Origin of the sequence: Butyrivibrio sp. (assembly GCF_017635265.1) — a bacterium.
Classification (GTDB): domain Bacteria; phylum Bacillota; class Clostridia; order Lachnospirales; family Lachnospiraceae; genus Butyrivibrio.
This window is the reverse complement of record NZ_JAGBLU010000137.1, coordinates 1-115,343: the sequence shown is the minus strand read 5'-3', so window position 1 is coordinate 115,343 and position 115,343 is coordinate 1. Positions and strand designations below refer to the sequence as shown.

Genomic DNA, 115,343 nt, shown 5'->3' with positions numbered 1-115,343 from the left:
CGGTGATTCCATCAGGCTCATGGAATTCAACGTATTCCTCCACGCCGGGACGCTTATCCTGAAAAATAATAGTCAGTGAAGGATTAAGGTAAGAAGTCTCATGAAGTCTTGATTTTATATCATCTTCTTTAAATCTTGTTTTTTCAAAAATTGTATCGTCCGGTAAAAAATTGATGGTAGTTCCGGTTTCTTTGGTGGTTCCCAGTGGAGTCAAAAGTCCATTTTTGAGCTCGGTTGTAGGAATTCCGCGTTCATATGTATCTTCATAAATGAAACCGTCTTTTTTTATTTTTACACTCATTCTTGTCGAAAGAGCATTAACAACGGATGATCCTACACCATGAAGACCACCGCTGGTTTTATAAGCATTATTATCAAACTTACCACCGGCATGAAGCATAGTAAGAACAACACGCTCAGCAGTAATACCTTTGGCGTGCATTCCTACAGGAATACCTCTTCCGTTATCTTCTATTGTAGCTGAACCATCAGCCTCTAACGTGACGTGGATTTGTGTGCAGAACCCTGCAAGATGTTCATCAACAGCGTTGTCTACAATTTCATAAACAAGGTGATTAAGTCCCCTTGTTGAAACGCTACCGATATACATACCTGGGCGCTTCCTTACGGCCTCAAGCCCCTCTAAAACGGTAATACTGGAAGCGTCATATTGTTCGTATGCAGCCATTCAAAAACCCCTTTTCAAAACTTTTTCTGTAAATAATTAAAATAAAAACAAATTAAAAATGTAACTTTTTGGTAACAGTTACAGCCAATGCTCCCGGCCCGATATGGCAGGCAACTGACAAAGAAAGAGGATCCATATGGATATCAAATCCCGGAAATGCCTCTTCAACTTCTTTTTTCCATGCTTTTGCAGCTTCTAAATCCTTGGTATAAGCACATGCAATGTAGAAGTCTTTTTTCTCCATACCGCCAAATCTGTTTTCAATATCAGATTTGATAGCGTTTATCATTATATTTTTGCCCTGACTGGTAGTTCTTGCCTTAGCAAAAGCATCAAGTTTTTCGCCCTGAATCTGAAGAACCGGCTTTAATCTAAGGAGCGTTCCGAGTGCAGCTGCAGCCGGAGTGATCCTTCCGCCTTTTTTCAGATAGTATAACGTATCAAGCATGATATAAATACTTGATTCGAATTTAGTATCCATTAACTTTTTGACAATTTCTTCAGCTGAAAGTCCCGCTTTTGCCATCTCAAGTGCATCTAGTGCAGACTGTCTCTGAGTAACAGATATTCTCTGATTATCTACAACAAAAACTTTTCCTTCATATTCCTGACTTGCAATCATGTAGGCACTCTGACATGAACCTGAAAGACCGCTGCTCATTGGAATATAAATAATCTGATCATATTCCTCCAAAACCTTATCCCATAGAGACATAAGCGAATCAGGTGAAGGCTGGCTTGTAGAAACTGATGCATCTTCTCCAAGCTTTTGATAGAACTGATCCTGTGACAGATTTATGTCCTCAAAAAAATCTTCATCATTTATACGAAATGGCATAGGTACAACAAAAAGCCCCAACTCCTTGGCCTGCCCCTGAGTTACACCACTATTACTATCAGTAATAACTGCAATCTTAGACATAATATAGTGTTTTCTATCGACAAAAAGCCGATAATCCTCCTATTTTCATACTATTACACTAAAATAATATTACTTTTATAAGATTGTAAAGTCAACAAAATTTGCAGATTTTGTACCAAGCAAATCTTTAAGTACAGTATGTTGTGGAAGTTCTAAATCCGGATCTTCAGAAAGAATTCTGTCAGCATCCATGGCAGATTCTTTTACCAGATCGCTGTCGCCGTATATATCGCCAATTCTAAAATTAAGATTCCCGCTTTGCCTTACACCGAACAAATCACCGGGGCCTCGTTGCCTTAAATCTTCCTCTGCAATCTTAAATCCATCATTTGATTTATTCATTATATCAAGTCGCTGTTTTGCTTCTTTAGAATCGGAGGTATTAATGAAAATGCAGTAGGACTGCGCATCTCCCCTTCCAACTCTTCCTCTTAACTGATGAAGCTGCGACAGCCCGAATCTTTCGGCATTTTCAATCATCATAACAGTCGCATTTGGTACATTTATACCTACCTCAATAACAGTAGTGGAAACAAGAACATCAATGTCTTTTTTGGCAAAAGAATCCATTATTTGATCCTTTTGAGCAGGTTTCATTCTGCCGTGTAACATATCAACTCTTATATCAGAAGGAAGAACAGCCCTTAGTTTTTCAGTATAATCAGTAACATTTTCAACGTTATCAAGTTCGCCCTCTTCTACCATTGGACAAATAATATAGGCCTGATGCCCGGCTTCAATCTGACTTTTGATAAATTTATAAGCTGTAGGTCTGTAGTCCGTTCCTACAACACAGTTTTTTATCTTTTTTCTTCCGCCCGGCAGCTCATTGATCACAGATATGTGAAGATCTCCGTACAGGATAATAGCAAGTGTCCTCGGGATTGGAGTCGCACTCATCAAAAGAACATGTACTTTATCACCTTTTCCCGCAAGAGATTCCCTTTGTCTGACTCCGAATCTATGCTGTTCATCTGTCACAACCAAAGCAAGATTCCTGTAGTTTACTTTATCCTGAATAAGAGCATTCGTTCCAATGATACAGTTTACTTCACCTTCACTTATTTGCCTTCTGGCTTCCTTTTTAGCCTTTTCGGATAAAGCTCCTGTAAGAAGAACAGGCTTTAAAGCCTTTAGATCATATTTTTTTATTATCTCCTTAAAACTTTCGTAATGCTGAGCTGCCAACACCTCTGTCGGAGCCATTAGCGCCCCCTGATATCCGTTGGCAGCTGTAGTCAATAGAGCCAACAAGGAAATGATGGTTTTTCCGGAACCAACATCCCCTTGAATAAGTCTGTTCATTACACTCTCGCCCAAAAGATCATTTTGTATATCCTTCCAGGCCTGTAGCTGTGCATTTGTCAGATTATACGGAAGCCTTTCAAGAAGCCTTTGCGTTTCTGAAACAGCTATCATCGGATAGGCGTTTTTGATTACTTCCTGAGATTTTTTTAAAAGCCTGAGCTTTAATACAAACAGCAAAAACTCATCATAGGCAAGTCTTCTTCTTGCATTTTCCAAATCATTTTCATTGTTTGGGAAATGGATTCCAGACACAGCCTTGCTGTATCCGATAAGTCCTAATCTCTTTAAAATATCGTCAGGAACATATTCAGATAAGCTTCCGATATTCTTGAAGGCTTCATTCATTGCTTTAATAACAGTATTATTGGAAAGCCCCTTAACAAGCGGATATCTGGGTTGCATCTTCCCGCTAAGAGCCATATACTCTTCAAGCCTGTACATTTTAGGCTGATCAATTGATAAAAAAGATCCTTTTTTTTGGACAACGCCTCTAAAAACATGAGTTGTTCCGGATTTCAAGGCACTTGCCAGATAAGGCGCATTAAAGTATGTCATCTTAACTTTTGCAGTTTGATCTGCAGCTTCAAAGGCAATAATTGAAAGGTTTCTTACCCTCCTTTTTGTAATGCTCCCTATAATGGTGAGTTTCAAGGCACATACTTCACCTGTTTTAGCATCACAGGCATTAATTATAGGACCATATGTGTCATAAGTTCTTGGATAATAACTTATAAGGTCACCACAGGTATATACCCCGCATTTTTCAAACAGCTTTGCTGTTTTTTCACCTATGCCTTTTAGATTTATTACTCTTTCTTCAAATTCTCTGCGCCCCAAAACACACCTCTGTCTAAAAAACTAAAGCCAGGCAAAAAAGCCCGGCTTATGGTCATCGAACATAACTGATATCATGCAAATTATTCTGCAGAAACAATATAATAATAAATTGGTTGTCCACCATACTGAAGTTCTACATCGCACTGAGGATATTTCTCGGAAATCCTGCTTCTGAGATCATCCGCTTCCTTTTCATCTACGTCTCCGCCGTAGTAAACACTTATAAGTTCAAGATCATCATTCATCATCTTATCAAGCATATTAAATGTTACATCAGCAATTTCGGAGCCCACAGAAAGAATTCCGGAATCACCTATACCCATGTAATCGCCTTGTTTAATCTGAACGTCATCAATAACAGTATCTCTTACAGCATAAGTTACTTCACCGGTGTTAACAGTTTTTAACGCATCAGTCATAGCTGTTACATTGTCATCCAAAGAAACATCGGGGACATAATTAATTAAAGCTGTTACACCCTGAGGAACTGTTTTGGAAGGAACAACAATTATTTTTTTGCCATTGTCTGAATCTTCTGCCATAATCGCAGCCTGATTAGCTGCAAGAATAATATTCTTGTTGTTGGGAAGTACTATTACAGTATCAGCATTAACCTTATCTACCGCATCCATAATGTCAGCAGTGCTGGGGTTCATGGTCTGTCCGCCCTCTATTACATAATCAACGCCAAGGCCTCTGAATATTTCAGCCAAGCCTTCACCGGCACATACTGTAACAAAACCAACTTCCTTATGAGGCATCTGAGGAACTTCCTCAGTCTTATCATCAAGTTCAACCTTATCACCAAGGGGTATATCGTCTCCGGGGAGATATGTAGGTGTAAGTTCAGCAGCGCCATTTATCTCAGTTTTAATCTCTGCCCATGAACCATCGCTGTTCTCATGGAAGAGCTTCTCTCTGTGTTCCATTCTCATGTTGTCAATCTTCATATTTGAAAGCTGACCATACATAAGCGCTCTCTGAATAGCAAGACCGGGATCATTGGAGTGAACGTGAACTTTACAGATTTCGTCATCAGCAACCATAACAATACTATCGCCAATAGACTCAAGGAATGACTTGAAATCTATTTCCTGCTTAATATTAAGCGGTTTTGATAAAAGAACTATGAACTCTGTACAATAACCAAACTTAATATCTGCCTCTTCTACTTTCTTGCCACTTGCCATAGCTTTGGCACCCGGAGTAGTAGATTCTTCGCTTATAGAAAGATCAATTTCTTTTCCGAGGTAGCCATCAAAAGCTCCCTTAAGAACCTGCATGAGTCCCTGTCCGCCGGAATCCACAACACCGGCCTGCTTAAGAACAGGCAGCATATCAGGAGTTTTGGCAAGTACTTCATCTGCGTATTTAATAACTTCGCTGCAGAAATACTCAATATCATCAGTACCTTCAGCAGCCAGTTCATGAGCCTTTTCAGAAGCGCCCTTGGCAACTGTAAGAATTGTACCTTCCTTAGGCTTCATAACAGCTTTATATGCTGTTTCCACAGCTTTATCAAAAGCAGCTGAAAGAATCTCAACATTAAGTTCGTTATGCTCCTTAACAACCTTGGTAAATCCTCTGAGGAGCTGAGAAAGTATAACTCCCGAATTACCTCTTGCACCACGAAGTGAACCTGATGAAATAGCCTTGCAAATAGCTGCCATATCTGCGTTGTCACCAAGATTCGAAACTTCCTTGGCAGCTGACATAATTGTCATTGTCATATTGGTTCCTGTATCACCGTCCGGAACAGGAAATACGTTAAGTTCGTTAATCCATTCTTTTTTTGCCTCAAGATTCTTGGCACCAGCTAAAAACATTTTTGACAGCAGCTTAGCGTCAATTACATTATTACTCAAAACCTAATTCCTCCTAGAACTCAATCGAGCCAATTAATCTATAACACGGACGCCTTCGATGTAGATATTAATCTTCTCGATTTCGAGCCCGGTAAACTCTTCTACTTTATATTTAACAGTATCAATAAGATTATCCGATACTGCAGAAATGCTTACTCCGTAAGCAACTATAACATGAAAATCAAGTTTAAGCTTGTTGTTCTCATCAAGTGTTACATTAATGCCTCTAGTCATGGAATCAAGCTTAAGTAAGCTAACGAGTCCGTCCTTGACATTGACATTAGCCATGCCAACGATTCCAAAGCATTCCATTGCCACCGCACCAGCATACTGGGCAATAACTTCATTATCAATAGAAATATTTCCCATGTGTGTGTTTACCACAGAAGCTTTCATATAAATCCTCCTTAACAGGCAGCACATATGACCGCCGTTTTCGCATACCATATAGTATTATAATAGCAGTTAATAAAAAAATAAACCATAATTTTTGTATATTTTGCTTGCAATTGGTTTTCGTTTCTGATAATATATCAATGTTGCGGAAAGCTAAGCAATAATATGCTATTTGTTAAGATTACATGGCTTATAAGGAGGTGTCAAAATGGCTAAATGTGATATTTGTGGCAAGGGCGTTCATTTCGGTAACAACGTAAGCCATTCTCATAGAAGATCTAACAGAGTTTGGAAGTCAAACGTTCAGCACGTTGCTGTTAAGGTCAACGGTCAGTCAAAGAGAATGCACGTTTGCGCAAGTTGCCTTAGATCAAACAAGGTTGAAAGAGCTTAATGTTAATAATAAAAACTACCTGGTAGCAGGTAGTTTTTTTATTTGTCTAAAAATATTATTAAAAGCTGTACTATTCTCACTTTCCGTTAAACAGAAAAACCAAAAAGCGCAAGTTTGGAAATAATAAGCTCTCTTATTATTATTCCCCTCTCTTCTTTTTCAACGGTACTTAGCTTTGCCAGCTGCTCTATGGTATAAACCTTTTCTTTAAACCCCTTTTCATGTTTTAAGGGATCTTTGTACTGTGATGTTCTTACTCTTAAGTGAAGCTGTCTGTACACCTTATAATCAAATCCGTCTCTGTTTATATAATACAAATGACTTTCTAAAGATGTATCAAGATCTACATCATCTTTTATATACTTGGTAATTACGGTCTTGAATTTGAATGGAACCATTTCATTATTTAAGAGCTCATTATAATTATAACGAGCTCCAAAATAATATCTTTCAATATCCTGCATGTAATATTTAAAATCATCTTCGTTTACAATATTCTGCATGTTATGAATCACTTCTCTCCACTATCTAAATCTTCAATATTATCACCGCTAAATTTAATAGCACTTCTGATCTTATCTTCGTCCCATCCCGTCTCATCCATAAGTTCTTTTACGGTAACTTTCCTTCTGAGGTCTTCAGCAAGCTCACTTGCTTTATCCGCAACTTCCTGAACAAGCTTTAAAACTTTCTGACTACCGGCATCTTCTGATAAGTTCTCCTGAATAATGTTCTCCATTGCATCAAGCATAAGTTTATAGAGAAAGCTCTCTACTTCAGAAGGTTCACCAACCGCTTCAAGCATTGTCACCCCCTTTGTAAGAGCAACATTCCCCTCTCCCACAAGGTCCTCCAGGTAAACTCCCTGTTCAGAATACATTCTCGCAACATCAACAACCAATGGTAGATACATGGTAATAAGCTTTTCCTGCGCATCCTTTTCACCGGCTAACGCAGCTATTGTTATAGCCTCTTTTTCGCCATCAGTATATACAGGTAGAGCTTTTAAACTTTCAATATAGTCATCCAAATAGTTTTTTTCTTCATCGGAGAGATCTTCATCTGCAAAAACAGCTTCTGAGTCAACACCGATTTTATGGTTTTTTAAATATTCAAAAACCATCTCAAATTGTTTGTCATCAAGTTTAAGTTCTGAAAAAGCATTTTTGACTTCGTCAGAAGTTATAACATTTCTGTTTTCGCGTGCTTGTCTTGTTATATTTTTTAGAATTGTTGCAAATTCTTTTTCTTTGTTGTCTAAATTTCCCATGATGCTCCTTTATTTAACATGCTGATGTGTAAATAGATGATCCTGACAATATTCATAATTGCCGTTGCATTTCGAACAGAACCTGAATTCAAGATCTGGCGAATCCTCTTCTGTTCTTCCGCATACTGCACATTTATGTCTTGTAATTCCTTTAGGCATAATCTTTGCATTTCTTTGAAAATCTCTTCGCCTCTTAACCTCTTTTGGCCTCAAATGACTGATTTTACCTGTCTGCAGATAGAATAAGAAAAGATTGATAAACTGGAACAAAATAGCAAAGAATACGAAATAATTGCTTCCTGCTATTCCCATCACCGCATTATAAACAAGAATTGCAGCATAAAAATATCCAAGGTACTTAACTTTAATTGGTATTATAAACATGAGAAGTACCTGTACATCAGGGAAGCACATTGCAAAAGCAAGGAAAACCATTTCCTGAATATAGGAAGTACTAAAATATATGGAAAAAGCACTCATTACAGCACCGAGAGCTTCTCCTCCAATTCCAAAGAACACCTTATAAACAAGCATTGTTACAAAAGATGAAAGAATCATTAGTATAACGCCGCCGAAAATAAAGACATTATATCTGAATGTTCCCATGGTTCTTTCCATGCTTGTTCCCACAAAATAATAAAAGAACAGGGTAATGATAATAAGAATATTAAATGAGCTTGGTGGTATTAAGAGCCAGGATACCAGCCTCCAGATCTGCCCATGTAAAACAGCATAAGGATCAAGAGTCAAAAAACCAAGTATATTTACTCTTGCAGGTGCAAGCTGCAAAACATATCCAAGTACATACATTCCGATGATGTAAAGAGTAAGATTTGGAATGGCATATTTTCCAAATTTCTTTTCCATGTTGTTTAAAAATTCATTCATATATTATCCTCTGTTTTTATAAAATTATTCCTGACATTTTATCAAGAACCGCATTGACATCATAAGGCTTTGTTATATAACCGTTCAGCCCTGACTTAATAATCTTTTCTTTTTCATTGTCAGAATCATCACCTGTAATAGCAATAACAGGCACTTCTGATCTGATATCATCTTCAAGTTCCCTTATCCTCTTAATAAAAAGAAATCCCTGAAGATCTTTTTCATCAACATTAATAAGGATTGCATCAAAATAGCCACTCGGTGCAGCTTTAACTTTTTCAAAAGCGTCAAGACCATCATTGGCAACCTGCACTTCCATTCCGGCTTTCTTCATAATGTTACCGGTAATTGTCTGATTGGGAAGTGTATCTTCAACAACAAGTACTCTTTTGCCAAAGAAATTATAAAGACTGAGCTGATCTTGGAGTTTAACCTGTCCACTCTCAAAGCTACTGATATTGAGAATGTTGTTAAGTATTGTCATGAGATCCTTGCTATGTGCGTCCATCTTTGTCAGGTTCTCTTTTATCAACTGAATATCTTTTGCATTTTCCGAGAACTTTATCAAAGTGACAATATTATTTATAGGATCCCGCATATAATTGGTCATCTTATTAAGAAAAACAAATTTTTCCCTATTTGCAAGTTCAAGATCTTTTTTTGACTTTTCTTTTTCTTTTATTCTCTTGTTGTTAACGTAAACGCTATATGCTAAAAGAAGACACAATGTAGCAAGCACAGCTAAAAATACAATAAACGCACCGATAAAATTATCTTTAAGGAAATCCTTAAAAGTATAAGTATACATACGATCCGAATATACCGAAGAAAGATTATTTATATATTCGGAGCCTGTTCTGCTTAAACCTCTGTCTATAAGCTTCAACAGACCGTCATTGCCAATCTTAATTCCAAAGCATCTATCATCGGCATAGCCAAGTTGCCTGAAAGAAAGTTTGTCAAAATCTGCTCTCTTAAGCATCGAAGCTGTTCTTAATCCATTTAATGTAGTATATGTGGCTTCTCCGTTTAATACAGCTTTAAGACATGCATCGGTTGAGGGATAAAACTCAATCTTTGCATCGGGATAATGCGTCATAATGTAATAGTACTGAAGCTTATTTTTTTCATTAACAGCAAATAACTGCTGAGAATTGTCATAGTAATCGGTTGAATAAATAAGATCTGTTAGAGAAGAAATAACAGGCTTTGAAATAAACAAACCATCCTCTTCAGAGAAGAAAAGTCCTCCTCCCACAGGAAAAGCAAGTTCTATATCTCCCTCATCGATTGCCATAACCATATCATCATAACTGTCGTATGGAACATACTTTATGGTCATGCTGTCATAACCCAGCTCTTTAAACACATAAGGTAAAAGGTCTTTTACAATTCCTGTCACCTTACCATTTTCGTCTGTATCACTATAAGGAAGATAGTTATTTAAATATCCGACCACAATACTATCGTGTGTATTTAACCAGTTCTTTTCAGATTGTGTAAACGCTCTGCTGGCAAGGGTTTCCGGATAATACTTGTTTCTGAGCGAACTTATATAATCAGGGTATTCCAGAAACAACTGTTTTTGTGCCTCATTAAGCTCTTTCAAAAGATCAGACCTATCCTTACTGGTACAAATGTAATAATCACTTTCGCCAAAAGAATATAAAGTTTCTGCATGACTTCTGTCATAAATACCGTCACTTTCGCCGGCAAGTGTATCAACTTCTCTTTTGTCAAAAGCTGAAAGAAGTGCATCATAATCTCTAAATGAAACAATATTCGCATTGATTTTTTTTTCAACCAAAAATTCTTCCAAAGACTCTTTGATTGCACTGTTGAGGACACCAATACTTTTTCCCTGAAGCGAAGAAGGACTTGTAGTAATTGTCTCATCGCCTTCATGTTTAACGAGACTGTAAAGCTCTGTCCCCATAGGACTTTCAGGATAAGAAATAATTCGGCTTCTCTCTTCGGTATATGCAAGCCCGGCAACCATATCCACTTCGCCCTTCAGAAGCATATTATAAACGGTCACGAAATCACCATATACATATTCATAGTTCCATCCGGTATATTCGGATATTTTACGATAATACTCATACGCATATCCGCTCTTTACAGAATTTTCAGAAGCTCCTTCCTGAAATGCCTCATTTTGATAATATCCAACTCTGACAGTCTTGGATACTCCGCCGGATGCTTTGCCTGTAAGCGTCATATAACAAAATATGATCAAAAAAGATAATAATATCAGTACAAGACGCTTTGCACTTTTCATGTTACAAATCTCCCTTACATACTCATACAGAGTAATAATATCATAAAAGTCAGGGAATGCGAATGTCCATTTTTAAATTTTATGCAATTTAATATAATTGATTTTTATATAACGCTGCATTATAATCATATAGATTGTCTTTAGCTACATTTAATTAGTAGATATAGCTTAACAATAGATTTAGAAGTTGAGGTTAAAACATGATTTCAAAAGACTACACATTAGGTATTGATATTGGTTCCACTACTGTTAAAGTGGCCCTTTTGGATAGTGATCGTAATATCATTTTTTCAGATTACAAAAGACACTTTGCCAATATTCAGGAAACATTATCTGATCTTTTGCAGGAAGCTTATAAGGTTAGCGGAGATATTACTATCCATCCTGTTATTACAGGCTCCGGAGGATTAACTCTTGCAAAGCATTTGAATGTTCCGTTTGTGCAGGAAGTAATAGCCGTTTCAACATCTTTAAAAGAACTTGCACCCAAAACCGATGTTGCGATTGAGCTTGGTGGTGAAGATGCCAAAATCATATATTTTGAAGATGGTAACGTTGAGCAGCGAATGAATGGTATATGTGCCGGAGGAACCGGATCATTTATAGACCAGATGGCATCCTTATTACAGACTGATGCTACAGGTCTTAATGAATATGCCAGAAACTACAACTCTCTTTATACAATTGCAGCCAGATGTGGTGTGTTTGCCAAGTCCGATATTCAGCCTCTTATCAATGAAGGTGCAACTAAAGAAGACCTTGCCGCTTCTATTTTTCAGGCAGTTGTAAACCAGACAATTTCAGGTCTTGCATGCGGTAAGCCCATAAGAGGACATGTCGCATTTTTAGGAGGTCCTCTTCATTTCCTTGATCAGCTTAAAGCTGCATTTATCCGTACCTTAAAACTTGATGAAGAGCATACCATTGAAACCGATAACTCTCATCTTTTTGCTGCCATCGGCTCAGCCTTAAATGCAAAAGAAGAAGTTTCTTATTCAATGAACGAAATGACTGACAAGCTTTCCCATAAGATAGTTATGGAAGCTGAAGTATCACGTCTTGATCCATTGTTTAAAAACGAAGATGACTATGTCGCATTCAGAACACGTCAGGATAAGTATAAAGTAAAAACCAGAAAACTTGACGGTTACAAGGGAAAAGCTTTTCTTGGTATAGATGCAGGTTCAACTACTACAAAATGCGCCCTTATCAGTGAAGACGGTGATCTTCTTTATTCATTTTATTCAAGTAACAACGGAAGTCCTTTAAAGACAGCAATCTCTTCAATACAGGAAATCTATAAGCTTATGCCCCAAGGGGTAGCTATTGCCCGTTCATGTTCAACAGGATACGGCGAAGCGCTTCTTAAGTCAGCTCTTTTACTTGACGACGGCGAAGTTGAAACAATTGCCCATTATAATGCAGCTGCTTTCTTTGATCCTAAGGTTGACTGTATCCTTGATATTGGTGGCCAGGATATGAAATGCATTCATATCAGGAACAATTCAGTTGATTCGGTACAGTTAAACGAAGCCTGCTCTTCAGGTTGCGGTTCATTTATAGAAACTTTTGCCAAATCACTTGGTTATAGCGTTCAGGACTTTGCAAAGGTTGCTCTCTATGCAAAATCCCCTGTTGACCTTGGAACAAGATGTACTGTTTTCATGAATTCAAGGGTTAAACAGGCACAGAAGGAAGGCGCTGATGTAGCTGATATTTCTTCAGGTCTTGCCTACTCTGTTATAAAAAATGCATTGTTTAAAGTAATCAAGGTCTCTGATGCAAAAGATCTGGGAAATCATATAGTTGTTCAGGGTGGCACATTCTATAACGATGCGGTTTTAAGAGCATTTGAAATCATTTCGGGTGCCGAAGCAATTCGTCCTGATATTGCCGGAATCATGGGTGCTTTTGGTGCTGCTCTTATTGCAAGAGAACGTTTTTACGAAACTGATAATTATAAAACTACAATGCTTGGAATTGATCAGATCAATAATCTTGAATATTCCACAAGCATGACAACATGCCAGGGATGCACGAATCACTGCCGTCTTACTGTAAACAAATTTACGGGTGGCAGAACTCATATCTCCGGCAACAGATGTGAAAGAGGTATCGGAAAAGTTAAGAATGCCGATAATATTCCTAACCTCTTTGATTACAAATACAAGAGAATTTTTGGTTATGAGCCCCTTGAAGCAGACAAGGCATTTAGAGGAACTGTTGGCATTCCAAGAGTCCTGAATTTTTATGAAAATTATCCATTCTGGTTCACTTTCTTTACAAAGCTTGGCTTTAGGGTTGTTCTTTCTCCAAGATCAACACATCAGATTTACGAGCTTGGTATTGAATCCATTCCCAGTGAGTCAGAATGCTACCCTGCAAAGCTCTCTCACGGACACGTTGAATGGCTGATAAAGCAAAAGGTTGATTTCATCTTCTATCCGGGACTTTTCTACGAGAGAAAAGAAGTTGAAGGAGCTACCAACCATTACAACTGCCCTATTGTTACTTCTTATTCGGAAAATATCAAAAATAATGTTGAAGCCATCACAAACGGTGAAGTTAAGCTGCGCAATCCTTTCATGGCATTTACAAGTCTTGAAACTGCTACTGCTTCACTTGTCAAAGAATTTTCCGAAATTTCAGCCGAAGAAGTAATCGAGGCTTCCAGACTCGGCTGGGAAGAAATGCAAAAAGCCAGAAAAGATATCCAAAATAAAGGCGAAGAAACCCTGAAATGGATGGAAGAAAACGGAAAGCATGGAATTGTCCTTGCAGGCCGACCATACCACGTTGATCCTGAAATTAACCACGGTATTCCTGACATGATCTGTTCCTATGGCGTTGCGGTTCTGACAGAAGACAGCGTTTCACACCTTGGAAAACCGGACAGGCCATTAATTGTTTCTGACCAGTGGATGTATCACTCAAGACTTTATGCTGCTGCAAGCTTTGTAAGAACACGTGACGACCTCGACCTTATTCAGCTCAACTCATTCGGATGTGGACTTGACGCTGTAACAACCGATCAGGTCAATGATATCCTTTCCGGATCTGACAAAATATATACTTGTCTTAAAATTGATGAAGTAAACAGCCTTGGAAGTGCCAGAATAAGGGTTCGTTCTCTCCTTGCGGCTATTCGTGTAAGAAAGCAAAAAAATGAGCAGAGAACTATCCGTTCTACTGCTAATAACAGAGTTCTTTTCACCGAAGAAATGAGAAAGAACTATACAATACTTTGCCCTCAGATGTCTCCTATTCATTTTGATATCTTAGAGCCTGCTTTCAGAGCTTGTGGTTATAACTTTGTTGTAATGCAAAATGACAACAGACATGCTATAGATATGGGACTTAAGTATGTAAACAATGATGCCTGCTATCCTTCTCTTTGGGTTGTCGGTCAGATTATGGACGAACTCCATTCAGGAAAATATGATCTTAACAGAACCGCTGTGATAATGTCGCAGACCGGTGGCGGCTGCAGAGCTACAAACTATGTCGGCTTTATCCGCAGAGCTCTGAAAAAGGCCGGTATGGAACAAATTCCTGTTGTTTCACTTAACCTTTCAAAGCTTGAAGCAAATCCGGGCTTTCATATCAACTTTGAAATGCTTGAAAGAGCAGCCTACGGCGCTGTATTTGGTGATATTTTCATGCGTTGTGTATACAGAATGAGGCCTTATGAAAAAGTAAAGGGTTCTACTGAAGCTGTTCATAAAAAATGGAAAAAAGAATGTATTGATTTTGTATCCGCAAAGCATATGAGCTTTATTAAGTTCCAAAAGATGTGCCGCGCTATAATTGAGGATTTTGATAAAATCGAAATTACTGATGAAGTAAAGCCAAGAGTTGGCGTTGTTGGAGAAATCCTTGTTAAATTTGCTCCGGCTGCCAATAACCATCTGGTTGATCTATTGGAAGCTGAAGGTGCAGAAGCTGTTGTTCCGGATCTTATTGATTTTATGCTCTACTGCTTCTACAATCAGATTTACAAAGCAAAAGAACTCGGTACATCAGCTAAAACAGCTGCACTTATGAGAGTGGCAATTTGGGCAATTGAAAAGCTTCGTGGTGGCGCTACGAAAGCCTTTGAAAAAAGTGTGCACTTTGAGCCGCCGACAAGCATCTACAAGCTTGTTGAATATGCTAAACCAATCGTTGATATAGGTAATCAGACCGGTGAAGGCTGGTTCTTAACAGGTGAAATGGTTGAACTTATAGAACAAGGTGCAACAAATATTGTATGTACACAGCCATTTGGATGCTTGCCTAATCACGTTGTAGGAAAAGGTGTTATTAAACAGATGAGACATTTGTATCCGGGATGCAATATCGTTGCAATTGATTATGATCCCGGTGCATCCGAAGTAAATCAGCTTAACAGAATTAAGCTCATGCTCTCAACTGCTCAAAAGAAAGTCGATGAATCAATAAAAAAAGCAATGTAAAAAATTAGCACATCACAAAATGTGATGTGCTAATTTTTTATTTTAATTTTGCATTTAATTTTTCAATTGCATCTTCATGTCTTTGAATAGCAAAGGTTGCTGATTTTGCCTTAAGTTCGGCATTCATACGCTTCTTATGTATTTCATTGGCCTTCACGTAATATTCATAAACATCTTCATCAGCAAGTTCGAGAAATTTATCGGCAAAACAACCGGGAAGGACAAACTTCTTGACAACATCGGCAAACTTAACTTCAATGTACTTGCCATCCTGTTTAATAACCTGTCCTTCACCAAATTTTTTATGAGTTACCTTAAGTTCAAGTGCAGACTTTTCACCCAGTTCCTGTTCATCTTTATCAAGCAGAGCAAGCTCATGATCAAGTTCCGTTTGAAGAGCCTTAAGTTCTTCTATCTGTTTAGCATTTTCTTCAAGCATTTCTTTAGTCTTCTTTGTAGGTTTCTTTTTTAAATCAGTCTTTACTTCAAGGTCATCGTTCTCTACATTCTGGGCCATAGAATAATCTCCTTGTCTAAACTCATTCTAATAAAATAAACGACCTAACAAATATATTTTAACTTATTTTAATAGAAAAAACAATGATACCACGGTCCATAAAATATTAACAATTTATAATGAAGTCGTAATTCCGGGTTTCAGTTCAACATGTTTTTTATCAACTTCCAGCCAAACACTTATAGCATTTGGATTGTAAGCAAAATCACCATTTACCGATACCTGAACTCTTGAAGCAGCATCCATATAATCCACAATTTCAATATTGGTTGCATACCAGATGTCATCCTTACCGGACACAGTTTTTGCAAAATTTTCGATAACATTCCAATTCTTATCTATCTCAAACTCATAGCTGTGTCCCCATACATAGAACATGTACAAGTACTGAGTTTTGTGAAGTCCTATAAATTCTTCTGAAAGGCGCTGCAAAGCTTCATTTTTGTGACTACATGTTGGATTCCATCTAAGATAATCTGTAGGAAGTGCAAAATTAAGTGTGGAATGTACTGTTCTGGCATGTCTGATGCCACAAGCCTTTAATGCATCAACAACATTGTCATCAACTGAACCGTTAGGATATGCAAGTCCTCTGACAGTGTAGCCGAGAGCTTCTTCAAGCTTTCTTCTGTCCTCAATAACCTGAAGAACCATCTGTTCTTTAGGACATCTTGCTATTGTGGGATGCAAAACCGTGTGACATGCAACTTCATGACCTTTGTACAGTTCTTTAAATTCTGAAAAAGGTATCCTTTCATCATAATCATTGGTAAAAGGTCTGTCCCCAAGACCTGAATTAACGTTAAATGTGCCTTTAAGCCCATACTCGTTAAATAGCGCAACAAGTCTCCTGTCAGCAATTTTACCGTCATCATAGCTAAGTGTTAATACTTTATGCTTTCCTCCGGGAAAACATGTATAAATATTCTTAAGCTCCATCTCTTTTATCCTCCCATTACATTTTTTTGGTTAAAACTTTGGATGCCATTTTTCTCTTCTCTTCGTCTAATATCTGTCCCCACTGATATGGTGTGTTCTGATATACGTAATAGTTTAGCCAATTTGTATAAAGAATATTGGCATGACTTCGCCACAAAAGATCAGGTGTGTTCTCTGGATTATTATCAGGATAATAATTCTTGGGCATCTTTATATCAAGACCTTTCGAAAGATCTCTTTTATATTCTGAGTCAAGTGTAAGCCTGTCATATTCAGCATGCCCCATTGCAAATATCTGACTTCCAGTTTTATTCATGCAAAGGAATATTCCTGCCTCATCAGATTCTGCCAAAACCACAAGATCTTTACACTTATGTATATCTTCAGCAGGTGTTTCCGTATGTCTTGAATGAGGCATTGAAAAAACATCATCAAAGCCTCTTACAAGGGGAACTTTTCTATTCATTACCCTATGCTTGTAGATACCAAATCTCTTTTCACTGAGAGGCTTTTTATCTATTCCGTAATGATAATAAATACCGGCCTGTGCTCCCCAACAGATATGAAAGGTTGAAGTAACATTAGTTTTGGACCACTCAAACACCCTGCATAATTCATCCCAGTAATCAACTTCTTCAAAAGCCATTTGTTCTACCGGTGCACCGGTTATTATAAGACCATCATATGTGTTGCCTTTCAGTTCATCAAATGGATGATAGAACCTGTTTAGATGGTTGGGTGAAGTATTTGATGAATGGTGAGAACTCATTTGCATAAAAGATACATCAATCTGAAGAGGCGTGTTGGACATGGATCTTAATAACTGCAACTCAGTGTCCTCTTTAAGCGGCATCAGATTTAATATACAGATCTGCAAAGATCTGATATCCTGATGAAGCGCTCTGTTTTCATCAACTGCAAAAATATTTTCCTGCTCGAGGATTTCCCTTGCCGGGAGGTCGTTCTTAATCTTAATTGGCATTAGTCATCACCCCGTAATTAATAGAATATTTTTCCTGCTTCAAGATTCCTTCGATATTCACATGCTTTTGAGAACAACAGATTCGGATGAATACATTTTTTTGCTGCGGAACACTCTTCAAATCTTGAACAACAGGCAAAATCCGATGATTTAGAATTGTAATTCTTAAGTGAAAGAAGGATGCTTGATTTAAAATATGGTAAAAGTTCCTCAGAGTTTTTATCAATTCTAAAAAACGGTTTACCATTTTGCGGCGTTTTTATTTCTGCGCTACAGGGAATCTGAATGAGTTCAAACTCATCAGAGTTTCTTGGCTCTATTCTGATTATATTCTCATTTGACTTTAATTCCGATTCAACAATTCTTGAAATTATGGTATTTCTTGAACTTTCTCTGGAATCTTCAATAATATCGGCTTCATAAATACATATGGAATATGAAGTAATAGAATTATCGATTCTGCTTCTGTTTCCCTTTAATGATAATGAATCTTCCGGAAGATTTTCCTGAGAAATAATTGTTTTCATAAGTTCCGATAATTGTTTCTTCCAGCCGACAATCTCATCATTAGATAAGATTACCAGGTCATTATCTTCCTCATCTGAACTGTCTTCATTTATTACCTTGGAAGAATCTGCATATGTTGCGCTGATAGAATCCGGAATGCTCCCTGCAATAACCTTATCGAAAACCATCAATTCATAAACATAATGTGTAATCTCCGAATCAACTATAGCTCTATGGGCATTTGAATAGTCGATACCAAATATTCCGGCTAAATCTTCCAGTCTATGGTGATTAAGCTGTGGATATTTTTTCCTCGATAAGTTCAAGGTGTCAACATAATCATTGTTTAATGACTTTTTGGTGTACTTTTCGAATAGTCTTGATATAAACTTATTGTCAAAAGCTTTAATATTATGGCCTATGATAACCGAATCCAAAAAGAACTCTTTAATTCTTTTGGCAGCTTCTTTTGGCTCTATACCCTGATTTTCAAGAATATCATCAGTTATTCCGGTAAGCTTTACTATTCTTTCCGGTAAGGGTTTTGATGCTTTAATAAATAATGATAAGCGCTCTGTTTCCATCCCGAAAACATATCTTATACCGCCGAATTCTATAATCTCATCCTGTTGACAATCAAGACCTGTCGTTTCAATATCGTAAACTATATATGTGGATGGATAATCAAATATTTCTTTTGCTTCTGTGGCCTGAACACATTCATCCAAAGAATTATCCTCTTGCATAAATGTATTCTTTTGCATTTCTGCGAAATAATCAGAATGTATCATTATTTTATTGCCATTTATAAGAGTCAACTCAAAAATTTTGCTCCCGCTTGGCATTAGATCATTTGCAACAGAATAATCCACGACTTCATATTCGTCGCTGAATTTACCATTCTTTTTTATGTATCTTAGTCCTTTGGTTACAGGAAGACCATGCAACTTACGGAATTCCTTAGTATCAAGTTCATTTAATTTTTTATAATTGTCAGCCATTTTGGTTTTCTTTAATTACTCCTGTACTTATTAAATCAATGAGCTGTTGCTCTGTAATAACCGGAATTCCCAAGGATTGTGCTTTTGTAAGTTTGCTTCCGGCAGCTTCACCCGCTACAAGGTAATCGGTTTTTTTACTGACTGAACCTGTGCACTTTCCGCCGTTATTTTCAATCAATTCAGTTACTTCTTTTCTGCCAAGTGAAGGCAATGTTCCGGTTACAACTATAGTTAAACCGGAAAGATTTGTGCCGGACTGTGTTTTTTCAGGCATTATGGTGTTTACACCAAGATTTTTCATTCTTTCCAGAATTTCTATATTGGTCTTGTTGTTAAAAAATTCGATAATACAGTTAGCTGTTGTATCGCCAATATCTCCGATACTTATTAAATCATCATATGATGCCTTGGATAAATCATCCATTGAAGTAAAATGCTTGAATAATAACTTTGCGGTATTTTTACCAACATTCCTGATTCCTAATCCTGTTAAGAGTCTGATTGGTTCATTGCTTTTGGATGCTTCTATTGCATTTAATAAATTATCCAGTTTTTTACTATTACCATTTTTTTTGTCAGCGTTGAAAAGAGGAACTTTTTTTGAATTAAGAAGTTCTTCTTTTCTGTTTATTAAATTAAAAATATCGGAAAAGTCTTTTATAAACCCGGCTTTTATGAGCATATCAACAATCGCATCGCCAAGCCCCATAATATTCATGGCATCTATTGAGGCAAAATATGATATGGTTCTTGAAAGCTGTGCAGAACATAAAGGATTAACACAAATAATATCCGCGGTGTCGTCCTGTTGAAGCTTGCTTCCGCAGACAGGGCAAAATGAAGGAGCATTAAAAACTTTTGCAGGTTTTTCAACACATCCGTTTAACTTTGGAATAATCTCGCCACTCTTAAAAACTTTATATGTTCCGCCAAGACCAATAGACATGTCGTTTATATAATCCTGATTATGCAAAGTGGCTCTTGACACTTTAGTTCCACATAACCTTGCAGCTTTTCCGGTAATCTTATCTCTGAATATACCGGTAAAGGTAAGCTTTCCGGTTCTTCCAACATCAACAATTATATCCTCCATTATTACATCTCTTTCTTCAGGGGGATACTTATAAGCAATATGACCACTGGAATATTTTGAACCGGCCGGAAAATCATCACGATAGCTAATCTGATTTATCTTTACTACAGCACCATCAATATCGTACTCAAGATTTTCTCTCATGTTTGCAATTTCATCAATTGCAAGAATAACCTCATCAGCATTATTGCAAAGTCTATGAAAAACTGTAGCAACACCATGCTCATTTAACATATCAAGACTCTCGCAGTGATTTTGCGTGATTTCATCCGGACCTTGCTGGATATTGAAAACAAAAAATTTAAGTCCTCTTTTTGCCGTAACAGTCGGATCAAGCTGTCTTAATGTTCCTGCAGCAAGATTCCTTGGATTGGCAGCAGTTTTTTTGGATAATCTTTCCTGCTCATCATTATATTTTTCAAAATCAGCCAAAGACATATAAACCTCGCCTCTAAGCTGAAGTGAGTCATAAGGAAGATCAATATATTTTTTTACATCAGGGATAACAAGGGCATTAGCAGTTACATCTTCGCCAATAAGACCATCTCCTCTGGTTTCCGCCAGAGTAAGTTTTAAAGATCCCAAGCTGTCTTTTTCGTATCTTAGCGTCATACTTAAGCCATCTATTTTAGTTTCAACCGAGAAGGTACAATCCGGATGAAGATTTTTTACTTTATTTACCCATGAAATAACGTCTTCCTTGTTAAATAAATCTTCAATAGACAGCATAGGAACATCATGAGTTACTTTTACACCTGCTTCTCTTTTGGCAACACCGCCAACAATCTGACTTGGGGAAGAAGCTGTTACAAATTCAGGATTATCTTTTTCGATTGCTTTAAGCCTGAGCATGAGCTGATCATACTCATAGTCAGATATTTCAGGCTCATCCTGATTATAATATAAATCCATATGATGCTTTATCTCTTTTACAAGAGCATCATACTCTTTTCTTACTAATTCTTTTTCCATACATTACTCCTCTAAAATGTGAGTTTATTATCTGACTAAGTCTGGTCGGATGCTGATACCGTAACTCAGCTAAATACGCTTCGAACGGTATCATGCTCCCAAATTTGTAATATTTACAGTATAATCTTAATTTTTCTTATAATCCAGCATCTTTACAGAGTTTTTTTACTTCCTCTTTTGTAAGAACGATATGTTCTCCGGGCTTTAAGTTATAATCCTCAAGCCTCACACTCATTACCCGGATTCTTTTCAGTTTTTTAACCGAAAAGCCAAGAGCATCACACATTCTGCGGATTTGTCTGTTTAATCCTTGGGTTAATACTATGTCAAAAGAGTATTTTCCCGTTTTTTTCACCTTGCAGGGGCGTGTTTTTTTATCAAGTTCTTTTAAATATATACCGCCTGACATGGCCCTTATAAAGTCTGCGGTGACTTCTTTATCTACAGTCACTTCATATTCTTTCTCGTGACCTGAAGCACCTCTCATCATGGCATTAATAAGATCTCCGTCATTTGTCATAAGCAGAAGCCCTTCTGACTCTTTATCAAGTCTTCCGGCATATGTAACTCTTTTTTCAAAGCCAAGGTCCTCGATTACAGTTTTTTGGGCAAATTTATCTTTTTCTGTGCAGGTAACTCCAACAGGCTTATAATATGCAATTACAATCTTTTCTTCCTGTAATGAAATTTCTTTTCCGTCTACTAAGACCGTATCCCCATCTAAAACGAGCGCTCCAAAGCCTGCAATTTCGCCATTTATGCTAACTCGGCCTTCCTCTATCAGCTTATCAGCCTCTCTTCTCGAACATACACCACAACCGGCAATAAATTTATTTAGTCTCATAATTATTAATCTCAATCCATACAGTTATCAGAAAAAAAGCTGACGATATTATTATCTAACTAATATCGTCAGCCATCATTTATACTTCGGCTAAAGAAGAAATAGCTCTGTCCCCGATCAAAAGATCATAGGATTCACGGATATGTGCAATCACATGCTGGTTGGAAGCCTGAAAATGTCCAAACTCATATGCCATTGTAAACAATGAAGCAAACACCTTAGGCTCTTCATCAAGTCTCTTAAGATCAAGATAATATAAACCATCTTTTTCATTTTTATAAAGAGAACTTGAAATCTTAAGATCTCTTGGTGCCTTCTTACAAAACTCAATAACAGTATTTATATTTCCAAAAGTAAAAACATATTCATGGAACTTAAGACGTTCCTTATCCTTGTTTACTTTCGTGGCTCTGTTTGAAATTTTGTCAGCCTTTTCCTTGTTAGTGGCAGCTGATGCGTTCTGATTAATGGAAATCTTGTTCCTGTTATCAGAAGTATTCGATTCTTCCATTATATTTTTAACAGAATTGGTAAGCTGCTTAAGGCTTTTTAAGTATTCATTAAGCCTGTTTATTCTGTCTTCATTTTCTGAATCACCGATATCTTCCAAAACATTTTTGGGAATTGTAATTCCTGCTTTTTCAGTAAGATTTTTTAATATTTCACCAAATGATGCGGAGGCATTTTCTGATAGCGTTAAAGAAATAGAATGATCCGGCAATACGGTAATCTGCATCGGCATAAAAGAGCCTGTTGGTTTATAATCAACTTCCTCCTGAGCTTTTCTCATGACATCATGCAAAAAGTCCATAGCTTCTTTTTTCTTTTCAAATAAATCTTCGAGCTTAATTCCCTGCTCATCCATATCATCTTCAGTTATAATGCAAGTAACAGTATCTTTATTGATTCTTTTAAATTCCATTAAATAACATCCCTTCAAAAAACGAAAGTTACGACTCTTATTTTACATCATTTAACAAATTCTTGGAAGACCTTCTCCATACATTAAACCAATGATTCGTTTGCCGCCGATTTTTGTATTAAGAACTACATTTCTTTTATTGGCTGTATCAGTATTTTTTATTACTTCACCAATTATACATGCATTTTCGCCATATTTGGATTGTTTTATTATAGAAACCGCTCTGTCAGCATCTTTGGATGAAACAGAAAGAACCATCTTTCCTTCGTTGCCCATATACATGGGATCAAGCCCTAACAGTCCGCAGAAGTCTTTGACAGCAGGTGAAACCGGCATTTTTTCTTCATAAAGGTCAATGTTACATCTTGAACTATCACAGAACTCGTTAAGTACAGTTCCAAGCCCTCCCCTTGTTACGTCGCGCATGGCATGAACTTCGATTTTCTCTTCCAAAAGCCCTTTTACCATTTCGACAAGGGGCGCTGCATCAGAGACAATATTGTTCTGTATTCCCATTCTTGTTCCTAAAATTGCAGCGTGGTGGTCGCCAAGATTACCTGAAATAATAATCTTGTCACCGTCCTTGAGATTAAATGGCCCCGGCACATCAAGATCTTCCGAAACAAAACCAACTCCGGAAGTATTGATTATAAGCCCAGGCACACCGCCTTTATTTTCAATTACTTTTGTATCACCGGTTATTATCTTAATTCCCGCTTCGCAAGCAGTATCCGCCATGGATTTTATCACACGATCCAAAATATCAATGTCAAGGCCTTCTTCCAATATGCAGCCACATGTCAGATACATTGGCTTAGCACCACTCATTAAAAGGTCATTAACAGTACCGCATACAGATAATCTTCCTATGTCTCCACCGGGAAACTCAATTGGAGTAACAACAAAGCTGTCCGTTGTAACCGCCAATTTACCTGCACCTTCAACCACAGCTGAATCTTCAAGTTTATCTAAAATTTCATTATGAAAATGCTTTGCAAAAATCTCTTTTATCAATTTAGAAGTCGACTCACCGCCACTTCCATGTGCCATTGTAATCTTCATCTGTTTATCTTCTTCCTGATACAAAATAGTTATAGCAACTGCCCTCCGTTGATACCATGCATGCACCATGGGCGTTATCCGGCGTGCATGATTTGCCGAACAAAGGACATTCAGCCGGCTTTATCTTACCAACCAAAACTTTTTCGCAACAACATCCGGGCGGCATATGATCTTCATCAAGTCCGAAGCTTCCTGCATCATAAGAAGAATACTCTTTTCGAAGAATCATTCCGGAGCCCTTGATTTTACCCATTCCTCTCCATGAAGCATCCGATACTTCAAAATATTTATTTACAACTTCCATTGCTTTTACATTGCCCTGACCTGTTACTACATTCTTATAGAAGTTTTTTATGCCGGATTTCCCTTTCATGTTTACAAGAGCATATATGGTCATTATAAGCTGCTTTCCTTCAAAACCGGACACAACAAACGGGATTCCAAGCTCATCTGAAAGTTCTTTAAAGATGTCACTTCCTGTAACAGCAGAAACATGTCCCGGAGCAATAAAACCATCAATTCCGCCGCCGTTTTTCACAACCCATCTGATCACTTCAGGCATGGTTTTTAAAGAAGTCAAAAGTTTTAAGTTCTTTACGCCATCTTTAACAGCCTCTTCCAAAACCATTGCGTACACTGGCGTAGTGGTCTCAAAGCCTATGGCAGCAAAAACGTAGGTCTTTGAAGGATCCTCCTTTGCAAGCTTAACAGTTTCCATTGGAGAATAAACCATCCTGACATGTCCGCCGTCTGCCTTGGCATCAGCAAGAGACTTATTTGTCCCTTTAACTCTTATAAGGTCGCCAAAGGTAAGTACCACAGTATTATCATCCATGGAAAGTTCCACAAGTTTGTCAATCACTGCTGTAACAGTGACACAAACAGGACATCCCGGCCCTGAAATAAGCTTGATCTTTGGAGAAAGCATAGATGGAATACCGTTTTCAGAAATTGCGGCAGTATGAGTTCCGCATACTTCCATGATATGAACTTCTTCTCCGTCATAATTCTTTAATTCATCAAGAATATCTTCAAAACTTAATTTTGCCATATCAAACTGTCAAATCCTCAATCTCATTAAATAATTCTTCCATTTCATCAGCAAGCTTATCGTCCATTGTCTGAATAATACAGCCCGCATGAACAAGGACTCTGTCTCCAACCTTCACATCAACAAGTCCTGCCTGAGCTATAACAGTATTGCCACTAAAATCCACCGTAGCTTTAGTGCCATCTATTTGAATAACTTTACCTGGTATTGCAACGCACATATTTATTCCTTCCTTAATAATCCATAATAAGCCTGACCAAGAGCAATTCCCGAGTCACCTGATGGAACAAGCCTGTTCCAATATACATTAAATCCTTCTTTTCTTAAAACAGAAACTGTATTTTTTAATAAAATTCTGTTGGCAAATACACCGCCGGATAAACATACATTTATTTCTTTTGTTCTGTCTTTCAGTATACTACAAACATTTAAGATATATGAAGTCAAAGACATATGAAAACCATATGCAATATCTTTAATATCATATGCCCCCGAAGCCTTGCATTCGTAAATCTGCTTAAACAAATCCAATTGATCTAAAATAATTGTTTCTTCATCATCAACCATCTTACATTCAAATACGGGATAATTCACTCCGTCGGATTTAGAAGCTTCTTTTTCAAGGCTGCAAGCACATTCGCCTTCGTAAGAATTGTAGGTTTTTATTTCCAAAAGCGCCGAGACTGCATCAAACAGCCTTCCTACACTTGATGTCTCAAAAGTATTTATATTATTTAAAAGAGCAGCTTTCACAATATCGGATATATTATTGCCTAAAGCATACTCATAGCAATTTTTAACAAGATCTGCTTTTTTGGGAGCACTGTCACCTCCCATAAGCTTTATATATGACAGGTGTCCTGCTCTTTTATATTCAGTATCCTTGCATAAAAAGATTTCACCGCCCCATACTTTACCGTCATCACCAAAGCCTGTTCCATCAAAAGCAATTCCTATGCAAGAGTGTAAACTGTTTTCAGCCATTACAGATAAAACATGTGCATAATGGTGCTGAATACTTAAAAGCTTTATATTTCTTGCTTTGGCATAATCAAAAGCTCTTTTTGACGAATGATACAGCGGATGTCTATCGCACACAGCAATATCAGGTGTAAAAGAAAAAAGCTTACTGTATCTGTTTATTAATAAATCAAAATTATCCAGCGTTTTAGCATCTTCAAGATCACCGATAAACTGGCTCATGATCACTCTGTCTTTTTTGGCAAATGAAAAAGTACTCTTTAAATCCCCTCCAAAACACATTATTGAAGAATCCGAACATGTACTTGGGCAAAGTATCGGCAATGGTGCAAATCCCCGTGCTCTTCTTATAAACTGGGAGGAAAAAATATCTTTATCCTGCTCTATGACAAACATTACAGAATCATCCTGGGGCTGATTAATTCTTCGATCATGATAAAGAATACCCTCAACACATAATTCCTTATTAAAAAATGTGTTTTTAAAATCCTTATCATCAATTATCATGGGCTGACCTGAGATATTTGCACTTGTACAGACAAGCGGACCTAGTTCGTCCGTCAAAAGTCTGTGAATCCCTGCAGATGGTAAAAAGGCCCCAATATAGTCGCTATCCTTACAAACCTCATAATCAAAGCCTTTCTTTGCTTTCAATAAAACTATAGGTCTTGCAGATGATAAAAGAAGTTCTTCTTCTTTAGCATTAACAAAAGCTCTTTCTTTTATTTTATCTATAGTTGAAAATATAACCGCAAAAGGTTTATTTTCACGTCCTTTTATAAGTCTTAATCTCTTTAAAATTTCATCTTCAGGTTTACAGATAAGCTGGTAGCCGGATATTCCCTTTAAGCCAAGTATCTTATTGTTTTTTAATAATGAAACAGCTCTGTCTACAGCTTCTTGTCTTTCCAGATGGCAGGTACCACTGCCATCAAAGTAGTCCAAAATCATAAAAGGACCGCAATCATGACATGAAATAGTCTGTGCATGTGTCCTTCGACCATTCTTATATTCATGAGAACATTTTGGACACATGGTAAAATCCGACATTGTAGTTGTGTTTCGATCATATGGAAGTGAATCTAAAATGCTTATTCTGGGACCACATGAAGCACAACTGATAAGCGGATACTTATATCTTCTGTTATCAACCGAAAGCATTTCAGTAAGACAAGTATCACAAACTCCTATATCAGGCAAAAATACAGGTAATTCAGATTTTAAATCCACCACTGTGCTTTTGACTATAGAAAAATCAGTAAAGAAAAAATTCACTTCATCTAAAACAGTTTTTTCTACACTCAAAATAAAAGCGCCATCCGGATGCTCATCTTGAAGCATATTGGTAAAGCTATCAATTATCTCTTCAGAGCCGGATGCTATAATTTCAACAGCAGCGCCAATATTCTTTACCTGACCAAATAGTCCGTATTCATTTGCTTTTTTTAATACAAAAGGGCGGTAGCCTACACCCTGCACCGCCCCTTTGACTATAATTTTAACTGTCATCAGTCTTTCTTTTCTTCTGTTTTAACAGGTGCAGCACCACCGGCCTGTGCTCCATTTGCATTTACCGCAGCAGCTTTTGCTGCAGCTGCAGCAGCCGCACGCTCTTTAGCAGCCTTCATAAGTGCCTCCTGAGCTGCTATAGCTTTCTCTGACTGTTTAAATGTTTTAGTAATCTTCTCTTCACCGGGTTCCTGGAATCTAAGGCCCATAGAAAGACATTTCTTAGGACAATTATCAACACAGCATCTACACTGAATGCAGCTCATTGGTCTGATTGACCAGGTTTTAGCTGCCTTATCAACCGTAATAGCATGTGTAGGACATTTAATTGAGCAAAGACCACAAAGGACACAGACATCCATATCATTCTCAACATGGCCTCTTGTTCCCTCAGGATATTGCTTTTCTGTCTTTCTTGTATATGGCTTTGATACTAGATTACGAAGAATTGTTTTCTTAAAACTTACAAATGCCATCTTTAATCTCCATCCAAAAAAGAATAATCGTTATCTTTCAGTACAACTGATACAAGGATCGATAGTAAGTACAAGAATAGGTACATCTGCCAGATCGCATCCCTTTAATGTCTCCACAAGGCCTGAAAGATTAGCAAATGTGGGAGTTCTAACTCTCATTCTATCTATGAACTTAGTTCCGTTTGCTTTTACATAATAAAGTGCTTCGCCACGAGGCTGTTCAATTCTCATCATATATTCGCCGTTAGGCATACCCTTTACAGGTACATCGATATCGCCTGAAGGCATCTTATCGATACACTGACGAATAATATCAAATGCCTGGAATATCTCCTGAATACGACAATCGGTACGAGCATATGAATCACCATCATTAGAAACTATAGGCTCAAAATCAATATCTCCATAAGCACAATATCCTGTTGATCTGATATCTCTGCTTATTCCGCTCGCTCTAAGGAAAGGTCCCGCACATCCAAGGGCATCTGCCTGTTCAGCTGTAAGAACGCCAACACCGCGAAGTCTTGTCTGTACAGCCGGATCATTAAGAAATGGCTTGGCAATCGCCTTAAGATCCTCTTCCATTTTATTAATTCTCTGATAAAAGTCCTTTAACATTTCATCAGATACATCACGTCTTATACCGCCGATCTTCATAACAGAAAAAATAACTCTGCCACCTGTTGATGCTTCAAACATATCAAGAGCATCTTCTCTAAGTCTCCAGCAATCCATGTAAAGAGACTCAAATCCAAATGCATCAGCCAATAAACCGAGCCAAAGAAGATGTGAATGAATTCTTGAAAGCTCTGACCAGATTGTTCTAAGATATTTTGCTCTGGCAGGAACCTCAATATCCATAATATGCTCTACACACTCTGAATATCCAAGTCCATGACCGAGAGAACAGATACCGCAGATACGTTCTGCAACATAGACCATTTCATTAAAATCTTTTTTATCAACCAGCTTTTCAAGACCTCTATGGATGAAACCAATTGAAGGAATTGCTTCAACAACCTTCTCATCCTCCATTACAAGGTCCAAATGAATTGGTTCCGGAAGAACCGGATGCTGGGGTCCAAATGGAATAACACTTCTTGTTGACATTACAGTTCCTCCAATTACTTAAATGGTGTCTCTATCGCTGTACGATAAAGCTTTCCTTCGAAGTCTATATTGATCATCTTAACCTTTACTCCGAAAAGGTCATGCATTTCATTTTCATAAATAAAAGCACAAGGATAAATACTTGTAATACTTGAAATCTCCTGCTCTTCCGGAAGTGTGATCTTAAGCTGTTTAACCTCAAGTTCTTTTCCAAAAGAATATATAAGTTCATATCCATCAGGGATACGTGTAGCACACTGCTGCATAAGGTGGTAACCTTGAAACTTAAGCTTCTGTGACTCATCAATAACGCTTTCAGGATTTACACTAATAAATTCTGTATTCATTATTTATTATCTCCTTTCCCGGCATTATTATTCGTTGAGGCTGCCCCACCTGCAACAGGTCCCGCTGCCGGTGCTGCACCTGCATTAGCTGCAGGAGCCGGCTTCGGAGCCGGTTTAGCAGTAGCTTTTATTTTTTCTTCAGCCTGCTCACGAAGCGCTTCCTCTGTAAGAACCGCATCATACTGTGTACTTGGATCGTAGTCATCAGCTGTCATATGAACAGCCATCTTGCTGTAATCAACAGTACAATAGCCCTGCTTCATAGATTCCTTAAGCTTTGCTCTCTTCTCTTCAAGAATGCCAACGGCTTTAACAACACCTTCAATAAGAGCTTCAGGTCGTACAGCACATCCCGGAACATATACATCTACAGGAACAACTTTGTCAGCTCCGCCCAAGATGTTATAACACTCTTTAAAGATACCGCCGTCACAAGCACAGATACCGCAGGCAACAACAACCTTCGGATCCGGCATCATATTATAAAGCTGCCTTACAACAGGAGCTGTCTGAGCATTTATTCCGCCTGTTAAAAGCAAAACATCAGCATGCTTAGGATTACCGGTATTAATGATACCAAAACGCTCTACGTCATAAAGTGGAGTCATTGTGGCAAGAACTTCTATATCACAGCCATTGCAGCTGGATGCATCATAATGTAACACCCATGGTGATTTAGATATTTTCATTGATCTCACATTCCCTTCTCGTATTATTTAAGTACGTTAAGAATAAGCAGATTAGTACCTGCAAAAATTAAAATTACTGACCAAGTAACTTTGAGCATTGTGATGTATTTTACACGAGGGAACAGATTATCAATAAGTGTCTCAAGGAAAAATACTACTGCACATGCAATCAAAGCCCAAACTCTGCTGATAGGATTGGCTGTCAAGAAGAACATACCAACTATACCCATCATAAGAACTGTGTCATACCACTCAGCTATTTCAACGAATGCAAGGTTATTACCTGAAAGATCAGTTGTAAGACCTTTAACCATTTCCTGATGCATATGATGTGAAGTACTAAGGTCAAATGGTGACTTACGAAGCTTAATAATAAGAATAAATACAAATCCAATAAAGAAACCGGGAATCTGAACGATTGCAGGAACTTTTGCCTGAATCAGGTCATTTACCATAAAGCTTCCGTTTGCATAGTAGAAACCAATTGCAACAAGAAGTGTCATAGGTTCGTAGCACATCATCTGTAAGAGCTCACGCTGAGCACCCATGATACTGTAAGGACCGTTAGTAGAAAAAGCGGCCATTACCATAACAACTTCAGCCATTGAAAGAGCAAAGAAAACCAAAAGCATATCTCCGCCCGCAAAGAACAATGTACCTGTGAAGATTGTCATAATAAGATATCCTGTAACGAACAGAACCTGAATGCTGTTAACAACGGTTGTCTGCTTGTTAAGAAGCTTATATACATCATAAAACGGCTGAAAAACCGGAGGCCCCTGTCTGCCCTGCATACGTGCAGAAATAACACGATCCACACCTGCAAGTGTTCCCCCAATCAGTGGTGCCAAAATAATATAAAGAATAGCCTTAAAAATAATCATAGTCATCAGAAAGCACCTCCAACTACAATAATAAGCATAACCGCAACAAGTACAGTAGCTACATAAATACATGGCCAGAGAAGTTTCTTTTCACCAAAATAATCAGTCATGTACCAGTTTGACATATAAAGAGCTCTCTCTTTTCCAAAAGAGTCAATATAATGTCTGTCATCACCGGCATTAACACCGGCAACATAAGACATAGTCATCTTTGAGTTCTTACCAATTGATAAAAATCTTGATCCGATAGGAATCATAAATACCATGGCAACCATTATCATCATGATGATTACATCGCTTCCGCCGATAACATCCGGAATGCTTGTATGATATGCCTCATCAAGGATAGGCTGTATCATATGCCCTGACATCCACGGGAAAGCAAAACACATGATAACGATAAGTGATGTTAACGGGAAAATGGAAACCATTTCACTTCTTGGTGTAATATCCTCAAGTTCAAATGACTGATGGATTACCGTACAAATCTTTCCAAGCCATTTAGCCCAATAGAACAATGTGCTTCCTGAACCAAAAACAAGGAAAAGAACAAGCCAGACAGATCCGGAATCAACGAATGATTTAAGAGCTGCCCACTTGGAAACAAGCATACCAAACGGAGCCATAAACATACCGCAGATACCAATAATCATAATAAATGCAAGCCTTGGAAGTTTAATGATAAGTCCGTGCATATCCTCAATATCACGGCTTCCCATGCAGTTTTCAATATCACCGACAGTCTGGAACAGAAGTGATTTAGAAACAGCGTGGAAAAGAACAAGCATTACAGCTGCCCATACACCTTCAGTTGTACCTGTGCCGGCACATGCTGTAATAAGTCCCAGGTTAGAAATTGTTGAATATGCAAGTACTTTCTTGCCATCACTAACTGTAATTGCAAGAAGTGATGCAGCAAAGAATGTAAAGCCACCAATTACGGTGATCATGATTCCTGTAAGGGTTCCTGCCATAACCGGAGCCACTCTTATAAGCATATAAACACCAATCTTAACCATTGTAGCTGAATGAAGAAGCGCACTTGATGGAGTTGGCGCTACCATGGCACCAAGGAGCCATCTTGAGAATGGGAACTGTGCGCTCTTTGTAAGAGCCGCAAAAGCAAAAAGTGTAACAGGCACAATAACAACAGCCGGAACTGATGACTGTGTAACCTGACTTAAATTTGAAATCATAAGCTCAGGATTCAGATTACAATATAAAAGTCCGGCAGCAAAACCACAGCCGCCAAGAAGGTTCATCCAAAGAGCCCTAAATGAATTGTCTACTGCTTCCTGTGTTCTCGTATAACCGATCATCAGGAATGAGCAAACACTTGTGATCTCCCAGAAGAAATAAATCCATCCGAGATTATCAGAAGAAATAAGACCAAACATTGCACCAAGAAAAACAAACATAAGTGCCAGGAAGTAATTTGAACGATCCTGAACATCAGTATGATGGTGATGATAATCTTTCATGTATCCTGATGCATAAATGCAGATAAGAATACCTACAATTCCTACAATCAGATACATTACTGCAGCAAAAGTATCAATACGAAGATGTGTATTACCTTCTACCGCACGTCCTGTTAAATCCATCCAAAGTACAGGAATGGTTCCAACAAGAGAAAAAATAATAGCATAGTACTTTTTGTACTTGATGCTAAGGAAGCAAACAAGCCCCATCAGGAATATCTCGCCGGCAATAACGATCATATCCGGAATATGTGTGTGTTCAAGGTAAACAAACTGAGAAGTATCTCCGGATGTAAGTACCTGAACCGCAACATAAACAGCAGTTGCCATAATTGTGAATCCACCAATTATGATGACTGCACTTCTCAAAGGACTGGCCTTTTTGAGAAATCCTATGATCACTGCCACGATAAAGGGAAATAAGATAAGGAAGTTTACTGCGTTTAAAATTGGAATAGCCAAGGTGTTTCGCCCCTTTCACATACATTTTTCATGAGATTAAGCTCATGAACTCTTTAAAAATTTGTCGATAGCGTCATTTAATTCTTTGACAGCTCCGTCATCACCGTCCTGAACAGCATGAACAATACAATGACTGATATGTTCTTTTAAAAGCTCCTTGCCGCAGCCGTTAATTGCCGACCTGACAGCTGCCAGCTGAATAAGAACCTCAGTACAATCCTTGTCATCTTCAACCATCCTTTTGACAGACTCCAGATGTCCTATGGCTTTAGACAGACGGTTGACAATTGCCTTGATCTTCTCAGGATCATGGTGATGATTATGGGTATGAGAACTCATAAAAAACCTCCAAAAACAATGTGCGCTTTCGTTAATTTTTTGACTTTTTAATTTAAAAAAAGACAAATCCCAACAAAACCGCACACCAAGCCGAAATTTATTATATTTCTATTACAAGAAAAAATCAATAAAGATTATCTTACATTTCCAATAATCTTATATAAAAGATTATAAAGAACCTTTCCTTCTTCATCAGAAAGTTTAACGCATGAACCAATAGACGAAGGTATACTTATAGCTTCATCACGGAGCTTCTCCCCATCAGGTGTTATAGAAACAACAAGATTTCTTTCATCTTCACTGGAACGCTCCCTTGTTATATAGCCCTTTGCCTCGAGCTTTTTCAAAACAGGAGTAAGTGTACCAGAATCAAGATAAAGACACTCTCCCAAAGTCTTAACATTAACTGTCTTTTTCTCCCACATTACCATCATGGTAATATACTGAGTATAGGTAAGATCAATTTTATCAAGGTATGGTTTATACCTTCTGATTATTTCTTTTGAACATGCGTATAAAGGAAAGCATAATTGATTTCCAAGTTTTAATGATTCGTACTTCTCTTCGTTATCCATTATAAAAACTCCTAATATAATTTTATGCTATTTAATTATACAATATTATTCATAAAATACTAATTATTTTTTGGCAAAATTATTCTGAAATTTGAATTCATTATATGTAAACTATTAAGTTTAATAATATATCGTAAGTCTTAGACGATTAATCCACACAAAAAACCCGGAAAGAAGTTCTTCCCGGGTAAAAATCACTTAAGATTATGATTCATATTCTTGATAGGAATATTCGCATATAAGGCCGGAACAGTCTTGCCATCATTGGTTTCTGTATCGACATTCGTAATATTGATATCTATTCCTTCCATATCAATTTCTGCATATTTAGATAATACTTCTATGATATCGCTTCTGATCTTCTGAAGAATTTCAGGCGAACAGGATGCACGATCAGAAACAAGAACAAGCTTTAAACGATCTTTTGCAACATCACTGGAAGACTTTTTCTTGAAAAAATCTGATATCTTCATAACATAGCCCCCTTATCACTTTTTCTTAGTAAACCAAGAAAATAATCCTTTCTTAGGATCCAAATCAAGAAATGGAACCTGCTCTCCTGTAATTCTACGGCATATATTCATATATGCCTGCCCTGCAAGTGAACTATCACCAACAAGTGGCTCACCATTATTGGTAGCAACTACAATATTCTCATCATCAGGAACCTGACCAATCAGTTCAACTGCAAGAATATCTATTACATCATCAGCAGACATCATATCGCCACGTTTTACCATATCAGCACGCAATCTGTTAACAATGAGATGAGTCTTTTTAATCTCATTAGCCTCTAAAAGTCCGATAATCCTATCAGCATCACGTACAGCTGATACTTCAGGTGTAGTTACCACAAGAGCTCTGTCAGCACCTGCAATGGCGTTCTTAAATCCCTGTTCAATTCCGGCAGGACAATCAAGAATTACATAATCAAATTCTTCTTTAAGCTCTTCTGTAAGCTTCTTCATCTGTTCAGGAGTAACACTTGTCTTATCTTTTGTCTGAGCTGCCGGCAAAAGAAACAGATTCTCATATCTCTTATCTCTGATAAGAGCCTGATTGCGCTTGCAGTTACCCTCGATAACATCAACGAGGTTATAAACAATCCTATTCTCAAGACCCATTACAACATCAAGGTTTCTAAGTCCTATGTCTGTATCAATCAGTACAACCTTTTTGTTTAACTTAGCCAATCCTGTTCCGATATTAGCTGTAGTGGTTGTCTTTCCTACACCACCTTTACCAGATGTTACAACTATGACTTCTCCCATACTTGTCCTCCAATTACTTTTTGTTTAACTGTCTTAAAAATGATGGTCCATAAGACGCTTTAACTATATGACCATTTTCGATATATGCCACTTCAGGCTCATTAGCCTGAGCATTTGCTAAAAGCTTTTTCTTTCTGATTTTAAGCTTTGGCCCTTTCTCTGCATCAGGTGAAATAGCTATTGCGTCTGCTATTCTAACCTGTAATGGATTAAGAGCAAGTGCCATAACAAAGGCATCTTTATCTCCGCCTGCACCTGCAAAAGCATTACCTCTAAGCTCTCCTAAAATAAAGATACTTCCGTAAGATACTACATTTGCTCCAGGTTTGACATCGCCAAGTATCACAACACTCTGTTTACAAGACACGTCCTGTCCTGAACGTAAGTTACCATTATATACCAAAGCATTGTTGGCATAATCATCTACGATTTCCTGAGAAATCACCGGCTCATCCGATTGAACGCTATCAACATTTTCATTTTCAGAAATATTAACAGATGAAAACAGGCGTTCCTTTTCAGACTCTTCGTCAATAATACAAACAATCTTAAGCTGTGAATGGTTATTTATAATATCAACAATTTCGTCCTCTTCGCTCTCGGAAAGAGTGCGGCCTCGAATAATAAGCCCCATTTTGTTGTTTCCAAGAAAACCGGATGCCTCATCAAACTTAACAGCAACTTCTTTTTTTAAATCTTCAAAAGAGACTTCTGCATCCAAAACCAATATGATTCCGGATTTTGTTCCTTTAATAGTAACCGTCTGATTCAAAAACATCACCAACCTTAAACCTCAATCATACTTATACAGTATAAAACATCTGTTTTTAAAATCAAAGTACGAATTTACGTAAAAAAAGAGCTTGGTTTCTGTTTTTAATATGAAAGAAACCAGGCTCTTTTCTATTGTTTCAATTAGCTATAAGAATCGTATCGAAACAAACTACGATGTACAAAATAAATTAGTTGATACCAGCTGCCTGCTTTGCAACTTCTTCTGCAAAGTTCTCGTTTTTCTTTTCGATACCTTCGCCAGTCTCAAAACGAACAAATCTCTTGATTGAAAGCTTTGCACCGTTGTTCTTAGCAACCTGAGCAATGTACTGACCAACTGTCTGCTTTCCATCTTCTGCTTTAACATAAACCTGCTCGTTAAGGCAGATCTCTTTAAGCTCTTTGTTAAGACGACCAATAAGCATTTTCTCGATGATTTCCTGAGGTTTTCTCTTTCCTTCAGGAAGCTCTTCGTTCTCTTTCATAGCCTGAGCAAGAAGAATCTCTTTCTCATGGTTTCTGTATTCCTCTGAAACATCCTCAGAAGCAACATACTTAGGATTAAGAGCTGCAACCTGCATAGCAACATTCTTAACAGCTTCTTTAATATCATCATTAACAACATCTGTATCAGCTTCAACGATAACAGAAATTCTACCATTTCCATGTACGTAAGGAACAACGATACCATTAGAAGCTACAACTTTTTCAAAACGTCTGATGCTAAGCTTCTCGCTGATAACTGCTGTAATCTCAACAAGAGCATCGTTTACAGTCTTTGACTCGTCAAGATTCCACTTTTCAGCAAGGAATGCATCAAGATCAGCTGAATTTGAATTAACAGCCTGCTTTGCAACAGCTTCTACAAATGCCTGGAACTTATCGTTCTGAGCAACGAAGTCAGTCTCTGAGTTAACTTCAACAACTGCAGCAGTCTTGTCATCAAGAACTGCAACTCTTGTAAGTCCTTCAGCTGCGATTCTGCTAGCCTTTTTCTCAGCCTTCATGATACCGTTCTTTCTAAGGTATTCAACTGCTCCGTCCATATCTCCATTAGTCTCTGTAAGAGCCTTCTTGCACTCCATCATACCTGCACCGGTAGACTCACGAAGCTCTTTAACCATTGCTGCTGTGATAGCCATGTATTTATCCTCCGATTTATTCAAATTCGCAGCCAACCATTATGATTGACTGCGTTATATTCTGATATATTACTCTGTAACTTCTTCTGTCTCTGCAACTTCTTCTGCATTGTAATCAGCTGCAACGTCAGACTCAGCACCCTGATTAGCCTCGATAACAGCGTCAGCCATTTTACCAACAATAAGCTTTACTGCTCTGATAGCGTCATCGTTACCAGGGATGATGAAATCAAGCTCTTCAGGATCACAGTTTGTATCACCGATACCGATAAGTGTGATTCCAAGAGACTCAGCTTCCTGAATGCAGATTCTTTCTTTCTTAGGATCTACAACAAAGATTGCATCAGGGATTCTCTTCATATCTCTGATTCCGCCAAGGTTAGCCTGTAATTTTGAAAGCTCTTTCTTGAGCTGAGCAACTTCTTTCTTAGGAAGAACATCAAATGTTCCATCTTCCTGCATCTTCTCGATAGCTTTCATTCTGGCGATTCTGCTCTGGATAGTCTTGAAGTTTGTGAGCATACCACCGAGCCATCTCTCGTTTACATAGTACATTCCGCAACGCTCAGCCTCTGTCTTAACAGCGTCCTGTGCCTGCTTCTTTGTTCCAACGAAAAGGATTGTTCCACCCTGCTGTGCAATTTCGAACACTGCCTTGTAAGCCTCATCAACCTTTACAACTGACTTCTGAAGATCGATAATGTGGATTCCGTTTCTCTCTGTGAAGATGTAAGGAGCCATTTTAGGGTTCCATCTTCTTGTCTGATGTCCAAAGTGAACACCTGCTTCAAGTAACTGTTTCATTGATACAACGCTCATGTTATTACCTCCATTTGGTTAAAATCTTCCGCATATCCCTGGTCGTAATTCCCGCCCTCGCGTTAGTGAGCAGGCGACTCCTGATCTGATCAGTATGAATCTGACACCATATCAGGAATTAGATATACGTGCATATTTTTGTTACTGTCATTGGACAGTCTGTGTAAAAATGCGCAATATGCCCTCTTTCCCACAGCTTTATCATATTATCATAGGCAAAGCCATAATTCAACACTTTTTTAAAAATAAATCGTCCTGCTTCTTATTGAAGCAGGACGATTTATTTTGTAATTATAGAAGCTATATCTGCATAAGTAACATTCGCAGGAATAGTTTTTGTGCCCGATCTGATGTACCTGTCTTTTCCTTGCTCAACCAAATATTTGTTAAAAGAAGTGGCGTTATCAATCACACCGGCATTGTACAAAACAAGAGCAACTCCCTCGGAGCCAAGTCCTCCGGGTATAGTAACCGTTTTAGGTTCAGTATTTAAAGACTTAGTCTCTGTTATAGTTTCTGTTATGGCTTTTGTTGTAGTTTCTGATGTGTTTTCAGTTGCAGCTTTTGTTGTGGTTTCTGATGTGTTTTCAGTCGCAGCTTTTGTCGTGGTTTCTTTTGTATTATCTTTTGATGTCACCACATCGGAAGAAGCCTTGCTTCCGGCATCTTCACTTTCTGTTGTTGCGTCAGCTGTCGAAACAGTTTCTTCTTTATTTTTTTCCTTACCGGCAGATGTATCTGATTTTGACTTATCACTTGCAGAAGTCAATGATGAAGCTTCTGCAGAAGCCATAATCTTATCTGTTTTAGCTTCATTTTTCGTATCTTCTGTCTTTTTCTTTTCTGCATCCAGCGTAGGAATTGGTTCACTTGTAAGAGTGACTGTTTCGTTGACTTCTTTAGATATTTCTTTTCCCGCTTCATCCAATGCCTGATCGGATGAAGATGCCAATGACGCGCCATTATTATCCACCTCACCTGAGCCGGTGGAAAGTACTCCACCTTCAGTCATTCCAAGCTCTTTTGCTCTTTGTATAACCTGCGCATCACTCATGGTTGCCTTTCTTCCCCCAAGAGCAAATCCCATGATAATCGCAGTAAGAATCACTCCAATTCCAATACCACGAAGATAATATTTTAGTTCCATTCCCCTAACTTCCTTACTTAACCTTCCTATGCTTATATGAGAGATCTATGACAAGTTTAACCTCTCCAATCCCCAGCCCAAGTTCTCTTGCTATTACCATATTGGACTTTCCGGCTTTATGCATTTCAATTATTTTTTTATTCTGAGATGCAGGATCAACTGCAGTAAGCTCTCTCATATTCCTGTCAAGATTAGCCGTTTTGCCTTCAGAAATAGATACAACTTTAGCACTCACTATTTCTTTTTCCTGAGAAGTATCATTTCCCGTGTTTCCGATTACATGTAAACCGGATGCCTGACTCCTTGATATAACCTGAGCAGGAATTTTATCCAATTCCTTTAATTCCTTGACATTGTTCGCATCAACATAACCACTTTCCAGAGGCGCTGATACTTTAGGCTCTGCAGGAACAGTTTTTGGTTTTGATTCCATTATGGGATGTGGATTAGCTGCAGGAACAACGGCTTTTTCTTTATAAGGAATCTTAATTCCACTTATCATGTCCTTATCTTCATCCAGAAGAATAGCCCTGACATTTTTTTTGCCACTGACAACATCCTGTGTACTTTTAAGAGACTCAGCCAACTCTGTGGCATCACGGGCAGTTGCCTCCGCGTCCTTGACAGCCTGCCAGGCCTCATCGGTCTTTTTAGTCACTTCAGACACAACACTCGTAAGTTTTTTATGCTTATCGTTGAGCATATCATACATAAACATTACTTCATCATGATTTTTGTGGATATCATTTATGACTGTATCGGAATAATCACCGATAGCAGAAAGTTTTTCGTTAGAAATGCGCTCCATAGCGCGTTCTGTGCGATCTAAAGAATTATCGACAGTATCATCAACCATGTTTTCAATAGTTTCTTTTTGATCCTCAACCTCACGGCGAACAAGCTCACGAATCTCTCTTTCCATGAGCAATTTATCATCTTCATCTATATCTTTATTCGTAGGAAGAAGATACCCAAATATTATTGCAAAAAAACCTGCAACAATTAAAACAATTTCAGTGATACTAATCATTATTCCCCGCCCAAATGCCCCATAAAAAAATGTAATTTTGATTCGATACTTTATTATAATATAGAAATATTAAATCTTCAAATCAAAACCTGAAGAAAGCCTAAGATCGACAGGTTTTCCATTTCTGTCAAGCATGTTACCAGCCATTTTTTCCATTTTTTCTACAGATAATTGTCTCTCAAGAATGGGTTTTTTCTCTTTTTTTTCATCACGAGCATTCTTTCTGTTGCTTCCTCCATCGCCCATGTACTCATTACTTCCCTTTTCCTGGGCGTCTGAATTAAGCTCTCCCTGTCCTACATCATCTTTCTGATTGACAGAATTTTTTTGATTGTCAACTTCTTCGTTAAACTGAGTCTGAAAATTCTGCCTGTCCATAAGCGGACGGGAATCTTCAGCAGCTTTAACATGTGAAACTTCGTTAGATGCAGCAATTACACCAAAATCAATTCGGTTAATAGACATAAAACTCTCCTCCGTTTTGCACCGCTCCCCTTAAATCGGTGCCAGTCTTACATCACCTTCTTTTATAACAAATCTGCTATATTGAACCGGCTTTTTAACTATCATGGACAATTCCCCAATGTTCACGGTAGTACCCGGATAAGCAGTCCCCTCTACTATGACCTCAGCACTTTTTGTATCCTGAAGCTTTTCCATAAGCTGAGCATATTCTTCAGAATCATTTTGAATGCTTTCCGTTAAGGTCTTATTCATATCAATTAACTTTTTTACGCTGGCAACCTGCTCAGGTGAAAACCTGGCACCGGCCTTAAGCATTTTACTGAATCCATCAATGGTTGGTTTGATGCTTTCAATGTTTTTCTGAGCTGCGGCCATATTCTTTTGAAGTTCTTTTAGACGAAGCTTTAGTCCTGGATCTGAACCCACATCTATGATAGTATTTGCCCCCATCTCAGAACCAAGAATCTTGGCCTTAACCTTATCGGCTGCTATAACCTTACCTCCGGCGATAAATCCCCTTTTACCTGTAACATTAACCTCTGTTCCGGAAGAAATATTTGAATGAAGTATACATTCACTGGTAATACTTCCCTTTGCTGTTATTGTAGCATTTTCTACGAATTTTGTAACTACATTTCCGCCTGCAATTATATTTCCTCCTGCTTTTGCACCACATTCAAGGATTATATTCGAACCCGCGTCTAATGTTGCTCCTTCTACAATGCCCTTAACAACGATATTTCCGCCCGCTTTTACAGAAAAGTTGGTGGCAACCACACCTTTGACAACAACACTGCCTTCGTAATTGATATTACCTGTTGATACATCGACATTTTCAAGAGTCAGCACGTCAGAAACAGTAATTTTACCTTCTTTTACCGTAACATGTCCTGATGTTTCAGCCCTAAGAGTCAATTTATCTTCTGACAAAACTGTATTTTTACCATACTTGATATATGTAGACTTAACCATTGCAGGTTTAATGGTTTCTCCGAAAACATTAATTCCGGGTTCTCCGGGAACTTCAGGATGCAGTGTTGCTAAAAGATCGCCTTCATTAACATTATTGATCAGATTGAGATTAAAATAATCTACGCTTCCGTCTTCACGAAGTGTGGGTTTTGCACGCAAATTTGCATTGAAATGATATTCAACACTTGCATTTTCTCCCTGTTTTACCGGCTTTCCCCGGCATATAAGAATTTCCTTACAATACTCTCTGTGTTCAAAGAACTGATGTATATTTTCATTTTTAATACCATAGGTATACTTTCTGTAAGCTATGGTATCCATCAATTCTTTTTCAGTCAGAAGTTCAGACCCTTCTGTAGGAGGGTAAAAAACAGCTGTGACAGTCATATGATCCTTGGAAACATCAAACTTAACAGCTTCTCTCTCCGGCAGAATCTGAGCCTTGGTGATAATAACAACTTCATTTTCGGCTTTTGTCACAGCTTCATTTAATACAACAACATCATATTGAATTTTTCTCTCATCCAGATATTCACGGACATCATTTACATTCAGAGCCTCACCGCCATCAGTAGGCGGAAAAACTCTGATACCAGTTCCATTATCAGTAATTACAAGTTGAAAATAACCATGCATAATATCCCATCCTTATCGAGAATTTGTTATTATTCCCAAATAATCACCCATTCTATTTCTCATCTTCTGAAGCGCTTTCGTATGAAGCTGAGAAACTCTGGATTCCGAAACTTCCAAAACTTCACTGATTTCTTTCAAAGTAAGTTCTTCATAGTAATAAAGAAGTATAACCTTCTTTTCTTTATCTGTAAGAAGCTCCAATGATTCAGCAAGCATCTTTTTTAGTTCTTCTTTTTCAACCGCTTCTTCCGGCTTAACAAATCCTGATTCATGATTATTGGCATCCTCAGTTATGTCAGCCCCCTGATCCATGAACTCATTTAATGAAACAACGCCTGTGACTTTCATCTGATTTTGCCAGTTTTGATATTCGTCTTCAGATATATCCATTTTTGCGGCAATTTCAGCATCCGTGGCCACATGCCCGCTATCTCTTTCAATTTCTCTTATTGCAACCTCAATTTTTTTCTGTCTCTGTCTGATGGTTCTTGGAATCCAATCCATTTTTCTGATCTGATCCAATATAGCACCACGAATACGAAGGCTTGCATAAGTTTCAAACTTAACATCCTTCATAAGATCAAATTTGTCTATTGCATCAATAAGACCAAAAATACCATAGCCGACTAAATCATCATATTCAACATTAAAGCCCAAATACATGCTAAGTCTTCCGGCCACCAGCTTAACCAAAGGAGCATACTCTAAAATCAGTTTCTCCCTAACATCTGCAGATTTGGACTTATTATACTCGACCCATAATTTATTTCTGCCTGCCTCATCCATGTATCAGATCCCCAAATCCTTTTCATTTTATTCAGGAATATCCTTAATTTCCAAAGTGTCGGACTCCCCGTTTGCCTTACCACCGGCTTCGGCTTCCATGGCTTTTCTTGCCTCTTCCTCAAGTCTTTCCGCTTCTCTTTTTTCAGCCATGACTTTTTCATTATTTACTTCAATAAATCTTGTGATCATTTTTTCGGTCAAAAGACCTATCACAAGAAATATAACAACTGAAGCAAACACAATCACAAACCAATCACCCACAGGATAGTGCTTAAAGTACGTAAAAACAGCTATTACTGCGGTACTAAAAAGCACTATAAACGGGGTGATCAGTTTTGTATTAAACTTTTTGATTTCTTCTGTATCATCAGTATTCATATAATTTTTTCCGGCTTTCCAACAGCTCTGATTACATAGTTACCATTTTCCGGATAAAAAATGACCGTTCTTCCATACGAATCACCTGTATCTTGTGCAAGAACAGGAATATTAAGCTCTTTTAACTTCTTAAGTGAAGCAGCTACGTTTCTGTCTCCAACTCTCATAGTCTTACTGCTTGACTGAAAAGCAAACATTTGTGCCCCACCTGCAATTTTGGCCACAAGTCTTGATTTATTAGCACCCTTCGCCACAATCTGTTTGACAAGTTCTTCAATTCCGGTATCCGCAAATTTTGGAATGTTGGAATTGTTCTTTATCTCAGTCGAATCAGGTAGCATAACATGTGCAAGACCGCCAATTTTGGTTACAGGATCCCTTATTGCAATACCCACACAGGAACCAAGTCCCAGCGTAGTAATTCCATCAGGGCTGACACAAATATTCAGATCGGCCATCCCAACCTTAATAATTTGACTCATAAGCCGCCCCTTTGTTAAAGTGAAACATCTCCCATTCCAAGTGAAGAGAGAATCTTACTGTAACCATCCATATCAGGTAAAAGAATAAAATATCCGCTAAGTTTTAGTTCATCAAAAAACTGTGTCTCGATAAGAAGTATCTTATCTCCCATCATTCCAAACTGGATTGCAGGAACGCTCAGAATTGCGGCTGCCATATCAATGGCAACATATGGAATTGACGGTATAAGCTTTAGGTTCGTCATCATTGAAAGAGAATTAAGATAAGAACCTGTAATGATATTGCCAACCTCTTTGAGAGCAGACATTTCAACCTCATCAAAATCAGCTTCTTCAGGCTTTGCTCCTGTACCCATCAGCTTATCTACAAGGTGTCTGGCAGCCTGCTTGCCGAGAAGGAACATGATACTTCCATCAATGTCGCCTTCAACCGCAAGGTAAATACCTGCCATGATTTTTTCCGCACCACCCATAAGATCTCCTACATCTTTAAAATCCAGAAGTCTTACCTGTGGAACACACATATCAACCTTGGTACCGATCATCTGCGCAAGTGCTGTAGTGGCATTACCTGCGCCAATATTACCCAGCTCCTTTAATACATCAAAATACTGGCTGGATAAATTATCCAAACTCATTTCACCCATTATTTATCCTCCATCAGCTGGCATTTGATGCTTTTTCTTTTGCTTCCTTATCAGAAACTACTGCCTCAAGGTCCAGAATTGAAACCAATCCGCCATCGTAGTGACCAACACCGCTTACAAAAGTAGCGTTGGATTTTGCTTTCTTGTCATCATATCTGACTTTTTCAACGTTATTGGAATCTATGGTAAGTACCTGATTAACCTGATCAACAATAATTCCCACAAGATCACCAGTTTCTGTTTTAAGAATGATAATTCTGGACTTATTGGTGATTACATCCTCAGCAAGTCCCATCTTCATCCTTACACTCATTACAGGAACAATTTCACCTCGAATGTTGATAACACCTTTTAAGTATTCATCAACCTGAGGAACTCTTGTGATCTGCTGCATTCTAACTATGTTGTCAATGAACTTAATGTTTATACCATACTGTTCATCATCAATTTTAATAACAATATACTGGATAAGTTCTCCTACATCGGCACTATCTCTAAGTTCGTTCATCATTATTCTCCTTTTCAAAACAGAAGTTCAATCAGAAAATTGAATTAGTATCAAGAATAAGAGCAATCTCGCCATCACCAAGGATTGTAGCACCACTGATAAGTTTGCACTTGTTAGTGTATTTTCCAAGAGGCTTAATAACTATTTCCTGCTGTCCCATGAGCTCATCTATAACGAGACCTGCCAGCTGGTCGCCCTTTCTTGCAATAACAACAACCATATCCTCATCAGGATTCTTGGTTGATTCTGTGTCAAGGACTTCGTTAAGTCTGATAAGAGGAAGAACACTTCCACGAAGATTGATAACTTCTTTATTCTCAACAAACTTAATATCAGAAGGTGACACATCTTCGATACTCTGAATTGAATCAAGAGGTATAGCATATTTTTCTTCTCCGATGATAACCATCAGAGCCTGAATAATAGCAAGGGTAAGCGGAAGTCTGATTACCCATGTTGATCCTTCGCCAAGTTTGGTCTTAACAGTGACTTCACCGGAAAGAGATTCAACCTTTGACTTAACAACATCAAGTCCAACACCTCTACCTGAAATTTCAGAAACCTGTTTAGCAGTTGAAAATCCCGGATGGAACAAAAGCTCAACACACTGCTTTTCAGTTAAAAGAGCTGCCTGATCAGGAGATACAACTCCTTTTTCAATGGCTTTATTCTTAACGGCCTCTGCATCAATACCATTACCATCATCACCAACTTCGATAACAACGCTGTTACCATCCTGGAAAGCATGAAGGAAAATCTGTCCTACTTCCGGCTTACCACGCTGAGCACGAAGGTCTGCGGATTCGATACCATGGTCCGCACTATTTCTTATAAGATGCATCAACGGATCACCAATTTCATCAACAACGGTACGATCCATTTCAGTGTCCTCACCGGTCATGGTAAGCTCCATCTTCTTTCCAAGAGTCTTGTTAAGATCTCTGATCATACGAGGGAATTTCTGAAGTACGCTCTCAATAGGAACCATTCGAACTTTCATGACAGACTCATGAAGGTTTGTAGTTACACTTTCAAGGTACTCAATCTGCTCATTAACATTTGAATTACTTACTCCAGAAGTATTGGCAGCCGAAATAAGTGAGTTCTTGGCAATAATAAGCTCAGAAACAAGGTTCATGAGAACATCAAGTTTTTCGATATCAACACGAACTGTTCTGTTTACAACAGGCTTACCAACCGGCTTCTTACCACCGGCAGCAGGTGCAGGCTTATTTGCTGCAGGTGCGGCGGGAGTGGTTGCTGCCGGAGCAGCTGCAGGTGCTCCCTGCGGAGCGGCCTCTGCTTTTTCTTCAGGAGCTTTAGCTCCACTTGGGTCATACTCGCCACATTCGCAGCCCTCAACTTCTGAAACTGATTTTACAATCTCTTCAACCTTTTCTTTTGATTCATCGGTAATAAGAATCAAGCTGAAAGAAAAGTCAAACTTTTCATCTTCGATATCCTGTGTATTGGGCTCAGAAACAGCAATCTCACCGATTTCTTCCAATCCCTTGAATACAAGGAAGCCTCTGGCTGCCTTTAAAATACAGGATTCCTGGATATGTACTGTAACGCCATAGATTTTCTTTCCCTGGCTTTTAGCTTCTTCTAATGTGGATTTAACAGATGGATCAAGGCGAATAGCCCTGTAATCCGAAGAACCGTCAGCTCCTTCAGCAGGTCCATCAGCAGGCGTAGCTTCAGCTGCCGGAGCACTTTCTGCAGGCGCAGCAGATGCTGCTTCTCCGCCGCCACCACCATTTCTGATATCTGCGAGAGCTTTTATGATATCCTTATGTTCATCAGTACCTTCGTCCTGATTCTCGGTAATATTATCAACATATCCCTGAATGGCATCAAGGCACTGAAGCAGAACATCGATGTCGGCAGATTTGATCTTGATTTTGCCACCACGAACGTCTGAGAAAACATCCTCCATGTCATGAGTAAGATTCTGCATTCTGGTATAGCCCATAGTTCCGGCCATACCTTTCATTGAATGAGCTGAACGGAAGATTTCATTGATACAATCCTCGTTCTCAGGATCCTGCTCAAGAATCATAATGTTATCATTAAGTGACTGAAGGTGCTCCTTTGCTTCATCGAGAAAGACACTTAGATACTGGGAAACATCCATAACTATTTTACCTCCATATTTAAAAAGTGATAGGTCTTTCAAAAGTATAACCTTATTATCGCATACTTTTGAACATTATATCGGCTTTTTGAATGGAGGAATACAGAAAAAAAACTTAAAGAAGTATTAAAAGAATATGAAATCCCTCAATTCACACCGACATTCATTATTATTTCCTGGGCTACATTCTCAAGTTTTACAACCTGATCAACCAGTCCAGCGGTTGCAACAGCTTTGGGCATTCCATAAACGGTACAGGTACTTTCTTCCTGTCCGATTACATGAACTTTCTTCTTGGACTTTAAGTTCCTGATTCCTTCTGTTCCGTCAGCTCCCATTCCGGTGAGTACCACGCAACAAATCTCATCATAATCGGAATCCATAAGTGATTCATACATGAAATTTGCACAAGGTCTGACACCTTCTCTGGTAGGACCATCAACGTAATGGATAACGCTCTTTGATCCATTCTTTACAATATGCATGTGCTTACCACCCCTTGAGATGTAAACACAACCGGGAACCAAAACATCTCCTTCAGAAGCTTCTTTAACTGTAACTTCACTTAGAGAATCAAGTCTCTCTGCCAGTGAAGCAGTAAAGCCTTCCGGCATATGCTGAACAAGAACAACCGGTGTTTTGAGGTTTTTGGGAAGTTTAGGAATAACAGACTGAAGTGCTCTCGGACCACCTGTTGATGATGCAATAGCAACTATCCTGTTTCCGGTAATCCTGCTTGCGGACTTACTTACAAGCTCAACAACCTTTCTGGATTCCTTTGCTTCGTCGATGGAGAATGCTCTTGCCGGCATAGGAGCCTTGGAATTGGCTACAGCGGCAAGTGTATTTATGAAATGCTTGGTGAAATCCTCACCGCGGCATTCAGAAGCACGGTCCGGTTTATGAACAAAATCAAGAGCCCCTAGATCGAGAGCATCCATTGTAACTTTCGCGCCCTCTTTCGTATCAGTACTGGCCATCATTATTTTGGCTCTGATCTTATTCTTATTAAGTTCCTTAAGCATCGTGATACCATCCATTCTTGGCATATTTATATCAAGAACAACAGCATCATAAGTGTTCTTCTTAAGTAATTCCAGACCTTCAACTCCATCCTTGGCCTTATCAACCACCTGGAATCTTGAATCTGAATTAATAATATCACTAAGAACAGTTCTCATAAGTGCAGAGTCATCAATAATCAAAATTTTTTTCATAATTAAGTTTGCTTCTTTCTTATTTTTCGTTCTTCTTCAAAGATAAAATGAATAATATCTTCTCTCGAAGTTTCATCAATATAAAGATACTGGATACGGTGCTCAAAAAGTCCGGGGCGATTTTCCAACTCCTGAACTTTTAAAACGCTGCATATCATCTGATATTCACTCTCATTGGAAGATCCCGGAAGTCTGTAGGAGCAATAGATGGTGCTTCCTTCCTCGTAACGGAAATTTGCTACAAATCTAAGTCCTCCTCCGCTTATATCAACCACAACACTTCTCTGAAGTGAAACACCCGGCTCAACCAGATACTTTCTGTTATTCTCAAAAGCTTCCAACTCTTCTTTAGAACAAATTCTTGATTTTAATTCCAAAGCACAACTGAATCTGTAATACTCTCGTCGTTGTAATTTCTGCAATTCTGTTGTCAGATCAAGTACCAAAATATACATATTGTCACTTCGGTATCTATCCACTATTTTTGAATAGCACTGAAATAAACCTTTTGTACTGTAAAAACATAAGCTATATTCTCCGTCCACCGGAAGAAGAACAAGTTTACCCTGTTCAAAAGGCATAAGAACTTCGACTCTGTCATCAGAAACAACATCCATAACCTTACTCATGTATATATGCTTTGTTCTTGAATCGTCTTCCATCCAGATTTTACCGGTAGCTTTTAGTTCTACTTTTATTCCCGGGGAAATGTAATCGCTGAGCATTAATATATCTCCAATCATTGTGTATTCTGTGCATTACCTAAAATATTCGTATTTTCTGAAGGCAATGTACTTAACTTTCTTCCGGTGATAATATGCGAAAAGAAAGCAGCCATTCCTCTTGTTTTAATAAGCGCAGTATCATTCGGATTCATAAGTTCAGACGCTATGGTCTCAAATGCTTTAGCTGACTTTGCATTAGGATATTGAATTGAAACAGGCGACTGCTGCATTACACTCTTGGCCAGCATCTGATCCTGTGGAATCGCTCCCATATATATAAGAGGTAATTTCAAATACCTGGCAACTACAGTATTTAATTTATTAAACAGCTGATGTCCTTCTTCCGTTGAAGTAACCCTGTTTGACATAACTTTCACCTTGGTATCTTCAAGTGAAAATCTCGGAGACTGATTAAGTGCCTTAAGAAGTGAATAGGAATCTGTTATTGACGTTGGTTCCGGAGTAGTAACTACAATAATTTCTCCACTGGCAACCAAAAATTCCATAACTGCATCTGAAATTCCCGCACCTGTATCTATTATTATTATATCAGCAATTGCATCAAGCTCCGCAAGATTTACAATTATATAAACAAGATAATCCCTACTGAGATTATACATGCCTGAAATACCCGAGCCGCCTGATATAAAGCCCACTCCTTCAGGCCCCCATGTTATGATATCTTTAATGTTTTTTCCCTGATAGATTAAGTCACAAAGATTATGTTTTGGAACAGTTCCAAACATTATTTCGATATTGGCAAGCCCAAAATCTGCGTCAAGAATGATAACTCTTTTACCCATTCTCTTAAACTGGATTGCAAGATTAATGGCGACATTAGACTTTCCTACTCCTCCCTTTCCACTTGTAACAGTGATGATTCTGGCAAGAGGTCTCGTAGGCTTGTTCGAATTTTTTATTAAATTTCTAAGTTGTTGTGCCTGGTCCATAATCTACCCCAAGAAGAAACATTACTTACCGCCAAGTAAGTGTTTAACAATTTTCTGTGCATCAAATACTGCAATATCATCCGGTACATTTTGACCGTTGGTTATATATGCAACCGGTGCTCCTGTATGTAATCTTATGTTGTACAAATTACCTTTTGCCCCGGTTTCATCCATCTTGGTAAAGATAAGCTTATAAGTAACCATCTTGGAATAGGAATCTGCAATTTCAATGAGATCTCTGTACTTGGTTGTTGCAGATAAAACAAGAAAATTCTCACATTCCACTATTTCTTCCAAAACTCTTATATAGCTTTCTACGTCCTGTTTGAGTTCGTCGTTATGAATGGAATGTCCGGCCGTATCAACCATGATATAATCAAAGTCTTTGAAATCTTCAGCCGCCTGTCTCATTTCATCAACCGAATATATAACCCTGAAAGGTATTTCCAAAACAGATGCATAGGTGCGAAGCTGTTCTGCAGCCGCAATTCTGTAGGTATCTACTGTCAAAAGAGCTACTTTCTTTTTCTGTGTTACCGAAAGCTCGGATGCAAGCTTTGCTATTGTTGTGGTTTTGCCTACACCGGTAGGACCTATGAAAATTTCAGCTCTTGCTTTCTCGTTTTCCAGATCAATAGGCTCGGACTTTCCGAATTTAAGCACCATTTTCTGATATACATTAGCAAGGGCATAATCAAACGGAAGACCTGGCTTACTGATTTTTTCAACTTCATCCGTCAGCTGATTTACATAAATTTCATCAACTTCATTCTCAATGAGAGTATTATATAAAAGTTTGATAAAGGATAACGTCTCTTCGGAAACAGCATTTTTAGCTTTTGTTTTATCTAAAGCCTTTGCAGCCGGTTCATCTGCAGCCTCAACAACCGCTTCAGAAGAATCCTTCTCATTTTTAAGAAAATTCTTTTCAAGAAGACTGCTCAAATTATCCAGCTTTTCTTCGATTGCACTGTTGTCTTCTTTATCTTTATTTTCTCTTACCATCGTGGCATTGAGCACAGCAGAAGCAATAGTGTCCTTCTGACTCGGAATTGCTGTATCCTTTTGCTGCAGCACAGTCCTGACAACCGGTTTTTCAGGTTCATCCTCAAGGGCTACCGTTACCTCAATTTTTTTGGACTGAAACAGCGAAAAAAATCCGGTCTTTTTCATTGGCCTGACATTCATCACTACAATGTTAGTACCCAGTTCCTTTCGTGCTTCTTCTGTTGCCTCACTCTCAGTTTTTCCAACATACTTTTTAATAATCATATTATGCAGTTACCATCCCCACAGATTGTAATTCAATGTTTGCCTCAACTTCATTATACGAGATAACAACTAAATCTTTATAATAATCCTCTGTCATCTTCTTAAAATACATTCGAACAATCGGTGACGCCATAATAATGGCCTGTTTACCGGACTCTTCAAGTTTTCTAACCTGTTCGCCTACCGAATTAAGAATTGCTTTTGTTCTTTCAGGATCAAGTGTCAAATAGGCGCCGGTCTCGGTTTGTTTAATGCTGCTCATAATCTCCTGCTCTATCTTGGGATCAAGCGTCACTACACTTGTAGTTTCACCAAGCATAAAAAACTTATTGGAAATAGCCCTTTTTAATGACTGTCTTACATATTCGGTAAGTATGTCAGGATCATGTGTCGAAGGTGCAAAATCTGCTAAAGTTTCAAATACAGTAACAAGGTCTCTTATAGAAATACCTTCTTTTAACAGATTCTGAAGAACCTTCTCAATTTCACCAAGGCTCATAAGCTTAGGAACAAGCTCATCTACAAGGGCAGGATTGTTCTCTTTAAGATTATCAACAAGATTCTGCACATCCTGTCTGGTCATCAGCTCAGAAATGTGTTCTCTGATTATCTCGGTAAGGTGTGTAGCAATGATGGACGGTGGATCAACAACCGTATATCCCAGGCTCTCCGCTCTTTCACGCTGACCTTCCGTAATCCAGATGGCAGGCAGATGGAAAGAAGGCTCAAATGTGGGGATACCGGTTATCTCATCCTCAACATGTCCCGGATTCATTGCCATGTAGTGATCAAATAATATTTCTCCGTCACTTACCTGTATACCTTTAATTTTAATGATATATTGATTGGGATTCAACTGTATATTATCTCGAAGTCGAATTATAGGAACTACAGTACCAAGTTCAAGGGCAACCTGACGTCTTATCATAACAACTCGATCAAGGAGATCTCCGCCTTGATTGACGTCTGCAAGAGGAATAATTCCGTAACCGAATTCAAGTTCAATAGGATCAACCTGTAAAAGACTGGTTACATTTTCAGGCTGTCTGATTTCTTCGGCCTGAGCTTCTTCAGAAGATGCGACTTCAGACTCTGTTTGAACCTCTTCTATAGTCTGGCTTGCAACTCTTCCAAGCAGCACAAAGCCTGCTCCGAAGGAAACATAAAGCAGTGTCGGAAGCGGAGAAAAAATGCCAAGTCCTGCTACTACTCCGCCAACCAGATAAAGTGTCTTTGGCATTCCAAACAGCTGCCCAATAAGCACATGTCCAAAATCTGCCTCTTTCGATCCCTTCGTTACAAGAATACCTGTTGACATTGATATCATCAATGAAGGAATTGAACTAACAAGACCATCACCCATTGTAAGGATTGAATAGGTATTAATGGCTGTATTAACATCCATTCCCATTCTAAGTACGCCCATGGCAATACCGCCAATCAGGTTGACTGCCGTAATAATAAGACCTGCTGTAGAGTCTCCCTTTACGTATTTGGTAGCACCATCCATAGCACCAAAGAAGCTGGCTTCTTCCTGAATCTTGTTTCTTCTCTCTTTAGCCTCGGCATCGGTTATGGCTCCGGTATTTAAATCCGCATCAATAGCCATCTGTTTACCGGGCATAGCGTCCAAAGTAAATCGGGCTGATACTTCAGCTACACGTTCGGAACCTTTATTTATGACCATGAGCTGAACAATGATTAAAATCACATAGACAATAGCTCCTACAATAAGGTCACCACCACCTACAAATGAACCAAACACTTCTATGACCTGTCCCGCACTTCCCTGAGTAAGGATAAGTCTTGTAGATGAAACATTCAGAGCAATCCTGAATATTGTAGTAAACAATAAAATAGTTGGAAAAAAAGACATTTGAAGAACTTCTGTTGCAAACATCGCAGTAAACATGATGACAAATGACAAAGACATATCAAATGCCAAAAGTATATCCAGCAACCAGTCCGGAAGAGGAATAATAAGCATTACAATAGCAGCTACAATGTACAGCGCCAGACCATAATCATAGACTCTGTTTTTAATCATAGATAAATTCATGCCATTACTCCTTTCCCCGGTGCAGCTGTTTTATATTAACTTAACCAAACAACTAAACCGGTATTTTAAAACCATATAATTTATTATATTTTACCCTTTAAATGGTAGACATATGCCAAAACTTCAGCAACTGCTTTGTACAGTTCAGGAGGTACCTTTTCACCCACTTCTACATTTGCATAAAGCATTCTGGCCAAAGGTTTATTCTCAACAATTTCAACATCATTTTCTTTAGCAACTTCTTTTATCTTCTGAGCAAGATAATCCGCACCCTTTGCAACAACCACAGGAGCATCCGCTTCATCCGCATCATACCTTATGGCAACAGCGTAATGCGTAGGGTTTGTAATGACCACATCTGCCTTTGGCAGATTTTGCATCATTCTTCTCTGAGAAGCCTGCATCATTCTTCTCTTTTGAGCACCTTTGATCTCGGGATTACCTTCAGAATTCTTATACTCATCTTTTACTTCCTGCTTGGTCATCATCATATCCTTGGTAAATCTTCGCTTCTGATAAATAAGATCGGCAAACGCTATTATCATATAGGCCGCCGCTATCCTAAGCCCAAGCTCAATTATGAGATTTCCCATAAGACCAATGGCCTGTTTTAACGGGATATCATAAAGCAAAAACAGTGATTCTTTTCTTCCTGAAAAAAAAGTGAAGATAACAACTGTCATAATGGCAAGTTTTAAAATAGACTTTAAAAGTTCAAACAATTTTCTGGTAGAAAAAATCTTTTTCATACCGGATATTGGGTTAAGCTTTGATAATTTGGGTTCAAGAGGTTTTGTTGTGGGCTTAAATCCAACCTGCACAATATCACAAATCAAAGCCACCAAAAAACCGACTGCAAAAAATGGCGCACATAAAAGCAAAAGCACAAGCATGGCATGTACTACCAGACTACTGATAAATGCAAACGGCAACCTTCCATCATAAGTTCTGGCCACATCAGGAATTGAATTATAGACAAATTCAAATGTGCTGCTAAAAATGTCTCCCATGAAGCCATAAACAAATTTCAGTATCACAAAGAGAGCAAGCAGACTAAATGCTATCGCCACTTCCTGGCTTTTAGCCACCTGACCTTCTTTTCTTGCATCATCAATTTTTTTGGCAGTAGGCTGTTCTGTTTTTTCAGCACCATTGGCATCTTCTGCAAAAAATTGAAGGTTATATGCAATTAATAAGGGCTTATATTCAGCCGCTTTGCATACTGTAAACAAACTCGTTCATTAGCTCCTTTATATTCATATAGATGAAATTTGAAGCATTTCCCAGCATTGTCACCGTAACAAGCATGACCGCCAGACCTATTATGATTTTTATCTGAATACCAACAGAGAACATGTTCATCTGAGGTGAAACTTTTGCCAAAATTCCCAATACTACGTTTGTAATAAATGTGATTATAAAAATCGGAAGTGAAATCCTAAACCCGATAACAATGTAATCTCTTAAAAATGAAACTACTGCATTCAGCATTTTATCTGAATTTATAACTATTCCATTAATTGGAATCAGGTTAAAAGAATCTGCTAAAGCCTTTAAGATAAAATGGTACATTCCGGATAAAATAAGCATCATTGTAAGTACCTGTGAATAAAATGTACCTGTGATCGTAGACTGTTCATTAGTGTTGGGATCAAAAAGGTTTACCATCGAAAGTCCTATCTGCATATCCACAATAGTACCTGCAAAATTTACTATCAGCGTACTGATAAGCACCGCATATCCCAGCAAAAAACCTGCCATAACTTCTTTTAACACAATTACCGTATAACCAATGGTAGTGTTATAACTTGGAGGATTAAAAGGAACTGCGCCATAAATCATTATGGACAGTAAAAGCCCGAATCCGACTTTTACAAGGTTTGGTGACTGTCTTCCTCCAAAAAACGGACAAACGAATATGAAACTTGTAACTCTTACGACGACCAGTAAGAAAATTTCTAAATCACCATAACTAAAGGAATAATCTATCATGAAATCCTCTACCTAACATACATGGAAAAATCAGACCACAAATCAATGATATATCCTGATAGTTCAGTCAGCATCCAGTTTCCAATAAGCATAATCATTATAAAAACTCCGATTACTTTGGGAACAAAAGTAAGTGTCTGTTCCTGTATAGAAGTAACCGTTTGAAATATCGAAATTACAAGTCCGATAACCATCGATGTCAAAAGAACAGGCAGCGACATTTTTATTACAAGAAAAAGTGCACTATTCATTATGGTATTTATATCCGACAATGTGATCATACGTACTCCTCTTTTAGTAGAACGACTTTACAAGATTACCAATGATCAGGCTCCATCCATCCGCAAGAACAAATAAAAGTATCTTGAACGGCATGGAAATCGTGGTTGGAGGAAGCATCATCATACCCATACTCATAAGAACCGAAGCCACAACCATATCTATAACAATGAACGGAATATAAATTAAAAATCCTATTATAAATGCAGTTCTCAGCTCACTGATTATAAAACTTGGAACAAGCACAACATTTGGAATACTGTCCAGCTCACCGTCCCACTCAATGCCATCAATCTGCATGAAAAGCAGTACGTCCTTTTTCTGAGTCTGTCCATACATAAACTGCCTGAAAGGCTTCATAGCTGTCTCAAAAAACTCAGTCTGATCTATCTGCCCTTCCTCAAACGGAACTACAGCAGTGTTATACGCTTCTGTCAAGGTTGGCTGCATTATAAAAAGCGTCATAAACAAAGCAATCCCAATCATCACCTGGTTAGGCGGTGATGTTTGGGTACCAATGGCAGTTCTGGTAAAATGAAGTACAACAATAATCCTTGTAAAAGAAGTCATCATTACAAGGAGTGTTGGTGCCAAAGTCAAAAGTGTAAGTGTTATGAGAATCCTGAGAGCACCATTAACAGAACCATTGCCATTATCATACGTAACGGTAACAGTATTGGCTATATTGAGTTCTTTCAAATCCTCTGAATCCTCTGAAGATCCCGGAGGATTTATATTGGTCCTCTCTTCCTGCGAACCTGTCAGATGTGATTCTGTAGATCTTGTTGGATCTGTAGACTCATTGTCAATTACTACTTCCTCAGTAGCCTCTGCTTTAAGTGGAACAGAAATAGAGAATAAAGATATTAAGATAACAGAAATAAAAGCAGCTAATATAAATCTTCTGATACTGCCTTTTTGGACTATTATTTTTTTTCTATCTCCCCATCTTTTTGCCATTTACTTTTTTATCTCGCTTTTGAATTTGTCAAATATTTCCTTAAAGCTGTCAGTTTTTATATCACTATCATCGGCCAGCTTAAGAGAATCCTTGTCAACTTCACCAAGAGCCGTTATTTCATCTTTACCAACAGCAATACACAGATACTTGTTCCCAATCCTGACAATCTGAATATACTTGCCTGTGGTAATCCGTCCTGTCTCAATTATTTCAATGTTGCCTAAAGCGTTTCTTTCCTTCTGATAACCTGAAAGATACTTGGTAACATAGTAAGTTACAGCCAAAACAACAACAAAAATAAGTAAGACAGAAACGAATTGAATGTATGAATCTGCAGTCATATTTTTATCCTACTGAACGATTTCAGTTACACGAACTCCAAAACTTTCTTCAATTACTACAACTTCACCTTTTGCAACGAACTTACCATTGACAAGGACATCAACAGGCTCACCTGCAACCTTATCAAGTTCTATGATAGTTCCCGGAGCAAAATCAAGGATATCGGCAATTGGCTTTGCAGTTCTTCCAAGTTCAACCGTAACCTCAAGAGGAACATCTTTGATAATACCGATATTTTCCCCTCCGGCCATAATAGTTGTACCACCGGAAAAATTCTGGAACTGAGCCGGCTGAACATTCATATTCATCATTTGTGGAGCCATCATCTGTGGCATTCCCATTCCCATTCCCATTTGCGGCATTCCCATCTGAGGCATTCCCATTCCCATTTGCGGCATAGGCTGTCCCTGCATCATAGAAGGATCCATCTGAGGCATAGGTGCCGGAGTTGGTTCTTATGCAGGAGCAGGAGCAGGTGCAGGTGCAGGTTCAGAAGCCTGTTTCCCGCCTGAATCACCTGAAATAACGGTATCCTTAAGAGTTTTTGCAAAATCAACAGGATATAACTGCATAAGGGTTGAATCCACAAGTTCACCAACCTGCATCTTGAAAGAAATCTTTACAAACGTACCTGTAAGGAAATCTGCTATATCAGACGGATCATCATTTATCATATCCAAAAGAGTTGCCTGTGGCGGGCTGATATCTACCTTTTGATTGATCATTGTAGAAAGAGATGTGGCAGCAGCTCCCATCATCTGATTCATAGCTTCGGAAATAGCCGAAAGCTGAAGCTCACCGACCTCACCATCTGCATTTGTTCCATCACCGCCCATCATAAGGTCAGTGATGACCATAACATCATGTTCTTTCAAAATAAGGATATTTGTTCCATCAAGGCCGACCGTGTACTTAATCTGAATAAATACACAAGGTCTCTCATAGTTATTTATCACATTTTCCCAGTTGGCAAGTTCAACCTGAGGTGTTGTGATACTAACTTTCTGATTAACAAGGGAATACAGCGTTGTAGCCGATGATCCCATGCTGATATTCGCCACTTCACCGATTGCATCTTTTTCTGCATCAGTAAGAAGTGACTCATCAATTACACTTCCGCTTGCAGGCGCTGTAGCTGCATCTGCTGGGGCTTCTCCCCCGGAATCGGAAGGAGCGTCTGCAGATGAATCTGATCCGCCAGAATTATCCATACCGGCTAGCAATGCATTAATTTCGTCCTGTGACAACATTCCATCCATGCTCCTACTCTTCCTCCTCTCTGACAATTGACGTTATTCTTACAGCATACTTATCTTTCGCTGTGCCGGGTAACGCAGTAAACTTATAAATATTTCCTACATAAATTTGCATATCTGTATTAACTCTGTTATCAAGTCTTATTATGTCGCCTGCCTGAAGATGAACAATATCACTTACCGAAACATTACATTTTCCGAGAATTGCTTTAACAGGAACATCAACATGTTTTACCATTGTCTCCAAAGTATCATGGAAATCTTCGTCTGCATTTTTCTGCATAGTAGAAAACCAGAACTTTGTGTTGAGCTTGTCCATTACACTCTCTAAGGTAAAGTACGGAAGGCATACGTTCATCAGTCCTTCAGTATCGCCTATCTTTATATTCAAAGTGACGATAGCAATCATATCCGTCGGAGAAATAACCTGGGCAAACTGTGGATTAGTCTCGATTCTTTCCATTACCGGATTTATCGCCACCACACTTTGCCATGGCTCAACCATAAGCTGCATACATATGGTTACAAGTTTTTCTATCAGTGGCATCTCAATGTCTGTAAATGGTCTTGGTTTATCAAGTGTTCCGCCTTCACCACCAAGCATACGGTCGATAAAAGAAAAACCAATATTGGCCTGCAATTCCAAAATAATAGTCCCCTGTAACGGAAGAAAAGAAATTACTCCCAGAATAACAGGATTTGAAAGTGCATTACTAAATTCTGAATAAGTAACAGTCTCTGAGTTAGCTACCGATACTGTAACATTCTTGCGCAAGTATAATGGCAAAGTTGTCGATAACAATCTTCCATAATGTTCGTAGATCATCTCCAATGTTCGAAGGTGCTCTTTGGAGAATTTGGCCGGCCGCTTAAAGTCATAGTCTTTGACTTTCTTCTCGTCGGTTGCCTGCATCTGATCCACATCAAGTTCACCGCTGCTTAGCGCTGCCAACAGACCATCTATTTCACTTTGTGACAGTACTTCACTCAAAATGGATCTCCTTTCCTTTAGTTTACGTGCTTATGTCTTAGCACTTACAATAATAAGTAATATACTTAACTAATGTTTCAAAAGTACTAAAATTACTGATAAATAGCAGTAATACTAACATCATAAATAAAGTTAGATCCGTAAAGTTCCTGAATTTCTTCCAGAATTGTGTCTTTGGCAGGCTGCAAATCCGCCTGAAGTTCTTCAAGCGTGTAACCCGAAAGAGTATCAATAACTTTTGACTTAATAATGTCACTCATGCCTGCAAGAGAATCCGATGTTCCGTAGGTAGCATAATCTGCAGAAGCAGTATTCATAGAAAACAGTACCTCGGCAACCATATAGTGTGCCTTGCCGTCAGCCCCAGGCTTAAGTGAAATTGTAAGATTGTTGTCGCCTGTATAGCCAAAGGTTGCAAGATTGGCAACTCCTACAGTTCCTGATGAAGATCCTGAAAAGCCTCCGCCTGCCCCGCCGCTGGCTTCAAGCTCCAAAGCAGCCGCAATGTCAGAAATAAGCTTTGCAGTCTGAGAATTGGTAGTCATAACGCTAAGAAGCATAAAACCGTTCATAGCCAGATTAACCACAAGTAGTGCCAGAATAATAATTGATAATAAATTCTTTTTCATTTAAAGATATCCCCCTCTTAATATGATGAACTTAATGGATTGTATATCTTAATCTCAACTCTTCTGTTGCGGGCTCTTCCCTCATCTGTTGAATTGTCTGCTATAGGATCGTACTCGCCTCTGCCTGTATGAACAATATTTGAGGGATCAAGGCTGGTGTTCTCACAAAGATAATAAAATATAGCCAAAGCTCTTCCTGACGAAAGTTCATCGTTGTTTGCATACTTTCCGCCGGAAGACATCGGAACATTATCTGTGTGACCTTCTATTTCAATAGTACCTCCTGCATATGATTCGAGTATCTGACCGACTTTTTCAAGAACAGGAAGAACGTCTTCTTTAATATCGGTTTTACCTGAATCAAATAATATTGAACCTTGAATAGTAAGTTGAACATATTGGCTGGTGTAATTTAGAGAAACTTCATTTTCTATTTCTGCCTCTTCAAGAGCCTTCTCAATTTTTTGAGCCAATTCAGTGGAAGCTTCCATTTGAGCTTCTTCTGCCGCTTCCATAAGCTCTTCTTCATTCATATCGCCCACATCAGCCTGCTCTGAATCCGAATCAGCTCCTGTCTGTGCAAGACCCATGGATGTAATATAACTGGAAAGTTCAGTAAGCTGTGACACACCATCACCTATAAGTGCTCCCTTTCCTAAAGCCATTTCTCCACCGTTGAAAATACCAAATGCTGAACTAAAAGATGCAGCAACCTCTTCAAATTTAGCAGCATCCATTGTAGCCATAGAGAAAAGCAAAACGAAGAAACAAAGGAGCAGGTTCATCAGATCACCGAAGGTACCCTGCCAGGCCGGTAGTCCGGGTTTAATTTCCTCAGGTTTCTTAGCCATTATTCTCCTCCATCACCTGAACCATTCTCTGCTTCATAAGCTGCTCTGTCACTAGGTGACAGGAATGATTTAAGCTTTTCTTCTGTAACACGAGGGTTCTCTCCTGCCTGTATAGACAAAAGCCCCTCAATAACAATACTTTTTGCCATGTATTCGGCATTGCTTCTGGCTTTCAATTTATTTTCAGCCGGATAGCAGAACCAGTTAGCCAAAACTGAACCATAGAACGTTGTAATAAGAGCAACGGCCATGGACGGACCGATTGATGAAGGATCTGACATGTTCTGAAGCATAAGAACCAGTCCGAGAAGTGTTCCGATCATACCCCAGGAAGGACCCATACCTGCAACATCACCGAAAAAGGAGTAATTTTCCTTATGTCTTTCAGACATGGCATCAATTTCTGCCTCCAAAATACTTTTTACAAGTTCAGGCTCCGTACCGTCAACAATAAGTCCGACACCTTTTTTCATAAAGGCATCTTCAAGATTACTGGCCGCCTCTTCAAGTGCCAAAAGGCCTTCTTTTCGAGCAGTGTTAGAAAGATCAATAATCTGTTTTATGGTACCCTTTGTGTCATCCGCAGGCATTTTAAAAATTAAAGTATAAGATTTTAAACCACTAATGAAACTTGGCATACTTCTTGAAGCCAAAACCGCCATGAAAGCTCCACCGAACGTAATCATGGCAGACGGTGCATCCAAGAAATAAACAACACCGGTAATTCCGGCTGAAAAGACAATACTCAGGATCATGAATAGAAAACAAAGACCTACACCAAGTAAAGACGCTATATCCATACTAATTTCCCCTTCATATAAAATAATGCCGTTATTTGTTATATGTTAGTTTTTATCTCTATGTTTGCTTTTCTATAATCTCATATATTTCCGCTGGAGTTTCCTTCACTATAAGCTTCCGCCCGCTTCTTAGTATGATAACGGTATCAGGATTTGCTTCGACCGTTTCAATAGATGAAACATTAAGAAGAAATTTCCTCGTATCCATTTTAGTTAATTCAATAATACTTTTAGACATCTATCACCCCATCAACATCTAAAAATTTCATTGTTTCATATAAATGAGATCTTTTTTGAAATTTTTTTTCTAACTGAATATATTTTACCACTTTATAAATACAAATAATCATTTTTTTGTTCACATTTTGGACATATCCGCAAATTAATTGCACTATTTTTAGTTAATATTGAAACTATTTTACAATTATACTTCACAGCATTCTCACAAAATACGAATCACACAGTGATACAACATATTGTGGTAATAAATTTATTTTAGCACAACATTTTTATTAATAACAGTATCATTTAAAAAAAATAGCGCTATTATGCGTTTTTTTATGAACGTATCAGCGCAAAGCCCCACTGCTGCTACAGTGGGGCTGATTCTTTATCTTATGATGTAACAATAATTATCTCTTAAGGTTTGTGAGTTCTTCAAGAAGTGTATCTGATACTGTAATAATTCGGCTGTTAGCCTGGAAGCCACGCTGTGTTGTGATCATCTCGGTAAATTCTTTTGAAAGGTCTACATTTGACATTTCCAAAACACCGGTGTTCATATATCCACCATCAGTTGTTATATCCTGAATTGTGGCATCACCTGAGTTAAGAGTTGATGAATATAAATTATCTCCTTCTTTTGCAAGACCTGAGGCATTAGCAAATTCAGCAGATGCAATCTGTCCCAGAAGCTTTGTCTGACCATTTGAATATGTTGCATTAATCTGGCCATCCGTTGAAATATTAATTCCATTCATCTCACCAACCATACGACCGGTGTTATTTGATTTCTTATCACCTTTTGTGGCTTTAATGGTGGCTGATCCATTAGTGTTATAATTGGTTACCGTTGAAAAATCTACCGCCAGCTGTCCGGCCTGGTTTGTAGTCTGATCAGTTGTTGCCTTTTGATAACCAAACGGCTCAAGTCCTTCTACACTTTGATCAAACATCAAATTAACAATAAATGAAGAAGTATATCCTCCGGCAGAAGAAATCGCACCTGTGGCAGCATCAAAGTCCAAAGTTATAGTCTTTGTCTCTGTTCCATCAGAAGTTTCAAAGTTTACTCCTTCCAAAAGAGTAGTTCCAATGGATTTTCCTGATGAGTCTAAAATATCTGATAAAGTCAAAGTAAATAAATCGGGATCAGTATCATCATTCATAAGTGTAAACTTTGCTGTATAAAGATATCCCTTATTGTCATAGAATTCCAGTGTTATGGTTTTACCATTATCAGAATTTATATTTGTATCATTATCATCAATATTTCCGCTAAATAGTGCTGCAGTAGTAGATGCAGGAGCATATGTCATATTATCAGCTGTCATGATAGGGAGATTTTGGAGTCCACTATTCATATCAATCTTTCTCTCTCCTGTCTCCTCATCAACTGTAGCCTGCCAGCCCATTACATAATAACCATTGCTTTGCATTGCCAGATTTCCGGCTCCATCTACATAAAAAGAACCATCTCTTGTATAAAGATTTTCCTGACCATTATTTACAACAAAGAAAGCCTTACCTGTAATCATGATATCAAAAGGGTTGTTTGTAGTCTGAGTAGCGCCCTGTGACTCAATTGCTGTAGCAATAGCGCCTGACTTAGCACCAAGACCGATCTGTCTGGCATTGACACCACCCTTGGTCTCTGTCGCACCTGAAGCTGCCTGAGTTGTCTGATACATTAAGTCAGAAAAAGTAATTGACTGTGATTTGAAAGATGTGGTATTAACATTGGCAATATTATTACCAAGTACGTCCATCTTTGTCTGATGTGTTCGAAGTCCTGCCACACCAGAATAAAGTGATCTCATCATAAGACAAAGTCCTCCAATTTTAAATTAATACACAATTGTACTTCATAACGTTGGATTTTGTACGGATGAATGAATTGCAGATATTTCCTTCAATCATTCGGGAAATAAAGATTTCCTGATGGCATTAAACCACTTCGGTCCAATCCTTATGCTATCACTGCTCCGTCAATATTTGTAAAAACATTATTTTTATTCTCTGTCTGATCCATAGCTGTAACAACTGTGTTATTGGGAATGTTTACAATAAAAGCAAGCTGATCTACAAGTATAAGAGAGTCTTTAATGCCCTTTTCGCCCGCTTCCTGTTTTCCTAAATTAAGCCTTGCCATCTGTTCATCAGTAAGGGATATATTTCTGTTCTGAAGTCTGTTTACGGCATGCTTGGAAAACTTTAGTTCATTTGAACTAATAGTATTATCGGTTGATTCCTTTATTTTATTTAGAATATTGGCAAAAGAATATTCACCGACAGCTGCATTATTATTTCCGGATAGCTTACCATTAGACGAAAGTTCTGTCTTATTGGCATTGTTTATCCGATCATTCATCTGATTTAAAGACAGAAACTGCCTGTCGTCTATTGTCATTTCATTTCCCTCCTTTCACAAAATATTTTCGGCAAAAGCCAATCAAGTGGTCTCTGTAAGAGTCCTCTTATCATCTCCTCTGATGTCATCAATTCTGTTAACATACTGAAGAAGTGATGTAACATAACTATTGTCCATCATTCCTTTTGCCTTATCATCCATATAATTCATATAGTACTCATACATCGCATCGATGGTTTCACCATGAGCTTCATCTGTTATAAGCTCAAGATTCGGAAGTTTATCTATACTCTTCTGGAAATCCTCTGCCGACTTAATGGCATTAGTGTAGTCATCCGAAAGAACCTGAGTAACATCATCTGCACTATAATTAGTTCCGTTCACATTCAGATATGCTTTATTTCCGGAGTAAGTTACAAAGTCAACAACACCCTGAACCTCTGTTGTTTTTCCGGTTTCTGAATTAGTCTGCGAAATAACTACCGTCTTTCCTACCATTTCAGATGCTCTGGACATAGACATGGCATTTGCCATATTGCTTAATTGTTCAACCTGCGTAAATGTTGCATATTGAGATATGTATTCCGTGTTGGATGTTGGTTCCATAGGATCCTGATATTTCATCTGTGCAACCAGTATCTGCATAAAAGAATCCTTGTCATAGCCGGCCGGAGTTGTACTTTTAGAACTACTGGTATTTGAATTTGCATTTACCACTTTACCATTTTCTATAATTGCTTGAACTGAATTTAAATCTGACATTTTTTATCCTCCGGGGCTGGAATGACCAGCCCTTAAAAATCATGCGCTGTAATCAACCGAATTACCATTCATTTCCATTACTTTTGCCGCAACCATATCTGCATCCGACAGTTCTTCATCAGCAACATCTCCAAGTTCAGAAAGGTTTAATCTTCTAAGTGTTTTCCTTGGTCTTTCCTTTTCCTGCTCAAAGCTCTGATTCTTATTATCCTGCTGAAAATTTTGTTCAAATGCATGACTGGCAATTGTAACTTCAATTGCTGTAACCTTTACTCCCTGTTCATCAAATTTCTGCTGTAACTGCACCATTTGGCTTTCGACAGCTTCTTTGACAATTTCGTTCTGTGCAGTAAACTTGGCAACTATTCCATCTTTTGTACTGGTAAGAAGAATATTTACATTACCAAGATGCGCCGGATGGAGCTGAAGTTCCATTGATGACTCACCATTTCCTGTAGATAATGTAATCTTATCAGTAATCTGTCTGACAATATCCTCCATCTGCGCCCTGTCCGTGTAACTTGTCATGCTGTCGGAACTTAAATCTACAGCATCGGCCATATTATCAACGAACTGTTTTAACAGATTTGAAGCCATCTCACCGTTTGTTCCCTTATAATCACGGTGAGTTTCATTTAACTCTACTATTGGTTTAAACTCTTTGGTATTTATTTCTTCTGATTCTGCTTCCACTTGAATTTCAAGTGGCTGCTCTTTAGACTGTGATGCCCTGATATCCTTTGATATATCTTCACCCGCCTCATTCACTATAATTTCCGGTCTTTTTTCTTCAGGTAAAAGAGATACGTCATTTATTTCTTTTCTGAAATCACCAAAATTATCGTGTTTTTCAACAAGCAATGATTCAAAGTCTTTATCGGATAAGCTAAACTCATTCATAAGTTCGCTCCTCATACTGTCAGCATCCTCGCAGAGGTCCTGCATCGAAGTATATAGATCTGAATCTGTTAACAGATCAAGCGTCTTATCCTCACCAATTATGTCTGTTACAAGTAATTGTATATTTTCAGGTTTTAAAAGATCCGTTGCCATAAGTCCCAACGTTTCCATCGCAGTATATATATCTTCTTCATTGATCTCAAGTTCTTTTGCTATTTTAGAAACAAGTTCCTTTCCGGCTTCCAAAACAGCTTCCTGCAGCTTATCATCTGCCTCCATGCAATATACTTCGCCTTCATCTATATGGGAAATATCAACATCAAAGTTTATATCCGGTTCCAATTCCGGAAGACTATCTGGGGCTTCGTAATCTATTTCCGCAACATTTTCATTACCGCCTTTATTAAAGCTATCATTTTCTTTTAATTGATACAGCTTATCAGAAATATCTGACTTTTTAGCAAAATCATCGAAAGTAGATACTTCTTCCGGTTTTTTCTTAATATCCGTGGTCTTGTTGAAAATGTCATTAAAACTAGTTGAAGCACTTTTACTACTGTTTCCGTTTTTTGGAGAAGATGAAGTGTTAACCGCTGCAGCACTTTGTGACATGTAAGTGAGCATCGCACCTACACTGTTGAATGTACTGCTCATTAAATTCCTCCTTTCATTTTTTTAACTGATGTATTTGCTTTTTTTACGTGAGCATAAACATCCAAAGACTCTCACAACATATATCGGCATAATTAAAAAATAATTAATCGAAGCAGATATATTTTTTAATAAGAGTTAGCTACACACAATTTCTTTTGATAATAATTTAGTGCATAACGCAAAAAAACAGCAGGCTCAGAACCTGCTGTCTGAAGATAAGACCAACAGGCCTTATCCCGTAACTTTTGTAGTTTTCTGTTCAAGTGCATTTGGTTCAAGAAGCTGCGTAAGTTTAGCAGCATTTTCTTCTTTCATAACCGCCAATATATCACCTCGATTCTCTACGCTCATTTGAGCAAGAATTTTGGCTACAAGCTCTATCTGATTCTCGGCCACCATTTCATCAAAAATGGCTCCGGCTTCTTTTGCCTTCATACCGGAATAGGTAGTTGCAAAAGCTTTAATGGCAGCATCATCAACTTCACCCTGAACTACCTTTTGATATATTGAAGCTGCAGTATCGGGGTCTATCATAGCGTAGTAAGAAGCATAAGCAGATGCATCAGGAGCATAATCTCCATAAACTACACTCTCATAGAACGAAGCTCTCTCTTCATAGAAAGTCTTCTGTTGCTGCTCAAAAGGTTCAAGTCTTGCAACCTCTGCCTGCAATTTTTCAATTGAAGATGCATAGCTGCTGTTTTGTTCCATTTCAGCCTGAAGAGCCTGCTCAAGTCTTTTTATATATGCGTTGGCATCATCTAAGCTTTCGATACCGGCGCTACTTGATCCGGCATTACTATAATCAACCGTTGATTCAATAGTTTGTGTCTGAACAGATCCTTCCGGCAATAGCAGATTGACATAAGGAACATCCTTCAAAAGTGGAGCAAGTATCTCCGATCCAAAATGTCCAACATCAAGCTTAATCAAAAGAGCCATTATTGCAAGCCAGATCAGAATAATGAGAAAAGAAATAACAAGCGTTGCCAGTCCTCCGGCATTATCACCATTTATCTCCGCAGTTCGCTCCGCAAACTCAAGTTCTTTCTCCTTTTGTTCTTTCCTCTGTTGCTTTAGCTTTTTCTTATATTCTTTTTTATCAGCCGCAAGTTTTTTCTTGGCCGCCTTTGGGTCTTCAGGCGACATAATCATTTTGTTATCAGCCATTATTTTGTATTAGCTCCTCTTTGTCCATAGGTAAAGCTTGTACGCTGATCGTTTTCTTTAGCTTCTTCCTGTTTTTCCTCTTCTAAAAATTCTGCATAAGCTCTATCCCTGAGTTTTTCCTGCATTTTTCTCTCCTGAATAGCACGGGTGAGCCTCACTCTAACTCTTTCGACTTTGTTTTCACATTCTTTTATAACCTTAGCCTGGGAAGAAATCATAACATCCATCTGAGCTGTAGCATATTGATTATCAAGAATATCCTGAAGCTTAAGGCTTTCTTCATTCCTAAGTTTTTCTGCTTCAATCAGGTAATGCTCTTTTCGTTTAATATATCCATCCAAAATATCAAGCTGCTTATTAAGCTCAGACTGTGCAGAAGCAAATTCCATCTTAACCTGCCCTTCAGTCTTTTGCTTGATATTTAAAACGCTTTGCATTCGATAGTTAAATCTCGCCATTGGCTAATCAGTCCTTAAAGATATCAATTAAAGTCTGCCTGATTTCTTCAAAAGAAAATTTCTCATCTGTCTCCTGCATGAGAAAAGAGTTAACAAGTTCTATTTTTGAAATAGCATAATCTATATTCTTATTTGCACCGCTTCGATAAGCGCCTATATTAATAAGATCTTCCGCATCATTATATGTAGCAAGTACATTTTTTAGTTTTCCCGCAGCTTTTTTATGCTCAGGATCTGCTATAGCAGACATACATCTTGAAATACTTGCAAGTACATCAACGGCAGGATAATGATTCTTTTGAGCAAGCTTTCGGCTCAAAACTATATGCCCATCCAAAATACCTCTGGCAGTATCTGTTATAGGTTCATTCATATCATCACCATCTACTAAAACAGTATAAAGACCTGTGATTGAACCTTTCCTTGACTTTCCTGCTCTCTCAAGAAGTTTTGGCATCTCTGCATAAACACTTGGCGGATATCCTCGTGATACAGGCGGTTCTCCGCTGGCAAGCCCGATTTCTCTTTGAGCCATTGAAAAACGCGTCAGCGAATCCATCATGAGAAGAACATCTTTTCCTTTATCTCTAAAATACTCCGCAATTGAAGTTGCTGTCTTTGCAGCCTTAAGTCGCTCAAGAGCAGGCTTGTCAGAAGTCGCGCAGACAACAATGGATCTTCTCATACCTTCTTCGCCAAGGTCTCTCTCGATAAACTCACGAACTTCTCTTCCTCGCTCTCCAATAAGTGCGATTACATTTATATCTGCCTGTGTATTTCTGGCAAACATACCAAGGAGAGTGGATTTACCTACACCTGAACCGGCAAAAATCCCAATTCTCTGTCCTTTTCCTACTGTAAGAAGCCCGTCAACAGCCTTCACACCCAAAGGCAAAACATCAGAAATAGGATCTCTTGTCATAGGATCCGGCGGCTGATTTTCAACAGAATACGCAACTCCGCCTTCCAGCGCCACACCTTTTCCATAGCTGGTGCCATCAATTCTGCCAAGTCCATCCAGCGTCTTACCCAATAGTCCTTCGCCCACATTAACCCTAAGCGGAGAATCGGTATTTTCAACAATTGAGCCATTCCCAATTCCGCTGGTATTTTCATATGGCATAAGCTGAACATGATTGTCCTTAAATCCAACAACCTCAGCCATTGCAGGCTTAAGTCTTCGTTCAGTTCCCACATATGATTCTTTTTTCTTGGGATAAATAAGGCAGATATCGCCAAGTTTAGCGTCCGGACCGGCTGACTCGATGGTAAGCCCAATAACATTTACCACCTTACCTCTCATTCGGTAAAACGGAGCATTTTGCATTTTTTTATATTTTGACAAATCTACTGAAGATACTAACATCCTTATCTCTTCTTTCTGTCAAAAGACAAAAGCCGCAGTTTTCTTGATAATTCAGAAAGCTCAACGCCAAGACTGCAATCAAAAACTCCACTGTCGGATTCGATCATACATTCATTTTCTTTCAAAAGTGAATCCTCTATGATCTCCATTGTAGTATTCGGAGATGTAATGCATGCATTAAGAGCCTCTTTTTCATCCATAACATTGTCATAATCATCTGATGATACATGAACAATAAGATCATTACCGGGTTCTATTCTGGAAAGAGTATTCTTTAAAAGATGAAGAATGATACTCTTATCTTCTCTAAATTTAACATCAAATACATGCTCATAAATTTGAGTCAAAACATCAACCATTTCAGGCTCAAGCTCATCTACAAGCATCTGATATTCCTTTTCAAGTCCATCACGTTGGGCTTCAATATCGGCTTTTAAGCTTTCCGCAGCAGCAAGACCTTCCTGATAACCTGCGTCATAGCCTTCCTGATGTCCCTTTTCTACAGCCCCTGCCCTGATTTCATCAGCCTGATTCTGAGCATCATTTATTATCATCTGAGCCTGCTCATTAGCCTGCTGAAGTTTAAAATCAATTTCTGCCTGCATGGCTTCCATATCAAACTGTGGATCTTCATCCGGAGTACCAATTACACTTTGATCTTCGAAGATATTACCCAACTGCTCCATGTCGATTCCGGGTATAAAATCACCCGGCTCATCCCCCATGGAAACATCTTCTTCATTCATAAGAGCTCTTTGTCTTTTTTGCTCAAGCTCCTGAAATTCTTCAATCTTCTTGTTGGCAAGCTCATTATTATCAATTATTCTGGTCTCATTTCCGTCAAAGCTTATAAAAGCCCCTTTAAAAAGATTAGACAATCAGCTCATCACCTCCACCTCTGGAGATTACAATCTCACCAGAATCTTCAAGCTTTCTTATAACATTAACAATCTTCTGCTGAGCTTCCTCAACATCCTTCATACGGACAGGTCCCATGAAATCCATATCTTCCTTGATCATAGCTGCCAGACGTTTAGACAAATTGTTAAATATGGCAGCCTGAACATTTTCTGTTGCACCCTTAAGAGCAAGTCCAAGATCTGCATTTTCAACTTCACGCAACACTCTCTGAATAGATCTGTCGTCCAGAAGAAGAACATCTTCGAATACAAACATTTTCTTTCTGATCTCGTCCGCAAGTTCCGGCTCTTCGATTTCGAGTGTCTCCATAATATGCTTCTCGGTTGCACGATCTACAGTATTCAAAATTTCTACTACAGCATCTACGCCACCGATAATTGTGAAGTCCTGATTTACCAAAGAAGCAAGCTTTGATTCCAACACTTTTTCAACTTCCTTTATTGTATCCGGGCTGGTTCTATCCATAGCCGCAATACGCTTTGCAACATCTGCCTGTCTGTCCGGTGGAAGTGCTGATAATATAAGAGCACTTTGAGAAGGCGACATATAAGACATTACAAGAGCAATAGTCTGTGGATGCTCATCCTGTATGAATGTAAGTATCTGAGACGGTTCTGTTTTTCTGATAAATTCAAAAGGTTTAACCTGAAGAGATGCGGTAAGCTTACTGATAACGTCAAGCGCTTTGTCCTCACCAAGAGCTTTTTCAAGAAGCTCTTTGGCATAACCAATACCACCTTCTGCAATATACTGTTGTGCAAGGCATACACCATAAAATTCTTCTAAAACAGCTTCTTTTATCTGCGAAGTTACACTTCTTGTATTGGCAATCTCCAAGGTAAGTTCTTCAATTTCCTCATCCTTAAGATGCTTAAATATGGCAGATGATTTTTCTGGTCCTAAAGCGATCAGAAGAATTGCTGCTTTCTGTATGCCGGTAAATCCCCCAGTCAAGCTATTTCCACCGGCGTTTACTTCAGTATCCATCATTCCCAATCCTCTCTAGTTATATGCCATAATCTTCATTGAGCCAGTTGCGTAAGAGAACTGCAGCAGCTTCCGGGTTTTCATCCACAAACTTCTCAATAAGTCTCTTGGTTTCAGAACCGGTATCCATCTCAATGTTTTCAAGAGATTCCTCCGGCTGAGATTCCAAAAGCTGTTCAACAGAAAGAGGCTCCGGTTCTGCTTCTTCCTGTGTCTGTTTCTTTGTCCACATGCTTCTTACGATAATGAATGCAAGAAGTCCGAGGATAATAAGAATCATCACAATCTGCAAAACATCTGTCATAGAAATGCTTGTACCTTCTCTGTCAAAAAACACATACTCGGTATAAGCTGCCATAGCTACATTTTCAGTACCTATTCCAGTTGCTTTGGAAACCACTTCTATAACTTCGGCCGGAACAGTCTGTACAACCGGTTCAGCATTCGCCAGTTTATACTCATTCCATGCCATATTGTTATTTGCAGCACTGTCATAATCTTCTTCTTTTACTACTACATAATTTATGGCTGTTACAGAAATTGATGAGCTGTCATATTGAATTGCACCGGGTTGGTTAGTTCTTGTTGTAATCTTTTCATTTGGCAGATAATCTCGTGATTCTTCAGCAATAGTAGATGTGGAATTTGTGTTATCCTGCGTCACGTAGGTTGTCTCATCATCTGCATTTGTATCTGTACCCGGTATACCACTGATCCCATTTACATTTTCAGCAGTATAGGTATCTTCATGAGAAAGAACGCCCTGTGTCTGATCCTCTGCAGGTGTGTAATTATGTTCTGTTGTCTCCTCATGTGAAAAATCCATCACAAGATTACTTGCGACTTCAATATTGTCATAAAGTTTTGTTCCCAAAAGAACTTTCTTGACTTCACTCTTTACAAGCTGCTCTGCTTTGGCTTTTAAGGACAACTGAGTACTTGCCATACCGGATATAGTGCCGTCCTCATCTCCTGCAAAAAGCATGTTTCCGTTTGTATCAAGAATAACTATTTCTTCAACAGTTGAATTACCAATAGCCTTTGCCACAGCTCTTGCAAGGAACGCTGCATTATCTTCATTAAAAGTAGCATTGTCTGAAAGCTCCAGCAATATACTGGCCGAAGCTTCTTCCTGATTTCCTATAAGTGTTCCGTCATTATCAGGAATATGAAGCTGTACCTTTGCACTCTTTATATCTTCAAATCGACTTATAAAATCCGACTCCAGCCGACTTTCCAAATATAAGACGTATTTTTTTTGTTTATCAGATTCTGTAGTGGAAAAGCTTCCATCCGTAACATTGTCAATACTATATGTGTAAGACTGGATATCATTAGCCCCCAAAAGAAGGCTTGCATTTCCCTGATCTTTTTTCAAGACCTTAAATTCAAGACCATCATCCGACATTTTATAGTTGATTGCATTAGAATCAAGAAGCTCTTTTATCTCCGAAGCTTCTTTTGTAGAATTGGCATTAACCAAAAGAACATATTGAGGCTGATTTAATACAGATACTAAAATGATGATGGTAAGCAGTATTACTGACCCTGCCCCTACAATGAGCGTTTTTTGCTTGGCAGTAAACTGATTCCACCAGTCGAGAATTTTTTGCGACAAGGCTTTAAATCTATCAGCCATGTATTCTCCCTCCCCATATATTAAAACATGTACCGCGAAAATACGGATTGCTCCGGTATATTGAGCGATATACGGATTGCTCCGCTTCGCTCTCGCAATCCTACGTACATTCAGATTCCGAGCTTTCGCTCTCCATCTTCATGTACGTTCGGTCTTCAAATCCATATAAATCTTAGTGCAAGCACAGATTTATATGCACTTGAATCCCTATATCGCTCAGATCTGCATTTGAGTAATTTCTCTATATGCAGAAATGATACGGTCCCTGACAGCTACTGTGTATTGAAGCGCTGTCTGTGCCTTTTGAAGAGCAATTGACAGGTCATGTGTATTATCAGTCTGACCAAGTGACCATTTGATTTCTTCATTTTCCGCATCAGATAAATATGCATTAGTGGTATGAATATTTTCTATAGCTTTATCAAATATGATTGAAAAAGCCTGCTCATTTCCTTCTTCATCTTCACCGAGCACATTGTATACAGTACTATTTAGCTTTTCTGCATTTTTTACAGCTCCAGATGTTACATTACGAAGCTCGGAAATATCAAGAGATGCCATGTTTTATCCTCCTTATACCTGACTAAGCTCTAGCCCCCTGCTGGCCAGGTTCTTACTTGCATTAAACGCAGTTGCATTAGCTTCATATGATCTGCTTGCATCTATCAGGTTGGTCATTTCGGTAACTGTGTTAACGTTAGGGTAAGTGACATATCCATTTGCATCAGCATCGGGATGAGAAGGATCATAAACCACATTCATCTGTGTCCATGTATCATCTTGTACTTTGGTAACTTTAACGCCTCTACCTGAATAATGATCAAGCTTTTCATTAAGAATTCTCGAAAAAGGTGTCTGCGAACCTTTTTCTGCAAAAGTAACGACCTTTCTTACATAGGGAGTTCCATCTTCTGTTCTGGTAGTATTGGCATTTGCAATATTCTCAGAAATGATGTCCATTCTAAAACGCTGTGCGGTCATACCTGATGAGTTAATATTAAAAGAGTCAAATATGCTCATACATTACCTCCTTTATGATGACTTCATAACAGACTGCAAATTAGTAAACTCAGATTTTAATCCCTCCATGAGTCCCTGATATTTAAGCTGATTTGCGGCAAGCATAACATTTTCTGTGTCAATGTCTACGTTGTTCTTATCGTATCTATACGAGAAATTAGAGTAGTCATTTACTACGCGTGCCTCTAAATGCTTATCCTTAAGATCGGAAACCTTTGCATCCATGCTTTTGTATCTGGAGTTTCCAAGTGCTCTTTCAAGCTCATCTTCAAAATTCAGATCCTGACGTTTATAACCGGGTGTGTCCACATTAGCGATATTGTTGGAAATAATTTCATTTCTGGTCCAAGACGCATCAGCAGCCTTGTCCAAAACATTGATATAATCAAAAACATTACTATTGATCATAGAGCCTCCTTACAATACAGAACACAATACGGTCAATTTAACTTATATATTAATAATATGATTTTTATGTACAAAATACAAGTAAAATATACTTCATATTGTGTTAATATTAGTTCATTTATACAAAATGAGGTAAACAAAGAGGATCTACCTATATCAGATAAATCCTTTATCAACATGGCTATCCTGCAAACTATGTACTTTCAGGGAATCATTCATTTACACTCATTTAGGCTTTTATATTTCCTGCTTTAATTTTTTTATTTCAGAAAAAACTACATCATTTGTAACCTTGATATAAGTTCCCTTCATTCCGGAAGATCTCGATTCTATAACGCCGGCGCTTTCAAACTTTCTAAGGGCATTTACAATAACACTTCTGGTAATTCCAACCCTATCGGCAATCTTACTTGCCACAAGCACGCCTTCCATACCATTAAGTTCATCAAAAATATGAATAATTGCCTGCATTTCTGAAAAAGAAAGGGTGCTGATTGCTGATTTTACAACTGCAAGCTTTCTGCTTTCCTCTGCATTTTCTTCATTAACGGCGCGAAGCATTTCAAGTCCTACAACTGTTGTTCCATACTCGCAAAGAATAATATCATCAATATCATACGGAACATCCGTCTTATAAATAAATAAAGTTCCAAGTCTCTCACCGGCAATCTCAATAGGAGTAATTATTGCCTGAAACTTTGATGAATCAATTCCTTCAAAACCAAGAGTTTCAAGATTGACGTTTTCTTTTGTTGAAAGTATGGTAAGAAGTCTTTCATTAAGCATAGGATCGATGAAAGAGCCTACATTGTCAACCAAAAGGTCACTTAAAGACTCTACTCCAACTGTTTCACCAATTCCCAGCACCTTACCCTTTTTACTGATAACAAACATGTTAGATGATAAGATGTCGCACAGAACTCTGCAAATGTCGTTAAAAACAACCTTTCCGGAATTACTGTTGTGCAAAAGTTTTCCTATTTTTCGGGTTTTATCCAGTAGCTGCACACTACTCATTGCACTTCTCCTTTTAAGAAATTTTCCTCCCGTAACTGAATCAATAAACGTTATTCCGTCAATATTGCAATTACACTATTGTTATCTTATCATAAAAAAATAGGCGCTTCAAACCTTGAAGCGCCTACAATTATGAAAAAAAGGTAAAGTTTTCTGAAAATTACTATTTATTTTTTAACTCTCCAACATATCCGCAATCAGTATTGGTACATGTGACTTTACTGCTCTTTGCAACCATAAGCCCTCCGCATTTAGGACACTTTTCAGCTACAGGCTTTGCCCAGGACATAAAATCACAATCAGGATTATCTATACATCCATAGAACATACGACCTTTTCTTGTTCTTTTTAGTACAATATCCTTACCGCACTTAGGACAAGCAACACCAATCTTCTCATAATACGGCTTGGTGTTCTTACATTCAGGAAATCCGGGACAAGCAAGGAATTTGCCGTGAGGACCATATTTAATCACCATGTTTCGGCCGCAATTATCACAAATTTCATCGGTCACTTCGTCCTGAACCTGAATCTTCTCCATTTCTTTTTCAGCAGCAAGTACTGCCTCATTAAGATCAGGGTAAAAGTTCTCTATAACAGTCTTCCATTTAACTTCTCCATCAGCAATTCCATCTAAAAGAGCTTCCATGTTAGATGTGAAGTTCACATCAACAATCTGAGGAAATGCATCAATCATCATTTTGTTAACTGCCTGACCGAGTTCTGTTATGTAAAGGCTCTTATTTTCCTTTGTAATATAATGTCTTGCCATAATTGTTGAAATTGTAGGAGCATATGTACTTGGTCTTCCAATTCCAAGAGCCTCAAGATCATGAACAAGAGATGCTTCCGTATAATGAGGTGCCGGCTGAGTAAAATGCTGGGCGCTCTCAAAGGAATCAAATTTAAGTACAGTATTTGTATCAAGATTCTTCATGAGAACATTCTTTTCAATCTGATCATCCTCATCCGTATATACATTTAAAAATCCATCAAATACTGTCTTTGAAGCAGAAACAGTAAATCTGTTGTCACCTGCATCAATCTTAACAGATGTAGTCTCATATTTGGCTGCAGCCATGCGGCTTGCCATAAATCTTCTCCAAATCAGCTGATATAATCTGAACTGATCCCTTGAAAGGAAGTCTTTTACCTTGACAGGAGTATTGGTAATAATTGAAGGCCTGATTGCTTCATGAGCATCCTGTATCTTGGCATCGTTCTTTTTAGATGTAGTACCCTGTGCAAGATATTCTTTTCCAAAATTCTCTAAAATGTAATCATTGGCAGAAGCAACCGCTTCATCTGATACTCTTGTTGAATCTGTTCTCAAGTAAGTAATAAGACCAACTGTTCCCTGACTTCCAAGATCTATTCCTTCATAAAGCTGCTGCGCTACACGCATAGTCTTCTGAGTTGAGAAATTAAGAGATTTTGATGCTTCCTGCTGAAGAGTTGATGTGGTAAAAGGAAGGGGGGCTTTCTTGGTCCTCTCACCTTTTTTCACATCAGAAATAACATATTTAGCGTCTTCCAGGGAATCTATAATTTTCTGAAGTTCTTCCTTGCTCTCGATTTCTTTTTTTTCATTACCATTTCCGTAGTAATGAGCAACCAAAGGCTTCTTTTCTCCCTGAACTTTAAGATTCACATCCAATGACCAATATTCCTTTGGAATGAAAGAATCTATCTCTTCCTCTCTGTCTGCAATAATCCTAAGAGCAACAGACTGCACTCTTCCTGCACTAAGACCTCTTTTTATTTTGTTCCAAAGAAGTGGAGAAATACTGTATCCCACCATTCTGTCGAGAACTCTTCTTGCCTGCTGGGCGTCCACAAGATTCATATCAATATCTCTTGGATGCTTCATCGCTTCTTTAACAGCATTTTTAGTAATCTCATTGAATGTTACTCTCTGAACCTTGGCATCAGCCTGATCTAATTTCAGTGCAGAAATAAGATGCCAGGAAATAGCTTCTCCTTCACGGTCCGGGTCAGTTGCAAGATAAACTTTATCGGCTTTTTTTACCTGTCTGCGAAGAGCCGCGAGTACATCGCCTTTGCCGCGAATTGTTATATATTTAGGCTCAAAATCATTGTTTACGTCAACACCCATCTGACTTCTTGGAAGATCACGGACATGTCCGTTTGACGCTGCCACCTCATAGCCTGAGCCGAGAAACTTCTTAATAGCCTTAACCTTGGTCGGTGACTCAACTATAAGAAGTGATGTTTTCTTTTCCGATGTCTTTTTACTTGTTGCCATTAGGATAATCTACCCCTTCATAAAAAATTTAAATTTTATTTCAACTTTCTTATTAATAAACATTTTTAAAGATTAAGTCAAGTGCTCTTATTATGCACTTGACTTAATCTTTAGTGTTTTACACTATTTTTTTCTTCATTACTTTTCTGAAAGCCATGCTGTCTCTTTAGGAGTTTTCTTTACAAACGGTCTGCAAACAGCCTGTTTAAGACCATTTGGAAGAATGTATTTAAGCTTATCTTCTGCTTTTCTCATAGTTGAGCAATCCGGATTATCTCTTGTAAGCTTGATAGCATCAAATTCACAACGTGTTGTACAAAGTCCGCAGCCTACACACTTGTTAGGATCTACGATTGATGCACCGCATCCGAGACAACGTGATGTCTCTGCTTTAACCTGTTCTTCCGTGAATACAAGCTTTGTATCGCGGAATGAAAGCTTACCGTCTGCGGTTTCTTTAACACCTGCCTGCTGACGTCCGACATGATCATAATCTTTAACAGATATATCATCCTTATCAAGTTCAATAAAGAAATTAGGATCACGGCCAATTGTAAGTGAAGAATGTGGCTGAACAAATCTATGTATCGACTCAGCACCTTCTTTACCACAGGCAATAGCATCAATTGCAAATCTGGGTCCATAGAACATATCTCCACCAACGAAGATATCCTTAACTGTTGTCTGGAATGTTACCTTATCAGCTACCGGAGCAGGTCCTCTGAATTCTACATTCTCATCCTTAAGAAGATCTCCCCAGACAGTAGCCTGACCAACTGATAAAATTACATTCGAACAAGCAATTTCCATTGTCTCGTTCTCATCATACTTAGGATCAAACTTTCCTTCTGCATTCTTAACCTGTGTACACTTCTTGAATACAATGCCCTTAACTTTTCCATTTTCAGTGAGGATTTCTTTTGGTCCCCAACCGCCCTTGAACTCAATTCCTTCAGATTCGGCAATTTCAATTTCTTCAGGAAGAGCAGGCATAATATCACGGGTCTCAAGCGAAACCTGAGTGATCTTAGGTGAGCCACAGCGGATTGCAGTACGGCTTACATCAATAGCAACGTTTCCGCCACCGATTACAACTGTATCTCCGTTAAGTTTATAATTCTCATCATCAATTACATCATGAAGAATATCAACGCCCTTAAGTACTCCAATTGCATCTTCACCGGGAACATTAACACCGCGTCCGCCCTGACATCCGATAGCAAGATAGAAAGCCTTATATCCCTGGCTTCTGAGTTCTTTGAGTGTGATATCCTTACCAACTTCAACACCAAGACGAATATCTACGCCAAGTTCTCTCAATACATCAACTTCTGCTTCAACAACATCTTTTTCAAGAACAAATGAAGGAATGCCGTAAGTAACCATACCTCCGACTTTCTTGTTCTTTTCAAAAATTGTTGGCTTATATCCCTTAAGAGCCAGATAATATGCACATGAAATACCGGCAGGACCTGCACCGATAATTGCAATCTTTTCATCGAAACCGCCACCAATCTTAGGGATTGTCTTTTTAGGAATATAGCGTGTATCTGAATTTAAATCGCGCATTGCAACGAATTTTTTTACTTCATCGATAGCAAGGGCCTGGTCAATTGTTCCTCTTGTACATGCATCCTCACAGCGTCTGTTACATACGTGACCACAAACAGCCGGAAGTGGATTGTACTTTTTGATAAGTGCAAGTGCTTCCTCATATCTTCCCTGAGAAGCCATCTTAATATAGCCCTGAACAGGAATATGAGCAGGACAAGCAGTCTTACAAGGAGCAGTACCTGTCTTGTGTGTATTGATACGGTTAATATCGCGATAATCCTCGGTCCACATATCCTGAGACCATTTCTTTTCTGTAGGAAGAGGCATCTTAGGATAAACAACTTCGCTTCCATCTTTCTTGCAAAGCTTCTGTCCAAGAGTTGCTGCGCCGGCAGGACAAACTTCAACACATCTTCCGCAGGCAACGCATTTTTCCTTGTCAACGTGTGCAATATAAGCAGAACGTGACATATTTGGGGTATTAAATAACTGCGATGTACGGAGCGCATAACATACATTAACATTACAGTTACAAATAGCAAAAATCTTATGCTGACCGTCAATGTTTGTTATCTGGTGAACAAAACCGTTATCTTCAGCCTGCTTGAATATTTCAAGAGCTTCTTCCTTAGTGATATAACGACCGTCCTTCTGTGTTTCAACAACATAGTCAGCCATATCTCCAACGGCAATACACCATCCCTCAGGGTCATCAGCGCATCCCTGATCGAATGTCTTTCTTGATCTTCTGCATGAGCAAGGTGAAGCTGCATATTTTCCCTCATAATAGTCAAGCCAATATGAAATGTGCTCAAGGTCAATTGACTCGCCCTGCATTTCAATAGCTTTCTCAACAGGAATTACATGCATACCTACACCGGCGCCTCCCATTGGCACCATATGTGTAAGCCCTTCAAGAGGAATACGGCTCATTCTTTCAAAGAAAGGTCCCACTTCAGGGTGTTTTTCGATTACTTTTGAGTTCATGTTACCGAACTCAGCAGAACCCGGAACATACATAGGAAGAACATACTGTTTTTCGCGTCTCTCATTTTCGTAGTTCCACTCTATAACACCGTTAAAAGACATTTCATCAAGCTGTTTTTGAAGTTCATCCTTGGAATACTCAGGACAAAGAGCTGCAATTTCTTCAAATGTCTTAGGTTTACGTTTTTCCATCTTAAGTGCAATCTCACACTGTGCATCAGTAATGAGATTGTAAAGCCCCCAATATTCAGGACTTTCTTTTGTTATCTTTTCAATACCAAGTTTAATATTTTTTCTGTCGGTAACTACCTTCGCAAACTTTGCCAGTGGTTCACGGAAAGGCGCATCCATATCAACCCATTCAGGGATGATTCCCGCTCTTGGATCAACCTTGTTACGGCCGGGATCCAGGGAATATGGAAGTGTCAAATCTTTCATATCCATCTCGTTCATATTCATCTCTCTACCATCATCTTTCTAAAAACCAATAACATTAAGTAGCCGCTATCTCTTTTATCATAAATTCATTGCCTCTTAAGAGATATGTATGTTCACTGCCGCAGTTAGGGCAGATTTTACCATGAGCTACAGTTTCGTATTCACTCTTGCAATTCTCACAAAATGTAACTGCCGGAAGAGTTTCAATAATAAGTTCAGAGTCTTTCATAAGCTCTGTCCTGTCCGAAGCCCACTTCCATGCATCCGTCAAAAGATGCGGAACAACTCCGGAAACCTCACCAAGCTGTAATGTCACAGAATGAATTTTCTCAATTTCATTTTCTTTTCCAACTTCCGTAAGGTCATCAATTATGCGAAAAACAACGCCTAACTCGTGCATATTTATCCTTTACCCAAGAAGATGCCGGGCGAAATACGCCTGGCATCCACATTTAGTTATTGCCAATTATTTTATAGCTTCATCAATCTGAGCCGATAGCCAGTCAGCCCACTCCTGCATTCCTTCACCTGTTTTTGCGCAGATAGGAATAATCTTAGCATTAGGATTTCTATACAGGATGTTTTCCTTAACTTTATCAAGATCAAAGTCAAAATAAGGCATAACGTCAATTTTATTTATTAGAACAACATCGCAAATTGAAAACATCAAAGGATATTTAAGCGGCTTGTCATGACCTTCCGGAACAGAAAGAATCATAGCATTCCTGGTGCTTCCGGTATCAAATTCAGCCGGACAAACAAGGTTTCCGACATTCTCCAAAATAGCGAAATCAACATCACTTGTATCAAGTTCTCTTATTCCCTGTCTTGTCATGTCAGCGTCAAGATGACACATCCCACCGGTATGAAGCTGGATAGCCTTAACTCCTGTTGCTGCTATAGCCTTAGCATCAACATCAGAATCAATATCGGCTTCCATTACACCGATGCGATACTTATCCTTTAAGAGCTCAATAGTCTTTTTTAAAGTAGTTGTTTTTCCTGATCCGGGAGAAGACATAAGATTTAAAAGAAATGTCTTACTCTCCCTGAGCTCCTGACGAAGCTTATCTGCATCTTTATCATTGCTTTCAAAAATGCTGCGTTTTACTTCTATAACTCTAACATTATCCATTATTTAGCACGCTCCATTGCAAGTTTGAAGTCCTTGGTATCGCCGAATACTTCGTTAGCGTAAGGATTCTTACCGAGTTTAACAGATCTCTTGATGATTTCTGCAATGCAAACAACATTGATTGCGATTGCAAGAATAGCTACAACACCCTGCGCTCTTGGATCAGCTGTTATGCCCATGCTTGCAATGATCTCACCTGCCTGAGCTGTCTTGCCGGCACCTGAATTGTAAAGGTTAATAGCCTTATCATAAAGATCCATTGTTGTAATGCCGTTTGCTGTAGCTCCACCATAAATTGAAGGAAGTGCTGCCGCAAATTTTGAACTAAGCTGGAATGCTGGTACAACCTGTGCCCACATGCACCAGATTGCAAGTGTATTGGCACGATTCTGAATCCATGCGCCCTTATTCCAGAATGCATTTGCAAATGTAGGAGCAAGAAGAAGTGCAACACCGCAATACCATGAATGAGTAGGAAGATTAAGATAAGTATACTCAAAATTCCAGACGTCATATGCCAGGATAAACCAGATTGTCATATCAGGCCAGAGCATATCTGACTCGTTTTTGTCCTTTGATGTGTAAAGGTGAACGCAACCCGTCATACAGAAGATGTTGATAAGTCCGGCAAGTGCGTTTACAACGTTCCACCATCCGCCGTAGATGAATACGCCTTCATTGGATGCCCACCATGCACCGCTTAAGTTTCCTGTAATTGAGAAAGCTGCAAGTGCAGATTCCATATCCGAAACATTTGCGATCATGATGTTTGCTGCAACAATAAGCCACGGGAACCATGCAAACCATTTTTCTTTGCCAATGCCCCATTTATACTTGATCATCATGAAGCCCACACAGCCGATATCAGCAGCATAAAGCTTAAAGTAGTGGAACCAACCATCCATGAATGCTACAGTTGGATTGGAAGAACCCCCGAACATTCCTAAATGCGCCAGAATAAAATAAACAGTTAAGATACATGGAATTACTACGAATACGAGAATTCCGCCTGCTTTGGTCCTACGACCGATCTCATTCATAAGAATAAGACCACAGAATACCAACACCCATCCAATTAGCTGCATAGCTGCATGGTTGCTATAAAGTTGGAATAACATAAAAAACCTCCTTTGATATTGCTTTTATATTTTTATTAGCAACATCGTCATTTTATTATCAATATGATAGCATATTGCACAATTAATTACAATATATTTTATCCAATTTAATGCAAATTGGGGCACTATATTTTATAAAAAGAGTTTCCATTTTCTTTTTATCATTTCATCAACCTGTTCCATATAGAGCTTAACATCTTTTACATTATCACAGCGCTCTATACGTCCGTCAAATCCGTAAACTCTCTTAGTAACAGTTCCTGCGCCAAGTGCAACAATAGACTGAACTTCTTCGTTGATCAAAATATTATAAATGCCTGCTTTCCCTTTTCTTGCAAAACCGGTATTTTCAAAATTACCGGAAATATTTTTTTGCCTGTAAAGATAATATGGTTCGAGTCCCATATCTCTTGCGCCTTTTGAGGCAATTTCCATCATTTCCACAGTATTATTGATTTCATCAAGGTACCCTGTTTCACTATTATTGGAATCAGACAAATTATTTTTGGTTCTCTGCCTGGTCTGATCCATAATCTCTGCAAGTTTTGATCCTCTTTTAATAGCAAGTGAATGAACCGTTAAATCATCAGGCGCAAGTTCTGCTATTTTAGACATGGTATAGGCAACATCAGAAGCTCCTTCCCCCGGAAGTCCCAGAATTATATCCATATTGATATTATCAAAACCCTCTTCTCTTGCCATATTGAAGGAACTGACAAGCTGATCAACCGTATGTCTTCGCCCAATGAGTTTTAATGTTTCATCCCGCATTGTCTGAGGGTTTACCGATATTCTTGTAACCCCCATTTTTTTCATAACTTTAAGCTTATCTCTGGTTATAGAATCAGGTCTTCCTGATTCAACCGTAAATTCCTTTACTTTTGAAAAATCAAGTTTATCCTTTAAATAGCCAATAAGTCTCTCAAGTTGATTCGGTTCAAGAGTTGTAGGTGTTCCGCCACCTATATAGACAGTATCCAGAGTCTTTCCTTTAAATTCCTCTGCAACATAATCAATTTCTTTTTCAAGACAGGAAATATAATCATCAACAATCCCTGAAAAAGCCCCTATTGGATAAGACGTAAAAGAACAGTACAGACACGTTGTCGGGCAAAATGGAATCCCTATATACAGGCTGTAACCGTTTTTATAATCTATATCCTTTAAAATATCTTTTTCTCTATGGGCAATCTTAAGGCTGAGATCTATTTTCTCATCAGAAACGCAGTACTGATTCCTCATGTGATCAATAATCTCTTTGTCGCTTTTGCCTTCTTCAATGAGATTCATAATAATTCTGGTAGGTCTTATTCCCGTCAGATTACCCCAAGGTAACTTTTTTCCTGTCTTTTCTGATAATTTTAGATAAGTATCTTTTTTCAGCTGATTTTTTGAAACACTTACGTCCACTTCGGAAATTTCAGCATCCGGATTTGCATCCATTACTTCCTTACACTTCTCTGTATCACTCGTCAAAAGAACTTTCACATCCTGTTCCGGATAAAAAGCCTTATAAAGAGAATGAATATCATATAAATACTTATCTTCTTTTATTAAAACAATTTGCATAATAAAACTCCAATAACTTATTGACCGCAAAAAAATGTATAATCCGCATTAAATTACAAAGGGATTATACATTTTCTCATGTCCTACTGTAGTTAATTCGCCATGTCCCGGATAAACAATCGTTTCATCGGGAAGTGGAAAAATCTTTTCCTTAACCGAACGGATAAGCTCGCTTGTAGATCCCGTCGGAAAATCTGTTCTTCCAACCGATTCTTCAAATAGCGTATCTCCGCTTACGAGTATCCCACCGTCTTCAAAGTAATAACAGCAACTTCCTGATGTATGTCCCGGAGTTGCTATAAGCTTACAACTCATACCTGCAGCAGTTATAATTTCTCCATCCTCACAAAAACCATCAGGTGATATTTTCAGATGCATTCCGTAATCATTTGAAAGATTAAGATACGCATCAGAGCACATGGCACGTTCCTTTTCATAGCAATAAATCCGTGCATTAGAAAGTTCTCTTAGCTCTTGCGCTCCGCCTATATGATCAAAATGAGCATGAGTAAGTAAAATCAGGTCTATCACAAAGCCTTTTTCAGTCAGCTTTTCAAATATTTTTGCCCCCTGATCAGCCGGGTCAAAGACAATAACATGCTTGCACTCCCCTGAATTACATTCTGCATCAGGATCATAAATAAAATAGCAATTTGTCCCTAACATTCCAAGGGTAAACATCCCAACAGAAAGCTTATTATTCATCAACCGGTCGTCCTCTCAATATCAATGACACTATCAATCTGCCTGATCTTGTCAACAATTTCACGGAGCTGATTTCTTGAAGAAACCCTAAATGAAGTTTCCATCGTTGCAAGCCCCTGTTTACTTGTTCTTGTGTTCATTGAGATAATGTCAATATTCTTCTCGGTAAGAGCTCTTGAAATATCTGCCAAAAGACCATTTCTGTTATTGGCAAATATTTTGATCGTTGCTGCATATTTACCGCTTGAAAGAGAATCAGACTGCCATCTTGCTTCAATAAGCCTTGTTCTGTCCTCTTCCTGCATTTTTATTACATTGACACAGTCTCTTCTATGTATGGACACACCACGGCCTCTTGTAACAAAGCCGCAAATATCATCTCCGGGTACAGGATTACAGCACTTTGAAAATCTTACCGCAACATCATGAACTCCCTTTACGATAATGGCATTATCGGAACCGGAAACCTGCGGAGTAACATTTGATTCAGCAACTGCCGCAAGGACTTCTTCATCTGTAATATTACGCTTGTGCTCTTTGTCATTTAGCTCAAGCATCTTATTTACAATCTGACCTTCTTTAAGTCCGCCGTGTCCTACAGCTGCAAGCACAGCATTCCAGTCATGGAATCCGTATTTTTTTATAACAATATTCTGAAACTCAGGTTTTGAAATTGAGAAAAGATCTATTCCTTTACTCCTGCAATACTCAATAAGAAGCTCACGACCTTTTACAATATTCTCTTCCTTAAGCTCATTTCTAAACCACTGATTAATCTTATTCTTGGTAGATGTGGATTTGGCTATTGCAAGCCAGTCTCTGCTGGGTCCGCGGGAATTCTGGCTGGTGATAACTTCAATCCTGTCACCGTTTTGTATCTTGTAGTCAATAGGAACAAGTTTCCCGTTGACCTTGGCACCGATCATCTTGTTACCAACAGCACTGTGTATGCTGTAAGCAAAATCAATAGGCGTAGATCCGGCAGGAAGATTCTTGACATCTCCTGTAGGAGTAAAGCAATATACATCCTCAGAAAAGAGATTAAGATCACTCTTTAAAAGATTCATAAACTCCTGATTATCAGACATATCCTGTTGCCATTCAAGTATCTGACGGAGCCAAATGAGCTTCTCCTCCTCACCACTTTCAGACTTTTTACCATCGGATGCCTCTTTATACTTCCAATGGGCAGCAATACCATACTCAGCTGCACGGTGCATGTCATAAGTACGTATCTGAATTTCAAACGGCTGTCCTGTCTGACCGATAAGTGTGGTATGTAACGACTGATACATGTTAGGTTTAGGCATGGCGATATAATCCTTAAACCTGCCGGGAATAGGTTTATACAGTTCATGAATTACACCAAGAGCTGCATAACAATCTTTTACAGTCGCCACAATAATCCTTATGGCAAAAAGATCGTAAATCTGGTCAAGTGTCTTATTCTGATTACGCATCTTTTTATATATGCTAAAGAAATGCTTAACTCTGCCATTTACCTCACCGGAAATTCCCGCAACGGAAATAGCACCTCGAACATGCTCGCATATATCTTCTACATATTTTTCTCTCTCGCTTTTTCTGGTAGCCACCTTTTCAACCAGATCATAATATACATCCGGTTTAAGATATTTAAGAGAAAGATCGTCAAGTTCAACTTTAATTCGGCTGATACCGAGCCTTCCGGCTATAGGAGAATAAATATCCAGCGTCTCCTGTGCAATCCTTGACTGCTTTTCCGGAGGCATATGAGATAATGTTCTCATATTGTGAAGTCTGTCTGCAAGTTTTATCAGTATAACTCTGATATCCTTGGCCATGGCAAGAAACATCTTGCGCAGGTTCTGAGCCTGAATATCAAGCTGCTCCTGAGTTTTTCCGGCGCTGTCAGTAGTAAGCTGTAAAGCAGTCAGTTTAGTAACTCCGTCTACCAAAAGAGCTACATCTTCACCAAACTTCTCCTCGATTTCCTCTTTGGTACAAATAGTATCTTCGACAACATCATGTAAAAGACCTGCCGCCAGAGTCTCTTTGTCAAGTTCCAAATCAGCCAGTATTATTGCAACACAAAGAGGGTGAATTATATATGGTTCACCCGATTTACGTCTCTGGTCCTTATGAGCTTCTGCGGCCATCTGATATGCTTTTTCAATAAGAGAAATATCATCTGATGGATGATATTTTCTTACTCTTTGAATCAGCCCTTCGTAAAGCACATCCGGTGACTGAAACTCCTCTATGGCCTCAATTTTTCCGTCGTCAAAGTTTTGTGCCATAGATTACTTCCCTTCGTAGCTAATAGCTGCATCAAGTCTGTACTTGCTAAGTCTTTCTCTTCCCTTAAGACCCTTAAGTTCCATAAGAACAAGAAGTCCGGCAACCTCTCCGCCGAGCTTCTCAACAAGCTTAATCATAGCTTCGATTGTTCCGCCTGTTGCCATAAGATCATCAACAAGAAGTACCTTCTGGCCCGGTTTAATAGCGTCCTTATGAATTTCTAGAACAGCTTTACCATACTCAAGATCATACTCAACCTCGATTGTATCGCATGGAAGCTTACCTTTCTTACGAACCGGAACAAGAGCCTTGCCTCTTGAATACGCAATTGGAGCACTGAAAATAAATCCTCTTGACTCAGCACCGAGTACAACATCAAAATCAAGGTCAGAAACAAGTCTTGTCATCTCATCAATTGCAAGTTTGAATCCGTCCGGATCCTGCAAAACAGATGTTATATCCCTGAACATAATTCCTTCTTCAGGGAAGTTAGGAATGGTTCTAACGTAATCTTTTAGTTCTTTCATATTTGATCCTCTCTGATAAAAACAATACTTCAATTTAGAATTATAGCACAAATACTGCACTTTAACACAAATATTTATTCTTTTTTACTTGTAAATCATCCCGGGTACTTGTATAATAAAACTTGTGCTTTGTAGCAGGCTGGAATAGCGCAGTTGGTAGCGCAACTGATTCGTAATCAGTAGGTCGTGGGTTCGAGTCCCATTTCCAGCTTTCCGATATATCAAAAGCTGTGAAAAGATTTTTTTCTTCTCACAGCTTTTTTATTTAGATATTACTTTTTCTTTTTTGTGTTTTTGGAAGTTGTTTTTGTTGAGGCTTTACCTGAAGCGTTTGAAGATTTAGTTGAACTTTTCTTTTTGGTTGAAATACTCTTTATTGCATCAGCTGACACAATTCCAAGAATCCTCTCCTCCTCAATCTTCTCATACTTTTCTTCTATAGCTTTTTCCTGCTCCAAAAGTTCTCTTTCATATTTTTCTTTCAGTTCTTTTAAAAGTCTCTCTTCTTCCTGACTCTGCTTTTCTTTCAGAGCAGCAAGTTTTTCCTGACGCTCAGCTTCTTTCTTGTTCTCTTCCTCTTCCTTTATGGCACGTATTTTCTTTTCCTGTTCAGTATAAGGAACATAACTGAAAATACATAGTGAAACAGCCCCAATCCTGACAGAAAGAGAATAATCCCTGCCATCAACTTCTTTTCTTCTGGCTTCCTTTTTACCGGTATTTAAAACTCCGCTTCCTCCATAAGAAACATCATCACTGTTAAAAATTTCAGTATATCTGCCGTCTGCGGGAACTCCTATCTCAATTTCCCTTTCAACGCCGGCCATATTGGCTATTACAAGAAGCATTTCCTTGGAATCACTGCTTTTTCTGACAAATGAAAGCATGCACTCATCGGAAGCCATATTGTTTATCCATTCAAAACCACTGTCAGAACTGTCAAGCTGATGAAGCGCTTCGTGATCATAATACAGCTTATTAAGCTTTGAAAGCATATTTTCTACAAAAATGGACTGATCGACAGTAAGGGCATCCGGCTCCATATAAAGATGTTTTCTCCCCGGATGAACCATCATATAGCTTATTGCCAGACGAAGATTTGCCATTTTCTGAGATGAGTCACCGGGCATCAGATAATACAATCCTTCAAGTCCCTTTTCAAGCTCTTCGTGTGTAAAGCCCAAAACAAATCTCTCTGTATAGCTGTAGATAATACTAAATGTAAGCTCATCATGATGTCCGGCTCTGAACAGAGGATCATTTTGCATGTAAGATAAGAAATCTCTTGTCCATCCGTTGTTCCACTTGTAATCAAATCCAAGTCCGCCATCATCAACAGTATCTGTAACCTGCGGCCAGCATGCCGTCTCTTTTGTGAGCATAATAACGCCGGGATTGCTCTTATGTATAACGGTATTTAGCTGCTTAAGAAATTCCAAAGCTTCTAAATTTTCATTGCCGCCATAGATGTTAGTTATCCATTCACCCGGTTTTCTGTCATAATCCAGATAGAGAATCTTGGATATATCAGAGGTTCTAAGACCATCAACATGAAAAGTCTCTATCCAGTAAAGTGCATTGGAAATAAGGAAATTTGTAACTTCCTTGCGACCATAATCAAAAATCAGATCGCCGGACTTTGGATGTACGCCAATCCTTGGATCCTCATATTCATACAGGCACTTGCCATCAAAACTGTTAAGTCCGCAGGAGGATTTCGGGAAAAAGGTCGGAACCCAGTCAAGCAACACTCTTATTCCTGCACCATGGCAGGCATCAATAAATTTCATGAACTCTTCAGGAGAGCCGTTCGCATCATCAAGCGCAAAGAAATCCAAAATATGATAAAAATGTCCCGGAACATGTTTCATAACCGGCATAAGTTCAATTGTATTAAACCCATGGTTCTGAACATATTCCAAAATGTCAGATGTAATCTCCTCTATGGAACTTCTTTCGGCATGACGCCCCGTAAAAGCTTCCAAAGATATTTCGCATATTGAAAGCGGTGCTTCATCAAGTTCAAATTTTCTTCTCTGAGCAAGCCACTTGGAGTCATTCCATACAATTGATTTTCGGGAGCATATAACAGAAATAATCCCATTTTCACCACGACTCTGCATAGCATATGGATCAGGGCGTTTAAAAATAAGTCCGCTTCTGGTTTTTATCTCAAACTGATATCCGTCATTTTCTTTGGCTCCCGGAACAAAAATCTCGAATACTCCCATTGGATCCAATCTGTGCATCTGGCAAATCCTGCCATCCCAGTTGTTAAAATCGCCAATAACACTGACTCTTGCAGCAGACGGCGCCCATACAGCAAACAATGTTCCCTGCACAGTTCCTCTTTTCATAGGATGTGCACCAAGCTTCTCATAAATATGGTAATGGATGCCACTTCCAAGCTTTATAAAATCCTCTCTGTCCATATATGGTCCGAAGGCATAAGGATCATCAACAGCTTTTTCATTTCCCTCGACATCTGTAATTATCAGCTTATATTTAAGTTTCTCTATATACGGAACAATAACCGCATAAAAACCGGCCTCATCCGCCAATTCCATAGGATAAGTCTTTTTAGTGTTTTCAACCAGAACACTTACCTCTTTTGCATCAGGATAAAAGGCCTGAATAAGGTAATTGGCACCAACCTTATGAGCCCCGAGAATTCTATGAGGATTATCGCCATCAGAGTAAATAATCTCCTCAATTTCCGGCCAGTTCATCATCTTATATAACTTATTATTCATGTCTCCCTCCCCATTGGGTAATTTATACGTGTAAATTACTATATTATTGTACCACAGATATCATGAATAAATAAACCGCTCAGGAGTTTTGGTTCAAACCAGGTTGACTTAGGCGGCATAAGGCGTCCCGAGTCTGCCACTCTAAAGAGTTCACCTATGGAAGTAGGGTACATGGAAAATCCAACGGCATAGCCATTTTGACACCTTCTTTCTATTTCAGAAAGTCCCCTTATACCTCCTATAAAATCTATTCTTTTATCGGTTTTAGGATCGTCAATGCCAAGAACCTTTGAAAGAATCTCATTCTGAAGAACAGAAACATCAAGCCCTTCTACAGCATCATCTTTTTTTACACTGTCTTTAGCTTCAAGCCTGTACCATACTCCATCTAGATACATACCAAACTGTCCCTTGTGATCCGGTTTAACCGCCTCATTTTCTCTATCTATATCAAACTTTTCAGAAACAGTTTTCAAAAAATCAGAAACAGAAAGTCCATTTAAGTCCTTAACAATTCTGTTGTAGTCCATTATTTCAAGTTCATCATCAGGAAAAAGAACCGACAAAAAATAATCCGATTTGAGCTTTCCTCTTATTTTCCCTTCATTTTCCTCTCTCTTTTTTAGTCCCACTTTAACCGCAGACGCGCATCTGTGGTGTCCATCAGCAATATAAATGGAATTAATTGATGTAAAAATTCTACTGATAGTATTTACTTCATCTTCATCAGAAATAACCCAGACTTTATTATGTACTCCATCCTCTGATTCAAAATCATAAACCGGTTCATCCACTTCTTTTACCTTTGAAACCAGCTCCGAAATAAGCCTGTTTTTCCTGTAGCAAAGAAATATCGGCCCGGTCTGAGCATCGCAGGTATAGACATGCTTTATCCTGTCTTCTTCCTTGTCAGCTCTCGTATTCTCATGCTTTTTAATAATTCCTCCAAGGTAATCATCTATAGAAGCACATGCAACGATTCCGGTCTGGCTTCTTTCTTTAAAAACCTGCTCATAAATATAAAAGCACTTCTCCTCATCCTGAATAAAAGAGCCATCTTCCATTTGTTTTTTTAGCATATCCCTTGCTTTTTCGTACACTTCAGGAGCATACATATCATAGTCTTTCGGAAAGCCCGTTTCCGGCCTGTCTATGGCAAGAAAAGAATCCGGATTGTTTTTTACCGCTTCGAAGGCTTCTTCTCTGCTAAAAACATCGTATGGAAGTGCAGCTTTTTTCTTTACTATATTCGTATTTGGTCTAAATGCCCTAAAAGGTCTTATGTCAGCCATTTTTCATCCTCCAATATATTAAAATCGAGTAGGATTTTACTCCTACCCGATATTATAATACCTTTTTATTTATACGTCTTTTCTAACAACTCTTACTCTTATAACTCCATCTATCTTTTCAAGCTTACTTACAAGAGCATCTTCAATTCCATCTTCAAGGTCAATCAAAGTATACGCATAATCGCCACGGGACTTATTGGTCATATCAGAAATATTATAACCGGCCTCTCCTATTTCAGTAGTGAACTGACTGATCATGTTGGCAATGTTTTTGTGATAAATAGCCATTCTCGGATTGTTGCAAACACCCATATCACAATTAGGGAAATTAACCGAATTGTTGATATTACCATTTTCAAGGAAGTCTTTTAACTCAAGAACCGCCTTTACAGCACAGTTATCTTCAGATTCCTCTGTTGATGCTCCAAGATGAGGGATAACAATGCATCCGTCATGTCCGGCTGTTGTAGGATTAGGGAAATCAGTAACATACTTTCTGATTTTTCCTGAATTGATTCCTGCCAAAACTGCGACTTCATCACATAGAATGTCTCTTGCAAGATTTATGATGATAACGCCTTTTTTCATCTTTGCAATAGCTTCCTGACCGATCATTCCCTTTGTGGAATCAAGAGCCGGTACATGTACTGTGATAATATCACACTTAGAATAGATATCATCCACATTAGTAACATGCTTAACATCAGAAGAAAGTCTCCATGCTGCATCAATTGAAAGATAAGGATCATATCCATACACTTCCATTCCAAGCTGTCTTGCAGCATTTGCAACTCGTACACCTATCGCACCAAGACCGATAATTCCGAGCTTTTTGCCAAAAATTTCAGTTCCGGCAAATTTCTTTTTTGACTTCTCTGTAAGCTTTGCAATATCAGGATCACCTGCATTTGCTTTAACCCACTCGGTTCCACCGATAATATCTCTTGAAGCAATGAGCATAGCAGCAAGAACCATTTCTTTTACGCCATTCGCATTGGCTCCCGGAGTATTAAAAACAACAATACCGTCCTTTGCGCACTTATCAAGCGGAATATTATTAACTCCCGCGCCGGCTCTTGCTATAGCCAAAAGATTTTTGGAAAACTCCATTTCAAGCATATTGGCGCTTCTGACAAGAATCCCCTGTGCATCGTCAACATTATCGACAGCTTCATATTTGTCAGTAAAATTATTAAGACCAATCTTTGCGATAGGATTTAGACATTTGTACTTATACATGCTTCAGGCTCTCTCCTTTTCAAATTTATCCATGAATTCAACAAGTTTCTTTACGCCCTCTATAGGCATCGCGTTATATATGCTTGCTCTCATACCACCAACAGTTCTATGTCCCTTAAGACTGACAAATCCTGCTTTTGTAGCTTCTGCAATGAATTCAGCATTAAGTTCATCACTATCAGTAATAAACGGTACATTCATAAGTGAACGGTCTTCCTTGCGAACGGTACCCTTAAACATTTTGCTCTGGTCAAGATAATCATACAGAATTGCTGCCTTTTCCTCATTGCGCTTTTTCATTTCCTCAAGTCCGCCCTGAGCCTTAAGCCATTTGAACACAAGACCGCACATATAAATACTCCAGCAGTTTGGTGTGTTATACAAAGAACCGTTATCTGCCTGAGTTTTCCATTTGAGCATTGTAGGTGTATATGACGGAACATCATCTCTGATAAGATCTTCTCTGATAATGCTGATAACAAGTCCGGCAGGTCCGACATTCTTTTGAACACCGCCATAAATAACGCCGTACTTTGTAACATCAACAGGTTCAGATAAGAAACATGAAGAAACATCCGAAACAAGAATATGTCCTTTAGTGTTTGGCAGAGTCTTAAACTTGGTGCCATAAATTGTGTTATTCTCGCAGATATAAACATAATCAGCATCTTCCGGTATCGGAAGATCTGAGCAATCCGGAATATAGGAGAAAGTTTTGTCAGCACTTGAAGCAACTTCTATGGCTTCACCATACTTTTGCGCTTCCTGATATGCTTTTTTAGCCCACTGTCCTGTGATAATATATGCTGCCTTGCCATTTTTCATAAGGTTCAGAGGAACTGCTGCAAACTGCTGGCTTGCGCCTCCCTGTAAAAAGAGAACCTTATAATTGTCAGGAATATTCATGAGATCCCTGATATCCTGTTCGGCTGTCTGAATGACATTATCAAAGGTCTTGGATCTATGGCTCATCTCGTTGATTGACATACCGCATCCGTTGTAATCGAGCATCTCTGCAGCTGCCTGCTTAAGCACTTCTTCCGGCAGCACTGCTGGTCCGGCACTAAAATTATAAACTCTTGACATCTTTCTCCTCCTTAAGCTGTGTACATAAGTTTGAGATTTTTATACGAGCAGAAAGTCCCTTCAATGTGCATCCCACTAATAAAAATCTCAAACTTATGAATTTACATTCTCGTAAAAACGAACAAACACTTTAATGATTTGAATTGTTAAATTCAACTCTTAAAATACATTGTAGTCGTGATAAAAAAAATGTCAAGAATACAATTCCATAATTAATGTTATTTAATTTTTCAAAAATGAATTTGTGGATTTTTTATTGAAAAACCGGCAAAGATTTGTTACATGAAATAAGGATATGAAAAGGCATATTCTTAACTCATCAAGGCTTCTTTGCCGCCCGAATCAGTAATATAGAATCACAGGAGTCCCGACTTCTACAACTTCCCAAAGCTGAGAAACCTGATCAAGAGGACAATTAATACAGCCGTGAGAGCCATCTCTTTTATATATTTCTTCTCCAAATTTTGACCTCCAGGTGGCATCGTGAATGCCAACTCCTTTGTGAACTCCAAGCCAATAATTTACATAAGAAACATAATCCACGCCGATAAGATTTGTGTGATATCGTTTATTATAAACCGGAAATACTCCTGTCGGTGTACCTCTACCCCTGTTTACATTTCCGGTAACTATAGGCATATTCATATTGAGTTTCCCATCAACATAGTAAGACAGCTCCTGTTTCCCCATGTTTACTTCTATATATGTTTCTCCGAGACTTTCTTTTGCATCATAAGAAACTACAGAATCCTGATACTGCAGTTTTCTTACTTCTTCATTTGATTGACTTCCTGAAATATATGCTTCTTTTAGATGCTCAAATTCAGAATTTATATCATAAACAAGTCCATTGCCTTTACTATTGTTATTAATGGCAATATCTACATTCTCATTGCCGTCCTGATACTGATTAAGCCCCCATTCAGTACCGTGATCAGCCATCATTTTGTATAAACACTCATACATTTTGTTTTCGCTCAGAATAAGATTTCCGTTTTCATCAATAAGAAACCCGTAGATATTATAAAAGCCTTCCTCCTCAGGAAATTTCTGTTCCTCATTACCTAAAATAAAATATCCGCTGCCGGGTTTGTTTTTTGATACTTTTTCTTCTTTTGCACTTTCAATATCACTTTCGGTCATAATAAAAGAACCGGCAATGTTCTTATCAATCTGCAGCTTCTCTTCTCCAATTTCATAAGTGATACCGCAAGTCTGAACTTCGTCTATTTTCTCAAAAAGATCAATAACCTTTTTCTGCTCTTCATTAAGCGTAATATCCGTATAGCAGCCGTCAAAGTTGTACAGTTTAATGTCTGTTTTTAGCGAAATAATGCTATCTGTGACAACCTCAGTTATCTTATCCTCTACCGGAGCCTTGCTAAGATTGTCTTTAAGCACATAGCCACTATCTTTTGTTTTTTCTATACTGATATCAAGACTATCTCCATCGAGAAAAATTTCCCAATCAGAGATAATATTTTTTACATTTTCTTCATCAATTGAAACATCGGGAGTAAAATTTGCAACCAGGCCCTTAAAAAAATAATAGCCCCAGGCAAAAGGATTTTTATCAGACAGATACGAATCAAGAGTACTTGTAAAGTCTATACTCACACCCGCATCCTTAGCAGAAATAAAGAGCTCTGCTCCGCTAATATCAGTGACGTTTATACCATCATACTGATACTTTTGGCAGAGCTCTTCGTTTACTTCATCAACACTTTTTCCGGTACAATACACACCGTTGATCCATGTAAAGCAAGGGAACCCATTCATATAATAAAATCCAAGTCCTATATAAACAGCTATAAATGCCGCAACTGATGCAGCAAGTACAATCAACAATCCCTTTACAACTTTACTCATGATCTCCCCCAAAATCACTTTCCATTTTTATTTCTTTGAAGCAAGATCACCTGCATCAAAGGCCTCGCTGATAGATGCTCCTGCCGGAACCATTGGGAACACCTTATCATCTTCTTCTATTATACAATCAATAACGACCGGGCGGTCGGATTTTATTGCTTTCTTTAGAACAGATGCTACTTCTGACCTTTTGGTTATCCTGTAAGCAACGCAGCCAAGGCCCTCAGCAACTTTGCAATAATCGACCTTATCCTCAAAAATTGTCTGAGAATAATGCTTTTCGTAAAACAGAGTCTGCCACTGTCTTACCATTCCCAGCACATTATTATTAATAACGATTTCAATTACAGGAAGGTTATACTTGGAAGCCGTGGCAAGTTCATTCATATTCATTCTAAAACATCCATCACCGGCTACATTGACACAAAGCTTGTCAGGATTGCCTGCTTTTGCACCAATGCATGCACCAAGGCCATATCCCATGGTTCCAAGACCACCGGATGTAAGAAAAGTCCTTGGATGTCTGAACTTATAATACTGTGCTGCCCACATCTGATGCTGTCCAACATCTGTAGAAATAATAGCTTCACCTTTTGTAAGCTTATCAAGCTCCTCAATAATATATGGACAGGTAAGCTTGTCAGTTTCATAGCTCAATGGATATTTCTTTTTATAATCATTAATCTTAGCAATCCATTCAGCATGATCCATCTGTGAAATCTCGGCATTAATACCTGCCAGAACTTCCTTTAAATCACCGACAATCGCAAAATTTGTTCTGATATTTTTATTGATCTCTGCCGCATCAATATCTATCTGAAGGATTTTGGCTTTCGAAGCAAAGGTCTTGGCATTACCGGTTACTCTGTCTGAAAACCTTGCTCCCAAAGTAATCAAAAGGTCGCACTCGCTGACACCAAAATTTGATGTCTTTGTTCCATGCATACCGATCATGCCTGTGTAAAGCTCATCTGTACCGTCAAAAGCGCCCTTGCCCATCAAAGTGTCACACACAGGTGCATCAATAGTGTGCGCAAAGGTCTTAAGTTCCTCCGCAGCTCCCGATATGACCGCACCACCACCAACATAAATGTATGGTCTTTTTGATGCCTTGATCATTTTTACAGCATTAAGAATATCATCATGTGTAAATAAAGCTTCAGGCTTTTCATTTTCTATTTTTACCGCCTTATAATCGCAGCTCTTCTGAGTAACATCTTTGGTAATATCGACAAGAACAGGTCCCGGACGACCGCTCTTTGCAATCTTAAAAGCTTTTCGTAGTGTACTTGCAAGTTCTTTTACATCTTTTACAATGTAGCCATGTTTTGTGATGGGCATCGTAATTCCGGCAATATCCACCTCCTGAAAAGAGTCTTTACCGAGCAAAGGCAAATTTACATTACATGTTATAGCAACCATCGGAACAGAATCCATATATGCTGTAGCAATGCCTGTCACAAGATTTGTGGAACCCGGCCCGCTGGTAGCCATGCACACTCCGACTTTACCGGTTGATCTGGCATATCCATCTGCCGCATGAGCAGCTCCCTGCTCATGTGACGTTCTGATATGTAAAAAATCATTCTGCTGTTTGTATAATTCATCATAGATATTAAGTATAGTGCCACCGGGATATCCAAAAACGGTATCAACGCCCTGCTCCTTGAGACACTCTAAAACAATCTGTGCTCCTGTTAACTGCATGATTAAGCTCCTTAATTCAGTAGTTTTCCATATTTTATTCAGTTAATCAACATCTTGGAATTTCCAAGATAGCTCCGCGATTACCACTTGTTACAAGTTCGCGGTAACGGGCAAGATATCCTGTTGTAACCTTAGGTTCTCTTGGTTTCCAGTTCTTTCTTCTCTCAGCAAGTACTTCATCTGAAACCTTTACATTAAGAGAATTATTTGGAATATCTATACTTATGATATCTCCCTCTTCAATAAGAGCAATTGGTCCGCCTACAGCAGCTTCAGGAGAAACATGACCGATAGAAGCACCACGGCTTGCACCGGAAAATCTTCCATCAGTAATAAGCGCTACGGAAGAGCCAAGTCCCATTCCGGCAATTGCAGATGTAGGATTAAGCATCTCTCTCATACCGGGACCACCCTTTGGTCCCTCATACCTTATAACAACAACATCGCCTGAAACAATCTTACCACCAAGAATAGCTGCTATAGCATCTTCTTCACAATCAAATACTCTTGCAGGACCTTCATGAACCATCATTTCGGGTACTACTGCAGATTTCTTTACAATACCGGTATCCGGCGCGATATTTCCCTTAAGTACAGCAATTCCGCCAGAGAGCATGTATGGATTCTCAATAGGTCTTATAACTTCAGGGTTTAGGTTCTTTACTCCCTCAAGATTTTCAGCTATTGTTTTGCCAGTAACAGTAATAACATCTGTATTAAGAAGGTTTTTCTTAACAAGTTCAGACATAACGGCAAGAACACCACCTGCTTCATTTAAGTCTTCCATATATGTAGGACCGGCAGGAGCAAGATGACAAAGATTCGGCGTTCTGCTTGAAACTTCATTGGCAATTTCCATGTTAAGTTCAACACCTGCTTCATGCGCAATGGCCGGCAAATGAAGCATTGTATTTGTTGAGCATCCAAGTGCCATATCCATGGTAAGAGCATTCATGAAAGCTTCTTTTGTCATAATATCTTTTGGTCTGATATCTTTTTTAACAAGATCCATCACAGCATATCCTGCGCGCTTAGCAAGTCTGATTCTTGCTGAATATACAGCAGGAATTGTTCCATTTCCCGGAAGTCCCATTCCGATTGTCTCTGTGAGACAGTTCATAGAATTGGCAGTGTACATACCGGAGCATGAACCGCATGTAGGACATGCCTTTTCCTCATACTCACAAAGCTTTTCTTCAGTCATTTTACCTGCAGATACACTACCAACCGCCTCAAACATTGAAGAAAGAGATGTCTTATGTCCATCTACTCTTCCTGCCATCATCGGTCCACCTGAAACAAATACAGTAGGAATATTCACTCTTGCTGCAGCCATCAAAAGTCCGGGAACATTTTTATCACAGTTCGGAATGCACACCATGCCATCGAAAGCATGAGCTTTTGCAAGACATTCAGTACTGTCTGCGATAAGGTCTCTGGTTACCAGAGAATATTTCATTCCTATATGTCCCATAGCAATTCCGTCGCATACAGCAATAGCAGGTACTACAACCGGCATTCCTCCGGCTTCTGCTACTGCAAGCTTAACTGCCTCAGTGATCTTATCAAGATTCATGTGGCCCGGAACAATTTCATTGTAAGAGCTGACAATACCAATTAAGGGTTTTCTTCTCTCTTCTTCTGTGAAACCAAGTGCATTAAAAAGACTCCTGTGAGGTGCCTGCTGAAGTCCTTTCATAACTCTGTCGCTGTTCATTGTCATGATATTCTCCTCCTATTACTTTACATATAATACAAAGTCTTCACTTTCGTAAATGACTCGCATAGTCTTAAGATAATCCCAATTGATCGTCTCATTTGTCTGGTAAAACTTCCAAAAATCTTCCCCACTATATCCGCTTTGCAACATATCTTTATCGATAATGACCATGTCTGCATCATCAACATCTGTCTTGGTGCAGTCTATATCCCAGCCGAATTTCATAAGATATTGCTGATCACAGTCAAGTGCAGCCGGATTATTTTTTTTAAGCACATCTGCTATATAAAGTGTGTTAAAAAGCTCATTCTCCCTGTTTCCAAGCTGACAGTTAAAATCAGAACTTGTAACCCTGAATACAAATAAAACCGCTATAATTATTGTTGGAATATAAACTCCAAGTCCCGAATACCACTTTTCTCTTCTGGTAATTGTTTCAGTTTCCCTGGAAAGGATAGCATCACCGGATAAACCTGAAGTTTTCCTGTTATACAATCTTATGGTCACATTTATAAGCCTTTCCAATGTTGCACAAATACACAAAACAACAATAAAACTGCTGTAACCAAAAACCCTGAGATACGGGAGCTTCTTTTGAACTATAAGCATTATGCCGATAAACAAAAGATTAACTATGGCAACCAGATTGATAACCGTTCTGCTATATTCAAAATGCTTGAAGCATTCATATATCATGCATCCCATTCCCGCAATGATAAATATAAAAAGAACTGCTACAAGACCGGGAAGCATATAGTTTAACATGCTCATATTCCATCCGATATATCTCTGCCAGAACACATCAGGTTCAAGGCTTTGAATGTAAGGCTGTGAAAGCATATAATTAACGCCTGTTAAAAGAGCCTTCAAAGGACTTCTTAAAAGGACTGCCCCATGAGTCCAGCCATAAAACTCAGTTCCTTCTGTCTTAACCAAAAGATTAGAACCTATGGCAAGCCAGATTACAGAATATAAAAACAACGTAAAAAGCGCTGCCATAATGCCGGTAAAAATAAGTTTTATCAGCTTCTTTCTATAGATATTATCAGCCTTATTGTCATATACATTTTTACTTCTAAAAGCATTTATAAATAAGTACAATGCTCCGGACAGTCCCACTGGTATAACCCAGTAAACACTGCTTGGAACAGTGTAAAGACCTATAACAAGTACTCCAAATAATGAAAAATACAAATAATTCTTTTTTTCATTCAGACTGCATATCTGGCAAGTACAATAAATCGACAGCAAAAAACATAATGTAGCAAGTGTATAGCCCCTGCCCTGGACACTGTATTCATTAACAACCTGCATTGAAGCATAGAGTAATGCTGCTGCAAATGGAAGCCAATGGGAAAAGAATCTCTTACATATCCTATAGACCAGAATCAGGTTGCTTATAGCACAGACAAAAGAAACTCCCCTTAGACCAAAATATGAATTTCCAAACAGATCAATAATGGCTGAAAATACAGAATATCCAACATGATTATTGGGAAGCGGCCAATGAATTGCTGCGTATACAGGTCCCTTACTGATAAATGTGTAATAAGTATAAAGCTCATCATATTGTGGCGTTATGGCAAACATCCTCCACAAATAATATGCTCCCATACCTATTACCAAAAGAGTCATGGCTATAGTTTCCGGCTCATGCGGCAAAAAGTCATATATTTTCTTTTCTGTTTTTTCAACTGTTAACTCGTTCAGCAATCAGATCCCCCATTTTTCTGCAGCCGACTATCTCAAAAGATTCCTTCTCGTTAAGGCAGAGATCCTTTGTTCTGTAGCCTTCTTTAAGTACCTGCTTAACTGCATTTTCTATAGAATCGGCTTCTTTATCAAGATTAAATGAATACCTGAGCATCATAGCTGCCGAGAGAATTGTAGCTATCGGATTGGCTATATCTTTTCCTGCAATATCAGGTGCGCTTCCATGGCTTGGCTCATACAATCCAAAGCTGGAATCATTTAAAGAAGCACTTGGCAACATTCCGATTGAACCTGTTATCATGCTGGCTTCATCAGATAAAATATCTCCAAACATATTCTCTGTAAGAACCACATCAAATGAAGAAGGGCTCTTTACAAGCTGCATGGCACAGTTATCGACAAGCATATGCGAAAGCTCCACATCCGGATAATCTTCTCTGACTTCGTTGACAACCTTTCTCCAAAGTCTTGAAGAATCAAGGACATTAGCCTTATCAACACTGATAACCGACTTACGTCTTTTCCTGGCCACTTCAAAGGCCTTAATGGCAATACGTCTGATCTCGCTCTCTTTGTATACAAGACTGTCACAGGCAACAAGCTCTCCATCCACTTCTCTGGTAGATCTCTCACCAAAGTATAAGCCTCCTGTAAGCTCTCTCATAATCAGCATGTCAAAACCCTTTTCAGCCTCTTCCTTTTTTAAAGGACAAGCTTCCTTAAGCTCCGGATAAAGATATGCCGGTCTTAAATTGGCAAACAGATTAAGTGCTTTACGCAGCCCCAAAAGTCCTGCTTCAGGCCTCTTTGAAGGCTCCAGCTTATACCATGGAGACGTACTGGTGTCTCCGCCAATAGATCCCATAAGACACGCATCTGCTTTTTTACAGGCAGTTATCGTTTCATCCGTTAACGGCACACCATAGGCATCAATAGAACATCCTCCCATAAGAACATCCTTGTAAACTATTTCATGCCCATACTTTTCACATACCTTATCAAGAACCTTTTTTGCTTCTGTTACTATTTCAGGACCGATTCCATCTCCCGGAATACATGTAATATTCAGCTTCATCCCCTAGCTCCTTTGTAAAATATTTGCTTATAGAATAAGCCTGACCAGGGGCGCACCTTGGCCAGGCTTAAATCTGTCAATTATTTTTTCTTTGAGTCCTTACTATCTGATGCTGCAGCAGCAACTGCATCTTCAGGCTTCTCAACTTCGACAATAGCTTCCTTAACCATAGGAATACGACAGTTCTTGTTGTTACCAAATTCAACGATTACCATATCATCATTGATATCAATTACTGTGCCGATGAAACCGCCTGTTGTTCTAACGCTGTCTCCAACTGCAAGAGAAGCAAGCACCTGTGCTTTCTGCTTCTGCTCTTTTCTATTAGGGCGCATAAACAAGAAGTAGATAGCTACCATGAACACAGCATAAATAAGAATAGTTGTTATAAATGCCGTACTAGAAGTGCCGGTAGCCTCAGTAGTTAAAAATAATCCCATACCTTCCTCCAAAACTAGTTATATATACCAAACAATAATACTAAAAAGAAAACTCAAATTCAAGTAAATAAAAACATCAATTAAGATAAATCAATTTGGACTTGATTTTTCTTAACCTTTACGCCAGTTCCTCGCAATATTATAGTCCTGCGAAACGGGCTGTGAATCAAACTCAAGCATACCTTCAAGCTTTCTCTTCTTATAAGCAGAAAACTCACCTTTTTCAATAGCCTGCCTTATCTCTGTCATCATATGATTATAGAAATAAAGATTATGAAGAACGCAAAGTCTCATGCCAAGCATCTCACCAGCCTTAAGAAGGTGTCTGATGTAGGCTTTGGAATACCTTCTGCAGGCAGGACAGCCACATCCCTCTTCAATCGGAGTATCATCCATTTCATATCTGGCATTTAAAATATTGATATGCCCTCTGTTCGTATAAAGATGCCCATGTCGACCGTTTCTGCTTGGATATACACAGTCAAAGAAGTCAACGCCTCTTTCAACAGCTTCCAATATATTTGCAGGGGTCCCGACACCCATAAGATAAGTAGGCTTATTCTCAGGAAGAAATGGTACTACTGTGTCAAGCACGTGATACATTTCCTCATGAGACTCACCAACTGCAAGTCCTCCTACCGCATATCCGTCAAGATCAAATTCACTTATACGCTTTGCATGCTCAATTCTTATATCATCAAAGATTGCACCCTGATTTATTCCAAAAAGCATTTGATCATGATTAACCGTGTATTCAAGACCGTTTAATCTCTCCATCTCTTTTTTGCATCTAAGAAGCCATCTGGTAGTTCTGTCTACCGACATCTGAACATACTCATGCTCAGCCTTGGCTGACGGACATTCATCAAATGCCATTGCTATGGTGGAGCCCAGATGCGACTGAATCCTCATACTCTGTTCAGGTCCCATAAAAAGCTTGTGACCGTCTATGTGAGAATGAAAATATACACCTTCTTCTCTTATCTTACGGGTCTTGGCAAGAGAAAAGACCTGGAATCCGCCTGAATCCGTCAAAATGGGCTTGTTGCATGACATAAACTTATGCAGTCCGCCCATTCTGTAAACTAGCTCATCCCCCGGTCTTAAATGCAAATGATAAGTATTGGAAAGGACAACCTGAGTATCAATCCCCTCAAGGTCCTCTGTAGAAACTCCTCCTTTAATTGCTGCTACTGTGGCAACATTCATAAATACGGGAGTCTGGATAACGCCATGAACAGTTGTAAATTCAGCTCTTTTGGCGTTTCCATCCTTTTTTAATATTTTGTACATAAACTTCCTCAATCAACATAAGTGCTCCAGAACTCTTCCAGGCAGATATCATTTTCATACATAACAGTTGCTGCATCAACGCCAACGTATCTAAAGTGCCACGGCTCAAATTCAATGCTTGTAATATCCTCTTTACCAAGTGGATATCTTAATATAAATCCATACTTATAACTATTATCCGCAAGCCATTTACCGGCTGTTGTATCAGCAAAACCTTCATCAAGACTGGAATATCCGTCACAAATAATATCAATAGCAAGTCCTATCTGATGCTCAGAAGATCCCGGAACAGTAACCGCCTGAGACGCAAGATTATAAGCTTCCATATATGACATACCGCCATTCATGTACCTGTCAACCTTATTGGTAAAAAGCATTGTCTGACGATCCATATCTCTGTAGGGCGAGCAGATTATAAGATTAACGCCATCCTTACTGGCTGCCCTCATCATCTCCAGAAGCGGCGAGATAATTCTCTCATCGCAGCGCATGGAGCCGCTAATGGTTCCAAGCTGCACTTCATAATCATCTGGAATCGGATGCTGCTTATTTACCAGAATAATCTGCCAGTCATCACTGTCAAAAGAATAATCTGCCATTGTAGCTGCAAGCGGAACCTGCTGTTCTACTTCCTCAGATGAAATTATAGATTCCTCATCACTTACTTCACTACTCTCTGATGTGGCAGCCAAAATTTCCGATAAATTTGCTATATTATCAGAAACTGTATGCTCTGCCTCATTTGCATCAGGATTGTTACTGTCCATTGCCTCTTCAATAAGCGTTTCATCCACAGTTGTTACAGACAGCTCTGCCTGTGACTCATAACCAACAAGAGCTGACAAATTGTCTGTACTTTCACCTGTATAACCATCAATATTCATATCAGAATCAAAGCTGATATTAAGAGACATTGCAGGATAAGAAAAACTACTACTTGATACAAAGAAAAGCAGGATGCACGCAAGACTTATAAATCTCTTTGCATTGCTATAGAAATAAAACAAAAAGTTGTAGCCTGTAATTGATATTACTGCATAGGCAAGTCCTAAAAAGGAAAGAGCCTTATGTTTTCTATTAAATTTTTGAACATTGAAAATTATCTTTTCCTTATGAGATAACTTTCTCTGCAAGTTACTGGCATTCATATCGGAAATCCCCTCTTATTTCAGATATCAAGCGCTGACTATACTATAGATGTAAAACATATGCTAAAGTCCGTTTCCTTCAGCATCTAAAAATCATTATATAACTTATTCACACAAAATTCACTATTTTTTCTAGAAGAAATCTTATCCATGGGAAACAGGGAATCAGACAGGAAATATTTCCCTAAAAGGTTCCGATATTATAGTGCTTTAACTGACGTAAAAAAGCCTGGCTCCGGAAGAGAATAACGATACAAGGCTCCTCTTACTTTATATTTCCGATTATTTCTTATAAAAACCAATTATATTCTCTGCTCTGGAAAGCATATTTGACATCAAAAGATCCAGTGTACAAAGAGCACACATACTCTCCACCACTACCACAGCTCTTGGAACCACAACAGGGTCGTGTCGCCCATGGATACTCACCTGAATATTTTCTCCTGACTTATTAACAGTATTCTGAGTTTTGGCAATGCTCGGAGTTGGCTTAAAATAAACTCTGAATACAATTTCGCTTCCATCAGAAATACCACCAAGAATACCACCTGCGTGATTGGTTTGTTTTTCAACAGAACTATCTCTCATCACAAACTCATCGTTATTTTCAGAGCCTTTATACTTTGAAACTCTGGTTCCATCACCTATTTCAACTGCTTTAACAGCGCCTATACTCATAACAGCATGAGCAATAACAGCATCAAGCTTATCAAATACAGGCTCTCCAACCCCTGCAGGAAGACCTGTAACATGGCATTCCACCACTCCACCTACAGAATCCATTTCTTCTTTACACTTGGAAATAAGTTCCATCGCTCTTTTATCTGCTTCAGCATCAGGCATTGCTGTCGGAGTCAAAAGAATATTCTTTTCATCAAATTTCTTTTCATCAATCTCGACATCACCGATTGCTCTGGTAAATGCCATAACTTTAATGCCCATCTCGTTAAGGAGTTTACTGCAAAGCGCGCCTGCAGCAACTCTTCCTATAGTCTCTCTTCCGGAGGAACGTCCGCCTCCTCTGTAGTCCCTGAAACCAAATTTTTCATCAAAACCAAAATCCGCATGTCCGGGCCTGTAGTACCCGGCAATCTCGCTATAATCACCTGATCTTTGGGATGTGTTTTTTACCATCATTGAAATTGGAGTTCCGGTGGTCTTTCCCTCAAAAATTCCGGAAAGGATTTCTACTTCATCCCCCTCTTTTCTGGAAGTAGTAGCCGCAGAAGTACCGGGCTTTCTGCGATCAAGGAACTTTTGTACGTCATTTTCAAAAAGCTCCATTCCTGCTGGAAATCCGTCAACCACAACTCCAAGAGCTCTTCCATGAGATTCTCCCCATGTAGATATTTTAATATTTTTTCCAAAAATAGAGCCTGCCATATAATCATCCCCTGAAAACGTAAATTTAGTAATCAAGAGAAATTATATCACAGGCATTCTTGCAATAGATATATTTTTATAGCAAAAGATAGATGTATTCAACCGGCGTCAATCAGTTTCTCGAGAGTATCAAATAGAACTGCCGGTTCGACAGGCTTACTTAAATGCGCATTAAGTCCTGCCTGAAGGCTTTGCTGAACATCTTCATCAAAGGCGTTTGCAGTAAGTGCAATAATAGGAATAGTTAGTGAATCTGCTTTATTTCTGCTACGGATAATCTTGGACGCTGTAAGTCCATCCATCAAAGGCATCCTCATATCCATAAGTACGGCATCATAGTATCCTTCAGGTTTGGAATCATAAAGGTCAACAGCAGCCTTACCGTTGATTGCATGATCCGCTTCTATTCCGCGCATAGACAAAACTTTAAGCATAATCTGGGCATTGACCTCAATATCTTCAGCCAAAAGTATATGTCTTCCTTCAAGAGCAGCCTTGGTTTTTATTCCTTTGGCAAATTCTCTTTTCATCTGAAGCACATTTTTAAACTCATTTATGAGGTTTTCGGTAAACAGCGGCTTGGCGATAAAGCTGTCTACACCGGCCTGTGTTGCCTCCTCATAAATATCATCCCAGTTATATGCCGTAAGTATAATAACAGCCGTATCCTGTCCAATTAAAGCTCTTATCTGTTTGGTAGTTTCAAGGCCGTCCATTTCTGGCATTTGCCAATCGACGATGATAAGATTATATGGTTCCTGCCTTGCCTGAGAGAGCTTTACCATCTCCAAAGCTTCACTCCCCGATTTTGCAATATCAGTTTCTATTCCAACCTGAGACATAACAAGCTTTGCATGATCACAGGCAAGAGGATCATCATCAATAACCAAAACCTTCATGTCATTAGGATGAATTTCGGTGTCATTGTCACTTTCAAGCTTTCTGGCAGAATCCTTTAGCGTAACATTTACATAAAATGTAGTTCCGACACCCTTGGCACTCTCAACCAATATTTCACCGTTCATCATATCTACAATACGTTTGGTAATAGCCATTCCAAGGCCGGAGCTGCCATACTTATTGGTGCTTCCTGCATTTTCCTGACTGAAAGTATCAAAAATCTTAGGAAGATATTCCTCGCTCATTCCGATGCCGGTATCACTTATTTTAAATTGAAGAGCGGTTTTTCCGTTGAAGCCGCCTTTCTTTTCTACGGTGAAATCAATTTTGCCACCCTCCGGCGTAAACTTTACAGCATTCCCGAGAATATTTATAAGTACCTGCCTTAGCTTTACACTGTCTCCAATATAATAATCATTAAGATGACCGCTTAACCTGCAATTATATTCGAGTCCCTTTTCCTTACACTGTCCGCTGAAAATAACATTAATCTGCTCCAGCATTTTAGAAAAAGCAAACTCTTCATTCTTTAAGGTCATGCGTCCCGACTCAATCCTCGACATATCAAGAATATCATTTATAAGGCTAAGGAGATGCTGCGCACTGCTGCCTATCTTTTCGAGATAATCTTTTGTAGTTTCAGAAATATCCGGTTCATTCAGAGCCAGCGAATCGAGACCTATTATAGCATTCATAGGAGTACGGATCTCATGGCTCATACTTGAAAGAAATACTGTTTTTGCCCGGCTTGCTTCTTCAGCGGTTTTCAATGCATCTGAAAGAGCCTGATTTTTGGCAAGAGAATCTCTCATCTCTTCGTCTATATCTGTAAATCCAACACCGACAGCATTTATCACATCTGCAGTATGTTTATCGTTATTGTTGACATCCGCCATTCGAAGCATTTCATAGCTTTCATTGTCGCCTTTTTTTACCAGATATCTGAATGCAATTATTGAGTTACTTTTTAAAGCCTCTCTTATATTTTCGGGCTTGATAAAATCAAGGAACTGCTTTCGATAGTCTTCTGCAACGTAACTATTTCCATATTCTGAAAATGCCTTGGAAAAAGAAAATACATCATCTTTGGCCACATTGTCACCTTCTGAAGAATCTTTTCTAAAACATGTAGCCATATCTTTATCCAAATTGACATAATAAACACTTCTGTAATCTGAAGCCAGAGCATTAATCATCTTGTCAAGTCTTGCTCTTTGTTTTTCCTGCTCCAAAAGTTCGTCCTGCAAAGCAATTCTCTCTTCAAGCTCCTGCTGCATAACTTCCGATGTTTCCTTTTCCGCAGAAAGCTTTGCAGCTTTTCTTGTCTGAATGAGCATTACTGTAAAAACACCTATCAGAACAAGTGTAGTAATAAGAGCCATTCCAAAGCTTCTCATAATGATTCCCTTTGAAATAGCATCAATCTGACTGCTGATAACACTTTCTCTGATAAGATAAGTAAGCATCCAATCAGTTCTGTGAACAGGAACATAGTACATTGTTTCTTTTATATTGTTATAGGTAAAAGAAGCAACGCCGGTAGTACCAACTGAAAAATCCTTCTTTATATTTTCAATGTTATAGCCTTTTTCAAACTCCGCATTATTAAGCGCTGTAAGTAAACTTTCTTCATTGGAAAGTCCCCCGAGAACAGTTTTGGTTAAAGAGATTCCATCCTTGGTATACAGATTACAAAAAGTCGTATTATTAGAACCTGACCGAAGAGATATAGTATCAAGCATTTCCTGTATATCAATCTCCATAAAGCACACAACAAGGAGCTGCCCTTCATAGGAAAGCTGATCTGTCGGCATAGCAACAACCACCTTAATATCTTCGCCATTTTCATTTTTTAAAGATATCTCCGGCTCTGAAAGTGTTTTATAGTCAAAGCCATACTGATCAATGTCGGTTCTGGTACCTCTGGAAGTGTAGATTAATCCATTTTCATCCACAAAAGCAAATTTCTCCAGACCATAGAGTTGCTTCATACGCAGCTGATAAGCCTGGAGTTTTTCGGTGCTGCTCAAATCATCAGGAGTAATAAGTCCGACAGCTACATCAAGATCACTTATATAGTCGCTAAGTGTCGAAGCAACTACCTGTTCTCTTCTTCCTGCCAATTCTTCCAAATAAAGGAGACTTACATTGCGCACTGCCTGTTCTGTATCTCTACTGGCACTTCGTCCCGACCATACCATACCCAATACAAGTATAGCAGCGACCACAATGCTCCCAATGACTGCAACAGCCATTATTTTTTTTAAGTTTACACCTTTCATCCTGCACCTCCACCCTCATAAAGGTCTACAGAATTAAAGCTTATGAAAAACAATACAATTTGGTCTTGAAACCGGCATTTCCGGTCCGTTCATTACCATGGTTCCTTTATCCATATCAACTGTAAAGAATGTAAGCGAATCAGATTCATGATTCAGAGAAACCAAGTGCTTATTGTCAGGAAAAAGAGCTGCATCCTTTGGATATTCTCCCGCAACAGGAAGCTGAATCTTATTGGTAATAAGCCCCGTTTCTTTATCAACCTTAAATACAAGAGCATTGTTTTCTCCTGCAGTAGAGCTTACAAGATAGTTGTAATCTTCGGAAAAAGTAAGGGCACTGCTGGCAACGCCGATTGAATCTGCCTCCTCTGAAGTCGGAACCGACTGAATCTTTTCAAATTCGGGATCACCGTCCTTATCTTCATAAGAATATACTTCTATGCAACATTTCTGTTCAAGGCATACATACAAAAACTTACCTTCCTTTGAGAACTGCATATGTCTTGGTGAAGATTCCTGATCACAATGGATAACATCCACTTCCTTGATTTTACCTGTTTCCATATCAAGTGAATAAACATTGATTCTGTCCATTCCAAGATCTGCTGCCAGAAGATACTTATTATCCTTGGTTACTTTTATACACTGCACATGAGGAACATGGTTTCGTCCTGCCGCTGTACCAAGTCCCTTGTGATATTTTTCATCTGTGATTTCTCCGATACTGCCATCTTCATTAAGCCTTAAAATGGTAACCTTTCCATCATGGTAACCTGCAGTAATAAGGAACTTATCACTCTGATCCATATTAAGGTAGCATCCACGCATACCGTTTATTGAGGCCTCATTTAAAAACTCCAAGCTTCCATCCTTTAGGATATGATAAGATTCAACTCCTGCATCAGTTATGGAATAAAGAGTTTTGTTATCATGTGAAATACCAATATATGAAGAATTAGTGATCTCAACTTTCTGTTTTTCGGATAGACGTCCGTTCTCAAGATCAACATCATATATTCTTATTCCATACTTTGTTCCAAGTCCTGATGTATAGCTTGAAACATATGCTACATATTTATCCTTACCAGCCATTTGCCTGTTTGCCTCCTAGAGTCACATATTTTCTACATTTTATCACAAGAAAATAAAACTTTAAATGCCACTTTTATTATATTTTTCAATCATTTCCCTGATTTTTAACTGTGGTCTTGAAAGTTCATGCATTGATTCGCCCTTACTGATGGTATCTATAGCCAGTGCTACATATCGATTCATATTTACACTGTAATAGTACTCTTTTTCCAGCATTTCTTTTTTCTGATGAATCAGATTTGTTGTAAAAATCTTCTCGAACCAGCCTTTTTCGTATGCCTTATCAAACTCTGAAAAACCTTTGGAGAACAACCCGAATGTTGCAAATACAAAAACTCTTTTCACTCCTCTTTCCTTGAGCTGTGCACACACATCAAGCATACTGTTTCCGGAAACTATCATATCGTCAATTACTATAGCATCCATGCCTTCAATGTTTCCGCCGCAAAAATCGTGGGCAACTATAGGATTGGAACCATCAACAATACTGCTATAATCTCTTCTTTTATAAAACATTCCAAGATTTATTCCATATACCGAAGAAAGAAAAACCGCACGCTCCGTTGCTCCTTCATCAGGTGCTATAATGATCATATTTTTTGGATCAATTTTAATATCTTCATATTCAGTTAAAAGAGCCTGTGTAAACTGAAGAGACGGTGAAATATTTTCAAATCCGTTAAGAGGAACAACATTTTGCATTCTGGGATCATGGGCATCAAAAGTTACCAGGTTATGAACGCCCATAGCTTCAAGCTCCCTTAACATCATCGCACAATCAAGCGACTCTCTTAAAATTTTTCTATGTTGCCTGCTCTCATACAAAAAAGGCATAACAACAGTAATACTCGCCGCTTTACCATTACATGCGCAGATCACCCGTTTTAAATCCTGATAATGATCATCAGGAGACATCCTGTTATACTCACCGTCAAATTTATACTTTATAGAACTGTTGGTGACATCAACCAATATAAAAATGTCCCTGTCTCGAACTGATTCATTTATAATCGCCTTTCCTTCTCCGCTTGAGAACCTTGGGCAGGAGCATTCAATCAAAAAACCTGACTCACCTCTCCATTCGCACAGTATCTGATCTATTCTTTTAGCAGACTCAGCAAAGGATTCAAGTGCTATAATTCCAAGTTTTTCGTTCATAAGTTAATTCCTTCCAACCAATAGTTAGCAACAGAACGTTTACATTTAGATTATATAACAAAGATTCCTCTTATTGACCTTATTTCTGTACACTTTATGAATTTTTAACACTAATAACATATAATAATGTCATAATGTTATTACTCAAACAAAAACATAAAAATGAAAGAAAGATTAAAAACATGAATAATAATAAAAAGAAAACAAACTATTTACTGCCTTTTACATTGTTACTGTTATTTGCCCTTATAGCAGCATTGTATTTTTCCAAAGGCTTCAATTCATCTGAAAATGAAATAACCTCAACATCAAAAAATGATTCTTTCGTCATTACAAATCTAAATGTAGGGAAAGCTGACTGCGCAGTTTTAGAGTACAAAAACTATGTTGGTCTGATAGACGCCGGAACTTATGAAGCTTTCGAGACAATTGATAAATTCCTCAAAGATAATTCAATTTCGAAAATTGATTTTATGATCCTTACTCACTATGATCAGGATCATATCGGCAGCGCTGTAAACATACTTAATTCTTACGAAGTATCAAGCATTTATCTTCCTGATTACGTAAGCCAAAAAGAATATTATGCCGGACTGATGGAAGCAGTAGAAAATAAAGACAATGTATTTTTCATTGATAACAACATGTCTTTTGGCTATGAAGATCTGTATATAGATTTATATCCCGCATCTGACCCTGATTCTCTTTTGGAAGATTCCAAAAACATGGATAATAACATGTCTCTTGTATCAATGATAACCTTTGGCGGTAAAAAATTTCTTTTTACCGGAGATATTGAAAAAGACAGAATTAAACAGCTTTTGGACGAACAATTGGATTTAAGCGCTGACTATATCAAAATGCCTCACCACGGAGGATATGAAAAAAACAGCGAACAACTTCTTAGTGCAGTCTCACCTGAAATTGCAGTTATAAGTACTTCAGGCGAAAGACCTGCCGACGAAAAGCTTACTGCACTTCTTTCTTCCATGAATATAGAAACATATGATACCACTTACGGAAACATAGTTATTTATTGCAATGAAGATAGCATAAAAGCTGAGCAAAAAAGTAATTGACACTATTCTAAACTTTATTAAAATAAAGTAGATTACAATTTATACTTTTTTAATATTTAGGAGCACAAAAATGAGTAAAGACCTGATTACCCTTGATCATATCAGCAAATCGTTCGACGGACAGTTAATTCTTGACGACCTTAGTCTTTCTATATATGAAAATTCATTTGTTACACTTTTAGGTCCGAGCGGCTGCGGCAAAACCACGACTCTTAGGATAATAGGAGGTTTTGAAACTCCCGACAAGGGGCATGTTATCTTCGATGGAAAAGATATTACAAGCCTTTCTCCCAACAAAAGACAGCTTAATACCGTCTTTCAGAAGTATGCTCTTTTTACACATATGACTGTAGCTGAAAATATAGCTTTTGGCCTTAAAATCAAGAATAAATCCGACAGCTACATTAAGGATAAGATAAAATATGCCCTTAAGCTTGTTAACCTTGAAGGATACGAAAACAGAAGTCCCGAATCTTTATCAGGCGGCCAACAGCAGCGTATAGCAATTGCCAGAGCTATTGTCAATGAACCTAAAGTTCTTTTACTTGATGAACCTTTAGGGGCTCTTGACCTCAAAATGCGTCAGGACATGCAGTACGAGCTAAAAAGGTTAAAGGAAGAGCTTGGAATCACATTTATTTATGTTACACATGACCAGGAAGAAGCTCTTACAATGTCTGATCATATCGTAGTTATGAATCAGGGTTATATACAACAGGAAGGTTCACCGGAAAAAATTTATAATGAGCCTGAAAATGCGTTTGTCGCAGACTTTATTGGCGACAGCAACATTATAAGAGCAACAATGATAAGAGATGAACTTGTAGAAATCCTTGGTTCCAAATTTGCATGTGTTGATAAAGGTTTCGGTGAAAATAAGCCTGTTGACGTTGTCATAAGACCTGAAGATGTAGAACTGGTATCACCTGAAAACGGAACATTAAAAGGAGTCGTTACCGGTCTTACTTTCAAAGGTGTTCACTACGAAATGGATGTTGAAGTTAACGGCAGAGAACTTCTTGTACACTCGACCAGACTTTCCCCGGTGGGAACAAATGTAGGAATAAATGTAGATCCTTACAATATTCAGATTATGAATGTACCTGAATCTGAAGACGAGGAGGCCATCAGTGAAACTATTTAAAAACAAAAACACTGCTCCTCTTCTATCATCACCATACATTGCATGGGCATTCATTTTTATTCTGGTTCCTCTTGCCATGGTTATATACTACGGTTTTACCAATGAAGACGGACAACTTACTTTTGAAAATATAGCTACAATTGCCAAACCCGGATATCTGAAAGCGCTTATAAGATCACTAAGACTGGCTATTATCAGTACTTTGGTATGTTTACTTTTATCATACCCCCTTGGAATAATCTTATCTTCCATGAAACTGACCAGAAATACCTATATAGTTACCCTTTTTATTCTTCCGATGTGGATGAACTTTCTTTTGAGAACTCTTACATGGATGACCCTTTTAGAGGGAAAAGGTGTGATCAATACCATACTTGAAACTTTTCATCTACCAACCATGAACATAATCAATACGCCATCCGCTATAGTTCTTGGTATGGTGTATAACTTTTTGCCGTTTATGATTCTTCCGATCTACAACTCACTGAGCAAAATAGATGAAAATGTCATAAATGCCGCAAGAGATTTAGGTGCGGACTCATTACAGACTTTTCTTAAGATTACTTTACCGCTTTCTCTTCCGGGAGTTATCAGCGGTGTGACGATGGTGTTCATTCCTGCGCTGACTACCTTTGCTATTTCCTCTATGCTTGGTGGTTCCAAGATACTTCTTATCGGAAATATCATTGAACAGGAATTTACACAGCTTTATGACTGGCACCTGGGAAGTGGACTTTCAATTGTTCTTATGATCTTTATTTTCATAAACATGATCATAGAAAACCTTTCAGATCATAAAGTCCAGCTAAGAAATGTCAAGGAGTAAATTGAAAATGTTAGAAATTAGCCATTACCTGCATTTTGGGTAACCTTAATAAAGCTAATTCATTTATAGCACATTGAAAATGACAAATTAGATATCAGGCAGCTTTTGT

Annotated in this window: 102 protein-coding genes, 1 tRNA gene and 1 pseudogene (1 of these 104 running past the window's edge); 6 read left to right on the top strand and 98 right to left on the bottom strand. The window is 38.5% G+C overall.

Annotated features, from left to right (window positions below; all coding sequences use genetic code 11):
• From J6O61_RS17345 to J6O61_RS17325, 5 genes are all read right to left on the bottom strand, one after another.
• On the bottom strand, nucleotides 1-688 hold the beginning of the coding sequence (locus J6O61_RS17345; RefSeq protein WP_292215572.1) for a DNA gyrase/topoisomerase IV subunit B. 1,235 nt of this gene lie to the left of the window's left edge; the window shows 688 of its 1,923 coding nt (coding positions 1-688); the start codon lies at nucleotides 686-688; its stop codon lies off the left edge, out of view.
• A gap of 52 nt (nucleotides 689-740) precedes the next feature.
• Nucleotides 741-1,610 carry a DegV family protein gene (locus tag J6O61_RS17340; RefSeq protein WP_292215571.1) on the bottom strand — a complete coding sequence of 290 codons (870 nt, stop codon included), beginning with the start codon at nucleotides 1,608-1,610 and terminating at the stop codon, nucleotides 741-743.
• A gap of 75 nt (nucleotides 1,611-1,685) precedes the next feature.
• Nucleotides 1,686-3,755: an ATP-dependent DNA helicase RecG gene (gene recG, locus J6O61_RS17335; RefSeq protein WP_292215570.1), complete on the bottom strand. Its 2,070-nt coding sequence runs from the start codon at nucleotides 3,753-3,755 to the stop codon at nucleotides 1,686-1,688.
• Nucleotides 3,756-3,835: 80 nt separating this feature from the next.
• Nucleotides 3,836-5,620, bottom strand: a complete 1,785-nt coding sequence (locus tag J6O61_RS17330; RefSeq protein WP_292215569.1) for a DAK2 domain-containing protein — start codon at nucleotides 5,618-5,620, stop codon at nucleotides 3,836-3,838.
• A gap of 33 nt (nucleotides 5,621-5,653) precedes the next feature.
• A complete protein-coding gene (locus J6O61_RS17325; protein ID WP_292215568.1) occupies nucleotides 5,654-6,016 on the bottom strand; it encodes an Asp23/Gls24 family envelope stress response protein in 363 nt (120 codons plus the stop codon).
• Between the two features lie 208 nt (nucleotides 6,017-6,224).
• Here J6O61_RS17325 and rpmB point away from each other — a divergent pair, with 208 nt between their 5' ends.
• Nucleotides 6,225-6,410: a 50S ribosomal protein L28 gene (gene rpmB, locus J6O61_RS17320; RefSeq protein WP_022773970.1), complete on the top strand. Its 186-nt coding sequence runs from the start codon at nucleotides 6,225-6,227 to the stop codon at nucleotides 6,408-6,410.
• Nucleotides 6,411-6,496: 86 nt separating this feature from the next.
• Here the strand turns inward: rpmB and J6O61_RS17315 are convergent, their stop codons facing one another.
• The 4 genes from J6O61_RS17315 to J6O61_RS17300 are packed head-to-tail and all read right to left on the bottom strand — an operon-like array spanning nucleotide 6,497 to nucleotide 10,849.
• Complete coding sequence (locus J6O61_RS17315; protein ID WP_292215567.1) at nucleotides 6,497-6,913, bottom strand: hypothetical protein; 417 nt, start codon at nucleotides 6,911-6,913, stop codon at nucleotides 6,497-6,499.
• Between the two features lie 8 nt (nucleotides 6,914-6,921).
• Entirely contained in the window at nucleotides 6,922-7,680 is a 759-nt protein-coding gene (locus J6O61_RS17310; RefSeq protein WP_292215566.1) for an RNA polymerase sigma factor region1.1 domain-containing protein, read from the bottom strand.
• A 9-nt stretch (nucleotides 7,681-7,689) separates the two neighbouring features.
• The gene (locus J6O61_RS17305; protein WP_292215565.1) at nucleotides 7,690-8,568 is read right to left on the bottom strand and encodes a hypothetical protein; all 879 of its coding nucleotides are present in this window, start codon (nucleotides 8,566-8,568) and stop codon (nucleotides 7,690-7,692) included.
• Between the two features lie 16 nt (nucleotides 8,569-8,584).
• Nucleotides 8,585-10,849: a transporter substrate-binding domain-containing protein gene (locus J6O61_RS17300; RefSeq protein ID WP_292215564.1), complete on the bottom strand. Its 2,265-nt coding sequence runs from the start codon at nucleotides 10,847-10,849 to the stop codon at nucleotides 8,585-8,587.
• A 200-nt stretch (nucleotides 10,850-11,049) separates the two neighbouring features.
• On the opposite strand from J6O61_RS17300, the gene J6O61_RS17295 reads away from it, so the two are divergent.
• Complete coding sequence (locus tag J6O61_RS17295; protein WP_292215563.1) at nucleotides 11,050-15,303, top strand: 2-hydroxyacyl-CoA dehydratase; 4,254 nt, start codon at nucleotides 11,050-11,052, stop codon at nucleotides 15,301-15,303.
• 37 nt (nucleotides 15,304-15,340) lie between these two features.
• Here the strand turns inward: J6O61_RS17295 and J6O61_RS17290 are convergent, their stop codons facing one another.
• From J6O61_RS17290 to J6O61_RS16930, 73 genes and pseudogenes are all read right to left on the bottom strand, one after another.
• The gene (locus tag J6O61_RS17290) at nucleotides 15,341-15,820 is read right to left on the bottom strand and encodes a hypothetical protein (protein WP_292215562.1); all 480 of its coding nucleotides are present in this window, start codon (nucleotides 15,818-15,820) and stop codon (nucleotides 15,341-15,343) included.
• 114 nt (nucleotides 15,821-15,934) lie between these two features.
• On the bottom strand, nucleotides 15,935-16,759 hold the full coding sequence (locus J6O61_RS17285) for a polysaccharide deacetylase family protein (RefSeq protein WP_292215561.1): 825 nt from the start codon (nucleotides 16,757-16,759) through the stop codon (nucleotides 15,935-15,937).
• A gap of 16 nt (nucleotides 16,760-16,775) precedes the next feature.
• A complete protein-coding gene (gene metA / locus J6O61_RS17280; RefSeq protein WP_292215560.1) occupies nucleotides 16,776-17,741 on the bottom strand; it encodes a homoserine O-acetyltransferase MetA in 966 nt (321 codons plus the stop codon).
• A gap of 17 nt (nucleotides 17,742-17,758) precedes the next feature.
• Nucleotides 17,759-19,249, bottom strand: a complete 1,491-nt coding sequence (locus tag J6O61_RS17275) for a 3'-5' exonuclease (RefSeq protein ID WP_292215559.1) — start codon at nucleotides 19,247-19,249, stop codon at nucleotides 17,759-17,761.
• The gene (gene ligA / locus J6O61_RS17270) at nucleotides 19,242-21,314 is read right to left on the bottom strand and encodes an NAD-dependent DNA ligase LigA (RefSeq protein WP_292215558.1); all 2,073 of its coding nucleotides are present in this window, start codon (nucleotides 21,312-21,314) and stop codon (nucleotides 19,242-19,244) included. Before ligA ends, J6O61_RS17275 begins: the two co-directional genes overlap by 8 nt.
• A gap of 136 nt (nucleotides 21,315-21,450) precedes the next feature.
• The gene (locus J6O61_RS17265; RefSeq protein ID WP_292215557.1) at nucleotides 21,451-22,158 is read right to left on the bottom strand and encodes a pseudouridine synthase; all 708 of its coding nucleotides are present in this window, start codon (nucleotides 22,156-22,158) and stop codon (nucleotides 21,451-21,453) included.
• 79 nt (nucleotides 22,159-22,237) lie between these two features.
• The gene (locus J6O61_RS17260; protein ID WP_292215556.1) at nucleotides 22,238-23,080 is read right to left on the bottom strand and encodes an adaptor protein MecA; all 843 of its coding nucleotides are present in this window, start codon (nucleotides 23,078-23,080) and stop codon (nucleotides 22,238-22,240) included.
• A gap of 51 nt (nucleotides 23,081-23,131) precedes the next feature.
• Complete coding sequence (hypE, locus tag J6O61_RS17255) at nucleotides 23,132-24,142, bottom strand: hydrogenase expression/formation protein HypE (protein ID WP_292215555.1); 1,011 nt, start codon at nucleotides 24,140-24,142, stop codon at nucleotides 23,132-23,134.
• A gap of 4 nt (nucleotides 24,143-24,146) precedes the next feature.
• A complete protein-coding gene (hypD, locus tag J6O61_RS17250) occupies nucleotides 24,147-25,193 on the bottom strand; it encodes a hydrogenase formation protein HypD (protein ID WP_292215554.1) in 1,047 nt (348 codons plus the stop codon).
• Nucleotide 25,194: 1 nt separating this feature from the next.
• Entirely contained in the window at nucleotides 25,195-25,413 is a 219-nt protein-coding gene (locus J6O61_RS17245; RefSeq protein ID WP_292215553.1) for a HypC/HybG/HupF family hydrogenase formation chaperone, read from the bottom strand.
• Nucleotides 25,414-25,415: 2 nt separating this feature from the next.
• Nucleotides 25,416-27,683, bottom strand: a complete 2,268-nt coding sequence (gene hypF, locus J6O61_RS17240) for a carbamoyltransferase HypF (protein ID WP_292215552.1) — start codon at nucleotides 27,681-27,683, stop codon at nucleotides 25,416-25,418.
• Nucleotides 27,683-28,159 (bottom strand): 4Fe-4S dicluster domain-containing protein, encoded by a 477-nt coding sequence (locus tag J6O61_RS17235; protein WP_292215551.1) that lies wholly within the window; start codon nucleotides 28,157-28,159, stop codon nucleotides 27,683-27,685. Before J6O61_RS17235 ends, hypF begins: the two co-directional genes overlap by 1 nt.
• Before the next feature lie 30 nt (nucleotides 28,160-28,189).
• Nucleotides 28,190-29,269 (bottom strand): hydrogenase large subunit, encoded by a 1,080-nt coding sequence (locus J6O61_RS17230; protein ID WP_292215550.1) that lies wholly within the window; start codon nucleotides 29,267-29,269, stop codon nucleotides 28,190-28,192.
• A gap of 14 nt (nucleotides 29,270-29,283) precedes the next feature.
• The gene (locus tag J6O61_RS17225) at nucleotides 29,284-29,616 is read right to left on the bottom strand and encodes an NADH-quinone oxidoreductase subunit C (protein WP_292215549.1); all 333 of its coding nucleotides are present in this window, start codon (nucleotides 29,614-29,616) and stop codon (nucleotides 29,284-29,286) included.
• Nucleotides 29,616-30,305, bottom strand: a complete 690-nt coding sequence (locus J6O61_RS19520) for an NADH-quinone oxidoreductase subunit B family protein (RefSeq protein ID WP_330613818.1) — start codon at nucleotides 30,303-30,305, stop codon at nucleotides 29,616-29,618. The genes J6O61_RS17225 and J6O61_RS19520 overlap by 1 nt, the downstream gene beginning before the upstream one ends.
• A 23-nt stretch (nucleotides 30,306-30,328) precedes the next feature.
• Complete coding sequence (locus J6O61_RS17215; RefSeq protein WP_292215548.1) at nucleotides 30,329-31,195, bottom strand: respiratory chain complex I subunit 1 family protein; 867 nt, start codon at nucleotides 31,193-31,195, stop codon at nucleotides 30,329-30,331.
• Complete coding sequence (locus J6O61_RS17210) at nucleotides 31,195-33,078, bottom strand: NADH-quinone oxidoreductase subunit 5 family protein (RefSeq protein ID WP_292215547.1); 1,884 nt, start codon at nucleotides 33,076-33,078, stop codon at nucleotides 31,195-31,197. The genes J6O61_RS17215 and J6O61_RS17210 overlap by 1 nt, the downstream gene beginning before the upstream one ends.
• Nucleotides 33,079-33,174: 96 nt before the next feature.
• Entirely contained in the window at nucleotides 33,175-33,471 is a 297-nt protein-coding gene (locus J6O61_RS17205; protein ID WP_292215546.1) for a metal-sensing transcriptional repressor, read from the bottom strand.
• A 134-nt stretch (nucleotides 33,472-33,605) separates the two neighbouring features.
• Nucleotides 33,606-34,046, bottom strand: a complete 441-nt coding sequence (locus tag J6O61_RS17200; protein WP_292215545.1) for a MarR family winged helix-turn-helix transcriptional regulator — start codon at nucleotides 34,044-34,046, stop codon at nucleotides 33,606-33,608.
• 194 nt (nucleotides 34,047-34,240) lie between these two features.
• Nucleotides 34,241-34,519 carry a cell division topological specificity factor MinE gene (gene minE / locus J6O61_RS17195; RefSeq protein WP_292215544.1) on the bottom strand — a complete coding sequence of 93 codons (279 nt, stop codon included), beginning with the start codon at nucleotides 34,517-34,519 and terminating at the stop codon, nucleotides 34,241-34,243.
• Nucleotides 34,520-34,534: 15 nt separating this feature from the next.
• Entirely contained in the window at nucleotides 34,535-35,317 is a 783-nt protein-coding gene (minD, locus tag J6O61_RS17190; RefSeq protein WP_292215543.1) for a septum site-determining protein MinD, read from the bottom strand.
• Nucleotides 35,318-35,330: 13 nt separating this feature from the next.
• Nucleotides 35,331-36,095 carry a septum site-determining protein MinC gene (locus J6O61_RS17185; RefSeq protein ID WP_292215542.1) on the bottom strand — a complete coding sequence of 255 codons (765 nt, stop codon included), beginning with the start codon at nucleotides 36,093-36,095 and terminating at the stop codon, nucleotides 35,331-35,333.
• A gap of 184 nt (nucleotides 36,096-36,279) precedes the next feature.
• On the bottom strand, nucleotides 36,280-37,233 hold the full coding sequence (gene tsf, locus J6O61_RS17180) for a translation elongation factor Ts (protein ID WP_292215541.1): 954 nt from the start codon (nucleotides 37,231-37,233) through the stop codon (nucleotides 36,280-36,282).
• Between the two features lie 69 nt (nucleotides 37,234-37,302).
• Complete coding sequence (gene rpsB / locus J6O61_RS17175) at nucleotides 37,303-38,052, bottom strand: 30S ribosomal protein S2 (protein ID WP_292215540.1); 750 nt, start codon at nucleotides 38,050-38,052, stop codon at nucleotides 37,303-37,305.
• Between the two features lie 280 nt (nucleotides 38,053-38,332).
• Nucleotides 38,333-39,199: a hypothetical protein gene (locus tag J6O61_RS17170; RefSeq protein ID WP_292215539.1), complete on the bottom strand. Its 867-nt coding sequence runs from the start codon at nucleotides 39,197-39,199 to the stop codon at nucleotides 38,333-38,335.
• A 13-nt stretch (nucleotides 39,200-39,212) separates the two neighbouring features.
• Entirely contained in the window at nucleotides 39,213-40,229 is a 1,017-nt protein-coding gene (locus tag J6O61_RS17165) for a DUF6115 domain-containing protein (protein ID WP_292215538.1), read from the bottom strand.
• Nucleotides 40,230-40,298: 69 nt separating this feature from the next.
• Complete coding sequence (locus J6O61_RS17160; protein ID WP_292215537.1) at nucleotides 40,299-40,694, bottom strand: hypothetical protein; 396 nt, start codon at nucleotides 40,692-40,694, stop codon at nucleotides 40,299-40,301.
• 30 nt (nucleotides 40,695-40,724) lie between these two features.
• On the bottom strand, nucleotides 40,725-42,302 hold the full coding sequence (locus J6O61_RS17155; RefSeq protein WP_292215536.1) for a DUF342 domain-containing protein: 1,578 nt from the start codon (nucleotides 42,300-42,302) through the stop codon (nucleotides 40,725-40,727).
• A 12-nt stretch (nucleotides 42,303-42,314) separates the two neighbouring features.
• A complete protein-coding gene (locus tag J6O61_RS17150) occupies nucleotides 42,315-43,088 on the bottom strand; it encodes a FliA/WhiG family RNA polymerase sigma factor (RefSeq protein WP_292215535.1) in 774 nt (257 codons plus the stop codon).
• Nucleotides 43,089-43,115: 27 nt separating this feature from the next.
• Entirely contained in the window at nucleotides 43,116-43,466 is a 351-nt protein-coding gene (locus J6O61_RS17145) for a hypothetical protein (RefSeq protein WP_292215534.1), read from the bottom strand.
• Nucleotides 43,463-43,948, bottom strand: coding sequence for a chemotaxis protein CheD (locus J6O61_RS17140; protein ID WP_292215533.1), 486 nt, complete (start codon nucleotides 43,946-43,948; stop codon nucleotides 43,463-43,465). Before J6O61_RS17140 ends, J6O61_RS17145 begins: the two co-directional genes overlap by 4 nt.
• A gap of 14 nt (nucleotides 43,949-43,962) precedes the next feature.
• Nucleotides 43,963-44,595: a chemotaxis protein CheC gene (locus J6O61_RS17135; protein ID WP_292215532.1), complete on the bottom strand. Its 633-nt coding sequence runs from the start codon at nucleotides 44,593-44,595 to the stop codon at nucleotides 43,963-43,965.
• A 13-nt stretch (nucleotides 44,596-44,608) separates the two neighbouring features.
• Nucleotides 44,609-45,103 carry a chemotaxis protein CheW gene (locus J6O61_RS17130; protein WP_292215531.1) on the bottom strand — a complete coding sequence of 165 codons (495 nt, stop codon included), beginning with the start codon at nucleotides 45,101-45,103 and terminating at the stop codon, nucleotides 44,609-44,611.
• A gap of 31 nt (nucleotides 45,104-45,134) precedes the next feature.
• A complete protein-coding gene (locus J6O61_RS17125) occupies nucleotides 45,135-47,240 on the bottom strand; it encodes a chemotaxis protein CheA (protein WP_292215530.1) in 2,106 nt (701 codons plus the stop codon).
• 146 nt (nucleotides 47,241-47,386) lie between these two features.
• Nucleotides 47,387-48,457 carry a protein-glutamate methylesterase/protein-glutamine glutaminase gene (locus J6O61_RS17120; protein WP_292215529.1) on the bottom strand — a complete coding sequence of 357 codons (1,071 nt, stop codon included), beginning with the start codon at nucleotides 48,455-48,457 and terminating at the stop codon, nucleotides 47,387-47,389.
• A 2-nt stretch (nucleotides 48,458-48,459) separates the two neighbouring features.
• On the bottom strand, nucleotides 48,460-49,182 hold the full coding sequence (locus J6O61_RS17115) for a flagellar brake protein (protein WP_292215528.1): 723 nt from the start codon (nucleotides 49,180-49,182) through the stop codon (nucleotides 48,460-48,462).
• A gap of 14 nt (nucleotides 49,183-49,196) precedes the next feature.
• Entirely contained in the window at nucleotides 49,197-50,132 is a 936-nt protein-coding gene (locus tag J6O61_RS17110) for a MinD/ParA family protein (protein ID WP_292215527.1), read from the bottom strand.
• A 21-nt stretch (nucleotides 50,133-50,153) separates the two neighbouring features.
• Nucleotides 50,154-51,404 (bottom strand): flagellar biosynthesis protein FlhF, encoded by a 1,251-nt coding sequence (flhF, locus tag J6O61_RS17105; RefSeq protein WP_292215526.1) that lies wholly within the window; start codon nucleotides 51,402-51,404, stop codon nucleotides 50,154-50,156.
• Nucleotide 51,405: 1 nt separating this feature from the next.
• A complete protein-coding gene (gene flhA / locus J6O61_RS17100) occupies nucleotides 51,406-53,463 on the bottom strand; it encodes a flagellar biosynthesis protein FlhA (protein WP_292215525.1) in 2,058 nt (685 codons plus the stop codon).
• An 83-nt stretch (nucleotides 53,464-53,546) separates the two neighbouring features.
• Nucleotides 53,547-54,695: a flagellar biosynthesis protein FlhB gene (gene flhB, locus J6O61_RS17095; protein WP_292215524.1), complete on the bottom strand. Its 1,149-nt coding sequence runs from the start codon at nucleotides 54,693-54,695 to the stop codon at nucleotides 53,547-53,549.
• Nucleotides 54,670-55,455: a flagellar biosynthetic protein FliR gene (gene fliR / locus J6O61_RS17090; protein ID WP_292215523.1), complete on the bottom strand. Its 786-nt coding sequence runs from the start codon at nucleotides 55,453-55,455 to the stop codon at nucleotides 54,670-54,672. Before fliR ends, flhB begins: the two co-directional genes overlap by 26 nt.
• A gap of 8 nt (nucleotides 55,456-55,463) precedes the next feature.
• A complete protein-coding gene (fliQ, locus tag J6O61_RS17085) occupies nucleotides 55,464-55,736 on the bottom strand; it encodes a flagellar biosynthesis protein FliQ (protein ID WP_292215522.1) in 273 nt (90 codons plus the stop codon).
• Between the two features lie 13 nt (nucleotides 55,737-55,749).
• Nucleotides 55,750-56,694, bottom strand: a complete 945-nt coding sequence (gene fliP / locus J6O61_RS17080) for a flagellar type III secretion system pore protein FliP (protein WP_292215521.1) — start codon at nucleotides 56,692-56,694, stop codon at nucleotides 55,750-55,752.
• Complete coding sequence (locus J6O61_RS17075; protein ID WP_292215520.1) at nucleotides 56,695-57,036, bottom strand: flagellar biosynthetic protein FliO; 342 nt, start codon at nucleotides 57,034-57,036, stop codon at nucleotides 56,695-56,697. It abuts the gene before it with no gap.
• Nucleotides 57,037-57,045: 9 nt separating this feature from the next.
• Nucleotides 57,046-58,296: pseudogene (gene fliY / locus J6O61_RS19655) on the bottom strand (flagellar motor switch phosphatase FliY).
• 4 nt (nucleotides 58,297-58,300) lie between these two features.
• Nucleotides 58,301-59,284 (bottom strand): flagellar motor switch protein FliM, encoded by a 984-nt coding sequence (fliM, locus tag J6O61_RS17065; protein WP_292215519.1) that lies wholly within the window; start codon nucleotides 59,282-59,284, stop codon nucleotides 58,301-58,303.
• 92 nt (nucleotides 59,285-59,376) lie between these two features.
• Nucleotides 59,377-59,913, bottom strand: coding sequence for a flagellar basal body-associated FliL family protein (locus tag J6O61_RS17060; protein WP_292215518.1), 537 nt, complete (start codon nucleotides 59,911-59,913; stop codon nucleotides 59,377-59,379).
• A 17-nt stretch (nucleotides 59,914-59,930) separates the two neighbouring features.
• Nucleotides 59,931-60,764, bottom strand: coding sequence for an OmpA/MotB family protein (locus J6O61_RS17055; protein WP_292215517.1), 834 nt, complete (start codon nucleotides 60,762-60,764; stop codon nucleotides 59,931-59,933).
• The gene (locus tag J6O61_RS17050; protein ID WP_292215516.1) at nucleotides 60,764-61,564 is read right to left on the bottom strand and encodes a motility protein A; all 801 of its coding nucleotides are present in this window, start codon (nucleotides 61,562-61,564) and stop codon (nucleotides 60,764-60,766) included. Before J6O61_RS17050 ends, J6O61_RS17055 begins: the two co-directional genes overlap by 1 nt.
• Nucleotides 61,565-61,622: 58 nt before the next feature.
• The gene (locus J6O61_RS19650; protein ID WP_292215515.1) at nucleotides 61,623-61,802 is read right to left on the bottom strand and encodes a flagellar FlbD family protein; all 180 of its coding nucleotides are present in this window, start codon (nucleotides 61,800-61,802) and stop codon (nucleotides 61,623-61,625) included.
• A 394-nt stretch (nucleotides 61,803-62,196) separates the two neighbouring features.
• On the bottom strand, nucleotides 62,197-63,606 hold the full coding sequence (locus J6O61_RS17040) for a flagellar hook protein FlgE (RefSeq protein ID WP_292215514.1): 1,410 nt from the start codon (nucleotides 63,604-63,606) through the stop codon (nucleotides 62,197-62,199).
• A 146-nt stretch (nucleotides 63,607-63,752) separates the two neighbouring features.
• A complete protein-coding gene (locus J6O61_RS17035; RefSeq protein WP_292215513.1) occupies nucleotides 63,753-64,193 on the bottom strand; it encodes a TIGR02530 family flagellar biosynthesis protein in 441 nt (146 codons plus the stop codon).
• Between the two features lie 42 nt (nucleotides 64,194-64,235).
• Nucleotides 64,236-64,916, bottom strand: coding sequence for a flagellar hook capping FlgD N-terminal domain-containing protein (locus J6O61_RS17030; RefSeq protein WP_292215512.1), 681 nt, complete (start codon nucleotides 64,914-64,916; stop codon nucleotides 64,236-64,238).
• Between the two features lie 39 nt (nucleotides 64,917-64,955).
• Nucleotides 64,956-66,470: a flagellar hook-length control protein FliK gene (locus J6O61_RS17025; protein WP_292215511.1), complete on the bottom strand. Its 1,515-nt coding sequence runs from the start codon at nucleotides 66,468-66,470 to the stop codon at nucleotides 64,956-64,958.
• Nucleotides 66,471-66,701: 231 nt separating this feature from the next.
• A complete protein-coding gene (locus tag J6O61_RS17020) occupies nucleotides 66,702-67,640 on the bottom strand; it encodes a hypothetical protein (RefSeq protein WP_292215510.1) in 939 nt (312 codons plus the stop codon).
• Complete coding sequence (locus J6O61_RS17015; RefSeq protein ID WP_292215509.1) at nucleotides 67,640-68,098, bottom strand: flagellar export protein FliJ; 459 nt, start codon at nucleotides 68,096-68,098, stop codon at nucleotides 67,640-67,642. Before J6O61_RS17015 ends, J6O61_RS17020 begins: the two co-directional genes overlap by 1 nt.
• Before the next feature lie 7 nt (nucleotides 68,099-68,105).
• Nucleotides 68,106-69,464 (bottom strand): flagellar protein export ATPase FliI, encoded by a 1,359-nt coding sequence (fliI, locus tag J6O61_RS17010; RefSeq protein WP_292215508.1) that lies wholly within the window; start codon nucleotides 69,462-69,464, stop codon nucleotides 68,106-68,108.
• A gap of 2 nt (nucleotides 69,465-69,466) precedes the next feature.
• Nucleotides 69,467-70,342 carry a FliH/SctL family protein gene (locus J6O61_RS17005; RefSeq protein ID WP_292215507.1) on the bottom strand — a complete coding sequence of 292 codons (876 nt, stop codon included), beginning with the start codon at nucleotides 70,340-70,342 and terminating at the stop codon, nucleotides 69,467-69,469.
• Nucleotides 70,335-71,375: a flagellar motor switch protein FliG gene (gene fliG, locus J6O61_RS17000; protein WP_330613815.1), complete on the bottom strand. Its 1,041-nt coding sequence runs from the start codon at nucleotides 71,373-71,375 to the stop codon at nucleotides 70,335-70,337. The genes J6O61_RS17005 and fliG overlap by 8 nt, the downstream gene beginning before the upstream one ends.
• Nucleotides 71,376-71,391: 16 nt before the next feature.
• Complete coding sequence (fliF, locus tag J6O61_RS16995) at nucleotides 71,392-73,011, bottom strand: flagellar basal-body MS-ring/collar protein FliF (protein WP_292215506.1); 1,620 nt, start codon at nucleotides 73,009-73,011, stop codon at nucleotides 71,392-71,394.
• Nucleotides 73,012-73,227: 216 nt separating this feature from the next.
• The gene (locus J6O61_RS16990) at nucleotides 73,228-73,572 is read right to left on the bottom strand and encodes a flagellar hook-basal body complex protein FliE (protein ID WP_292215505.1); all 345 of its coding nucleotides are present in this window, start codon (nucleotides 73,570-73,572) and stop codon (nucleotides 73,228-73,230) included.
• A 12-nt stretch (nucleotides 73,573-73,584) separates the two neighbouring features.
• A complete protein-coding gene (gene flgC / locus J6O61_RS16985; RefSeq protein WP_292215504.1) occupies nucleotides 73,585-74,031 on the bottom strand; it encodes a flagellar basal body rod protein FlgC in 447 nt (148 codons plus the stop codon).
• Between the two features lie 12 nt (nucleotides 74,032-74,043).
• Nucleotides 74,044-74,439, bottom strand: a complete 396-nt coding sequence (gene flgB, locus J6O61_RS16980) for a flagellar basal body rod protein FlgB (protein ID WP_292215503.1) — start codon at nucleotides 74,437-74,439, stop codon at nucleotides 74,044-74,046.
• A 237-nt stretch (nucleotides 74,440-74,676) separates the two neighbouring features.
• Complete coding sequence (gene codY / locus J6O61_RS16975; RefSeq protein WP_292215502.1) at nucleotides 74,677-75,456, bottom strand: GTP-sensing pleiotropic transcriptional regulator CodY; 780 nt, start codon at nucleotides 75,454-75,456, stop codon at nucleotides 74,677-74,679.
• A 163-nt stretch (nucleotides 75,457-75,619) separates the two neighbouring features.
• Nucleotides 75,620-77,722, bottom strand: coding sequence for a type I DNA topoisomerase (gene topA, locus J6O61_RS16970; RefSeq protein WP_292215501.1), 2,103 nt, complete (start codon nucleotides 77,720-77,722; stop codon nucleotides 75,620-75,622).
• Between the two features lie 138 nt (nucleotides 77,723-77,860).
• Nucleotides 77,861-80,614, bottom strand: coding sequence for an FAD-dependent oxidoreductase (locus tag J6O61_RS16965; RefSeq protein WP_292215601.1), 2,754 nt, complete (start codon nucleotides 80,612-80,614; stop codon nucleotides 77,861-77,863).
• A 142-nt stretch (nucleotides 80,615-80,756) separates the two neighbouring features.
• A complete protein-coding gene (locus tag J6O61_RS16960; protein ID WP_292215500.1) occupies nucleotides 80,757-81,101 on the bottom strand; it encodes a hydrogenase maturation nickel metallochaperone HypA in 345 nt (114 codons plus the stop codon).
• Nucleotides 81,102-81,167: 66 nt separating this feature from the next.
• Nucleotides 81,168-81,836 carry a hydrogenase nickel incorporation protein HypB gene (gene hypB / locus J6O61_RS16955; protein WP_292215499.1) on the bottom strand — a complete coding sequence of 223 codons (669 nt, stop codon included), beginning with the start codon at nucleotides 81,834-81,836 and terminating at the stop codon, nucleotides 81,168-81,170.
• Nucleotides 81,836-82,954 carry a DUF5692 family protein gene (locus J6O61_RS16950; RefSeq protein ID WP_292215498.1) on the bottom strand — a complete coding sequence of 373 codons (1,119 nt, stop codon included), beginning with the start codon at nucleotides 82,952-82,954 and terminating at the stop codon, nucleotides 81,836-81,838. Before J6O61_RS16950 ends, hypB begins: the two co-directional genes overlap by 1 nt.
• A gap of 132 nt (nucleotides 82,955-83,086) precedes the next feature.
• Nucleotides 83,087-84,523: a coproporphyrinogen dehydrogenase HemZ gene (gene hemZ, locus J6O61_RS16945; protein ID WP_292215497.1), complete on the bottom strand. Its 1,437-nt coding sequence runs from the start codon at nucleotides 84,521-84,523 to the stop codon at nucleotides 83,087-83,089.
• 48 nt (nucleotides 84,524-84,571) lie between these two features.
• A complete protein-coding gene (locus tag J6O61_RS16940) occupies nucleotides 84,572-85,228 on the bottom strand; it encodes an MBL fold metallo-hydrolase (protein ID WP_292215496.1) in 657 nt (218 codons plus the stop codon).
• Nucleotides 85,228-87,507: a RelA/SpoT family protein gene (locus tag J6O61_RS16935; protein ID WP_292215495.1), complete on the bottom strand. Its 2,280-nt coding sequence runs from the start codon at nucleotides 87,505-87,507 to the stop codon at nucleotides 85,228-85,230. The genes J6O61_RS16940 and J6O61_RS16935 overlap by 1 nt, the downstream gene beginning before the upstream one ends.
• A gap of 3 nt (nucleotides 87,508-87,510) precedes the next feature.
• Nucleotides 87,511-88,035 carry an adenine phosphoribosyltransferase gene (locus J6O61_RS16930; RefSeq protein WP_292215494.1) on the bottom strand — a complete coding sequence of 175 codons (525 nt, stop codon included), beginning with the start codon at nucleotides 88,033-88,035 and terminating at the stop codon, nucleotides 87,511-87,513.
• A 138-nt stretch (nucleotides 88,036-88,173) separates the two neighbouring features.
• Here J6O61_RS16930 and J6O61_RS16925 point away from each other — a divergent pair.
• Nucleotides 88,174-88,246 (top strand) — tRNA-Thr (locus J6O61_RS16925).
• 61 nt (nucleotides 88,247-88,307) lie between these two features.
• Here J6O61_RS16925 and glgB read toward each other — a convergent pair.
• From glgB to J6O61_RS16845, 16 genes are all read right to left on the bottom strand, one after another.
• On the bottom strand, nucleotides 88,308-90,788 hold the full coding sequence (glgB, locus tag J6O61_RS16920) for a 1,4-alpha-glucan branching protein GlgB (RefSeq protein WP_292215493.1): 2,481 nt from the start codon (nucleotides 90,786-90,788) through the stop codon (nucleotides 88,308-88,310).
• A 38-nt stretch (nucleotides 90,789-90,826) separates the two neighbouring features.
• The gene (locus J6O61_RS16915; protein ID WP_292215492.1) at nucleotides 90,827-92,080 is read right to left on the bottom strand and encodes a DUF1015 domain-containing protein; all 1,254 of its coding nucleotides are present in this window, start codon (nucleotides 92,078-92,080) and stop codon (nucleotides 90,827-90,829) included.
• Between the two features lie 69 nt (nucleotides 92,081-92,149).
• Entirely contained in the window at nucleotides 92,150-93,319 is a 1,170-nt protein-coding gene (locus J6O61_RS16910) for a phosphoglycerate dehydrogenase (protein ID WP_292215491.1), read from the bottom strand.
• 3 nt (nucleotides 93,320-93,322) lie between these two features.
• On the bottom strand, nucleotides 93,323-94,405 hold the full coding sequence (gene serC / locus J6O61_RS16905; protein ID WP_292215490.1) for a 3-phosphoserine/phosphohydroxythreonine transaminase: 1,083 nt from the start codon (nucleotides 94,403-94,405) through the stop codon (nucleotides 93,323-93,325).
• 342 nt (nucleotides 94,406-94,747) lie between these two features.
• Nucleotides 94,748-96,274 (bottom strand): L,D-transpeptidase, encoded by a 1,527-nt coding sequence (locus tag J6O61_RS16900; RefSeq protein ID WP_292215489.1) that lies wholly within the window; start codon nucleotides 96,272-96,274, stop codon nucleotides 94,748-94,750.
• Between the two features lie 27 nt (nucleotides 96,275-96,301).
• On the bottom strand, nucleotides 96,302-97,981 hold the full coding sequence (gene ilvB / locus J6O61_RS16895; protein WP_292215488.1) for a biosynthetic-type acetolactate synthase large subunit: 1,680 nt from the start codon (nucleotides 97,979-97,981) through the stop codon (nucleotides 96,302-96,304).
• 46 nt (nucleotides 97,982-98,027) lie between these two features.
• Nucleotides 98,028-99,698, bottom strand: coding sequence for a dihydroxy-acid dehydratase (gene ilvD, locus J6O61_RS16890; protein ID WP_292215600.1), 1,671 nt, complete (start codon nucleotides 99,696-99,698; stop codon nucleotides 98,028-98,030).
• Between the two features lie 21 nt (nucleotides 99,699-99,719).
• Nucleotides 99,720-101,414, bottom strand: coding sequence for a glycosyltransferase family 39 protein (locus tag J6O61_RS16885; protein WP_292215487.1), 1,695 nt, complete (start codon nucleotides 101,412-101,414; stop codon nucleotides 99,720-99,722).
• Complete coding sequence (leuB, locus tag J6O61_RS16880) at nucleotides 101,392-102,489, bottom strand: 3-isopropylmalate dehydrogenase (RefSeq protein WP_292215486.1); 1,098 nt, start codon at nucleotides 102,487-102,489, stop codon at nucleotides 101,392-101,394. Before leuB ends, J6O61_RS16885 begins: the two co-directional genes overlap by 23 nt.
• 80 nt (nucleotides 102,490-102,569) lie before the next feature.
• Entirely contained in the window at nucleotides 102,570-102,929 is a 360-nt protein-coding gene (gene yajC / locus J6O61_RS16875; protein WP_292215485.1) for a preprotein translocase subunit YajC, read from the bottom strand.
• A 111-nt stretch (nucleotides 102,930-103,040) separates the two neighbouring features.
• Nucleotides 103,041-104,222 carry a tRNA guanosine(34) transglycosylase Tgt gene (gene tgt, locus J6O61_RS16870; protein ID WP_292215484.1) on the bottom strand — a complete coding sequence of 394 codons (1,182 nt, stop codon included), beginning with the start codon at nucleotides 104,220-104,222 and terminating at the stop codon, nucleotides 103,041-103,043.
• 8 nt (nucleotides 104,223-104,230) lie between these two features.
• Nucleotides 104,231-105,370 carry a M15 family metallopeptidase gene (locus tag J6O61_RS16865; protein ID WP_292215483.1) on the bottom strand — a complete coding sequence of 380 codons (1,140 nt, stop codon included), beginning with the start codon at nucleotides 105,368-105,370 and terminating at the stop codon, nucleotides 104,231-104,233.
• A 282-nt stretch (nucleotides 105,371-105,652) separates the two neighbouring features.
• Nucleotides 105,653-106,753 (bottom strand): chorismate synthase, encoded by a 1,101-nt coding sequence (aroC, locus tag J6O61_RS16860; RefSeq protein WP_292215482.1) that lies wholly within the window; start codon nucleotides 106,751-106,753, stop codon nucleotides 105,653-105,655.
• A gap of 98 nt (nucleotides 106,754-106,851) precedes the next feature.
• Nucleotides 106,852-109,935 carry a response regulator gene (locus J6O61_RS16855; protein ID WP_292215481.1) on the bottom strand — a complete coding sequence of 1,028 codons (3,084 nt, stop codon included), beginning with the start codon at nucleotides 109,933-109,935 and terminating at the stop codon, nucleotides 106,852-106,854.
• 33 nt (nucleotides 109,936-109,968) lie between these two features.
• Nucleotides 109,969-111,027 (bottom strand): lactonase family protein, encoded by a 1,059-nt coding sequence (locus J6O61_RS16850; protein WP_292215480.1) that lies wholly within the window; start codon nucleotides 111,025-111,027, stop codon nucleotides 109,969-109,971.
• Between the two features lie 60 nt (nucleotides 111,028-111,087).
• Nucleotides 111,088-112,185 (bottom strand): ribose-phosphate pyrophosphokinase, encoded by a 1,098-nt coding sequence (locus J6O61_RS16845; protein WP_292215479.1) that lies wholly within the window; start codon nucleotides 112,183-112,185, stop codon nucleotides 111,088-111,090.
• Nucleotides 112,186-112,367: 182 nt separating this feature from the next.
• On the opposite strand from J6O61_RS16845, the gene J6O61_RS16840 reads away from it, so the two are divergent.
• The 3 genes from J6O61_RS16840 (at nucleotide 112,368) to J6O61_RS16830 (ending at nucleotide 115,234) form a co-directional block, all read left to right on the top strand.
• The gene (locus J6O61_RS16840; RefSeq protein WP_292215478.1) at nucleotides 112,368-113,264 is read left to right on the top strand and encodes a ComEC/Rec2 family competence protein; all 897 of its coding nucleotides are present in this window, start codon (nucleotides 112,368-112,370) and stop codon (nucleotides 113,262-113,264) included.
• 70 nt (nucleotides 113,265-113,334) lie between these two features.
• Complete coding sequence (locus J6O61_RS16835; protein ID WP_292215477.1) at nucleotides 113,335-114,408, top strand: ABC transporter ATP-binding protein; 1,074 nt, start codon at nucleotides 113,335-113,337, stop codon at nucleotides 114,406-114,408.
• Nucleotides 114,395-115,234: an ABC transporter permease gene (locus tag J6O61_RS16830; protein ID WP_292215476.1), complete on the top strand. Its 840-nt coding sequence runs from the start codon at nucleotides 114,395-114,397 to the stop codon at nucleotides 115,232-115,234. The genes J6O61_RS16835 and J6O61_RS16830 overlap by 14 nt, the downstream gene beginning before the upstream one ends.
• Nucleotides 115,235-115,343: the final 109 nt, after the last annotated feature.

Coding starts and splice junctions, on each gene's coding strand:
- J6O61_RS17260 (WP_292215556.1), bottom strand. CDS start 23,080: ATGGAATTTAAAAGAATCAATAAAGATACTGTTACTTGCATTATAACT.
- J6O61_RS17140 (WP_292215533.1), bottom strand. CDS start 43,948: ATGAGTCAAATTATTAAGGTTGGGATGGCCGATCTGAATATTTGTGTC.
- J6O61_RS17205 (WP_292215546.1), bottom strand. CDS start 33,471: ATGAGTTCTCATACCCATAATCATCACCATGATCCTGAGAAGATCAAG.
- codY (WP_292215502.1), bottom strand. CDS start 75,456: ATGAGTAGTGTGCAGCTACTGGATAAAACCCGAAAAATAGGAAAACTT.
- J6O61_RS17020 (WP_292215510.1), bottom strand. CDS start 67,640: ATGGCTGATAACAAAATGATTATGTCGCCTGAAGACCCAAAGGCGGCC.
- J6O61_RS17340 (WP_292215571.1), bottom strand. CDS start 1,610: ATGTCTAAGATTGCAGTTATTACTGATAGTAATAGTGGTGTAACTCAG.
- J6O61_RS17125 (WP_292215530.1), bottom strand. CDS start 47,240: ATGGATGTTTCCCAGTATCTAAGTGTCTTTCTCGATGAAGCAAAGGAG.
- J6O61_RS17145 (WP_292215534.1), bottom strand. CDS start 43,466: ATGAATACTGATGATACAGAAGAAATCAAAAAGTTTAATACAAAACTG.
- J6O61_RS16965 (WP_292215601.1), bottom strand. CDS start 80,614: ATGGATGCGCCTTTCCGTGAACCACTGGCAAAGTTTGCGAAGGTAGTT.
- glgB (WP_292215493.1), bottom strand. CDS start 90,788: ATGAATAATAAGTTATATAAGATGATGAACTGGCCGGAAATTGAGGAG.
- J6O61_RS16930 (WP_292215494.1), bottom strand. CDS start 88,035: ATGAAAGAACTAAAAGATTACGTTAGAACCATTCCTAACTTCCCTGAA.
- hypE (WP_292215555.1), bottom strand. CDS start 24,142: ATGAAGATTACAATGGCACATGGAAGTGGCGGTGAGTCGACTTCTAAA.
- J6O61_RS17315 (WP_292215567.1), bottom strand. CDS start 6,913: ATGCAGAATATTGTAAACGAAGATGATTTTAAATATTACATGCAGGAT.
- J6O61_RS17225 (WP_292215549.1), bottom strand. CDS start 29,616: ATGAATACAGAATTTATTAGTGTAAATCCTGAAAGCGTTATTGATGAG.
- ilvD (WP_292215600.1), bottom strand. CDS start 99,698: ATGAACAGCGACAGAGTTATGAAAGGACTTCAGCAGGCACCTCACAGG.
- hemZ (WP_292215497.1), bottom strand. CDS start 84,523: ATGCAAATTGTTTTAATAAAAGAAGATAAGTATTTATATGATATTCAT.
- J6O61_RS17295 (WP_292215563.1), top strand. CDS start 11,050: ATGATTTCAAAAGACTACACATTAGGTATTGATATTGGTTCCACTACT.
- J6O61_RS16835 (WP_292215477.1), top strand. CDS start 113,335: ATGAGTAAAGACCTGATTACCCTTGATCATATCAGCAAATCGTTCGAC.
- J6O61_RS16990 (WP_292215505.1), bottom strand. CDS start 73,572: ATGGCATCTCTTGATATTTCCGAGCTTCGTAATGTAACATCTGGAGCT.
- J6O61_RS17015 (WP_292215509.1), bottom strand. CDS start 68,098: ATGGCGAGATTTAACTATCGAATGCAAAGCGTTTTAAATATCAAGCAA.
- J6O61_RS17165 (WP_292215538.1), bottom strand. CDS start 40,229: ATGATTAGTATCACTGAAATTGTTTTAATTGTTGCAGGTTTTTTTGCA.
- J6O61_RS17030 (WP_292215512.1), bottom strand. CDS start 64,916: ATGTCAGATTTAAATTCAGTTCAAGCAATTATAGAAAATGGTAAAGTG.
- serC (WP_292215490.1), bottom strand. CDS start 94,405: ATGTCAAGAGTTTATAATTTTAGTGCCGGACCAGCAGTGCTGCCGGAA.
- minD (WP_292215543.1), bottom strand. CDS start 35,317: ATGGGAGAAGTCATAGTTGTAACATCTGGTAAAGGTGGTGTAGGAAAG.
- tsf (WP_292215541.1), bottom strand. CDS start 37,233: ATGGCTATCACAGCAGCAATGGTTAAAGAGCTTCGTGAGTCTACCGGT.
- J6O61_RS17150 (WP_292215535.1), bottom strand. CDS start 43,088: ATGGATGAGGCAGGCAGAAATAAATTATGGGTCGAGTATAATAAGTCC.
- J6O61_RS17170 (WP_292215539.1), bottom strand. CDS start 39,199: ATGGAACTAAAATATTATCTTCGTGGTATTGGAATTGGAGTGATTCTT.
- J6O61_RS17325 (WP_292215568.1), bottom strand. CDS start 6,016: ATGAAAGCTTCTGTGGTAAACACACACATGGGAAATATTTCTATTGAT.
- J6O61_RS17215 (WP_292215548.1), bottom strand. CDS start 31,195: ATGACTATGATTATTTTTAAGGCTATTCTTTATATTATTTTGGCACCA.
- J6O61_RS16935 (WP_292215495.1), bottom strand. CDS start 87,507: ATGGCACAAAACTTTGACGACGGAAAAATTGAGGCCATAGAGGAGTTT.
- J6O61_RS17035 (WP_292215513.1), bottom strand. CDS start 64,193: ATGACAATAGACGACAGGCAGTTTCTGTCTTTAAATCAGATGAATGAT.
- J6O61_RS17060 (WP_292215518.1), bottom strand. CDS start 59,913: ATGAAAAAGAATTTATTATCAATTATTATTCTGGCACTACTTGTGGTT.
- flhA (WP_292215525.1), bottom strand. CDS start 53,463: ATGAATTTATCTATGATTAAAAACAGAGTCTATGATTATGGTCTGGCG.
- rpmB (WP_022773970.1), top strand. CDS start 6,225: ATGGCTAAATGTGATATTTGTGGCAAGGGCGTTCATTTCGGTAACAAC.
- J6O61_RS19650 (WP_292215515.1), bottom strand. CDS start 61,802: ATGTCTAAAAGTATTATTGAATTAACTAAAATGGATACGAGGAAATTT.
- ligA (WP_292215558.1), bottom strand. CDS start 21,314: ATGGAAAAAGAATTAGTAAGAAAAGAGTATGATGCTCTTGTAAAAGAG.
- J6O61_RS17285 (WP_292215561.1), bottom strand. CDS start 16,759: ATGGAGCTTAAGAATATTTATACATGTTTTCCCGGAGGAAAGCATAAA.
- J6O61_RS17040 (WP_292215514.1), bottom strand. CDS start 63,606: ATGATGAGATCACTTTATTCTGGTGTGGCAGGACTTCGAACACATCAG.
- fliR (WP_292215523.1), bottom strand. CDS start 55,455: ATGATAGATTATTCCTTTAGTTATGGTGATTTAGAAATTTTCTTACTG.
- tgt (WP_292215484.1), bottom strand. CDS start 104,222: ATGTACAAAATATTAAAAAAGGATGGAAACGCCAAAAGAGCTGAATTT.
- J6O61_RS17075 (WP_292215520.1), bottom strand. CDS start 57,036: ATGACTGCAGATTCATACATTCAATTCGTTTCTGTCTTACTTATTTTT.
- fliI (WP_292215508.1), bottom strand. CDS start 69,464: ATGTTAGTATCTTCAGTAGATTTGTCAAAATATAAAAAAATGCAAAAT.
- J6O61_RS16940 (WP_292215496.1), bottom strand. CDS start 85,228: ATGAATAATAAGCTTTCTGTTGGGATGTTTACCCTTGGAATGTTAGGG.
- J6O61_RS17115 (WP_292215528.1), bottom strand. CDS start 49,182: ATGCTCAGCGATTACATTTCCCCGGGAATAAAAGTAGAACTAAAAGCT.
- hypF (WP_292215552.1), bottom strand. CDS start 27,683: ATGACAGTTAAAATTATAGTCAAAGGGGCGGTGCAGGGTGTAGGCTAC.
- J6O61_RS17055 (WP_292215517.1), bottom strand. CDS start 60,764: ATGGCTAAGAAACCTGAGGAAATTAAACCCGGACTACCGGCCTGGCAG.
- fliG (WP_330613815.1), bottom strand. CDS start 71,375: ATGATGGATACTGAAGTAAACGCCGGTGGAAATAGCTTGACTGGGGGA.
- aroC (WP_292215482.1), bottom strand. CDS start 106,753: ATGGCAGGCTCTATTTTTGGAAAAAATATTAAAATATCTACATGGGGA.
- ilvB (WP_292215488.1), bottom strand. CDS start 97,981: ATGCAGTTAACAGGAGCACAGATTGTTTTAGAGTGTCTCAAGGAGCAG.
- hypB (WP_292215499.1), bottom strand. CDS start 81,836: ATGGATAATGTTAGAGTTATAGAAGTAAAACGCAGCATTTTTGAAAGC.
- J6O61_RS17245 (WP_292215553.1), bottom strand. CDS start 25,413: ATGTGCGTTGCAATACCAGGTAAAGTTATTCAAATAGATGGCACTAAA.
- J6O61_RS17185 (WP_292215542.1), bottom strand. CDS start 36,095: ATGTTTTTGAATCAGACGGTTACTATTAAAGGAACAAAATCCGGAATC.
- J6O61_RS17310 (WP_292215566.1), bottom strand. CDS start 7,680: ATGGGAAATTTAGACAACAAAGAAAAAGAATTTGCAACAATTCTAAAA.
- topA (WP_292215501.1), bottom strand. CDS start 77,722: ATGGCAACAAGTAAAAAGACATCGGAAAAGAAAACATCACTTCTTATA.
- J6O61_RS16910 (WP_292215491.1), bottom strand. CDS start 93,319: ATGTATAAGTACAAATGTCTAAATCCTATCGCAAAGATTGGTCTTAAT.
- J6O61_RS16950 (WP_292215498.1), bottom strand. CDS start 82,954: ATGTTATTCCAACTTTATAGCAACCATGCAGCTATGCAGCTAATTGGA.
- J6O61_RS17050 (WP_292215516.1), bottom strand. CDS start 61,564: ATGGATATAGCGTCTTTACTTGGTGTAGGTCTTTGTTTTCTATTCATG.
- J6O61_RS17160 (WP_292215537.1), bottom strand. CDS start 40,694: ATGTCTATTAACCGAATTGATTTTGGTGTAATTGCTGCATCTAACGAA.
- J6O61_RS17235 (WP_292215551.1), bottom strand. CDS start 28,159: ATGGCATTTGTAAGTTTTAAGAAAACAATTCTTCGTAATCTAGTATCA.
- J6O61_RS16900 (WP_292215489.1), bottom strand. CDS start 96,274: ATGAGTAAAGTTGTAAAGGGATTGTTGATTGTACTTGCTGCATCAGTT.
- J6O61_RS17230 (WP_292215550.1), bottom strand. CDS start 29,269: ATGTCAACAAGAAGTGTTATTCCATTTGGACCCCAGCATCCGGTTCTT.
- flhF (WP_292215526.1), bottom strand. CDS start 51,404: ATGATTATTAAAAAGTATGTTGGAAAAACTGAGAGTGAGGCAACAGAA.
- yajC (WP_292215485.1), bottom strand. CDS start 102,929: ATGGGATTATTTTTAACTACTGAGGCTACCGGCACTTCTAGTACGGCA.
- leuB (WP_292215486.1), bottom strand. CDS start 102,489: ATGAAGCTGAATATTACATGTATTCCGGGAGATGGAATCGGTCCTGAA.
- rpsB (WP_292215540.1), bottom strand. CDS start 38,052: ATGAGCGTTGTATCAATGAAACAGTTACTTGAAGCAGGTGTTCACTTT.
- J6O61_RS17155 (WP_292215536.1), bottom strand. CDS start 42,302: ATGCATGGTTATTTTCAACTTGTAATTACTGATAATGGAACTGGTATC.
- J6O61_RS17025 (WP_292215511.1), bottom strand. CDS start 66,470: ATGAGCAGTACATTCAACAGTGTAGGTGCGATGCTCACTTACATGTCA.
- J6O61_RS17110 (WP_292215527.1), bottom strand. CDS start 50,132: ATGGACCAGGCACAACAACTTAGAAATTTAATAAAAAATTCGAACAAG.
- minE (WP_292215544.1), bottom strand. CDS start 34,519: ATGAAGATATCAGATTTTTTCAAGAAAAAGTCTTCCAGTGATGTTGCA.
- J6O61_RS17120 (WP_292215529.1), bottom strand. CDS start 48,457: ATGAAAAAAATTTTGATTATTGATGACTCTGCACTTATGAGAACTGTT.
- J6O61_RS17265 (WP_292215557.1), bottom strand. CDS start 22,158: ATGAGACTAAATAAATTTATTGCCGGTTGTGGTGTATGTTCGAGAAGA.
- J6O61_RS17290 (WP_292215562.1), bottom strand. CDS start 15,820: ATGGCCCAGAATGTAGAGAACGATGACCTTGAAGTAAAGACTGATTTA.
- J6O61_RS16840 (WP_292215478.1), top strand. CDS start 112,368: ATGAATAATAATAAAAAGAAAACAAACTATTTACTGCCTTTTACATTG.
- J6O61_RS17300 (WP_292215564.1), bottom strand. CDS start 10,849: ATGAAAAGTGCAAAGCGTCTTGTACTGATATTATTATCTTTTTTGATC.
- J6O61_RS16865 (WP_292215483.1), bottom strand. CDS start 105,370: ATGAATGCCAGTAACTTGCAGAGAAAGTTATCTCATAAGGAAAAGATA.
- J6O61_RS19520 (WP_330613818.1), bottom strand. CDS start 30,305: ATGAAAATATCTAAATCACCATGGGTGTTACATTATGATGCATCCAGC.
- hypD (WP_292215554.1), bottom strand. CDS start 25,193: ATGGCAAAATTAAGTTTTGAAGATATTCTTGATGAATTAAAGAATTAT.
- J6O61_RS16845 (WP_292215479.1), bottom strand. CDS start 112,185: ATGAACGAAAAACTTGGAATTATAGCACTTGAATCCTTTGCTGAGTCT.
- J6O61_RS17200 (WP_292215545.1), bottom strand. CDS start 34,046: ATGGATAACGAAGAGAAGTACGAATCATTAAAACTTGGAAATCAATTA.
- flgB (WP_292215503.1), bottom strand. CDS start 74,439: ATGATCAATAGTAATGTTTTTGATTATATCAATGTTTTGGACAAGGCT.
- J6O61_RS16960 (WP_292215500.1), bottom strand. CDS start 81,101: ATGCACGAGTTAGGCGTTGTTTTTCGCATAATTGATGACCTTACGGAA.
- metA (WP_292215560.1), bottom strand. CDS start 17,741: ATGCCAATTAAGATTAAGAACGACCTCCCGGCAAGGGAAATCCTCGAG.
- J6O61_RS16850 (WP_292215480.1), bottom strand. CDS start 111,027: ATGGCTGGTAAGGATAAATATGTAGCATATGTTTCAAGCTATACATCA.
- J6O61_RS17130 (WP_292215531.1), bottom strand. CDS start 45,103: ATGAACGAACTTAGAGATAGTGCCGATGTAGGAGAACTTATCCAGTAT.
- J6O61_RS17275 (WP_292215559.1), bottom strand. CDS start 19,249: ATGGCTGACAATTATAAAAAATTAAATGAACTTGATACTAAGGAATTC.
- J6O61_RS17305 (WP_292215565.1), bottom strand. CDS start 8,568: ATGAATGAATTTTTAAACAACATGGAAAAGAAATTTGGAAAATATGCC.
- fliP (WP_292215521.1), bottom strand. CDS start 56,694: ATGGCAAAAAGATGGGGAGATAGAAAAAAAATAATAGTCCAAAAAGGC.
- J6O61_RS16915 (WP_292215492.1), bottom strand. CDS start 92,080: ATGGCTGACATAAGACCTTTTAGGGCATTTAGACCAAATACGAATATA.
- J6O61_RS17135 (WP_292215532.1), bottom strand. CDS start 44,595: ATGGGTGAAATGAGTTTGGATAATTTATCCAGCCAGTATTTTGATGTA.
- fliF (WP_292215506.1), bottom strand. CDS start 73,011: ATGGCTGATAGATTTAAAGCCTTGTCGCAAAAAATTCTCGACTGGTGG.
- fliQ (WP_292215522.1), bottom strand. CDS start 55,736: ATGATCACATTGTCGGATATAAATACCATAATGAATAGTGCACTTTTT.
- flgC (WP_292215504.1), bottom strand. CDS start 74,031: ATGAGCATATTTGACTCTTTTAATATTAACTCATCAGGTATGACCGCA.
- J6O61_RS16855 (WP_292215481.1), bottom strand. CDS start 109,935: ATGAAAGGTGTAAACTTAAAAAAAATAATGGCTGTTGCAGTCATTGGG.